Here is a 115,343-nt window from a genome sequence, read left to right as displayed (position 1 = left end):
CAGGCCGATACGCAGATCCGGCGTAGCCAGACGGTAGTCTGTCGCCAGCACGCACTCGCAGCCGCCGCCCAGCGCATAGCCGTTCACCGCTGAAATAGTCGGCACCGGTAAATCTTCCAGACGGTTAAAGACGCTGTTAGCAAAATGGAGCCACTGGCTCAACTGCTCCTGTGGTACCTGGAACAGGGACAGAAATTCGGTAATGTCGGCGCCGACGATGAAGGCTGCTTTTCCGGAGCGCAGCAGCAGCCCCTTAAGATCGTGTTGTTTTTCGAGCACCTCCAGCGCCTCACCGAGGCTGGCTACGGTTGCGGTATCGAGCTTGTTCACCGAGCCGGGAGCATCGAACACCAGTTCGGCAATGCCATCGTCCAGCCAGTCGAGGTACAGGTTGTCGCCTTTGTAGAGCATGTCAGTCTCCTGAATCCAGCAATGTGATCTGGTCGTACCAGATGCAACGGAGTGTGGGATTTATGTTAAAGAATTGCAAACGAGTCTTTAAATAAATGCTGGCCTGATCACACCCGGCGGAAATCACCCTGCCTGGGGCCGATGTGCTAAGATGCGGGGAATCACATCTAATAAAAGCAAAGGATGAAAGATGGAATCACTAGCCGCGCTCTATAAAAATCATATCGTTACCCTACAAGAACGTACCCGTGATGCTTTGGCTCGTTTTAATCTTGATGCGTTGCTGATTCACTCCGGCGAGCTGATCAATGTCTTCCTGGACGACCATCCGTACCCGTTTAAGGTCAATCCGCAATTTAAATCCTGGGTCCCGGTGACGCAGGTGCCCAACTGCTGGCTGCTGGTTGATGGCGTCAACAAACCGAAACTGTGGTTCTATCTGCCGGTCGATTACTGGCATAACGTTGAACCGCTGCCGACCTCGTTCTGGACGGAAGAGGTTGAAGTGATTGCCCTGCCGAAAGCCGACGGCATCGGTAGCCAGCTGCCTGCTGCGCGCGGCAATATCGCCTATATCGGGCCGGTGCCGGAGCGGGCGCTTGGTCTGGAGATTGCTGCCAGTCATATCAACCCGAAAGGGGTGATTGATTTCCTGCACTACTATCGTTCTTTTAAGACCGATTATGAGTTGGCCTGCATGCGCGAAGCGCAGAAGTCGGCGGTTAACGGGCATCGCGCGGCCCATGAGGCATTCCTCTCCGGAATGAGCGAATTCGATATCAACCAGGCGTATCTGACGGCTACCGGTCATCGCGACACCGATGTGCCTTACAGCAATATCGTGGCGCTTAACGAACACGCCTCTGTACTGCATTACACCAAACTGGATCATCGCGCGCCGGCAGAAGCGCGCAGTTTCTTACTGGATGCCGGGGCGGAATACAACGGCTACGCGGCAGACCTGACGCGTACCTGGGCGGCACATGGCGACAATGACTTTGCCCATTTGATTAAAGACGTTAACGATGAGCAGCTGGCTCTGATTAGCACGATGAAGGCGGGTAAAAGCTATGTGGATTACCACATCCAGTTCCACCAACGCATCGCTAAACTGTTGCGTAAGTACCAAATCGTGACCGACATGAGCGAAGAGGCCATGGTTGAAAACGATCTGACCGGGCCGTTTATGCCGCACGGTATCGGTCATCCGCTGGGCCTGCAGGTCCATGATGTGGCCGGTTTCATGCAGGATGATACCGGTACTCATCTGGCAGCGCCGTCGAAGTATCCGTATCTGCGCTGCACGCGTATTTTGCAGCCGCGTATGGTGCTGACCATCGAGCCGGGCATCTACTTTATTGAATCTCTGCTGGCGCCGTGGCGTGAAGGGCCGTTCAGCAAGCACTTCAACTGGCAAAAAATTGAAGCATTGAAGCCGTTTGGCGGCATCCGTATTGAAGATAACGTCGTCATCCACGAAAACAGTGTTGAAAATATGACGCGTGACCTGAAACTGGCGTAATGGAAAGTTGGTTGATACCGGCCGCGCCGGTGACCTTTGTCGAAGAGATTAAAAAAAGTCGTTTTATCACGCGGTTGGCGCATACCGATGGCGTGGTAGCGGCAAAGGCGTTTGTTGAGTCGGTCAGGGCGGAGCACCCTGACGCCCGTCATCATTGTGTGGCGTGGGTGGCCGGGCCACCCAATGACTCTCAACAGCTGGGCTTTTCCGACGATGGCGAACCAGCAGGCACCGCGGGTAAACCTATGCTGGCGCAGCTGATGGGCAGCGGCGTCGGCGAAATAACGGCCGTCGTGGTACGCTACTACGGCGGTATTTTGCTTGGAACCGGCGGTCTGGTTAAAGCGTATGGCGGTGGCGTTCATCAGGCCCTTGCCGGGCTGACAACGCAGCGCAAGACGCCGCTGACCGCATATACTTTGCAGTGTGAATATGGACAGTTAGCTGGCATTGAAACGCTGTTGGCTCAGTTCTCAGGACAAATTGTCGATAGTGACTATCAGGCCTTCGTCAAGCTTCGTGTGGCGCTTCCGCAAGCTGAAGTGGTCTCTTTTTCGACAAAGCTGGCTGATTTTAGTCGTGGTTCGTTGCAATTACTGAAGATTGACGAATAATCCCCACCTGATTTTTTTGCATACCAAAGGAAGCGCCAGAGATGCATTTTCGCGCCATAACCCGAATCGTTGGACTGTTGGTCATTTTGTTTTCGGGGACGATGATCCTTCCGGGATTAGTGGCCCTGTTATACCGCGATGGCGCGGGGCGGGCGTTTACCCAGACCTTTTTTGTCGCGCTGGCGATAGGCTCTCTTTTATGGTGGCCGAACCGTCGTGAGAAGGGCGAACTGAAATCCCGCGAGGGTTTTCTGATTGTCGTACTCTTCTGGACCGTGCTGGGCAGCGTCGGTGCGCTACCGTTTATTTTCGCCGAACAGCCGAATCTGACGATAACGGATGCGTTTTTTGAGTCATTCTCGGGCCTGACCACAACGGGCGCTACCACCCTGGTGGGGCTGGACTCTTTACCTCATGCCATCCTCTTCTATCGACAGATGCTGCAGTGGTTTGGCGGTATGGGGATCATTGTGCTGGCGGTAGCAATACTGCCGATACTGGGCGTCGGCGGGATGCAGTTGTATCGGGCGGAAATGCCGGGGCCACTGAAGGACAATAAGATGCGCCCGCGTATCGCCGAGACGGCCAAAACGCTGTGGCTTATCTACGTATTGTTGACGGTGGCCTGCGCGCTTGCGCTCTGGTTCGCGGGTATGCCGGCATTTGATGCCATCGGTCACAGCTTTTCGACTATCGCGATTGGCGGCTTCTCTACGCATGACGCCAGCGTAGGGTATTTTAACAGTCCAACCATTAATACGATTATTGCGGTTTTCCTGCTGATCTCAGGCTGTAACTATGGCCTCCATTTTTCATTGCTCAGCGGCCGCAGTCTGAAGGTGTACTGGCGCGATCCTGAATTCCGCATGTTTATTGGTGTCCAACTGACGCTGGTGGTGATTTGTACGCTGGTGCTGTGGTTGCATGATGTGTACAGCTCGGCGCTGACGACGCTGAATCAGGCCTTCTTCCAGGTGGTTTCGATGGCGACGACGGCGGGCTTTACCACCGACAGCATCGCGCGCTGGCCGTTATTCCTGCCGGTGCTGCTATTGTGCTCGGCATTTATTGGCGGTTGTGCCGGGTCGACGGGCGGCGGTCTGAAAGTTATCCGCATACTGCTGTTGTTCAAGCAGGGGAACCGCGAACTCAAGCGGCTGGTGCATCCGAATGCGGTATATAGCATTAAGTTAGGTAACCGTGCGCTGCCGGAACGTATTCTGGAGGCGGTATGGGGATTCTTTTCTGCCTATGCGCTGGTGTTCATTATTAGCATGCTGGCTATCATCGCGACCGGAGTGGATGACTTTTCTGCTTTCGCCTCGGTTGTGGCAACGTTAAACAACCTCGGGCCAGGACTTGGCGTAGTGGCGGATAACTTCGCGACAATGAACCCGGTCGCGAAATGGATCTTGATTGCTAATATGCTGTTTGGTCGTCTGGAAGTGTTCACCTTACTGGTGCTCTTTACCCCCACTTTCTGGCGCGAATAACCGGAGTGCTTGTGAAAACGTTGATATTATTCTCCACCCGCGACGGGCAGACGCGTGAAATTGCCTCCTTTCTGGCCTCTGAGCTGAAAGAGCTGGGTATCGATGCGGATACGGTTAATCTCAACCGTACGGAAGAGGTTGAATGGCACCACTACGATCGCGTGGTGATTGGCGCCTCGATTCGTTACGGGCACTTTCATCCGGCGCTGGACAGTTTCGTGAAGAAACATCTGCAGTCGCTGAATGCGCTGCCGGGGGCATTTTTCTCGGTCAACCTCGTTGCGCGTAAGCCAGAGAAGCGCACGCCGCAGACCAATAGCTATACGCGTAAGTTTCTGCTTAATTCGCCATGGCAACCGCAGCGCAGCGCGGTGTTTGCCGGCGCGCTGCGCTACCCGCGCTATCGTTGGTACGATCGCTTCATGATTCGCCTGATAATGAAGATGACCGGCGGTGAAACGGATACCAGTAAAGAAGTCGTCTATACCGACTGGAAGCAGGTTGCCAATTTTGCGCAGGAAGTCGCACAAATGACGAGCAAATAGCACGTAAAATGGGCGTGATGGCGGGATTTTGAGCGGTTGAAAGGTTTTTTTAAAACAGGGCTTGTCAACGTCTCAGAACTCCCTATAATGCGCCTCCACTGACACGGAACAACGGCTTACAGGCCGCCGGGTCAGCAGGGTTTCTGCGGAAATCCTGCCAGAGAAAAGCAAAAATAAATGCTTGACTCTGAATGAGGAAAACGTATTATACGGGACCTCGCGACAGAGCGCTCAGCGTCGTCGCACTGCTCTTTAACAATTTATCAGACAATCTGTGTGGGCACTCAAAGTGACATGGATTCTTAACGTCCTCGGACGAAAAATGAATACCAAGTCTCAGTGAGTGAACATACGTAATTCATTACGAAGTTTAATTCATGAGCATCAAACTTAAATTGAAGAGTTTGATCATGGCTCAGATTGAACGCTGGCGGCAGGCCTAACACATGCAAGTCGAACGGTAGCACAGAGAGCTTGCTCTCGGGTGACGAGTGGCGGACGGGTGAGTAATGTCTGGGAAACTGCCTGATGGAGGGGGATAACTACTGGAAACGGTAGCTAATACCGCATAACGTCGCAAGACCAAAGTGGGGGACCTTCGGGCCTCATGCCATCAGATGTGCCCAGATGGGATTAGCTAGTAGGTGGGGTAACGGCTCACCTAGGCGACGATCCCTAGCTGGTCTGAGAGGATGACCAGCCACACTGGAACTGAGACACGGTCCAGACTCCTACGGGAGGCAGCAGTGGGGAATATTGCACAATGGGCGCAAGCCTGATGCAGCCATGCCGCGTGTATGAAGAAGGCCTTCGGGTTGTAAAGTACTTTCAGCGAGGAGGAAGGCGGTGAGGTTAATAACCTCATCGATTGACGTTACTCGCAGAAGAAGCACCGGCTAACTCCGTGCCAGCAGCCGCGGTAATACGGAGGGTGCAAGCGTTAATCGGAATTACTGGGCGTAAAGCGCACGCAGGCGGTCTGTTAAGTCAGATGTGAAATCCCCGGGCTCAACCTGGGAACTGCATTTGAAACTGGCAGGCTTGAGTCTTGTAGAGGGGGGTAGAATTCCAGGTGTAGCGGTGAAATGCGTAGAGATCTGGAGGAATACCGGTGGCGAAGGCGGCCCCCTGGACAAAGACTGACGCTCAGGTGCGAAAGCGTGGGGAGCAAACAGGATTAGATACCCTGGTAGTCCACGCTGTAAACGATGTCGACTTGGAGGTTGTTCCCTTGAGGAGTGGCTTCCGGAGCTAACGCGTTAAGTCGACCGCCTGGGGAGTACGGCCGCAAGGTTAAAACTCAAATGAATTGACGGGGGCCCGCACAAGCGGTGGAGCATGTGGTTTAATTCGATGCAACGCGAAGAACCTTACCTACTCTTGACATCCAGAGAACTTAGCAGAGATGCTTTGGTGCCTTCGGGAACTCTGAGACAGGTGCTGCATGGCTGTCGTCAGCTCGTGTTGTGAAATGTTGGGTTAAGTCCCGCAACGAGCGCAACCCTTATCCTTTGTTGCCAGCGATTTGGTCGGGAACTCAAAGGAGACTGCCAGTGATAAACTGGAGGAAGGTGGGGATGACGTCAAGTCATCATGGCCCTTACGAGTAGGGCTACACACGTGCTACAATGGCATATACAAAGAGAAGCGACCTCGCGAGAGCAAGCGGACCTCATAAAGTATGTCGTAGTCCGGATTGGAGTCTGCAACTCGACTCCATGAAGTCGGAATCGCTAGTAATCGTAGATCAGAATGCTACGGTGAATACGTTCCCGGGCCTTGTACACACCGCCCGTCACACCATGGGAGTGGGTTGCAAAAGAAGTAGGTAGCTTAACCTTCGGGAGGGCGCTTACCACTTTGTGATTCATGACTGGGGTGAAGTCGTAACAAGGTAACCGTAGGGGAACCTGCGGTTGGATCACCTCCTTACCTGAAAGAACCTGCCTTTGTAGTGCTCACACAGATTGTCTGATGAAAAAGTAGCAGTAAAAATCTCTGCAGGCTTGTAGCTCAGGTGGTTAGAGCGCACCCCTGATAAGGGTGAGGTCGGTGGTTCAAGTCCACTCAGGCCTACCAAATTCGCCTCCGTGCTGTGTTACGGCGATGCTCGCATACTTCAGTATGCTTCGCACCACCGCGCCTTGCCCGGAAACGAATTAGGATAGAGAGATTAGCATTTTACGATGGGGTTATAGCTCAGCTGGGAGAGCGCCTGCCTTGCACGCAGGAGGTCTGCGGTTCGATCCCGCATAGCTCCACCATCCTTTACTGCTGCACAACAAGAAAACTTCAGAGTGTACCTGAAAAGGTATGCTGCGAAGTTTTGCTCTTTAAAAATCTGGATCAAGCTGAAAATTGAAACGACACACTGTTTCCTTTCTCCGTAATAAGAAAGGAAAAGCGGTGTGTCCGAGTCTCTCAAATTTTCGCAACGCGAAGCGTTTTACGAAACAGTTTCGGGTTGTGAGGTTAAGCGACTAAGCGTACACGGTGGATGCCCTGGCAGTCAGAGGCGATGAAGGACGTGCTAATCTGCGATAAGCGTCGGTAAGGTGATATGAACCGTTATAGCCGGCGATTTCCGAATGGGGAAACCCAGTGTGATTCGTCACACTATCGTTAAGTGAATACATAGCTTAACGAAGCGAACCGGGGGAACTGAAACATCTAAGTACCCCGAGGAAAAGAAATCAACCGAGATTCCCCCAGTAGCGGCGAGCGAACGGGGAGCAGCCCAGAACCTGAATCAGTTTGTGTGTTAGTGGAAGCGTCTGGAAAGTCGCAGGGTACAGGGTGATACTCCCGTACACTAAAATGCACAGGCTGTGAGTTCGAAGAGTAGGGCGGGACACGTGGTATCCTGTCTGAATATGGGGGGACCATCCTCCAAGGCTAAATACTCCTGACTGACCGATAGTGAACCAGTACCGTGAGGGAAAGGCGAAAAGAACCCCGGCGAGGGGAGTGAAAAAGAACCTGAAACCGTGTACGTACAAGCAGTGGGAGCCTCTTTATGGGGTGACTGCGTACCTTTTGTATAATGGGTCAGCGACTTATATTCTGTAGCAAGGTTAACCGAATAGGGGAGCCGCAGGGAAACCGAGTCTTAACTGGGCGTTAAGTTGCAGGGTATAGACCCGAAACCCGGTGATCTAGCCATGGGCAGGTTGAAGGTTGGGTAACACTAACTGGAGGACCGAACCGACTAATGTTGAAAAATTAGCGGATGACTTGTGGCTGGGGGTGAAAGGCCAATCAAACCGGGAGATAGCTGGTTCTCCCCGAAAGCTATTTAGGTAGCGCCTCGTGAACTCATCTTCGGGGGTAGAGCACTGTTTCGGCTAGGGGGTCATCCCGACTTACCAACCCGATGCAAACTACGAATACCGAAGAATGTTATCACGGGAGACACACGGCGGGTGCTAACGTCCGTCGTGAAGAGGGAAACAACCCAGACCGCCAGCTAAGGTCCCAAAGTCATGGTTAAGTGGGAAACGATGTGGGAAGGCACAGACAGCCAGGATGTTGGCTTAGAAGCAGCCATCATTTAAAGAAAGCGTAATAGCTCACTGGTCGAGTCGGCCTGCGCGGAAGATGTAACGGGGCTAAACCATGCACCGAAGCTGCGGCAGCGACGCGTATGCGTTGTTGGGTAGGGGAGCGTTCTGTAAGCCGTTGAAGGTGGCCTGTGAGGGTTGCTGGAGGTATCAGAAGTGCGAATGCTGACATAAGTAACGATAAAGCGGGTGAAAAGCCCGCTCGCCGGAAGACCAAGGGTTCCTGTCCAACGTTAATCGGGGCAGGGTGAGTCGACCCCTAAGGCGAGGCCGAAAGGCGTAGTCGATGGGAAACAGGTTAATATTCCTGTACTCGGTGTTACTGCGAAGGGGGGACGGAGAAGGCTATGTTGGCCGGGCGACGGTTGTCCCGGTTTAAGCATGTAGGCGGAACGATTAGGTAAATCCGGTCGTTTATTCAACGCTGAGGTGTGATGACGAGGCACTACGGTGCTGAAGTGACAAATGCCCTGCTTCCAGGAAAAGCCTCTAAGCATCAGGTAACATCAAATCGTACCCCAAACCGACACAGGTGGTCAGGTAGAGAATACCAAGGCGCTTGAGAGAACTCGGGTGAAGGAACTAGGCAAAATGGTGCCGTAACTTCGGGAGAAGGCACGCTGATGGTAAGTGAAGTGACTTGCTCATGGAGCTGAACTCAGTCGAAGATACCAGCTGGCTGCAACTGTTTATTAAAAACACAGCACTGTGCAAACACGAAAGTGGACGTATACGGTGTGACGCCTGCCCGGTGCCGGAAGGTTAATTGATGGGGTTATCCGTAAGGAGAAGCTCTTGATCGAAGCCCCGGTAAACGGCGGCCGTAACTATAACGGTCCTAAGGTAGCGAAATTCCTTGTCGGGTAAGTTCCGACCTGCACGAATGGCGTAATGATGGCCAGGCTGTCTCCACCCGAGACTCAGTGAAATTGAACTCGCTGTGAAGATGCAGTGTACCCGCGGCAAGACGGAAAGACCCCGTGAACCTTTACTATAGCTTGACACTGAACACTGGTCCTTGATGTGTAGGATAGGTGGGAGGCTTTGAAGTGTGGACGCCAGTCTGCATGGAGCCGACCTTGAAATACCACCCTTTAATGGCTGGTGTTCTAACGTAGACCCGTCATCCGGGTTGCGGACAGTGTCTGGTGGGTAGTTTGACTGGGGCGGTCTCCTCCCAAAGAGTAACGGAGGAGCACGAAGGTTAGCTAATCCTGGTCGGACATCAGGAGGTTAGTGCAATGGCATAAGCTAGCTTGACTGCGAGCGTGACGGCGCGAGCAGGTGCGAAAGCAGGTCATAGTGATCCGGTGGTTCTGAATGGAAGGGCCATCGCTCAACGGATAAAAGGTACTCCGGGGATAACAGGCTGATACCGCCCAAGAGTTCATATCGACGGCGGTGTTTGGCACCTCGATGTCGGCTCATCACATCCTGGGGCTGAAGTAGGTCCCAAGGGTATGGCTGTTCGCCATTTAAAGTGGTACGCGAGCTGGGTTTAGAACGTCGTGAGACAGTTCGGTCCCTATCTGCCGTGGGCGCTGGAGAATTGAGGGGGGCTGCTCCTAGTACGAGAGGACCGGAGTGGACGCATCACTGGTGTTCGGGTTGTCATGCCAATGGCATTGCCCGGTAGCTAAATGCGGAAGAGATAAGTGCTGAAAGCATCTAAGCACGAAACTTGCCCCGAGATGAGTTCTCCCTGACTCTTTGAGAGTCCTGAAGGAACGTTGAAGACGACGACGTTGATAGGTCGGGTGTGTAAGCGTAGCGATACGTTGAGCTAACCGATACTAATGAACCGTGAGGCTTAACCTTACAACGCCGAAGCTGTTTTGGCGAAGAGACGAGATTGATTTTCAGCTTAGATTCAGAGTTGAGTACGCAATAATGTGCGCAGCAGCAACACGGCTGATGCGATAAAGGACTGCGTACTGAGCACAAAGAATTTGCCTGGCGACAACAGCGCGGTGGTCCCACCTGACCCCATGCCGAACTCAGAAGTGAAACGCCGTAGCGCCGATGGTAGTGTGGGGTCTCCCCATGTGAGAGTAGGGAACTGCCAGGCATCAAATAAAGCAGAAGGCCCGGTCGAAAGACCGGGCCTTTTGTTTATCTGCGGTTTATGGCGAAAGCAGCCCGTCCTCACGGACGGGCTTTTTGCGTTTTTGTCCATGACTAACTTAAGCATCCTGAATACCCGCCAGGCCGCAATCAAGCAAGCCTTCCCCCAGCAGATACGGTAAACTAGTGCAGATTTTGCATCAGGAAGCCACTATGAATCACTCCCTCAAACCCTGGAATACCTTTGGCATCGACCGTATGGCCAAAGCGATTGTACGTGCTGAAAATGAACAGCAGCTATTGTCCGCATGGCAACAAGCCACTGCAGAAGATCAGCCGGTTTTGATCCTTGGTGAAGGCAGCAACGTACTCTTCCTGAAAGATTACGCCGGTACGGTGATAATCAACCGTATTATGGGAATTGAGGTCACGGAAACGTCTGATGCCTGGCATCTACACGTTGGGGCTGGAGAAAACTGGCATCAACTGGTGCAGTTTACGCTGGATAATGACATGCCGGGTCTGGAAAACCTCGCATTAATTCCTGGTTGTGCAGGCTCTTCCCCTATTCAGAATATCGGCGCATATGGCGTCGAACTACAGCGTGTTTGTCAGTATGTCGATTGTATCGAGCTGGCAACCGGTCATCAGCAGCGTCTTTCAGCGAGTGAGTGCCGCTTTGGTTATCGTGACAGTATTTTCAAACACGAATACCAGGATCGCTTTGCCATTATTGCGGTGGGTCTTCGCCTGACAAAAATCTGGGATCCGGTATTAACCTACGGTGATCTGACTCGCCTTGATCGACAGACTGTCACCCCACGTCAGGTATTCGATGCCGTTTGTCATATGCGAATGACTAAGCTCCCGGATCCTAAAGTGAGTGGTAATGCCGGCAGTTTCTTTAAAAACCCGGTAATTGATGCCGGGAAAGGGCAGGCGCTACTGGCCATGTTCCCGAATGCTCCGCATTACCCGCAGGCAGATGGCCGTATAAAACTGGCCGCAGGCTGGCTAATCGATCAATGCCAGCTGAAAGGGAAAACCATCGGCGGGGCCGCGGTACATCGTCAGCAGGCTTTAGTATTAATCAATAATAATCAGGCAACCAGCGACGATGTGATTAAGCTGGCGCATTATGTCCGTCAGCAGGTAGGTGAGAAGTTCAATGTCTGGCTCCAGCCGGAAGTGCGCTTTATTGGCGCAACTGGTGAAGTGAATGCCGAGGAGGCTATTGCATGAGAGATAATACAATCCCCCTGACATTGATATCCATTTTAGCGGATGGCGAATTTCATTCCGGAGAGCAGCTGGGCGAGCGTCTGGGAATGAGTCGGGCGGCAATTAATAAGCATATTCAGACTCTGCGTGACTGGGGGGTTGATGTGTTCACCGTCCCTGGTAAAGGTTACAGCCTGCCAGAGCCGATTCAGTTATTAGATGAAAAGCGAATCGCTGCACAGATCGAATATGGGCAGGTGACAGTTCTTCCCGTTATTGACTCAACGAACCAGTATTTACTGGATCGTCTTAATGAGCTGCAGTCCGGCGATGCCTGCGTTGCAGAATATCAGCAGGCAGGCCGCGGTCGTCGAGGGCGCAAGTGGTTTTCTCCCTTTGGCGCAAACCTCTATCTCTCGATGTACTGGCGGCTGGAGCAAGGGCCTGCCGCCGCTGTGGGATTGAGTCTGGTCATCGGGATTGTTATTGCCGAAGTGCTCCAGAGTCTGGGGGCTGATAAGGTTCGCGTGAAGTGGCCAAATGATCTCTATCTTCAGGATCGTAAACTGTCAGGTATTTTGGTCGAGCTGACGGGAAAAACCGGCGATGCGGCGCAGATAGTTAGCGGGATGGGGATCAACCTGGCCATGCGTCACGTCGAGTCAGATGTTGTCAACCAGGGATGGATTAGCCTGCAGGAAGCCGGTGTCTCTATCGATCGTAATACGCTGGCGGCGCGCCTGATTAAAGAGCTTCGTGCTGGCCTGCAGCTCTTTGAGCAGGATGGTCTGGCACCTTATCTGACGCGTTGGGAAAAATTAGATAACTTCCTCAACCGTCCGGTGAAGCTTATTATTGGCGATAAAGAAATATTCGGCATTTCTCGCGGCATCGATACTCAGGGCGCGTTATTGCTTGAGCAGGATGGCGTGATAAAACCCTGGGTTGGTGGCGAAATATCGTTGCGTAGCGCAGAATAAGCCGAATAAAAAGGGAGCTGAGGCTCCCTTTTTATCTTCTGTAAAACTTATTTGCGTAACCGAACCTGATCAACGGAGTGATTGGCACTTTTCGTCATGATCAGACTCGCACGCTCTCGGGTTGGTAATATATTTTCTTTTAAATTCAAAAGGTTGATTTCATTCCATAATGAGGTGGCAATGTTCACCGCTTCATCTCGGGAAAGTTTCGCATAATTATGGAAATAAGAATCCGGATCGGTAAAGGCCCCTTCACGGAATTTTAAGAAGCGGTTGATATACCACGTTTTTAGTAATTCTTCTGGCGCATCAACATATATAGAGAAATCAACGAAGTCAGATACAAATACGTGATGCGGATCATGAGGATAATCCATCCCGCTTTGTAAAACATTTAATCCTTCCAGAATCAAAATGTCCGGCTGGGCAACGGTTTTATCTCCATCGGGGATCACATCATAAATAAGATGCGAATAAACCGGAGCGGTAGCGTTAGGTATGCCGGATTTCAGGTCGGAGACGAATTTGACCAGACGATGCATATCATAGGATTGCGGGAAGCCTTTCTTCTTCATCAGCCCGCGTTCTTTCAATACGGCGTTAGGATGCAGGAAGCCATCGGTCGTGATCAATTCAACATGACGATGTTCCGGCCAGCGACTGAGCAGCGCCTGTAATACGCGCGCCGTTGTACTTTTCCCTACCGCAACGCTTCCGGCAATACTGATGATATAGGGAATGCGTTGACCGTTAGTTCCGAGGAATTGCTCCAGTACGGCCTGACGGCGCAAGTTAGAACTGATATAGAAATTAAGCAAACGCGACAGCGGCAAATAGATCTCGGCAACCTCTTCAAGAGAAAGATCTTCGTTGATGCCTTTTAACCGCGTGATTTCTTCCTCTGTCAGCGTCATCGGAACGGAATCACGAAGTGCAGCCCATTGGTTGCGGTTAAATTGTAGATACGGTGTCATTAACGTCTGCTCTTTTTTGCTCATAAGCATGTTCTTAGCATCGCCGAATCACATGCAGCGAGGGATGCTTCACACAAGTTAATCAGGACAATGGGCAGGAGGGTAACACCAGATTGCGAGGAATAATAAGAAAAAAACTCATCGGATAGCGCTTTCTAATGCAGACATCACAAGAGCGGGGTCTGCGGGTAATTATCAATCAGATGAACAGCGCGCTCAGATAACGTAAGCGATAAATGCCGCTGAAGGCGGTTGTCAGTGATGTTGTCAGGTGAAGCTGGAATACCTGTTCTGCCCACTAAAAGATCGATTATCGGGCGCAAAGACGAGCAGGAAACCTTCCAGGAGGTCAAAAATGCCGGTCTTTAACAAAATATCCCGGGTCAGCGTGCGATTTACGCCTGGGTAAATGCCGTTTTTTTGTGCGTCGTTGTTTGAAATTGCACCGGTTTTCCTTGTTTGAGCACAAAATATGAGCAATGGAACATTTTATGCAATTTTTTAGTTGCATGAACTCGCAGGTCTCCCTAAAATGCGCGCTACTTGATGCCGACTTAGCTCAGTAGGTAGAGCAACTGACTTGTAATCAGTAGGTCACCAGTTCGATTCCGGTAGTCGGCACCATCAAGTGCCTGGTGGGGTTCCCGAGCGGCCAAAGGGAGCAGACTGTAAATCTGCCGTCATCGACTTCGAAGGTTCGAATCCTTCCCCCACCACCATCTTTCGGCAACGCTTTGCGAAGCCAGAGTTGCTTGGTTAAACTAATCAACTCAAACAGAAAAAGAGATAAATCTCTTTTTTTTGTTATAGAAAGAACTGGGTAGCCGAGTTTCAGGATGCGGGCATCGTATAATGGCTATTACCTCAGCCTTCCAAGCTGATGATGCGGGTTCGATTCCCGCTGCCCGCTCCAGACGTGCTGATATGGCTCAGTTGGTAGAGCGCACCCTTGGTAAGGGTGAGGTCCCCAGTTCGACTCTGGGTATCAGCACCACTTCTTTATCTCTCCTTCCCTGTTTCTCTCTGTTTATTGCATTCAACAAGTCGGGCATGTTGCCCGGTTGATGTGGTGATATCACCGATTTATCCGTGTCTTAGAGGGACAATCGATGTCTAAAGAAAAGTTTGAACGTACAAAACCGCACGTTAACGTCGGTACTATCGGCCACGTTGACCATGGTAAAACAACGCTGACTGCTGCAATCACTACCGTTCTGGCTAAAACCTACGGTGGTTCTGCTCGCGCATTCGACCAGATCGATAACGCGCCGGAAGAAAAAGCTCGTGGTATCACCATCAACACTTCCCACGTTGAATATGACACCCCGACTCGCCACTACGCACACGTAGACTGCCCGGGCCACGCCGACTATGTTAAAAACATGATCACCGGTGCTGCTCAGATGGATGGCGCGATCCTGGTTGTTGCTGCGACTGACGGCCCGATGCCGCAGACTCGTGAGCACATCCTGCTGGGTCGTCAGGTAGGCGTTCCGTACATCATCGTGTTCCTGAACAAATGCGACATGGTTGATGACGAAGAGCTGCTGGAACTGGTTGAAATGGAAGTTCGTGAGCTGCTGTCTCAGTACGACTTCCCGGGCGACGACACCCCGATCGTTCGCGGTTCCGCGCTGAAAGCGCTGGAAGGCGAAGCAGACTGGGAAGCGAAAATCATCGAACTGGCAGGCTACCTGGATTCTTACATCCCGGAACCAGAGCGTGCGATTGACAAGCCGTTCCTGCTGCCGATCGAAGACGTATTCTCCATCTCCGGTCGTGGTACCGTTGTTACCGGTCGTGTAGAGCGCGGTATCATCAAAGTGGGCGAAGAAGTTGAAATCGTTGGTATCAAAGACACAGCGAAGTCTACCTGTACTGGCGTTGAAATGTTCCGCAAACTGCTGGACGAAGGCCGTGCTGGTGAGAACGTAGGTGTTCTGCTGCGTGGTATCAAACGTGAAGAAATCGAACGTGGTCAGGTACTGGCTAAGCCGGGCTCAATCAAGCCGCACACCAAGTTCGAATCTGAAGTGTACATTCTGTCCAAAGACGAAGGCGGCCGTCATACTCCGTTCTTCAAAGGCTACCGTCCGCAGTTCTACTTCCGTACAACTGACGTGACTGGCACCATCGAACTGCCGGAAGGCGTAGAGATGGTAATGCCGGGCGACAACATCAAAATGGTTGTTACCCTGATTCACCCGATCGCGATGGACGACGGTCTGCGTTTCGCAATCCGTGAAGGCGGCCGTACCGTTGGCGCTGGCGTGGTAGCAAAAGTTCTCAGCTAATCGCTGATAACATTTGACGCAATGCGCAATAAAAGGGCATCATTTGATGCCCTTTTTGCACGCTTTCGAACCAGAACCTGGCTCATCAGTGATTTTTTTTGCCATAATCATTGCTGAGACAGGCTCTGTAGAGGGCGTTAAGTCCGAAACGCAGCAGAGCATTTCGGTTTGGTTGCCTCGCTCTCGCGGGGCAAAATTATTTGTCTGAATTCTTGTGACAGGTTGGTTTATGAGTGCGAATACCGAAGCTCAAGGGAGCGGGCGCGGCCTGGAAGCGATGAAGTGGGTGATCGTTGCTGCGCTGCTGATTGTGGCCATCGTAGGCAACTTCCTTTATCGTGACATTATGCTGGCGGTGCGTGCGCTGGCTGTAGTGATTCTGATCGCTGCTGCCGGTGGCGTCGCGCTGTTAACCACTAAAGGTAAGGCGACCGTTGCCTTCGCCCGTGAAGCGAGAACCGAAGTCCGCAAGGTTATCTGGCCAACTCGCCAGGAAACGCTGCACACCACGCTGATTGTTGCTGCGGTTACTGCGGTAATGTCACTGATCCTGTGGGGACTGGATGGTATTCTGGTTCGCCTGGTATCCTTTATCACTGGCCTGAGGTTCTGAGATGTCTGAAGCTCCTAAAAAACGTTGGTACGTCGTTCAGGCGTTTTCCGGTTTTGAAGGTCGCGTAGCTACCTCGTTGCGTGAACATATCAAATTACACAATATGGAAGAGCTGTTTGGCGAAGTCATGGTGCCGACCGAAGAAGTGGTCGAGATCCGTGGTGGCCAGCGCCGCAAGAGCGAGCGCAAATTCTTCCCGGGTTACGTTCTGGTCCAGATGGTAATGAACGACGCAAGCTGGCACCTGGTGCGCAGCGTACCGCGCGTGATGGGCTTTATTGGCGGTACGTCTGACCGTCCGGCACCGATCAGCGACAAAGAAGTTGATGCGATCATGAACCGCCTGCAGCAGGTTGGCGATAAGCCGCGTCCGAAAACCCTGTTTGAACCGGGTGAAATGGTACGCGTTAGCGATGGTCCGTTCGCTGACTTTAACGGTGTGGTTGAAGAAGTTGACTACGAGAAGTCTCGCCTGAAGGTTTCTGTTTCCATCTTCGGCCGTGCTACTCCGGTTGAACTGGACTTTGCCCAGGTAGAGAAAGCCTAAGCGGCGATCAAAAAAGCAGCGATTTAATCGTTGCATGAGGCGCGAAATTGACATACAATTTCGCGCCTTTTGTTTTTATGGGTCTGATTCCCATAAAGCGATATTTATCACGGGGAGCCTTTTCAGGCGCTACACCCAAACGAGGAAATTTAAATGGCTAAGAAAGTACAAGCCTACGTCAAGCTGCAGGTTGCAGCTGGTATGGCAAACCCGAGTCCGCCGGTTGGTCCAGCACTGGGTCAGCAGGGTGTGAACATCATGGAATTCTGCAAAGCGTTCAACGCCAAAACGGAATCCCTGGAAAAAGGTCTGCCAATCCCGGTTGTTATTACCGTTTACGCTGACCGTTCTTTCACCTTCGTTACCAAAACTCCGCCGGCAGCAGTTCTGCTGAAAAAAGCGGCTGGTATCAAGTCTGGTTCCGGTAAACCGAACAAAGACAAAGTAGGTAAAATTTCCCGCGCTCAGCTGCAGGAAATCGCGCAGACCAAAGCTGCCGACATGACTGGTTCCGACATTGAAGCGATGACTCGCTCCATTGAAGGTACTGCACGTTCCATGGGCCTGGTAGTGGAGGACTAAGAAATGGCTAAACTGACCAAGCGCATGTCCGTGATTCGTGACAAAGTTGATGCGACCAAACAGTACGACATCAACGAAGCCATCTCTCTGCTGAAAGAACTGGCTACTGCTAAGTTCGTTGAAAGCGTTGATGTTGCCGTTAACCTCGGCATCGACGCGCGTAAATCTGACCAGAACGTCCGTGGCGCGACTGTACTGCCGCACGGTACTGGCCGTTCCGTTCGCGTAGCTGTATTTACCCAGGGCCCGAACGCTGAAGCTGCTAAAGCTGCAGGCGCCGAGCTGGTAGGTATGGAAGATCTGGCTGACCAGATCAAAAAAGGCGAAATGAACTTTGACGTTGTTATTGCTTCCCCGGATGCAATGCGCGTTGTTGGCCAGCTGGGCCAGGTTCTGGGTCCGCGCGGCCTGATGCCAAACCCGAAAGTGGGTACCGTTACTCCGAACGTTGCTGAAGCTGTTAAGAACGCTAAAGCAGGCCAGGTTCGTTATCGTAACGACAAAAACGGCATCATCCACACCACCATCGGTAAAGTGGACTTTGACGCTGACAAACTGAAAGAAAACCTGGAAGCTCTGCTGGTTGCGCTGAAAAAAGCAAAACCGACTCAGGCTAAAGGCGTGTACATCAAGAAAGTTAGCATCTCCACCACCATGGGTGCTGGTGTTGCCGTTGATCAGGCTGGTCTGAGCGCTTCTGCGAACTAAGATTAGCTTTACGTGGGCGGTGATTTTGTCTACAATATTACCCCCACGATTCTGCTACGTGCAGAACGCTATCCGAGATAGTCAGGTTGTGGCAAGGCGGCAACTGAGTGAATCTCCGGGAGCATAGGGAACTATGTGACCGGTGTGAACGAAGACAGCCAACGCCGGCACAGCCTGAATAGTGAAGGGTAGGAAGAATTTGTTCGTTGGAGCCTGGCCTATCCAGGCCTCCGTCGAAGACCGCAGGTGTTTCGTCAGAAACTTAATCCCCTGCGTAGACGGTGACAGAACGCTAAGATTATTTTTGGATACTCTGGCTTGTTTCTGCTCACCGTATTAAAGACGCTCTTTCGTTGGAAAGAGTGAAGTGAGTTCCAGAGCATAAGCTCTGGCAAACATCCAGGAGCAAAGCTAATGGCTTTAAATCTTCAAGACAAACAAGCGATTGTTGCTGAAGTCAGCGAAGTAGCCAAAGGTGCGCTGTCTGCAGTAGTTGCGGATTCCCGTGGCGTTACTGTTGATAAAATGACTGAACTGCGTAAAGCAGGTCGTGAAGCTGGCGTTTACATGCGTGTTGTTCGTAACACCCTGCTGCGCCGCGTCGTTGAAGGGACTCAGTTTGAGTGCCTGAAAGACACGTTTGTTGGTCCGACCCTGATTGCATACTCTATGGAACACCCGGGCGCTGCTGCTCGTCTGTTCAAAGAGTTCGCGAAAGCGAATGCAAAATTTGAGGTCAAAGCTGCAGCCTTTGAAGGTGAGCTGATCCCGGCGTCGCAAATCGACCGCCTGGCAACTCTGCCGACCTACGAAGAAGCAATTGCACGCCTGATGGCAACCATGAAAGAAGCTTCGGCTGGCAAACTGGTTCGCACTCTGGCTGCTGTACGCGATGCGAAAGAAGCTGCTTAATCGCAGTTGTCTTTGTAAAGCGCTCGCTTACGTATAAACTTATTCTGATATTCAGGAACAATTTAAATGTCTATCACTAAAGATCAAATCATTGAAGCAGTATCCGCTATGTCCGTAATGGACGTTGTTGAGCTGATCTCTGCAATGGAAGAAAAATTCGGTGTTTCCGCTGCTGCTGCTGTAGCTGTAGCTGCTGGCCCGGCTGAAGCTGCTGAAGAAAAAACTGAATTCGACGTAATTCTGAAAGCTGCAGGCGCTAACAAAGTTGCTGTTATCAAAGCAGTACGTAGCGCAACTGGCCTGGGTCTGAAAGAAGCTAAAGACCTGGTAGAATCTGCACCGGCTGCACTGAAAGAAGGCATCAGCAAAGACGACGCTGAAGCTCTGAAAAAATCTCTGGAAGAAGCTGGCGCTGAAGTTGAAGTCAAATAAGCCAACCCTTCCGGTTGCAGCCTGAGAAATCAGGCTGAGGCTGGTGACTTTTTGGTCACCAGCCTTTTTGCGCTGTAAGGCACCAGTAGCGTTTCACGCTGTTTGACTACTGGGTTGTCCTTTCAATGCTTGTTTCTATAGACGACTTAATATACTGCGACAGGTCGGGTTCCTGAGCTGTGTAAATCGCAACGAAATGGTTTAAGCGTGATAGAAACAGGCATTGCGGAAAGTGTTCCATTTTCCGGTCCACAAAATAGTGTTGCATAAAAAACTGCCTTATTTGGGCAGACGGGTCGACTTGTCAGCGAGCTGAGGAACCCTATGGTTTACTCCTATACCGAGAAAAAACGTATTCGTAAGGATTTTGGTAAACGTCCGCAGGTTCTGGACATACCTTATCTCCTTTCTATCCAGCTTGACTCGTTTCAGAAGTTTATCGAGCAAGATCCTGAAGGGCAGTACGGTCTGGAAGCTGCTTTCCGTTCCGTGTTCCCGATTAAAAGCTACAGCGGTAACTCTGAGCTGCAATACGTCAGCTACCGTCTGGGCGAACCTGTTTTTGATGTTAAAGAATGTCAGATCCGTGGCGTGACCTACTCGGCACCGCTGCGCGTTAAACTGCGTCTGGTGATCTACGAGCGCGAAGCGCCGGAAGGCACTGTTAAAGACATTAAAGAACAAGAAGTCTACATGGGCGAAATTCCGCTCATGACCGACAACGGTACCTTTGTTATCAACGGTACTGAACGTGTTATCGTTTCTCAGCTGCACCGTAGCCCGGGCGTCTTCTTTGACTCTGACAAAGGTAAGACTCACTCTTCCGGTAAGGTCCTGTATAACGCACGTATCATTCCTTACCGCGGTTCCTGGCTGGACTTCGAGTTCGATCCGAAAGACAACCTGTTTGTCCGTATCGACCGTCGTCGTAAGCTGCCGGCCACCATCATCCTGCGCGCGCTGAATTACACCACTGAGCAGATCCTTGACCTGTTCTTCGAGAAAGTGGTCTTTGAAATTCGCGACAACAAGCTGCAGATGGAACTGGTACCGGAGCGTCTGCGCGGTGAAACGGCTTCCTTCGACATCGAAGCGAACGGCAAAATCTACGTCGAGAAAGCCCGTCGCATCACCGCTCGCCATATCCGTCAGCTGGAAAAAGACGATATCAAGCATATCGAAGTTCCGGTTGAATATATTGCGGGTAAAGTGGCGGCCAAAGATTATATCGATGAAGCCACTGGCGAACTGATCTGCCCGGCAAACATGGAGCTGAGCCTGGATCTGCTGGCGAAGCTGAGCCAGTCTGGCCACAAGCGTATCGAGACTCTGTTCACCAACGATCTGGACCACGGTCCGTACATTTCTGAAACTGTACGTGTCGACCCGACTAACGATCGTCTGAGCGCGCTGGTAGAAATCTACCGCATGATGCGCCCGGGTGAGCCGCCGACTCGTGAAGCAGCGGAAAGCCTGTTCGAGAACCTGTTCTTCTCCGAAGACCGCTATGATCTGTCTGCGGTCGGTCGTATGAAGTTCAACCGTTCTCTGCTGCGCGATGAAATCGAAGGTTCCGGTATCCTGAGCAAAGACGACATCATCGAAGTGATGAAGAAGCTCATCGATATCCGTAACGGTAAAGGCGAAGTCGATGATATCGACCACCTCGGTAACCGTCGTATCCGTTCCGTAGGCGAAATGGCGGAAAACCAGTTCCGCGTTGGCCTGGTACGTGTTGAGCGTGCGGTGAAAGAGCGTCTGTCTCTGGGCGATCTGGATACCCTGATGCCTCAGGATATGATCAACGCCAAGCCGATTTCTGCGGCAGTGAAAGAGTTCTTTGGTTCCAGCCAGCTGTCTCAGTTTATGGACCAGAACAACCCGCTGTCCGAGATTACGCACAAACGTCGTATCTCTGCACTCGGCCCAGGCGGTCTGACCCGTGAGCGCGCAGGCTTCGAAGTTCGAGACGTACACCCGACTCACTACGGTCGCGTATGTCCAATCGAAACGCCTGAAGGTCCGAACATCGGTCTGATCAACTCCCTGTCCGTGTACGCACAGACTAACGAATACGGCTTCCTCGAGACTCCGTATCGTAAAGTGACCGACGGTGTTGTGACCGACGAAATTCACTACCTGTCTGCTATCGAAGAAGGCAACTACGTTATCGCTCAGGCGAACTCCAACCTGGACGAAAACGGCCACTTTGTAGAAGACCTGGTTACCTGCCGTAGCAAAGGCGAATCCAGCTTGTTCAGCCGCGATCAGGTTGACTACATGGACGTTTCCACCCAGCAGGTGGTTTCCGTCGGTGCGTCCCTGATCCCGTTCCTGGAACACGATGACGCCAACCGTGCATTGATGGGGGCGAACATGCAACGTCAGGCGGTTCCGACTCTGCGCGCTGATAAGCCGCTGGTTGGTACCGGTATGGAACGTGCTGTAGCCGTCGACTCCGGTGTTACCGCAGTAGCCAAACGTGGCGGCCTGGTTCAGTACGTGGATGCATCCCGTATCGTTATCAAAGTTAACGAAGACGAGATGTACCCGGGCGAAGCAGGTATCGACATCTATAACCTGACCAAGTACACCCGTTCTAACCAGAACACCTGCATCAACCAGATGCCTTGCGTGTCTCTGGGTGAGCCAATTGAGCGCGGCGACGTGCTGGCAGACGGTCCGTCCACCGACCTCGGTGAACTGGCTCTCGGTCAGAATATGCGCGTAGCGTTCATGCCGTGGAATGGTTACAACTTCGAAGACTCCATCCTCGTTTCCGAGCGTGTGGTTCAGGAAGATCGTTTCACCACGATTCATATTCAGGAACTGGCCTGTGTGTCCCGTGACACCAAGCTGGGGCCGGAAGAGATCACCGCTGATATCCCGAACGTGGGTGAAGCTGCGCTCTCTAAACTGGACGAATCCGGTATCGTTTACATCGGTGCAGAAGTGACCGGCGGCGACATTCTGGTTGGTAAGGTGACTCCGAAAGGCGAAACCCAGCTGACGCCAGAAGAGAAACTGCTGCGCGCGATCTTCGGCGAGAAAGCGTCTGACGTTAAAGACTCTTCTCTGCGCGTACCGAACGGTGTTTCCGGTACGGTTATCGACGTTCAGGTCTTCACCCGCGATGGCGTGGAAAAAGACAAACGTGCGCTGGAAATCGAAGAGATGCAGCTGAAGCAGGCTAAAAAAGACCTGTCTGAAGAACTGCAGATCCTCGAAGCCGGCCTGTTTGGCCGTATCTACGCGGTGCTGGTTGCCGGTGGTGTTGAAGCTGAGAAGCTCGACAAGCTGCCGCGCGATCGCTGGCTGGAACTGGGCCTGACCGACGAAGAGAAACAAAATCAGCTGGAACAGCTGGCTGAGCAGTACGACGAACTGAAACACGAGTTCGAGAAAAAACTCGAAGCGAAACGCCGCAAAATCACTCAGGGCGACGATCTGGCACCGGGCGTGCTGAAGATTGTTAAAGTGTATCTGGCCGTTAAACGTCAGATTCAGCCGGGTGACAAAATGGCAGGTCGTCACGGTAACAAGGGTGTTATCTCTAAGATCAACCCGATCGAAGATATGCCTTACGATGAAAACGGCACGCCGGTCGACATCGTACTGAACCCGCTGGGCGTACCGTCTCGTATGAACATCGGTCAGATTCTGGAAACCCACCTGGGTATGGCTGCGAAAGGCATCGGTGAGAAAATCAACGCCATGCTGAAACAGCAGCAGGAAGTCGCCAAACTGCGCGAGTTCATCCAGAAAGCGTATGACCTGGGTACCGATGTTCGTCAGAAGGTCGATCTGAATACCTTCACCGATGATGAAGTTCTGCGTCTTGCTGAAAACCTGAAAAAAGGTATGCCGATCGCAACGCCGGTCTTCGACGGTGCGAAAGAGTCTGAAATCAAGGCACTGTTACAGCTGGGTGGCCTGCCAACTTCCGGTCAGATTACCCTGTTCGACGGTCGTACTGGTGAGCAATTCGAGCGCCAGGTTACCGTTGGCTATATGTACATGCTGAAACTGAACCACCTGGTTGATGACAAAATGCATGCGCGTTCTACCGGTTCTTACAGCCTGGTTACTCAGCAGCCGCTGGGTGGTAAGGCTCAGTTCGGTGGTCAGCGCTTCGGTGAGATGGAAGTGTGGGCGCTGGAAGCTTATGGCGCAGCATACACCCTGCAGGAAATGCTCACCGTTAAGTCTGATGACGTCAACGGTCGTACCAAGATGTATAAAAACATCGTGGACGGCAACCATCAGATGGAACCGGGCATGCCGGAATCCTTCAACGTACTGTTGAAAGAGATTCGCTCGCTGGGCATCAACATCGAACTGGAAGACGAGTAACTCTCGCTCAAACAGGTCACTGGTGCCGGGGTAACCCCCGGCGCCAGATTGTGCTAACTCCGACGGGAGCAAATCCGTGAAAGACTTATTAAAGTTTCTGAAAGCGCAAACTAAAACCGAAGAGTTTGATGCGATCAAAATTGCTCTGGCCTCGCCAGACATGATCCGTTCATGGTCTTTTGGTGAAGTTAAAAAGCCGGAAACCATCAACTACCGTACGTTCAAGCCTGAGCGTGACGGCCTTTTCTGCGCCCGTATCTTTGGGCCGGTAAAAGATTACGAGTGCCTGTGCGGTAAGTACAAGCGCCTGAAACACCGTGGTGTTATCTGTGAGAAGTGCGGCGTTGAAGTGACCCAGACCAAAGTGCGTCGTGAGCGCATGGGCCACATCGAACTGGCCTCTCCGACCGCCCACATTTGGTTCCTGAAATCGCTGCCGTCCCGTATCGGCCTGCTGCTGGATATGCCGCTGCGTGATATCGAACGCGTTCTGTACTTCGAATCCTATGTGGTTATCGAAGGCGGGATGACCAACCTGGAACGTAACCAGATCCTGACTGAAGAGCAGTATCTGGATGCGCTGGAAGAGTTTGGTGACGAATTCGATGCGAAGATGGGTGCGGAAGCTATTCAGGCCCTGCTGAAAAGCATGGATCTGGAGCAAGAGTGCGAGCAGCTGCGTGAAGAGCTGAACGAAACTAACTCCGAAACCAAACGTAAAAAGCTGACCAAGCGTATCAAGCTGCTGGAAGCGTTCGTTCAGTCTGGCAACAAGCCGGAGTGGATGATCCTGACCGTTCTGCCGGTTCTGCCGCCAGATCTGCGCCCGCTGGTACCGCTGGATGGTGGTCGTTTCGCGACTTCTGACCTGAACGATCTGTATCGTCGCGTCATTAACCGTAACAACCGTCTGAAACGTCTGCTGGATCTGGCTGCGCCGGATATCATCGTACGCAACGAAAAACGTATGCTGCAGGAAGCGGTCGACGCCCTGCTGGATAACGGTCGTCGCGGTCGTGCGATCACCGGTTCTAACAAGCGTCCTCTGAAATCTTTGGCCGACATGATCAAAGGTAAGCAGGGTCGTTTCCGTCAGAACCTGCTCGGTAAGCGTGTTGACTACTCCGGTCGTTCTGTTATCACCGTAGGTCCATACCTGCGTCTGCATCAGTGCGGTCTGCCGAAGAAAATGGCGCTGGAGCTGTTCAAACCGTTCATTTACGGCAAGCTGGAACTGCGTGGCCTCGCCACCACCATCAAAGCCGCGAAGAAAATGGTTGAGCGCGAAGAAGCTGTCGTTTGGGATATCCTGGACGAAGTTATCCGCGAACACCCGGTACTGCTGAACCGTGCACCAACCCTGCACCGTCTGGGTATCCAGGCATTTGAGCCGGTACTGATCGAAGGTAAAGCTATCCAGCTGCACCCGCTGGTTTGTGCGGCCTATAACGCCGACTTCGATGGTGACCAGATGGCTGTTCACGTACCGCTGACGCTGGAAGCCCAGCTCGAAGCGCGTGCGCTGATGATGTCTACCAACAACATCCTGTCTCCGGCGAACGGCGAGCCAATCATCGTTCCGTCTCAGGACGTTGTACTGGGTCTGTACTACATGACCCGTGACTGTGTTAACGCCAAAGGCGAAGGCATGGTGCTGACTGGCCCGAAAGAAGCGGAGCGTATTTATCGCGCCGGTCTGGCCTCTCTGCATGCGCGCGTTAAAGTGCGTATCACCGAATATGAAAAAGATGAAAACGGCCAGTTCGTTGCGAAAACCAGCCTGAAAGACACGACCGTTGGCCGTGCGATTCTGTGGATGATCGTGCCGAAAGGTCTGCCGTTCTCTATCGTGAACCAGGCGCTGGGTAAGAAAGCCATCTCTAAGATGCTGAATACCTGCTACCGTATTCTGGGCCTGAAACCGACCGTTATTTTTGCGGACCAGACGATGTACACCGGCTTTGCTTATGCAGCGCGTTCAGGTGCATCCGTGGGTATCGATGACATGGTCATCCCGGAGAAAAAACACGAGATCATCTCTGAGGCGGAAGCCGAAGTTGCTGAGATCCAGGAACAGTTCCAGTCCGGTCTGGTTACCGCGGGCGAACGCTATAACAAAGTTATCGATATCTGGGCTGCGGCGAACGATCGTGTATCCAAAGCGATGATGGATAACCTGCAAACCGAAACCGTGATTAACCGTGACGGCGTCGAAGAGCAGCAGGTTTCCTTCAACAGCATCTACATGATGGCCGACTCCGGTGCGCGTGGTTCTGCGGCACAGATTCGTCAGCTGGCAGGTATGCGTGGTCTGATGGCGAAGCCGGATGGCTCCATCATCGAAACGCCAATCACCGCGAACTTCCGTGAAGGTCTGAACGTACTCCAGTACTTCATCTCTACTCACGGTGCGCGTAAAGGTCTGGCGGATACCGCACTGAAAACAGCGAACTCCGGTTACCTGACCCGTCGTCTGGTTGACGTTGCCCAGGATCTGGTTGTCACTGAAGATGACTGCGGCACCCTGGAAGGCATCACCATGACCCCGGTTATCGAGGGTGGCGATGTTAAAGAGCCGCTGCGCGATCGCGTACTGGGTCGTGTGACCGCTGAAGACGTTCTGAAGCCGGGTACCGCGGACATTCTGGTTCCACGCAACACGCTGCTGCACGAGCACTGGTGTGATCTGCTGGAAGAGAACTCCGTTGACTCCGTCAAAGTGCGTTCCGTTGTATCCTGTGACACCGACTTTGGTGTATGTGCGCACTGCTACGGTCGTGACCTGGCGCGTGGCCACATCATCAACAAAGGTGAAGCCATCGGCGTTATCGCGGCACAGTCCATCGGTGAGCCGGGTACACAGCTGACGATGCGTACGTTCCACATCGGTGGTGCGGCATCTCGTGCGGCTGCTGAATCCAGCATTCAGGTGAAAAACAAGGGTAGCATCAAGCTGTCTAACGCCAAGTCGGTTGTAAACTCCGCTGGCAAGCTGGTTGTGACCTCGCGTAACACCGAGCTGAAGCTGATCGACGAATTCGGTCGTACCAAAGAAAGCTATAAAGTGCCTTACGGTGCGGTTATGGCGAAAGGCGATGGCGAGCAGGTTGCCGGCGGTGAAACCGTGGCAAACTGGGATCCGCATACCATGCCGGTTATCTCTGAAGTCAGTGGTTTCATCCGCTTTACTGACATGATTGACGGCCAGACCATTACTCGTCAGACCGACGAGCTGACCGGTCTGTCTTCGCTGGTGGTTCTGGATTCTGCAGAACGTACCGCGGGTGGTAAAGATCTGCGTCCGGCGCTGAAAATTGTTGATGCACAGGGCAACGATGTTCTGATCCCGGGTACCGATATGCCTGCTCAGTACTTCCTGCCGGGCAAAGCGATTGTCCAGCTGGAAGATGGCGTACAGATCAGTGCGGGTGACGCTCTGGCACGTATTCCGCAGGAATCCAGTGGTACCAAGGACATCACCGGTGGTCTGCCGCGCGTTGCGGATCTGTTCGAAGCACGTCGTCCGAAAGAGCCGGCTATCCTGGCGGAAATCAGCGGTATCATTTCCTTCGGTAAAGAAACCAAAGGCAAACGTCGTCTGGTTATCACTCCGTTAGACGGCAGCGATCCGTACGAAGAGATGATTCCGAAATGGCGTCAGCTGAACGTGTTCGAAGGTGAACGTGTAGAACGTGGTGATGTGGTTTCCGACGGTCCGGAAGCTCCGCACGACATTCTGCGTCTTCGTGGCGTACACGCGGTAACGCGTTATATCACCAACGAAGTGCAGGACGTTTACCGTCTGCAAGGCGTTAAGATTAACGATAAGCACATCGAAGTTATCGTTCGTCAGATGCTGCGTAAAGCGACCATCGAAAGCGCAGGTAGCTCCGACTTCCTGGAAGGCGAACAGGTTGAATACTCCCGCGTCAAGATTGCTAACCGCGATCTGGAAGCGAATGGCAAAGTGGCGGCGACTTACTCCCGCGACCTGCTGGGTATCACCAAAGCGTCTCTGGCAACCGAGTCGTTCATCTCTGCCGCATCGTTCCAGGAGACCACACGTGTCCTGACCGAAGCAGCCGTTGCGGGCAAACGCGACGAACTGCGCGGCCTGAAAGAGAACGTTATCGTCGGTCGTCTGATCCCGGCGGGTACCGGCTATGCGTACCACCAGGATCGTATGCGTCGCCGCGCCGCGGGCGAACAGCCTGCAGCACCTCAGGTGAGCGTGGAAGAAGCTTCTGCTAACCTGGCAGAACTGCTGAACGCAGGTCTGGGCGGTTCCGACAACGATTAATCGTTGACGCTACGCTTAAAAAGCCAGTCAGGTTTCCTGACTGGCTTTTTTATTATCCCGGCGCCGCGCCACGATAATATCCACCTCTGTCTCCTCATAATGAATTACATTCCATTAATATTTCCCCCTCAATTAAGCAGCAAATAATTCATATAAAAACCGGCCGGCTGTTTTTTCTTAATACCCACACTTATTGATGGGTAAAAATTCTACACGTATCAAAAAATCAGCAAATCAAAGGCGACATAGTCAAAAAGTCCAATTAATCATGTGATTACTTTTGCTTTTATCTTCGGTTTCATGAAGCCGGGGAGGGCGGGTTATATCCGAAAAATACGCTGGGGGAGATGGCTAAATAATACGGCAGCGGAAGAGAAGTCTTTTGATTTTCATAGCCAGGGGCTGGGGGAAGCATGGAATTCGCAATACAACTCGTCATTATCTTAATTTGTCTCTTTTATGGTGCCAGAAAAGGCGGTATCGCACTGGGTCTTTTAGGCGGTATCGGGCTGGTTATTTTGGTCTTTGTCTTTCATCTTCAGCCGGGTAAACCGCCGGTTGATGTGATGCTGGTGATCATTGCGGTGGTCGCCGCCTCGGCGACGCTTCAGGCTTCCGGCGGCTTAGATGTGATGCTGCAGATAGCGGAGAAACTTCTGCGGCGCAATCCAAAATATGTCTCCATTGTCGCTCCCTTCGTCACCTGTACGCTGACCATTCTTTGCGGCACTGGCCACGTGGTTTATACGATTCTGCCGATTATTTATGACGTCGCTATCAAGAACAATATTCGCCCCGAGCGCCCGATGGCGGCAAGCTCCATTGGCGCACAGATGGGGATTATCGCCAGCCCGGTGTCTGTGGCGGTGGTGTCATTGGTGGCGATGCTGGGGAATTTTACCTTCAACGGCAAGCACCTCGAATTCCTCGACCTGCTGGCTATTACCATTCCCTCTACGCTGCTGGGGATTCTGGCCATCGGTATTTTTAGCTGGTTCCGCGGTAAAGACTTAGATAAAGACGAAGAGTTTCAGGCTTTCATCTCAACGCCGGAAAACCGTCATTATGTTTATGGCGATACGGCAACGCTGCTGGACCGAAAACTGCCGACCAGTAACTGGGTCGCTATGTGGGTCTTCCTCGCCTCGATTGCCGTAGTGGCCGTTCTGGGGGCGTTTTCGGCGCTGCGTCCTGCTTTCGACGGTAAGCCGCTGTCAATGGTGCTGGTGATTCAGATGTTTATGCTGTTCTCCGGCGCGCTCATTATCATCATTACCAAAACAAACCCGGCGTCGATTTCGAAGAATGAGGTTTTCCGCTCGGGGATGATCGCCATTGTGGCGGTGTACGGTATCGCGTGGATGGCGGAAACGATGTTCGGCGCGCACATGTCGGAGATTAAAGGCGTGCTTGGCGAAATGGTGAAGGAGTACCCGTGGGCCTATGCCATCGTCCTGCTGATTGTGTCCAAATTCGTTAATTCCCAGGCGGCGGCGCTGGCGGCGATTGTCCCGGTGGCGCTGGCGATTGGCGTCGATCCGGCCTACATTGTTGCCTCCGCGCCAGCCTGCTACGGCTATTATATTCTGCCAACCTACCCAAGCGACCTGGCGGCGATTCAGTTCGATCGCTCAGGAACGACGCATATCGGTCGCTTTGTGATTAACCATAGCTTTATTCTGCCGGGGCTCATTGGCGTCAGCGTTTCGTGCGTGTTTGGCTGGGTCTTTGCCGCGCTTTACGGTTTCTTGTAATAAAAAAGCAGGTGCCTGAGGGGCACCTGCTATTCACCGCGTTTATTAACTATGCGGTGCGACGATACAGTTCAATCATATCGGTTGCCAGATCCTGTATCACCATGGCATTCATCAGGTGATCCTGGGAGTGAACGGTAATCAGGTTCACCGGCAGTTTGCCTGAGCCTTCATCGAGGCCGATGAGCTGGGTCTGAATTTTATGCGCGTGCTTCACAAACTCATGTGATTCTGCCATTGCCTGCTCGGAAGCCGCAAAATCACCTTTGCGGGCCAGCTGCAGAGCCGTTAATGCTGAACTGCGGGCTGAACCCGCATTCACCAACAGCTCCATGATGATCGTTTCTAAATCTTCCATGACTTACTCCATCAACTTCAGGGCTTTATCGAGAACAGCATCGCCTTTCATCATGCCGTAATCCATCATATCGATAACGGCGACTTTTTTACCAAACGGGTCGGCCAGCGCCTGTAGCTTAGCTTGCTCGTACTTCACCTGAGGACCGAGCAGGATAATATCGGCAGCCGCAAGATTATCTTTAAACTCGGCAACCGGTACGGCTTTGATGGAGACTTCCACCCCCTTTTGTTGCGCAGCAGCCTGCATACGTTGAACCAGCATGCTGGTGGACATTCCAGCGGCGCAGCATAAAACGATATTCTTCATAGTTGATGGCCCTTATGTTCCCTTGATGCATCATCTTTATCGCGGGCCGACAGACACGACAACCGCTTTGCCGTGATTGTGTGTAAGGCATCACAAAATAATGAAACCGGTTTCGGTTTTAGGGTGGAAAACAGTAACAGCCGGGCTGACGGGCCTGTGCAGCCCGGCGAATTTATGCGCGGGTGATACGGTTTTTGCCCTGCTGCTTGGCTTTATAAAGGGCTTCATCAACGCTCACCACCAGCTGCTCCAGGGGCTCCATATTCCATTCGCCCAGGCCCGCGCTGAAGGTTACCGCCAGTCCCTCTTCGCGCCAGGAACGCTGCGCGACGCGTGCCCGCCAGCTCTCCAGCAGCATCAGAGCGTTATCGCTATGCCCGGCGGCGAATAGCACCGCAAATTCTTCGCCGCCGTAGCGATAAAGTGAAATTTGCAGGGGCTGGAGGATCTGCAGCCCTTCGCGGGCGACATTGCGCAGAACGATATCGCCATTGAGGTGGCCCCAGGTGTCATTTATCGTTTTGAAGTTATCAATATCAACCAGCGCGAGAGAGAAGGGCTGATGATCGTTCATCAGCGCGGCAATATCGCTATCGAAGGCGCGCCGGTTCTTGCAGCCGGTTAGCGCGTCGATGGTCGCCTGGCGAACGTAGGTTAACTCGCGCTGCTTATTGCTCTCAATCGCTTTGCTGAGCATCGCTTCCAGGCGTGGGGCGCGCTGTACATCCCCGGTTTTAATGGCATTAATAATGTTCATCAGCACGGTACGTGACGCATGACGCAGATAGAGTCCGAACAGCACGATGATGATAGCGGCCAGGGCAAAACTCCATGAGACGATATCCGTTTCATGGCGCGTTAAGTTGATGAGCGCCGAGTTATCGACACGATAAATGACAAACCAGTCGGGGTTGGTAAATGAATAGTAATAGTACCAGGCGTCGGTATTGGTATCGTAAAGCTGGCCTTCACCGCTGGTCATTCTGTCCATCAATGCTTCACTGACGTAGGGTTTAAACAATGCGCCAGGGTCGGGATGCAGAACAACTTTACCATCACGTTGCACAACAAAAAATTCCCCCTGTACCGGGGCGACCATCTGCCGTAACGCGTAGCCCATTGAGATCAGATCGAGATGAAAAGCGAGGCTGCCTTTCAGCCGTCCTTCCGCAGAGATGACGGGTTTGTAGAGGGAAATCGTCGGATGATGCGTGAAGTAGTCGATGTACGGGCTGGTATACCGGCTGAAGGTACTGGCTTCCGCTTGCTTAATAAACCACGGTCTTGATTTGGCGTTGAAGGCCTGGCTGTCTTCGGTCTTAAGGACTTCGGGCGCACGCATATAGTGCCCATCGGTATCCGCCAGCGAAATTGACGAAACGGTCTGCATCATATTTTGCAATTGCATTAACAGCATCAAACCTTTTTCCGGATTGACGTTGACCGCATTGTTCAGCTCATCATTACGTGCGAAGAAAGTCGCGGCGCGACTGAGGATGAAGTCATTGCCACGCAGCAGCGTCTCCGTGTAGTTCGTCGCCATGTTATGGGTGAAGTTGCGGTTAATATGATGATAATCTTCAAGAAGATCTTTTCTTTGCGCCATCGTGGCAAACACCGCGATGAGCAAGAAGCTGAATAAAATACCCGTAAACCCGATCACAATCGGCGCGGTGAAAGAGAGCTTTCTGTTATGACGAGCCATGAATCGTAAATCGTTCCAGAAGAGTTAAACCGTGGGTGAAGACGCAGGTTTAGCCAGCATGCCTGCTGAGCGAATCAGTAAAAACTCCGGTAATTATAACGCTGACGTTGTGATATGGGCTGATTTATATTCGATATGAATAAAACGCCCTGCGTAACGAAGAGGATGGAGCAGGGCGAAAGTGAGGAAGAGAGATCATTCGCCCTGGACAGCATCCGCTGCTGACAAGGGCAGAATAGAGAAACGGCGATATGACCACCATCTTCCGTTTCTCTTATTACGAGCGTCCACGAAGAACATTTAAGGAATGACATTCTTCATCATCAAGACTGGGAAGCGCGTCCCAGCCAGCTATCCCAGTCTTTCCATACCGGCTGTAGTCCGCTGGCCACCAGCGCGCTGGCGACCTCTTCCGGGCGACGATCATCGTGAGGCGCGAACTGCTCCAGCTCCGGATGATTATCGGCATACCCGCCGGGCTGGGTTTTCGAAAAGGCGCTGACGTTGTTGATGGCCAGCGGGATAACCCGATCGCGGAACCAGGGGGATTCGCGGGTGGAGAGCGAGAGTTCAACTTCCGGGGCCAGCAGGCGGAAGGCGCAAATGGTCTGCACCAGCTGCCGCTCATCCATTAATGAGGCGGGCTCGATCCCCCCGGCGCAAGGACGTAGTCGTGGAAAGGAGATGGAGTAGCGGCTGCGCCAGTAGCGTTGCTGGAGCCACAGCAGATGTTCCGCCACCATAAAGCAATCCACGCGCCAGCTGTCGGAGAGGCCAATTAATGCGCCAAGGCCAATCTTATCAATCCCCGCCTGTCCAAGCCTGTCCGGCGTATCCAGCCGCCAGAAGAAGTCCTGCTTTTTGCCTTTCAGATGATGTTTCGCATACATGCTTTCATGATAGGTCTCCTGATAGACCATCACGCCGTCCAGTCCGAGCGTTTTCAGCTCGGCATACTCCTCCATCGCCAGCGGCTGGACCTCCATATGCAGCGAGGCGAACTGGCGACGAATGGCGGGCAGATGCTGGCGAAAATAGTCCATGCCAACTTTGCCCTGATGCTCGCCGGTCACCAGCAGCAGATGCTCAAAGCCCATTTCGCGGATCGCCGCGCATTCACGGGCAATTTCCGCCTCATCCAGGGTCTTGCGCTTAATGCGGTTACTCATTGAGAAACCGCAGTAGGTACAATCGTTGGCGCACAGATTAGAGAGATACAGCGGGACATAAAAGCTGACGGTATTACCAAAACGCTGGCGGGTCAGACGCTGGGCACGCTGCGCCAGAGGCTCCAGATAACCTGCGGCGGCAGGAGAGAGCAGGGCCATCATATCGTCACGGCTGAGCTGTTTTGCCGCCAGGGCGCGTTCAACGTCGGCGGGGGTTTTACTGTTGATACGCAGGCGAATGTCGTCCCAGTCCAGCTGCCGCCAGCGGTCAGTGAAGGTATTCATACCAGCGCCTCCAGAAAGCCGGTCAACGGGCTGGTGGCCTGCGCCTGCGCGCTGCGCGCGCCCGGGCCGGCCTGTCGCGCCAGCAATCCGGCATCAATCGCCAGACGGAAAGCCCGGGCCATGGTGACCGGGTCGTCGGCAACGGCGATGGCGGTATTCACCAGTACCGCGTCAGCGCCCATTTCCAGCGCCTGCGCCGCGTGGCTCGGCACGCCAATACCCGCATCAACCACTACAGGCACCGTGGCCTGCTCGATAATAATCTCCAGCATCGCTTTGGTTTCCAGCCCCTGATTGGAACCTATCGGCGCGCCGAGCGGCATCACCGCCGCGCAGCCCGCCTCTTCCAGACGCTTGCACAGCACCGGATCGGCGCCGCAGTAGGGCAACACCACGAAGCCTTCCCGTACCAGAATTTCTGCCGCTTTCAGCGTTTCAATCGGATCGGGGAGCAGCCAGCGCGCATCCGGGTGGATTTCCAGTTTCAGCCAGTGGGTGCCCAGCGCTTCCCGCGCCAGACGGGCGGCAAATATGGCTTCTTCTGCCGTTTTGGCCCCGGAGGTATTAGGCAGCAGGCTCACGCCAGCCGCCAGCAGCGGCGCGAGGATCGCGTCATTATGCTGACGGAGATCGACGCGCTTCATCGCCAGCGTCACCAGTTGACTGCCGGAGGCGCGAATCGCCTCCACCATGACGTCAGGGGCGGCGAATTTACCGGTACCGGTGAAAAGATGTGATTCAAACGTTTTATCCGCAATACGTAACATGTCAGCCTCCGGCGATAACCTGAAAAAGCAGGATTTGGTCGCCTTCCTGCAGAAGATGGTGTTCCCAGCGCTCACGCGGCAGGATGTGTTGATTGAGCGCCAGCGCGACGCCCGGTTGATGCTGTTCCAGTTGAGTGAGCAGGGTGGCGACGGATGTCGCGTCGGCGCACTGCAACGGTTCATCGTTAAACCATACCTGCATGCTGCCCTCCACATACCGGACAGTCCTGAGCCCGCTGTAATGCGAGCGCGCGCCAGCTGCTGGTGCGGGCATCGAACAGGCGCAGAGTATTACGCGGCGTCGCCATGCCGCTGAGCAGTTTGATCGCCTCCAGCGCCTGCAGGGTACCCATCATGCCCACCACCGGGCCGATAATGCCCGCCGTACGGCAGTTGCGTTCGGGCTCGTTAGCATCCGGCCACAGGCAGCGGTAGCAGCCCTGTTCCCACGGCGGCGTCAGTACCATCAGCTGGCCTCCCAGCCCGACGGCGCTGGCGGTGATCAGCGGGGTCTTAAGCGCGACGCAGGCGGCATTGATAGCCTGGCGGGTCACCATGTTATCGGTGCAATCCAGTACCACATCGGCCTGCGTCACTTCATCCAGCAGGGCCTTTCCGCCTAACCGCTGCTTCAGGGCAATCAGTTCAATCTGCGGGTTGAGACGAGCCAGCCTTGCTCTGGCGGCCGTGGTTTTGGGCTGAGCGATATCATCGCTGGTGAACAGAATTTGCCGCTGGAGGTTGCTGACGTGCACGTCGTCGTCATCGGCCAGCACCAGCGTGCCGACACCGGCACCGGCCAGATAAAGCGCGGCAGGCGAGCCCAGCCCGCCAAGACCGACGATCAGTACCCGGCTGGCCAGCAGCTTTTGCTGGCCTTCGATGGCGATATCCTCCAGCAGCAGCTGGCGGCTATAGCGCATGAAATCGCTGTCATTCATCGCCGACTCCCGCGAGAGTCAGCAGCTGCGCGGTGGCCTGCCGCCAGTCAGCCGCCTGAGTAATCGCGCTGACGACCGCAATACTGCCGACGCCGGTTTCCAGTACCGCCGGCGTCCGTGCCAGACTGATGCCGCCGATCGCTACCGTCGGGTAATCCTGCAAACGCTGGATATGGCGGGCAAGCTGTTCCAGTCCCTGAGGGGCGGAAGGCATCTGTTTGGTTTGCGTGGGAAAAACGTGGCCCAGGGCGATGTAGGAGGGGCGTGCGGCCAGCGCGACGTCGATCTCCATATCGTCATGAGTCGAGACCCCAAGACGCAGCCCGGCGTTGCGGATTGCGCTGAGGTCTGTGGTTTCCAGATCCTCCTGGCCTAAATGCACGCCGTAAGCCTGATGTTTTATGGCCAACCGCCAGTAATCATTAATAAACAGTCGGGCGTCGTGTTGGCGTCCCAGGGCAATAGCGGCGATCACATCGTCTTCAACTTCGCTGTCGCGTTTATCCTTGATGCGCAGCTGAATAGTACGCACGCCCGCAGTAAGCAAACGTTCAATCCACTCCACGCTATCGACGACCGGATAGAGTCCTAAGCGGAAGGGGACGGATGGAAAATCGGGTTGGTACATCAGGCTTGCTCCTTACGTAAATAGATCTCACCGCCAAGAGCGCGGAAATCCTGGGATTTGTCGGCCATACCGGCTTCAATATGCTGCCGGGCGGCATAATCGCGGACTTCCTGGGTGATTTTCATTGAACAGAATTTAGGCCCGCACATGGAGCAGAAGTGGGCGACTTTTCCCGACTCCTGCGGCAGCGTTTCATCGTGATAAGCGCGGGCGGTGAACGGGTCGAGCGCGAGGTTAAACTGGTCTTCCCAGCGGAATTCAAACCGCGCTTTGGACATAGCGTTATCGCGGATCTGCGCGCCAGGGTGCCCTTTGGCGAGGTCGGCGGCGTGGGCGGCGATTTTGTAGGTGATCAATCCCTGCTTCACGTCCTCTTTATTGGGCAGGCCGAGATGCTCTTTTGGCGTGACGTAGCAGAGCATGGCGCAGCCGAACCAGCCGATCATCGCCGCACCGATACCGGAGGTGAAGTGGTCATAGCCGGGAGCGATATCGGTGGTTAACGGCCCGAGGGTATAGAACGGCGCTTCGTGACAGTGCTCCAGCTCTTCGGTCATGTTGCGGCGGATCATCTGCATCGGCACGTGACCCGGTCCTTCAATCATCACCTGCACATCATATTCCCAGGCGATTTTGGTGAGTTCGCCCAGGGTATGCAGTTCGGCAAACTGCGCTTCGTCGTTGGCATCCTGAATGGAACCCGGGCGCAGGCCATCGCCTAAGGAGAGCGAGACATCATAGGCGGCGCAGATTTCGCAGATTTCGCGGAAATGCTGGTACAGGAAGTTCTCCTGATGATGGGAAAGGCACCATTTCGCCATGATCGAACCGCCGCGGGAGACAATGCCGGTCAGCCGTCCGGCGGTCATCGGCACATAGCGCAGCAGGACGCCGGCATGGATGGTGAAGTAGTCAACGCCTTGTTCTGCCTGTTCCAGCAGAGTATCGCGGAAGGCTTCCCAGGTGAGGTTTTCGGCGATACCGTTCACCTTCTCCAGCGCCTGGTAAATGGGGACGGTACCGATAGGGACCGGGCTGTTGCGCAGGATCCACTCGCGGGTTTCGTGAATATAGCGCCCGGTGGACAAATCCATCACCGTGTCAGCGCCCCAGCGCGTTGACCACACCAGTTTTTCCACCTCCTCTTCGATGGAGGAGGTCACCGCCGAGTTACCGATGTTGGCGTTGACCTTCACCAGAAAATTACGGCCGATAATCATCGGTTCCGACTCAGGATGGTTGATATTGGCGGGAATAATGGCGCGCCCGGCAGCCACTTCATCGCGGACGAACTCGGCGGAGATATTCTCCGGCAGGCGGGCGCCAAAACCTTCGCCAGGGTGCTGGTGGCGCAACACTTTGCTGCGAATGCGCTCGCGGCCCATATTTTCGCGGATGGCGATGAACGCCATCTCCGGCGTGACGATGCCCTGGCGCGCGTAGTGGAGCTGCGTGACGCATTTACCTGATTTTGCGCGTTTTGGCGTCAGCGAGCCGCTAAAGCGCAGCGCATCGAGCTCCTCATCGGCCAGGCGCGCTTGGGTGTAGAGGGAGCTGCGTTCATGTAACGGCTCGCAATCGTGACGGGCATCAATCCACGGCTGGCGCAGCTTCGCCAGTCCCTGCCGGACGTCGATGGCTATATCAGGATCGCCGTAGGGGCCGGAGGTGTCATACACCGGTATGGCTTCGTTCTCTTCATACTGTGGGTTGCTTTTGTCGCCGCCAGTAAGCGTGGGGCTGAGCTGGATTTCGCGCATCGGCACGCGAATACTATCCTGTGCGCCCTGAACATAGATGCGTCGTGAGCGGGGAAAGGCGGTGCCTTCCAGAGTATCAATAAAGTGTTGTGCGCGTTCGCGCTGCTGTCGGCGGGTCAGTTTTTCTGTAGACATAGCTCATTCCAGATGAAAAGGAGATGGCTTGTCAGACGACGGATGGAGTAACAGATGCGTTTGGTCCCTGAGGGACGGCCGCTCTTTGCAGTTTACTCTTGTTCCCTTCGCAGGTATTAGCCTGATCAGGTTCCGCGGATCCCGAATTAACGGTCTCAGCCTTTTCCAGTGTGGAAAATAGGCACTCCGACAAGATAACACTCCCTCCGTAGAGGGAGAATGTCTGTAAATTACTCGTTAACGGTTCACAACTCAAGCCGTCGGCGCGATATTGTCGCTGACGTTATCTTTCAGGTTGTACGAAATGGCGAGGGCGATCAGCTTATCTTCCAGCGCAAAGCGGGCTTCCAGCGCTTCGCCGATGTCGGACAGCGCCTGCTGGAACTCAAGATAATTATCGTGATCGATGGCGTTTTCGAGGCAGGAGTCGTAGTCATCCATAATTTGCTGGGTATTGGCTTCCAGCTGCGGATAGAGCCTGGTAACCGCCAAAAGTGGCGTATCACCTTCCATTTCGCCAAGAATGCGTTCATAAATACTAAAATGGCCGGAGGAGAGATAATCCACCAGGCTTTGGCAAAAGTTATCCAGCGCCTTTTCGTTAAGCCGCATAAAGGATTCTTTTCCCGGTTTCAGGCCAACCAGCTTGTAGTAAGCGACGAGCAAATGCTTACGTACATGCAGCCAGCGATCGACCAGTTCATTACTGCCTCCAACACGTTCCGTCAGGTTTTCCAGCTGGTTTAACATGGTTGACTCCGCAAGATTAAGAAAATAACGTTGCTCACCAGAATGTAAATATAATGTTAAAATTGCCAGTAAAACGAAGGTAGTGCAATAGATATGGATCGTATTATTGAAAAATTAGATAGCGGCTGGTGGATAGTCAGTCACGAACAGAAATTATGGTTACCCGACGGGGAATTACCACATGGCGAAGCGGTAAATTTCAATCTTGTCGGCCAGCACGCGCTGCATATTGGCGAATGGCAAGGCGACGCGGTGTGGATGGTGTGCCAGGATCGTCGGCATGATATGGGATCGTTGCGGCAGTTATTGGATCAGGAACCGGGGCTGTTTCAGCTGGCGGGGCGCGGGATTCAGCTCGCCGAATTTTACCGCTCGCATAAATTCTGCGGTTACTGCGGGCATCCAATGCATCCGAGCAAAACCGAATGGGCGATGCTCTGCAGCCACTGCCGCGAACGTTATTACCCGCAAATCGCGCCCTGCATGATCGTGGCGATTCGCCGGGACGATTCTATCTTGCTGGCGCAGCATACCCGCCATCGTAATGGCATACATACGGTGCTGGCCGGGTTTGTCGAAGTGGGAGAGACCCTTGAGGAGGCGGTTGCCCGCGAGGTCATGGAAGAGTGCGGTCTGAAGGTGAAAAATCTGCGCTATGTGACCTCCCAGCCGTGGCCGTTCCCGCAGTCGCTGATGACCGCATTTATGGCGGAATATGACAGCGGCGACATTGTTATCGATGAAAAAGAGCTGCTGCAGGCTGGCTGGTATCGCTATGACGATTTACCGCTGCTGCCGCCGCCGGGTACCGTAGCGCGCCGCCTGATAGAAGACACCGTGGCAATGTGTCGGGCTGACGAGGAATGACGTGATACAATAACGGCCTGACGCTTAAGGAACTGCAAAATGACCGAACTGAAGAACGATCGTTATCTGCGTGCGCTGCTGCGCCAACCCGTTGATGTGACCCCGGTGTGGATGATGCGCCAGGCGGGCCGCTATTTACCGGAGTACAAAGCCACTCGCGCCCAGGCCGGCGATTTTATGTCGCTGTGCAAAAACGCCGAGCTGGCCTGCGAAGTCACATTGCAGCCGCTGCGCCGCTATAAACTGGATGCAGCTATCCTCTTCTCGGACATTTTGACCATCCCGGACGCAATGGGGCTGGGGCTCTATTTTGAAACTGGCGAAGGTCCCCGTTTCACCTCGACGATTACCGGTAAGGCCGATGTCGACAAACTGCCGGTGCCCGATCCGGAAGATGAGCTCGGCTACGTGATGAATGCCGTGCGGACGATTCGCCGCGAATTAAAAGGCGAGGTTCCGCTAATTGGCTTCTCCGGCAGCCCGTGGACGCTGGCGACCTATATGGTTGAAGGCGGGAGCAGCAAGGCGTTTACCGTGATCAAGAAAATGATGTATGCCGACCCGCAGGCGCTGCATGCGCTGCTCGAAAAGCTGGCCAAAAGCGTCACCCTGTACCTGAACGCCCAAATCAAAGCGGGCGCCCAGTCGGTGATGATTTTCGATACCTGGGGTGGCGTGCTGACCGGCCGCGATTATCAGCAGTTCTCGCTGTACTACATGCACAAAATCGTTGATGGCCTGCTGCGCGAAAACGAAGGCCGCCGCGTCCCGGTGACGTTATTCACCAAAGGCGGCGGACAGTGGCTGGAAGCGATGGCCGAAACCGGCTGCGATGCGTTGGGTCTCGACTGGACCACCGATATCGCCGACGCGCGTCGTCGGGTCGGTCACAAAGTGGCGCTGCAGGGCAATATGGATCCTTCCATGCTGTATGCGCCTGCTGGCCGTATTGAAGAGGAAGTCGCGACCATACTGGCCGGTTTTGGTCAGGGAGAAGGCCATGTCTTCAACCTCGGTCATGGCATCCATCAGGATGTGAACCCTGAACACGCCGGCGTATTTGTGGAAGCGGTGCACCGGCTGTCGGCACAATACCATCGCTAAGGAGCGAGTATGGATCTGGCGTCGCTACGCCAACGGCAGCAGGAGCTGGCCGCATCGGTGATTCGTGAGGATCGGCTGGATCGCGATCCTCCCCGGCTGATCGGCGGTGCGGACGTTGGCTTCGAGCAAGAAGGAGAAGTGACGCGGGCGGCTATTGTGCTGCTCGCCTGGCCCTCTCTGGAACTGGTTGAATATCAGGTGGCGCGAGTGGCCACCACCATGCCGTATATCCCCGGTTTTCTCTCCTTTCGTGAAACGCCCGCTTTGCTGGCAGCGTGGCAGCAGCTTGCACAAAAACCGGATCTGCTCTTTGTCGATGGCCACGGGATTTCCCATCCCCGGCGTCTGGGCGTCGCCAGCCATTTTGGCCTGCTGGTGGATGTCCCGACCATCGGGGTGGCCAAAAAACGCCTGTGCGGTCAGTTTACGCTGCCCGGCGATGAGCCGGGAGCGCTGGCGCCGCTGATAGATAAAAACGAGCAGCTGGCGTGGGTCTGGCGCAGCAAAGCGCGCTGCAATCCGCTGTTTGTCAGCACCGGCCATCGGGTGGCTCTCGATAGCGCGCTGACATGGGTTCAGCGCTGCATCAAGGGCTACCGCTTGCCGGAGCCTACGCGCTGGGCCGATGCGGTTGCCTCGCGGCGTCCGGCATTTGTGCGTTGGCAAGCAAATCACTGCTGATTCAGGTACACTGCGGCTAATTTCTGACTTCGAGAATTCATCATGTTACAAAACCCGATTCATCTGCGCCTGGAGAAGCTGGAAAGCTGGCAGCACGTCACCTTTATGGCCTGTTTGTGCGAGCGCATGTACCCCAATTACGCGATGTTCTGCCAGCAAACCGAATTTGCCGACGGCCAGCTGTATCGTCGTATCCTCGATCTGATTTGGGAAACCCTGACCGTCAAGGATGCGAAGGTGAATTTCGATAGCCAACTGGAAAAACTGGAAGAGGCAATTCCGGCTGCCGACGACTATGATTTGTACGGCGTGTATCCGGCTATCGACGCCTGCGTTGCTCTGAGTGAACTGATTCATTCGCGTCTGAGCGGAGAAACGCTTGAGCATGCCATTGAGGTGAGCAAGAGCTCGATCACCACCGTCGCGATGCTGGAAATGACCCAGGCGGGTCGCGAAATGACCGACGAAGAGCTCAAAGAGAACCCGGCGGTTGAGCAAGAATGGGATATTCAGTGGGAAATTTTCCGCCTGCTGGCCGACTGTGAAGAACGCGATATCGAACTGATCAAAGGGCTGCGCGCAGACCTTCGTGAAGCCGGCGAGAGCAATATTGGTATAAATTTTCAGCAGTGAGACCAGAAAACGTGATTTACCGCCTGAATTGTAGCGTCTGAAGGCTTCCATTCCGCCCCCCGTCTGGTCTACATTTGGAGGGCGAAAAAAAGTGGCTATCGGTGCGTGTATGCAGGAGAGTGCTTTTCAGGCATTTCCGTCGCACTCGGTGCTTAGCAAGCGATAAACACATTGTAAGGATAACTTATGAACAAGACTCAACTGATTGATGTAATTGCGGACAAAGCTGACCTGTCCAAAGCACAGGCAAAAGCTGCCCTGGAATCTACCCTGGCTGCAATTACTGAGTCTCTGAAAGAAGGTGATGCTGTTCAACTGGTTGGTTTCGGTACCTTCAAAGTGAACCACCGCGCTGAGCGTACTGGCCGCAACCCGCAGACCGGTAACGAAATCAAAATTGCCGCTGCTAACGTGCCGGCATTTGTTTCTGGTAAAGCGCTGAAAGACGCCGTTAAGTAAGACTGCGTGGCAGTGTACAGTTTTAACGAAGGGGCCTTAAAGCCCCTTTTGTCTATCTGGCGTCGCGTATTGATGCTGGCTGGCGTCGTGCTGATCTCTGCCTGTAGCCATGACTCTTCTGTCCCACCTTTTACCGCCAGCGGGTATGCGGACAACCAGGGCGCGATGCGTATCTGGCGTCTGGATTCCAACGGCGAAGTGCATCTGCTTGCCGCCTTCAGCCCGTGGCGTCACGGCAATACTTCAACCAGCGAATACCGCTGGCAGGGTGACCGACTCACGCTTATCGAACTCAATGTCTACGGCAAACCGACGGAACACATTCGCGCCCGTTTTGATGACCAGGGCGAGCTGAGCTTTATGCAGCGCGAAGTGGACGGACAAAAACAACAGCTTTCCAGCGATCAGGTGGCGCTTTACCGCTACCGGGCAACGCAAATTCGCCAGACCAGCGACGCCTTGCGGCAAGGACGCGTTGTTCTGCGTCAGGGACGCTGGCATGCCAACCACACCGTGACGACCTGTGAAGGGCAAACCGTGAAGCCGGATCTGGATGCCCGGGCCTTAGCTCACATTGAACGCCGCCAGAATCACTCTTCCGTTGAGGTGAGCGTGGCGTGGCTGGAAGCCTCAGAGGGCGCTCAGCTTTTGCTGGTGGCCAACGAAGATTTCTGTACCTGGCAGCCGCAGGAAAAAACCTTCTGACGTTCTGTCAAAGAGGCTTTGCGCACCCGGCGCCTGTTCTTCTCCATACGTTAGCTCTGAGGCGCCTGACCGCATGCGCTCCGCAACATGATGGCGGACGATAAAAAAAACGGGCGACTCCAGAATGAAGCCGCCCGTCAATAAGGCCTGTTATGAGGTCACGCTCAAGCGCTAGCGTTGCTCGCGGGCGATTGCGCGCCAGCCAATATCGCTACGGCTGAAGCTACCTTCCCAATGAATACCGGTCAGGAGTTCGTAGGCGCGCTGCTGCGCCTGGGCCACGGTGTCACCCAATGCCGTCACGCACAGTACGCGGCCGCCATTCGTCACCACGCGCTGGTCATCGGTAAGCTTCGTCCCGGCATGGAAGACCTTGCCATCCACAGCTTCTTGCTGCGGCAGGCCGAAGATTTCGTCGCCGGTGGCGTAGTTGCCCGGATAGCCGCCTGCGGCGACCACGATACCCAGCGAGGCGCGATCGTCCCACTCGGAGGTTTTCTCATCCAGTTTTCCGTCGCAGGCGGCGAGGCACAGCTCCACCATGTCGGATTTCATACGCAGCATAATGGGCTGCGTTTCCGGATCGCCGAAACGGCAGTTGAACTCGATAACTTTTGGATTGCCCTGTTTGTCGATCATCAGACCGGCGTACAGGAACCCGGTATAGGTATTGCCTTCCGCCGCCATACCTTTGACCGTTGGCCAAATGATGCGATCCATGGTGCGCTGATGAACCTCATCGGTGACCACCGGGGCGGGTGAATAGGCGCCCATACCACCGGTGTTCGGACCGGTATCGCCATTACCTACGCGTTTGTGGTCCTGGCTGGTGGCCATCGGCAGAACGTGCTCGCCGTCGACCATGACGATAAAGCTGGCTTCTTCGCCGTCGAGGAACTCTTCGATCACGATCCGATGGCCCGCGTCGCCAAAGGCGTTGCCGGCCAGCATATCCTGAACCGCCTCTTCCGCTTCTTGCAGCGTCATCGCGACAATCACGCCTTTACCGGCTGCCAGACCGTCCGCCTTGATAACAATCGGCGCACCTTTTTCGCGCAGATAGGCCAGCGCAGGTTCGACTTCGGTGAAGTTCTGATATTCCGCGGTCGGAATGTTATGCCGCGCGAGGAAATCTTTGGTAAAGGCTTTTGAACCTTCCAGCTGGGCGGCGCCTTCGGTCGGGCCGAAGATTTTCAGGCCCGCGGCGCGGAACGCATCGACAATGCCAATCACCAGCGGCGCTTCCGGACCGACGATGGTCAGATCGATCTTTTCGCGCTGGGCAAAGTCCAGCAGCGCCGGAATATCGGTCACGCCGATATTGACGTTTTGCAGCGCGGGTTCCAGAGCGGTGCCGGCGTTACCCGGCGCCACGTAGACGGTGTCGACCAGCGGAGACTGTGCCGCTTTCCATCCCAGCGCGTGCTCGCGGCCGCCGTTGCCAATCACTAATACTTTCATGTTCTGCTCCGTGAATTAATGGCGGAAGTGGCGCATGTCGGTGAAGATCATCGCAATACCGTGTTCGTCGGCTGCGGCAATCACTTCATCGTCGCGGATAGAACCGCCAGGTTGGATCACGCAGGTTACACCAACCGCCGCAGCCGCATCGATACCGTCACGGAACGGGAAGAAGGCATCGGAGGCCATTGCCGAACCTTTGACTTCCAGACCTTCGTCACCGGCTTTAATCCCGGCGATTTTGGCAGAGTAAACGCGGCTCATCTGACCCGCGCCGATGCCGATAGTCATATTCTCTTTGGCGTAAACAATGGCGTTGGATTTCACGAACTTCGCCACTTTCCAGCAGAACAGCGCATCACGCAGTTCTTGTTCCGTCGGCTGGCGTTTGCTTACTACGCGCAGTTCACCGGCGCTGACCATGCCCAGATCGCGATCCTGAACCAGCAGGCCGCCGTTAACGCGTTTGAAATCGAGGCCTGGAACGCGTGCCGCCCACTCGCCGCAGGTCAGAACGCGGACGTTCTGTTTGGCCGCCGTTATCTTCAGGGCCTCTTCGCTGGCGGATGGCGCAATGATCACTTCAACAAACTGACGGGAAATGATGGCCTGCGCGGTTTCTGCATCCAGCTCGCGGTTGAAGGCGATAATGCCGCCGAATGCGGAGGTCGGGTCGGTTTTGTAGGCACGATCGTAAGCATCCAGAATTGAGGAGCTGACCGCAACGCCGCATGGGTTGGCGTGTTTAACAATCACGCAGGCCGGTTCGCTGAACTCTTTCACACACTCCAGCGCCGCATCGGTATCGGCGATGTTGTTATAAGAAAGGGCTTTGCCCTGAACCTGAGTAGCGGTCGCAACCGACGCTTCTTTAATTTCTTCTTCTATATAGAAGGCAGCCTGCTGATGGCTGTTCTCGCCGTAGCGCATATCCTGCTTCTTAATAAAGTTCAGGTTCAGCGTACGCGGGAAGCGGCCGGAGGCTTCCTGAGTCTCACCGTGATAGGCCGGAACCATGCTGCCGAAGTAGTTGGCAATCATGCTGTCGTAGGCGGCGGTGTGCTCGAAAGCTTTAATGGCGAGATCGAAGCGGGTTTCCAGAGTCAGGGAACCGTCATTCGCATCCATCTCTTTAATAATGGCGTTGTAGTCATGGCTCTTCACGACGATAGCCACGTCTTTATGGTTCTTGGCCGCGGAGCGCACCATTGTCGGGCCGCCGATATCGATGTTTTCCACCGCATCTTCCAGCGAGCAACCTTCGCGGGCGACGGTCTGGGCGAACGGATAAAGGTTAACAACAACCATATCGATAGGAGAGATAGCGTGCTGGGCCATGATCTCGTCATCCTGGCCGCGACGGCCGAGAATGCCGCCGTGTACTTTTGGATGCAGGGTCTTAACGCGTCCATCCATCATTTCCGGGAAACCGGTGTAGTCAGAGACTTCGGTTACCGGCAGGCCTTTCTCAGCCAGCAGGCGTGCGGTACCACCCGTAGACAGTAGCTCAACACCACGAGCGGAAAGAGCCTGCGCGAATTCGACGATACCGGCCTTGTCAGAAACACTGAGCAGAGCGCGGCGGACTGGACGACGTTGTTGCATGGTATTAAATCCCCAGGATTTGAACATTACAGAGAGCGTTAGGTGAATTTTTGTCTAAAAACTCACCTGACGCACCCCACCGGGCATCCTTGTCATAGCGCGGCATTGTAACGAAAACGTTTGCGCAACGCTCGCGAATTTTTATCTTTCTCTTTTTTGCCGCTCTCTTCTTTATATAGAAGGGGCTTTTGCTGGGCTTTATGCGCTAACAAGCGGTACGGTCTGTGGATAATTCTGTGTGTAACAGGGTATAAAGCGGGGTTTTGCTGGGGAATGCAGCAGTCAGTCATTTTTCTGCAATTTTTCTATTGCGGGCGTTCGAGAACTCCCTATAATGCGCCTCCATCGACACGGAACAACGGCAGACAAGCCGCCGGGTTGAAAGAGAAAACTTCTGAAAAATGAGGTTGACTCTGAAAGAGGAAAGCGCGTAATATACGCCACCTCGCGACAGAGCGCTAAGCGCCGTCGCAACTGCTCTTTAACAATTTATCAGACAATCTGTGTGGGCACTCAAAGTGACATGGATTCTTAACGTCCTCGGACGAAAAATGAATACCAAGTCTCAGTGAGTGAACATACGTAATTCATTACGAAGTTTAATTCATGAGCATCAAACTTAAATTGAAGAGTTTGATCATGGCTCAGATTGAACGCTGGCGGCAGGCCTAACACATGCAAGTCGAACGGTAGCACAGAGAGCTTGCTCTCGGGTGACGAGTGGCGGACGGGTGAGTAATGTCTGGGAAACTGCCTGATGGAGGGGGATAACTACTGGAAACGGTAGCTAATACCGCATAACGTCGCAAGACCAAAGTGGGGGACCTTCGGGCCTCATGCCATCAGATGTGCCCAGATGGGATTAGCTAGTAGGTGGGGTAACGGCTCACCTAGGCGACGATCCCTAGCTGGTCTGAGAGGATGACCAGCCACACTGGAACTGAGACACGGTCCAGACTCCTACGGGAGGCAGCAGTGGGGAATATTGCACAATGGGCGCAAGCCTGATGCAGCCATGCCGCGTGTATGAAGAAGGCCTTCGGGTTGTAAAGTACTTTCAGCGAGGAGGAAGGCGGTGAGGTTAATAACCTCATCGATTGACGTTACTCGCAGAAGAAGCACCGGCTAACTCCGTGCCAGCAGCCGCGGTAATACGGAGGGTGCAAGCGTTAATCGGAATTACTGGGCGTAAAGCGCACGCAGGCGGTCTGTTAAGTCAGATGTGAAATCCCCGGGCTCAACCTGGGAACTGCATTTGAAACTGGCAGGCTTGAGTCTTGTAGAGGGGGGTAGAATTCCAGGTGTAGCGGTGAAATGCGTAGAGATCTGGAGGAATACCGGTGGCGAAGGCGGCCCCCTGGACAAAGACTGACGCTCAGGTGCGAAAGCGTGGGGAGCAAACAGGATTAGATACCCTGGTAGTCCACGCTGTAAACGATGTCGACTTGGAGGTTGTTCCCTTGAGGAGTGGCTTCCGGAGCTAACGCGTTAAGTCGACCGCCTGGGGAGTACGGCCGCAAGGTTAAAACTCAAATGAATTGACGGGGGCCCGCACAAGCGGTGGAGCATGTGGTTTAATTCGATGCAACGCGAAGAACCTTACCTACTCTTGACATCCAGAGAACTTAGCAGAGATGCTTTGGTGCCTTCGGGAACTCTGAGACAGGTGCTGCATGGCTGTCGTCAGCTCGTGTTGTGAAATGTTGGGTTAAGTCCCGCAACGAGCGCAACCCTTATCCTTTGTTGCCAGCGATTTGGTCGGGAACTCAAAGGAGACTGCCAGTGATAAACTGGAGGAAGGTGGGGATGACGTCAAGTCATCATGGCCCTTACGAGTAGGGCTACACACGTGCTACAATGGCATATACAAAGAGAAGCGACCTCGCGAGAGCAAGCGGACCTCATAAAGTATGTCGTAGTCCGGATTGGAGTCTGCAACTCGACTCCATGAAGTCGGAATCGCTAGTAATCGTAGATCAGAATGCTACGGTGAATACGTTCCCGGGCCTTGTACACACCGCCCGTCACACCATGGGAGTGGGTTGCAAAAGAAGTAGGTAGCTTAACCTTCGGGAGGGCGCTTACCACTTTGTGATTCATGACTGGGGTGAAGTCGTAACAAGGTAACCGTAGGGGAACCTGCGGTTGGATCACCTCCTTACCTGAAAGAACCTGCCTTTGTAGTGCTCACACAGATTGTCTGATGAAAAGTAAAAAGCAAGGCGTCTTGCGATTGAGACTTCAGTGTCCCCTTCGTCTAGAGGCCCAGGACACCGCCCTTTCACGGCGGTAACAGGGGTTCGAATCCCCTAGGGGACGCCACTTGCTGGTTTGTGTGAGTGAAAGTCGCCGACCTCAGTATCTCAAAACTCATCTTCGGATGACGTTTGAGATATTTGCTCTTTAAAAATCTGGATCAAGCTGAAAATTGAAACGACACACTGTTCCCTTTCTCCGTAATAAGAAAGGAAAAGCGGTGTGTCCGAGTCTCTCAAATTTTCGCAACACGAACCGTTTTACGAAACAGTTTCGGGTTGTGAGGTTAAGCGACTAAGCGTACACGGTGGATGCCCTGGCAGTCAGAGGCGATGAAGGACGTGCTAATCTGCGATAAGCGTCGGTAAGGTGATATGAACCGTTATAGCCGGCGATTTCCGAATGGGGAAACCCAGTGTGATTCGTCACACTATCGTTAAGTGAATACATAGCTTAACGAAGCGAACCGGGGGAACTGAAACATCTAAGTACCCCGAGGAAAAGAAATCAACCGAGATTCCCCCAGTAGCGGCGAGCGAACGGGGAGCAGCCCAGAACCTGAATCAGTTTGTGTGTTAGTGGAAGCGTCTGGAAAGTCGCAGGGTACAGGGTGATACTCCCGTACACTAAAATGCACAGGCTGTGAGTTCGAAGAGTAGGGCGGGACACGTGGTATCCTGTCTGAATATGGGGGGACCATCCTCCAAGGCTAAATACTCCTGACTGACCGATAGTGAACCAGTACCGTGAGGGAAAGGCGAAAAGAACCCCGGCGAGGGGAGTGAAAAAGAACCTGAAACCGTGTACGTACAAGCAGTGGGAGCCTCTTTATGGGGTGACTGCGTACCTTTTGTATAATGGGTCAGCGACTTATATTCTGTAGCAAGGTTAACCGAATAGGGGAGCCGCAGGGAAACCGAGTCTTAACTGGGCGTTAAGTTGCAGGGTATAGACCCGAAACCCGGTGATCTAGCCATGGGCAGGTTGAAGGTTGGGTAACACTAACTGGAGGACCGAACCGACTAATGTTGAAAAATTAGCGGATGACTTGTGGCTGGGGGTGAAAGGCCAATCAAACCGGGAGATAGCTGGTTCTCCCCGAAAGCTATTTAGGTAGCGCCTCGTGAACTCATCTTCGGGGGTAGAGCACTGTTTCGGCTAGGGGGTCATCCCGACTTACCAACCCGATGCAAACTACGAATACCGAAGAATGTTATCACGGGAGACACACGGCGGGTGCTAACGTCCGTCGTGAAGAGGGAAACAACCCAGACCGCCAGCTAAGGTCCCAAAGTCATGGTTAAGTGGGAAACGATGTGGGAAGGCACAGACAGCCAGGATGTTGGCTTAGAAGCAGCCATCATTTAAAGAAAGCGTAATAGCTCACTGGTCGAGTCGGCCTGCGCGGAAGATGTAACGGGGCTAAACCATGCACCGAAGCTGCGGCAGCGACGCGTATGCGTTGTTGGGTAGGGGAGCGTTCTGTAAGCCGTTGAAGGTGGCCTGTGAGGGTTGCTGGAGGTATCAGAAGTGCGAATGCTGACATAAGTAACGATAAAGCGGGTGAAAAGCCCGCTCGCCGGAAGACCAAGGGTTCCTGTCCAACGTTAATCGGGGCAGGGTGAGTCGACCCCTAAGGCGAGGCCGAAAGGCGTAGTCGATGGGAAACAGGTTAATATTCCTGTACTCGGTGTTACTGCGAAGGGGGGACGGAGAAGGCTATGTTGGCCGGGCGACGGTTGTCCCGGTTTAAGCATGTAGGCGGAACGATTAGGTAAATCCGGTCGTTTATTCAACGCTGAGGTGTGATGACGAGGCACTACGGTGCTGAAGTGACAAATGCCCTGCTTCCAGGAAAAGCCTCTAAGCATCAGGTAACATCAAATCGTACCCCAAACCGACACAGGTGGTCAGGTAGAGAATACCAAGGCGCTTGAGAGAACTCGGGTGAAGGAACTAGGCAAAATGGTGCCGTAACTTCGGGAGAAGGCACGCTGATGGTAAGTGAAGTGACTTGCTCATGGAGCTGAACTCAGTCGAAGATACCAGCTGGCTGCAACTGTTTATTAAAAACACAGCACTGTGCAAACACGAAAGTGGACGTATACGGTGTGACGCCTGCCCGGTGCCGGAAGGTTAATTGATGGGGTTATCCGTAAGGAGAAGCTCTTGATCGAAGCCCCGGTAAACGGCGGCCGTAACTATAACGGTCCTAAGGTAGCGAAATTCCTTGTCGGGTAAGTTCCGACCTGCACGAATGGCGTAATGATGGCCAGGCTGTCTCCACCCGAGACTCAGTGAAATTGAACTCGCTGTGAAGATGCAGTGTACCCGCGGCAAGACGGAAAGACCCCGTGAACCTTTACTATAGCTTGACACTGAACACTGGTCCTTGATGTGTAGGATAGGTGGGAGGCTTTGAAGTGTGGACGCCAGTCTGCATGGAGCCGACCTTGAAATACCACCCTTTAATGGCTGGTGTTCTAACGTAGACCCGTCATCCGGGTTGCGGACAGTGTCTGGTGGGTAGTTTGACTGGGGCGGTCTCCTCCCAAAGAGTAACGGAGGAGCACGAAGGTTAGCTAATCCTGGTCGGACATCAGGAGGTTAGTGCAATGGCATAAGCTAGCTTGACTGCGAGCGTGACGGCGCGAGCAGGTGCGAAAGCAGGTCATAGTGATCCGGTGGTTCTGAATGGAAGGGCCATCGCTCAACGGATAAAAGGTACTCCGGGGATAACAGGCTGATACCGCCCAAGAGTTCATATCGACGGCGGTGTTTGGCACCTCGATGTCGGCTCATCACATCCTGGGGCTGAAGTAGGTCCCAAGGGTATGGCTGTTCGCCATTTAAAGTGGTACGCGAGCTGGGTTTAGAACGTCGTGAGACAGTTCGGTCCCTATCTGCCGTGGGCGCTGGAGAATTGAGGGGGGCTGCTCCTAGTACGAGAGGACCGGAGTGGACGCATCACTGGTGTTCGGGTTGTCATGCCAATGGCATTGCCCGGTAGCTAAATGCGGAAGAGATAAGTGCTGAAAGCATCTAAGCACGAAACTTGCCCCGAGATGAGTTCTCCCTGACTCTTTGAGAGTCCTGAAGGAACGTTGAAGACGACGACGTTGATAGGTCGGGTGTGTAAGCGTAGCGATACGTTGAGCTAACCGATACTAATGAACCGTGAGGCTTAACCTTACAACGCCGAAGCTGTTTTGGCGAAGAGACGAGATTGATTTTCAGCTTAGATTACAGATTAGCGAAAACGAAAGATTTTGCGCTGAGGCAAGGCGGCAAGCGAAGTAAAGGAAGGAGCATACAGGAGTATGTGACTGAGTTTACGAGCGAAGGCAACGCAGCATCAGAGTAAAAGATTCGTTTTGAGCACCAAGAATTTGCCTGGCGGCACTAGCGCGGTGGTCCCACCTGACCCCATGCCGAACTCAGAAGTGAAACGCCGTAGCGCCGATGGTAGTGTGGGGTCTCCCCATGTGAGAGTAGGGAACTGCCAGGCATCAAATAAAGCAGAAGGCCCGGTCGAAAGACCGGGCCTTTTGTTTATCTGCGGTTTATGGCGAAAGCAGCCCGTCCTCACGGACGGGCTTTCTGCGTTTTAACGCCCGGCATAACGCAAATGAAGCAGCGGATAGGGCCGCCCATGGTCGTCATGATCGGAGCGTCCGCTCACCACAAACCCCATATTCGCGTAAAACCCTACCGCCTGAGCATTCTGCTCATTCACATCGGTTGTGAGTCCCGGAATCCATTCCAGAGCATACCTGACTAACTGGCGACCCACGCCCATACCGCGAAAGTCAGGATCAACAAAAAGGGCTTCCAGATGCTGTTCGGAAAGCAGCATCAATGCGCAGGGCTTGTCCTCACGGGTGGCCGCAACCCATAGCGGCGCCCGGGGAAAAAACTCACACACCTGGCGCTCAATTTCCTTTCGGTCCTGCTGTGAAAGAAAATGATGCGTCGCATCAACGGAACGACGCCAGATTTCAATCAGTTGTTCGCTCTCATCACTACGCGAACGGCGAATCACTATACTCATGATATATCCTTGCGATTAACCACAGTATTCTATCCTGGAGATGGTTGAAACTTTCTCACCTTCCGCTTGCAGACTCGACATTTTCATTATTCCTGGTTATTGTTAGCTGTCTGGATGTCTAAACGTTTATACGTATGCTATGAGGTAATCAAGTTATGCCGATTCGGGTGCAGGACGAGCTACCAGCCGTCAATTTCTTGCGTGGTGAGAACGTCTTTGTGATGACGACTACGCGTGCAACAACTCAGGAAATTCGTCCGCTGAAGGTGCTTATCCTTAACCTGATGCCGAAAAAAATCGAAACGGAGAATCAGTTCCTGCGCCTGCTGTCGAACTCTCCGCTACAGCTTGATATCCAGCTCCTGCGTATCGATGCGCGTGAATCCCGCAATACGCCAAGTGAACACCTGAATAACTTCTACTGCAACTTCGACGATATTTGCGACCAGAACTTTGACGGTCTGATCGTCACCGGCGCGCCGCTGGGTCTGGTCGAATTTAACGATGTTGCCTACTGGCCGCAGATCAAACAGGTGCTGGAGTGGGCGAAAGATCACGTCACCTCTACGCTTTTTGTTTGTTGGGCGGTACAGGCCGCACTCAATATCCTGTACGGCATTCCTAAGCAGACCCGGGCAGAAAAAATTTCCGGCGTGTATGAGCATCATATTCTGCATCCTCACGCGCTGCTGACCCGTGGTTTTGATGACTCTTTCCTTGCCCCGCACTCTCGCTATGCGGATTTCCCGGCGGCGCTGATTCGCGATTACACCGATTTAGAGATCCTGGCAGAAACGGAAGAGGGTGATGCCTACCTGTTTGCCAGCAAAGATAAGCGTATTGCCTTTGTGACCGGCCACCCGGAATACGACGCCCACACCCTGGCCAGCGAATTTTTCCGCGATGTGGAAGCCGGTCTGAGCCCGGACATTCCGTATAATTATTTTCCGCAAAACGATCCGCAAAACAAACCGCGAGCCACCTGGCGCAGCCATGGCAATCTGCTGTTTGCAAACTGGCTTAACTATTACGTCTACCAGATCACTCCATACGATCTGCGGGATATGAATCCGACTTTGGATTAATCCTCCAGATAACGCGATCCTAAAGCGTTTCAGCATTTTGCCTCTGGCACCTTCGGGTGCCTTTTTTGTTTCCGAAATTCAACTCACTCTGAAAAATAACTTTAATTTCAATTTAATCAGCATGTTGCAATTTAATTAAATTAAAAATGGAAATTGTTTTTGATTTTGTAATTTTATTGAGTAGTCTTAATTGTGTTGAGCGAAAACCAGACAACGATCGTTCACTCGCGCCACCTGGATCAACCAATAGGAGCTACAAAATGACGCAACAGGCGACAATGACTGACGAACTGGCCTTCAGCCGGCCATATGGCGAGCAGGAGAAGCAGATTTTAACGCCTGAGGCGGTGGAGTTTCTGACGGAACTGGTGAGCCGCTTCACGCCTGAGCGCAATAAACTACTGGCGGCACGTATTCAGCAACAGCAGGCGATTGACGCCGGAAGACTGCCTGATTTTATTTCGGAAACTGCTTCCATTAGAAATGGCGACTGGACGATTCGCGGTATTCCCGCCGATTTACAGGATCGTCGGGTGGAAATCACCGGGCCGGTAGAGCGTAAAATGGTGATTAACGCCCTCAATGCCAACGTGAAAGTCTTTATGGCAGATTTTGAAGACTCGCTGGCGCCGGACTGGAACAAAGTTATTGATGGCCAGATTAACCTGCGCGATGCGGTGAATGGCACCATCAGCTACACCAATGAAGCCGGAAAGATTTACCAGCTGAAGCCCGATCCGGCGGTACTGGTATGCCGCGTACGCGGCCTGCATCTGCCAGAAAAACATGTTACGTGGCGCGGCGAATCGATTCCCGGCAGCCTGTTTGATTTCGCGCTCTATTTTTTCCACAACTACCAAAAGCTGCTGGCAAAAGGCAGCGGTCCTTACTTCTACCTGCCGAAAACTCAGGCCTGGCAGGAAGCGGCATGGTGGAGCGATGTCTTCAGCTACACCGAAGACCGCTTTGAACTGCCGCGCGGCACGATCAAGGCCACGCTGTTAATTGAAACACTGCCAGCGGTGTTCCAGATGGATGAAATTCTGCATGCGCTGCGGGACCATATCGTGGGCCTGAACTGCGGGCGCTGGGATTACATTTTCAGCTATATCAAAACGTTAAAAAACCATGGCGACCGCGTCTTACCCGACCGCCAGGTTGTCACCATGGATAAACCGTTCCTCAGCGCCTATTCGCGTCTGTTGATTAAGACCTGCCATAAACGCGGCGCGTTCGCGATGGGGGGGATGGCGGCATTTATCCCCAGCAAAGATGCTGAGCGTAACCGCCAGGTCCTCGCGAAAGTCACCGCCGATAAAGAACTGGAGGCGAAAAACGGCCACGACGGTACCTGGGTCGCGCATCCGGGGCTGGCGGATACCGCCATGGCGGTTTTCAACCAGCTATTGGGCGAACGTCCCAACCAGCTGTACGTCAGCCGGGAAGAAGATGCGCCGATAACCGCCGAACAGCTGCTGGCGCCCTGTGAGGGCGAACGCACAGAAGCAGGGATGCGCGCCAATATTCGCGTCGCGGTGCAGTACATCGAAGCCTGGATCTCCGGCAATGGCTGCGTCCCGATTTACGGTCTGATGGAAGATGCGGCGACCGCCGAAATTTCGCGAACCTCCATCTGGCAATGGATTCACCATCAGAAAACCCTCAGTGACGGCACACCGGTCACCAAGACGCTGTTCCGTCAGTGGCTGGCGGAAGAACTGATGGTGATTCAGGAGGAGCTTGGCGAACACCGCTACAGCAGCGGGCGTTTTGACGATGCCGCGCGCCTGATGGAACAGATCACCACCTCAGAGGAGTTAATCGACTTCCTGACGCTGCCGGGCTACCGCCTGCTGGCGTAATCAGCGGGCAATTTTGTTTGTCTTTTTGGCCGCGGCCAAATTGCTTTCACCGATAACGCCTGGGAAGCCAGGAGCACACAATGGAGCATCTGCACATGAAAACCCGTACCCAACAAATCGAAGAATTAAACAAAGAGTGGACGCAACCGCGTTGGGAAGGCATTACCCGCCCCTATAGCGCAGAGGACGTGGTGAAATTGCGCGGCTCGGTCAATCCGGAATGCACGCTGGCGCAGCTGGGGGCGGCCAAAATGTGGCGACTGCTGCATGGCGACGCGAAAAAAGGCTACATCAACAGCCTCGGCGCATTGACGGGCGGGCAGGCATTGCAGCAGGCGAAGGCCGGGATCGAGGCGATTTATCTCTCCGGCTGGCAGGTGGCGGCGGATGCCAACCTCGCCTCCAGCATGTACCCGGATCAATCGCTGTATCCGGCAAACTCGGTCCCTGCGGTGGTTGATCGGATCAACAACACCTTCCGCCGCGCGGATCAGATCCAGTGGTCGGCGGGGATTGAAGCGGGCGATCCGCGCTATACCGACTATTTCCTGCCGATCGTGGCGGATGCCGAGGCGGGTTTTGGCGGCGTGCTTAACGCGTTCGAGCTGATGAAATCGATGATTGAAGCCGGTGCAGCGGCCGTTCATTTTGAAGATCAGCTGGCATCGGTGAAGAAGTGCGGCCATATGGGCGGCAAAGTGCTGGTGCCGACGCAGGAAGCCATTCAGAAGCTGGTCGCTGCGCGCCTGGCCGCGGATGTGATGGGCGTGCCGACGCTGGTGATTGCGCGAACGGATGCCGATGCGGCCGATCTGATTACCTCCGACTGCGATCCTTACGATCGCGAGTTTGTCACCGGCGAACGTACCAGCGAAGGGTTTTTCCGTACCCATGCCGGTATCGAACAGGCGATCAGTCGCGGTCTGGCCTATGCGCCGTACGCGGATCTGGTGTGGTGTGAAACCTCGAAACCCGATCTGGAGCAGGCACGCCGCTTTGCGGAGTCGATTCACGCGCGTTTCCCGGGCAAACTGCTGGCCTACAACTGTTCGCCGTCGTTCAACTGGAAGAAAAATCTTGATGACAACACCATCGCCCACTTCCAGCAGGCGCTGTCTGATATGGGTTACAAATACCAGTTCATCACGCTGGCGGGGATCCACAGCATGTGGTTCAACATGTTCGACCTGGCCCATGCCTATGCGCAGGGTGAAGGTATGAAGCACTACGTTGAGAAAGTGCAGCAGCCAGAGTTTGCCGCGGCTAAAGATGGCTACACTTTTGTCTCTCATCAGCAGGAAGTGGGCACCGGCTACTTCGATAAGGTGACCACCATTATTCAGGGCGGAACGTCATCGGTCACGGCGTTGACCGGTTCAACGGAAGAAGAGCAGTTCTGATTGCTGCCCGGTGGCGCTGAGCTTACCGGGCCTACGCAAGCGGTAGGCCGGATAAGCGAAGGCGCCATCCGGCATGAGCGGATGCCGGATGGGGAAAAGCGATGACGCGTGGCCTGGAATTATTGATTGCACAAACGATTTTGCAGGGTTTCGACGCGCAGTACGGGCGTTTTCTGGAAGTCACTTCAGGCGCGCAGCAGCGCTTTGAACATGCCGACTGGCATGCGGTTCAGCAGGCCATGAAGCAGCGAATTCACCTTTATGATCATCACGTCGGGCTGGTGGTGGAACAGCTGCGCTGTATTACCGGAGGTAAAAGTACCGACGCGGATTTTTTGCTGCGGGTGAAAGAGCATTACACGCACCTGCTGCCGGATTACCCTCGCTTTGAGATTGCAGAGAGCTTTTTTAATTCTGTCTATTGCCGGTTGTTTGACCACCGCTCGTTAACACCCGAGCGGCTTTTTATTTTCAGTTCTCAGCCGGAGCGCAGCTTCCGTTCACTGCCCCGGCCGCTGGCGAAAAACTTCTTCCCCGATCGCGGCTGGGAGACGCTGTTAAGCAAGGTTCTCTCCGACTTACCCCTGCGTCTGCCGTGGCAAAATAAGGCGCGCGATATCGGCTACATTAGCGCCAGTCTGCAGGAAGCGCTGGGAAGCGAGATGTTGTCCCGCTCCCACCTGCAGATTGCGAACGAACTCTTTTACCGCAATAAAGCCGCCTGGCTGGTGGGTAAGCTGGTGACGCCGGTGGCAACCCTGCCGTTTCTGCTGCCTGTTCATCGCAGCGAGGAGGGCGAGCTGTTTATTGACACCTGTCTGACGACCCACGCCGAAGCGAGCATCGTGTTTGGCTTCGCCCGCTCTTATTTTATGGTCTACGCGCCGCTGCCCGGTGCGCTGGTTGAGTGGCTGCGCGATATTCTGCCGGGTAAAACCACCGCCGAACTGTATATGGCGATTGGCTGCCAGAAGCATGCGAAGACGGAAAGCTATCGCGAATACCTGCAGTATATTGCCCGCAGCGATGAGCAATTTATTGAGGCGCCTGGCATCCGCGGCATGGTGATGCTGGTCTTTACTCTGCCGGGATTTGATCGGGTATTTAAGGTGATCAAAGACCGCTTTGCGCCGCAAAAGGAGATGACTGCGGCCCATGTCCGCGCCTGCTATCAGCTGGTAAAAGAACATGACCGCGTCGGGAGAATGGCCGATACCCAGGAGTTTGAAAACTTCGTGCTGGAAAAACGGCAGATTGCCCCGGCGCTGATGGCGCTACTGCAGACGGAGGCCGGCGCAAAAATTACCGATCTGGGCGATCGCCTTGTCATCAGCCATCTCTATATCGAACGGCGGATGGTGCCGCTGAATCTCTGGCTGGAGCAGGTGAATGGCCAGGCGCTGCGCGATGCGGTGGAGGAGTATGGCAACGCCATCCGCCAGCTTGCCGCCGCCAATATCTTCCCCGGCGATATGCTGTTTAAAAATTTCGGCGTGACCCGCCATGGCCGGGTGGTGTTCTATGATTACGATGAAATTTGCTACATGACCGAAGTGAATTTCCGCGACATTCCGCCGCCGCGCTACCCGGAAGATGAGCTGGCGAGCGAACCGTGGTACAGCGTGTCGCCGGGAGATGTCTTCCCGGAAGAGTTTCGTCACTGGCTGTGCGCCGATCCGCGCATCGGGCCGCTGTTTGAAGAGATGCACGCCGATCTGCTGCGGGCAGACTACTGGCGAGAGCTGCAGACGCGAATCCGCCGCGGGCATGTGGAGGATGTCTATGCCTACCGTCGCCGTCAGCGTTTTTGCGTGCGCTATGGCGCGTTGCAGCAGGCGGGGTAGGCGTACTGTTCAGGCCGCCTCGATCACGGCAAACTCTTCGTACACCAGCTCCATATCCGGCGCCCAGGTGCCCTCTCGTTCAAAGAAGGCCCGATGTGCCGATTGCCAGTAAGCCAGGCTCAAATCGCCTTCGCCTTCCAGCGCGGCGAGCTCCGGGCTCATGTCGTTAAAACGGATGAGCCTGAGCGCCAGGGTGCGTATCACGCATACACCTTTTCCTTTGCCGTCCAGCACAATGTGATATGTCCCTGGCGTCACGGGCGGCTGCTCTTGCTGATAGCTGGCAAGCGAGCCGCAGGTGCCTCGCTTTTTCCCGGCGACGACCAGGGCCGCCAGTTCGTCGGCCAGCTCAGGTGAGTCGCCGAAAGACCAGCAGAAAGCAGAAGGGTATTTATCCTGCCAGTATGATTTCAGATCGCTCATTTAGCGCATTCCGCCGTAGGCCAGGGTCACTTCTTTCGCCGCTTTAATCACCAGCGCCCCCAGTTCGGTGACGCGATCGTCGGTCATCCGGGAAATCGGCCCGGAAATAGAGATGGCGGCAAACGGCTCGCGGTGTTCGTCATAAATACAGGAGGCGACGCAGCGTAAACCGAGGGCATGTTCTTCATCATCAAAAGAATAGCCGCGCTTGCGCGTCTGGGCTAAATCCTCTTTCAGATGGACCGGGGAGACCAGCGTGGCGTGAGTATAAGCATGCAGCCCTTTGCGGTGCAGCAGACCGGTGACCTGCTCTTCGCTGAGCTGCGACAGGAACGCTTTACCCGCGCCGGAAGCGTGCATCGGGAGTTTGCCGCCGATCGGCGCCGACATGCGCATCAGCTGCGTACACTGCACTTGATCAATAATAATCGCCTGGTGATCGCTGTGATCGAGCACCGCCAGATTGACCGTTTCGCCGGAGTCTTCCATCAGCTGGCGCAGGATCGGGTGGACGATCGCCAGCAGATTGCGGCTTTGCAGAAAGCTGCTGCCGACCACAAAAGCATGTGCGCCCACGGACCAGTGGCCGAGTTCACCAACCTGGCGGACAAAGCCCAACTGCTGCATGGTCGTCAGCAGACGATGGGTGGTGGAGTTGGGCAGCCCGGCCTGCTGAGCCAGTTCGGTCAGTGCCACGCTACTGTGCGATTCAGCAATCCATTCAAGCAATTTTAATCCGCGGGTAAGCGACTGAACCTGGCCGCCAGCCTGAGGGGCGGCGGGCGTCGCGGGTTTTCTGCCGCGCTTAGCGGGAACGGGAGTGGCCATCGCTGATTCCTTTTTTCTGTATCGTGGAAATAGTTTTCGTTTTATTCGCCGAATTTGCAATCACTACCGGACTGATCGGATGAGTGAAGCTGAACATGTCTCATATTGCCCGTCGTTCTCTTTTCCGCCTTGGTGCTTTATGCCAGTATGGTCCGTTAAGTTTTTTCGGTCTGGTTGAGCGTTGTCGGGAGCGAGTGTGAGCAGCAAAGTTGAACAACTGCATCAGCAGTTAAAAAAACGTATTTTGGTTCTGGATGGGGGCATGGGCACCATGATCCAGGGCTATCGTCTGAGTGAAGAGGACTTCCGCGGCGCACGCTTTGCCGACTGGCCATGCGATCTGAAGGGCAATAACGATCTGCTGGTGCTCAGTAAGCCGGATGTGATAACCGCTATCCACGACGCCTACTTTGCGGCGGGGGCGGATATCATTGAAACCAACACCTTTAACTCGACGACTATCGCGATGGCGGATTACCAGATGGAATCCCTGTCGGCGGAAATCAACTTTGTCGCCGCAAAGCTGGCGCGCGCCTGCGCCGATGAGTGGACCGCCCGCACGCCGGAAAAACCGCGCTACGTTGCCGGTGTTCTTGGCCCGACCAACCGCACCGCCTCTATTTCCCCGGATGTTAACGACCCGGCCTACCGCAATATTACCTTTGATGGGCTGGTGGAGGCTTACCGCGAGTCGACCAAAGCGCTGGTGGAAGGGGGCGTTGATCTGATTCTGATCGAGACCGTGTTCGATACCCTGAACGCCAAAGCGGCGATCTTCGCCGTGAAAGAGGAGTTTGAGGCGCTGGGCGTTGAACTGCCGATCATGATCTCCGGCACCATCACCGATGCCTCCGGGCGTACGCTCTCCGGGCAAACCACGGAAGCGTTTTATAACTCCCTGCGTCATGCCGATGCGCTCACCTTCGGCCTCAACTGCGCGCTGGGGCCAGATGAGCTGCGCCAGTACGTGCAGGAACTGTCGCGCATTGCCGAATGCTACGTGACTGCGCACCCCAATGCCGGGCTGCCAAACGCCTTTGGCGAATACGATCTCGATGCTGACACCATGGCGGCGCAGATTCGCGAATGGGCGGAGTCCGGCTTCCTGAACGTGGTTGGCGGCTGCTGCGGTACCACGCCGGAACACATTAAAGCGATGAGCGATGCAGTCGCTGGCCTGGCCCCGCGCCAGTTGCCGGAGATCCCGGTCGCCTGTCGCCTTGCTGGCCTGGAGCCGTTGAATATCGGTGACGACAGCCTGTTTGTGAACGTCGGTGAACGCACCAACGTGACCGGCTCAGCGAAATTCAAGCGCCTGATTAAAGAAGAAAAATATAACGAAGCGCTGGACGTCGCCCGTCAGCAGGTGGAAAGCGGCGCGCAGATTATCGATATCAACATGGATGAGGGGATGCTCGACGCCGAAGCGGCGATGGTGCGTTTCCTGAATCTGATTGCCGGCGAGCCTGATATCGCCCGGGTACCGATTATGATCGACTCCTCGAAATGGGACGTCATCGAAAAGGGGCTAAAGTGCATTCAGGGCAAAGGTATCGTCAACTCCATCTCGATGAAAGAGGGCGTAGAGGCCTTCGTTGAGCATGCGAAGAAGGTGCGTCGTTACGGCGCTGCCGTGGTGGTGATGGCCTTTGATGAAGTCGGGCAGGCGGATACCCGCACGCGCAAAATCGAAATTTGCCGCCGGGCGTACAAGATTCTGACCGAAGAGGTGGGTTTCCCGCCGGAAGATATTATTTTTGACCCCAATATCTTCGCCGTCGCTACCGGTATTGAAGAGCACAACAACTATGCGCAGGATTTTATCGGCGCCTGTGAAGATATTAAACGCGAGCTGCCGCATGCGCTGATTTCCGGCGGTGTCTCCAACGTCTCTTTCTCGTTCCGCGGTAATGACCCGGTGCGTGAAGCCATCCACGCGGTGTTCCTCTATTACGCCATCCGCAACGGCATGGATATGGGGATTGTGAACGCCGGTCAGCTGGCGATTTACGACGATCTACCGGTGGAACTGCGCGATGCGGTCGAAGACGTGATCCTCAACCGCCGTGACGACGGTACCGAGCGTCTGCTGGATCTGGCGGAAAAATACCGCGGCAGTAAAACGGACGACTCCGCCAACGCCCAGCAGGCGGAATGGCGTAGCTGGGACGTGAAAAAACGGCTGGAATATTCGCTGGTAAAAGGCATTACCGAGTTTATCGAGCTGGATACCGAAGAGGCGCGCCAGCAGGCCGCGCGTCCGATAGAAGTGATTGAAGGTCCGCTGATGGACGGCATGAACGTGGTCGGCGATCTGTTCGGCGAAGGTAAGATGTTCCTGCCACAGGTGGTGAAGTCGGCCCGCGTGATGAAACAGGCGGTGGCCTATCTGGAGCCGCATATCGAAGCCAGCAAGGAAAAAGGCTCCAGCAACGGCAAGATGGTTATTGCGACCGTGAAAGGCGATGTCCACGACATCGGTAAAAATATCGTTGGCGTGGTGCTGCAGTGCAATAACTACGAAATTATCGATCTTGGCGTGATGGTGCCGGCGGATAAAATCCTCAAAACCGCCCGCGAAGTGAATGCCGACCTGATTGGCCTCTCCGGGCTGATTACCCCGTCGCTGGACGAAATGGTCAACGTAGCGAAAGAGATGGAACGTCAGGGCTTTACGATTCCGCTGCTGATTGGTGGAGCCACGACGTCGAAGGCCCATACGGCGGTCAAAATCGAGCAGAATTATAGCGGTCCGACGGTCTACGTGCAGAACGCCTCGCGTACCGTGGGCGTGGTCTCGGCTCTGCTCTCCGACATCCAGCACGATGAGTTTGTTGCGCGCACGCGTCGCGAGTACGAAACCGTGCGTATCCAGCACGCCCGTAAGAAGCCGCGCACGCCGCCGGTCACATTACAGGCCGCCCGTGAAAACGATCTGGCCTTTGACTGGGCCAGCTATACGCCGCCGGTTGCTCATCGTCTGGGGGTGCAGAGCGTTGAAGCCAGCATCGAAACCCTGCGCAACTATATCGACTGGACGCCCTTCTTCATGACCTGGTCGCTGGCCGGCAAATACCCGCGCATCCTCGAAGACGAGGTGGTGGGCGAAGAAGCGAAGCGCCTGTTCCACGATGCTAATGAGATGCTGGATACGCTCAGCGCTGAGAAGACGCTGAATCCGCGCGGCGTGGTGGGGTTATTCCCGGCCAACCGGGTGGGGGATGATATTGAAATCTATCGCGATGAAACCCGCACCCATGTGCTGACGGTCAGCCACCATCTGCGTCAGCAGACGGAGAAAGTCGGCTTTGCCAACTACTGCCTTGCCGATTTTGTGGCACCGAAGCTCAGCGGCAAAGCGGACTACCTCGGCGCGTTTGCGGTCACCGGCGGGCTGGAAGAGGACGCGCTGGCGGAAGCGTTTGAGGCGCAGCACGATGATTACAACAAGATCATGGTCAAAGCCATCGCCGACCGTCTGGCCGAAGCGTTTGCCGAATACCTGCATGAACGCGTGCGTAAGGTCTACTGGGGCTATGCGGCAAATGAGAACCTCAGCAACGAGGATCTCATCCGCGAAAACTACCAGGGGATTCGTCCGGCGCCGGGCTACCCGGCCTGCCCGGAGCACACGGAAAAAGCGGTGATCTGGGAACTGCTGGATGTCGAGGAGCAAACCGGCATGAAGCTGACCGAGTCATTCGCCATGTGGCCGGGCGCATCGGTTTCCGGCTGGTACTTCAGCCATCCGGACAGCAAGTATTACGCGGTGGCGCAAATTCAGCGCGATCAGGTGGAAGATTATGCCCGGCGTAAAGGGATGACACCTGCGGAAGTGGAACGCTGGCTGGCGCCAAACCTGGGATATGACGCGGACTAGAATGCGACCTGTCACAAATCCGTCATCTTAGTTTACAACTTACAGGGCGCCATCGGGGCGCCCTGTCTCTTTATTGCTGCTAAACCCTTATACTGGGGTATTGATTCAGGACTGTCTGCTCTGACTGAGATTGTCCCGGACTATGTAGCCCGGCTAAGCGCAGCGCCGCCGGGGGAATCCCGGACGGTTTATCCGTCGGGTATAAGGAGAATAAGAATCCGTGTTAACTCTGCTGCATCTGTTGTCTGCTGTTGCCCTGCTGGTCTGGGGGACCCACATCGTTCGTACCGGCGTGATGCGCGTATTTGGCGCGCGCCTGCGTTCCGTCCTGAGTAGTAGCGTTGAGAAAAAACCGCTCGCCTTCTGCGCGGGGATTGGCGTCACGGCTCTGGTTCAGAGCAGTAATGCCACCACCATGCTGGTGACCTCATTTGTCGCTCAGGATCTGGTCGCGCTGACGCCTGCGCTGGTGATTGTGCTGGGGGCCGATGTGGGGACCGCATTGATGGCGAGGGTGCTGACCTTCGATCTGTCATGGCTGTCGCCGCTGCTGATTTTCATCGGCGTGATTTTTTTCCTTGGGCGCAAACAAACGCGCGCCGGCCAGCTCGGACGGGTGGGGATCGGTCTGGGACTGATTCTGTTAGCGCTGGAACTTATCGTGCAGGCGGTTCATCCCATCACCCAGGCAAATGGCGTGCAGGTGATTTTCGCCTCGCTGACCGGCGACATTATGCTGGATGCGCTGATTGGCGCCATGTTCGCCATTATCAGCTACTCCAGCCTGGCGGCCGTGCTGTTAACGGCAACCCTGACCTCAACCGGGGTGATTTCGTTTCCGGTCGCGCTGTGTCTGGTGATTGGCGCCAACCTCGGCTCGGGGATTCTGGCGATGATCAACAACGGCGCCGCCAACGCTTCTGCGCGCCGCGTGGCGCTCGGCAGTCTGTTGTTCAAGCTGGTGGGCAGCCTGATTATTCTGCCGTTTGTCCATGTGCTGGCCGAGGCGATGCACCGTATGCCGCTGCCGGAAGCGGAACTGGTTATCTACTTCCACGTCTTCTACAACCTGATTCGCTGCGTGGCGATGGTGCCGTTTGCCGAGCCCATGGCCAGACTCTGCAAGCGGATGATTCGTGAAGATCCCGAACAGGACCTCCATCTTAAACCAAAACATCTCGATACCACGGCGCTGGATACGCCGGCGCTGGCGTTGGCGAATGCCGCGCGCGAAACGTTGCGTATTGGCGACGCGATGGAGCAGATGCTCGGGGGGTTGCACAGGGTGATGCACGGCGAGCCGCGGGAGGAGAAGGAGCTGCGCAGGTTGGCTGACGATATCAACGTGCTCTACACGGCGATCAAGCTCTATCTGGCCCGCATGCCGAAAGACGAGCTGGCCGAAGAGGAGTCCCGCCGCTGGGCGGAGATCATCGAAATGGCGCTCAATCTGGAGCAGGCTTCCGATATCGTCGAAAGAATGGGCAGCGAAATCGCTGATAAATCGCTGGCGGCGCGCCGCGCCTTTTCGGAGGAAGGGCTGAAGGAGCTGGACGGGCTGTACGAGCAGCTGCTGAGCAACCTGCAGTTAGCGATGTCGGTCTTTTTCTCCAGCGATGTCCCAAGCGCGCGACGCCTGCGCCGCAACAAGCATCGTTTCCGTATTCTGAACCGTCGCTACTCGCACGCGCACGTCGACCGTCTGCACCAGCAGAACGTGCAGAGTATCGAAACCAGTTCGCTACATCTGGGGTTACTGGGGGATATGAAACGCCTGAACTCATTGTTCTGCTCGGTGGCATACAGCGTGATGGAGCAGCCGGATGAGGACGATGAGCGCGATGATTATTAAGCGCTTGTTGCCTGCCCCCCGGCTCGCGCTGCGCTTAGCCGGGCTACCGCTGTGCTTCACCGGGCGACGGTCCATCGTCGTCTGCGGACGGGTAGCCCGGACAGGTGCGTAGCACCGCCTCCGGGAAAAGTGTGGTCGGGGTTCAGAAACGGTGGCCTGCCCCCGGCTCGCGCTACGCTTAGCCGGGCTACCGCTACGCTTCACCGGGCTACCGTTGTGCTTCAACGGGCTTTTAGCCAGGTGATAGCGTCGCAAGCGATCCTACCACCGGTTGCCCACAGGCTCGCTGATATGGCTCACGATGTGGCAAGGCCGCGGGCGACACCGGGCCTCTTAGCCGCAGTGACGAGTAAGAAGAGGGGAACGGTTAAGGGGAGGCAAGAGTATGCAACCGGAGTCAAAAACTGCAGGAAGAGCGCCCTCCCTGGCGCCCAGACTTACCCTGCTCGCGCAAATGCCGCCGCCTCGTTGACCAGATCGGCATCCGGACGTACGCCGGTATAAAGTACGAATTGTTCCACCGCCTGTAGCGCAATCACCTCCGCGCCGCTGATAATTTGCTTATCCAGCGCCTGCGCCAGACGAATCAGCGGGGTTTCCGGCGGCAGGGCCACCACGTCAAACACCACCTGAGCCTGCTCAACCATCGGCTGACTGAACGCCAGGGTATCGCTTTGCGTACCGCCGGCCATGCCGAGCGGCGTGACGTTAACCAGAATATCGGCCTGGATTCCTTCAGGGTGCGGCTGCCACTGAAAACCGTACTGTTTCGCCAGCGCCAGGCCGCTATCACGATTGCGGGCGGCGATCACCACCTCGCGAAAGCCAGCGTCGCGAAAGGCGGCGATAACCGCTTTACCCATGCCGCCGCTGCCCTGAATCATCACGCTGGCATGAGTATCCAGCAGGCGGCGGTCTATCAGGCTCTTCACCGCAATATAGTCAGTATTGAGCCCGGTCAGCCTGCCGTGGTCGTTAACGATGGTATTGACCGAATCAATCACCCTGGCTGAAGGATCGATGGCGTCAAGGAAAGGCATACAGCTCTCTTTAAACGGCATCGAGACTGCGCAACCGCGAATGCCCAGCGCCCGTACCCCTCCTACCGCCGCGGCGATATCCTGCGTGGTAAAGGCTTTATAGATAAAATTTAGCCCCAGCTTCTCATACAGATAGTTGTGAAAACGGGTGCCGAAGTTGCCTGGGCGACCGGCCAGCGACATGCAGAGCTGTGTTTCGCGATTAATCATGAGTTATGTCCTGTGCGTGGGTCAGCAGATACTGTTCCGCTTCAGCGGACCAGATCCCATGATGACGGGCCATAATTGCCGCCAGCTCAGGGTCGGCAATGGCGCCAAGAGGGGTCAAGGGCAGCGATTTTTCGGTATACACCAGCTTTTTACCGCCGCCGACGGCCGGCAAATCGAGGGTGGTTTCGCCCGCCGCATTCAGCCCGAGAATATGAGTCACCACTTTCGCCGCCTGGACTTTTTTCTCCTGCATCAGCGCGACGGCGGCCCGCATATCGTCAGTATTACCGCCGGAAGTCCCGACGTAATGTGTAAAGGCATAATGCACATCGTAAAAGTTTATCGGCGCGCTGAACTGCTTATCCTGCGGACCGGCAAAGAAGTTCAGACAGCCGTCCGCGGCCAGCAGCGAAGACGCCATGGTAATCAGCTGCTCATTCGGCACGAAGACAAAAATATCATCAAAGCCGTGACCGCCGGTCAGCGCCATCAGCGTTTCGCGTCCGGCATCGTGGCCGTCGAGGTAATGGATCAGTGTTTGCGGCTCTGACGGATAGTGCTGGCGGGCGTAGCTCAGCTTCGGCTTATTGGTGTCGGTCACGACCAGCAGAGAAGGGTTCACCGGCCCATGCAGCGCATAGTCGATAGCCAGCAGCCCCATCGGCCCGGTACCGCCGAGGATCAGCGTGCGGCCCTGAGGCCGGATGCCCATCACATGGTTATAGCTCCCTTCCTGCAGATGATAGTTGGCGTTGAATGCGCCAATCACGCAGGAGAGCGGTTCGACCAGCGAGCCTTCAAACCAGCTATCGCCCTCCCAGGTGAGCAGACAATCTTGCGTCATGACCTCATCCGGGATCACCACGTGAGTCGCTTCGCCACCGATCCACGGGAAGGAGTAGCCGGGGCAATCGGGGCGATCCGGCAGCTGCAGGTTGGCCTGAATCACGTAGCGCTGACCGGCCTGGAATTTATGCTGCCACTTTTTGCCGACCGCGAGGATTTCGCCGCAGAATTCATGGCCGATGATGATCGGGTTCATCGCCACGTCGTCCGGCACTTTTTTATGGTTTTCCCCCTGGTTGGCCTCTTTCCAGGAAGAGAGGCACAGACTGTCGGTGACCACGCGGGCGAGGATCTCGTCATCCTGCATTTCCGGCAGTGCGAAGGTTTCCAGACGCAGGTCGCGTTTACCGTAAAGGCGTAGGGCCGTTGTTTTCATGTTTACCACCTCATCCCCTTTGACTGCGGGGTTAGCTTATTGAAGTGACCCCGGCGCGGCCGGGGCCGAATAATCAGGACAAGAAGCCCAGCGCGTTACCGATAATCCCCAGCCCGAACAGGGCAAAGATCAGCCATACCGGGTTAACTTTTTTATTGAGCAGGCGCACCATCAGCAGCGTCAGGCCCAGCGCCAGCAGGCCGGGACAAAGCTGGTCGAGGATGTTTTGTACGGTCATGGTGACGGTGGCACCATCGGCGCCCGGCGTTTGCGACACCACCAACGGCACGTGGATAGTGGTCCATTTGGTGACCAGCACGCCCATCACGAACAGCCCCAAAATGGAGGCCCCTTCGGTCAGTTTTTGCAGCAGGTTGCCGCCCATATCGCTGACGATATTGACCCCCTTACGGAAGCCGAGCTGCAGGCCGTACCATTTCATTGCCAGACGTACTGCATTGAAAATAAAGAAAAAGAGAAGTGGCCCAAGAACGTTCCCCGACAGCGCCAGCGACGCGCCGAGCGCCGCGGTAATCGGGCGTAAGGTGCCCCAGACCAGCGGATCGCCGACCCCGGCCAGCGGCCCCATCAGGCCAACTTTGATGCCGTTGATCGCCCCATCGTCGATGGCCGCGCCGTTGGCGCGCGCTTCTTCCATCGCCGCGGTGACGCCCAGCACCGGGCCGCAGACGGCGGGAGTGGTGTTGAAGAACACCAGATGGCGTTTTAGCGCCGCCACCTGATCCTCTTTTAGCGGATAGAGACGCTTGATCGCCGGGATCATGTCGTAGCAAAAGCCGAGACCATGAATACGTTCGAAGTTGAAGGAGGCCTGCTGCAGGTTGGAGCGCAGAAAGATGTTAACCAGGTCGCCTTGGGTGAGTTTTTTCGGTTCCATAACGGGCTCCATCAGTCGTCAAGTTGGTCAAGGGCGGTGGAGGAGGCGGTAGCCTGCCGGGGCTCGGCCTTGCGCCATTGCGGGTTCAGCTGGATATAAATCAGCGCGATAATGACCCCCACGCCGCCGAAGGCCAGCAGGCTGAAATCGAGATAGCCTCCCGCCAGAAAACCGAGGAAAAAGAACGGCATCAGGTATTTGACGCCCATCATGCGCAGCACCATGGCGTAGCCCACCACCACAATAAAACCGCCGGCGATTTGCAGGCCGCGGGTGACAAATTCCGGGATGGCGCTCAGCATGCTGCTGACCATGTCGGCGCTGACAAACAGCGAGACCACCAGAGCCGGAATCGCGACGCGGAGCGCCTGTACGCCCAGCGCCGAGATATGCAGTATGTCGATAGTGCGAAAACGCGCCTCTTCTGCCGCCTTGTCCGCTGCGTGTTGAAACACCACCGTGATGGTGCGGGCGAAAACGGTGAGTACCTGGCCTGCCGCGGCCACCGGTAGCGCGATGGCGATCCCGGTGGCGATGCTTTGATGGCCGACGATAACCAGAATCGCGGAGATGATGCTGGCCAGCGCCGAATCCGGCGATTGCGCGGCGCCGACGTTCATCCAGCCGAGCGCGATCAGCTCCAGCGTGCCGCCGAGCATAATCCCGGTTTTTAAATCACCGAGAATTAAGCCGATGACCGTGCAGGCAATTAACGGGCGGTGCGTCTGAAATTCATCCAATACGCTGCCCATCCCGGCAATACAGGAAAAAAGAAATATGGCGATTATTTGTAGGGTACTGATTTCCATAATATGTCACCTTGAGGGTATGCAAATCCCTGCCTGTTACGGCATTAACACGGTCTTACTCTGACGGTCATGGCATGGGTTTTATATTTTTAAACTTGTCACCAGGTATTGTGCTAAGTCTATCTCCAGGGTGTACCACTCAGAATAACGATGTGCAAAATACAGGCGCTGTTTTATTCTGTAAAAGAGTGCTGGTTTATTTTGTCGAGAATATTGATGGATGGATCTGACGCCACCACGCGTAAATCCAGGTTAACGCCCAGTTTATCCAGTTCACGAAACGCATGAATATCTTCATCGTCTAAAGATACCGCCTTGGTTAATTGTTTTTTACCCGGTCGCCAGGCCATGCCACCAATATTTAAAGTGGCAATATTGACCCCTTGCCTGACCATCGTTAAAACATCCTGGGGATTGGTAAATAAATAAAACACGGTCTCGTTCTGGTATTGCGGATTGTGATAAACGGCGACCGCTTTTTCGAGGTTAACAACATTGACCTTCATGCCCGGAGGCGCGGCCTGGCGGAGTAAAGTCCGCCGCACCTCGTCGTTATAAGCGTCATCGTTGCAGATAATAATGCGCTGAGCGTTGGCGACTTTTGACCATACGGTAGTCACCTGGCCATGGATCAGGCGGTCATCAATACGGGCAAGCGTAATATTCATCAAAAATCCTCCTCAATGGTTTCCGGCTGTCGCCAGACCACGCAGCACTGGCTGGCGATGGTCATCAGATGGGCGCACAGGGCGTCTGCGGTCAGGGTTTGCTGGTTATCCACCAGTTCCAGCGCCAGCGGTAAAGAGAGGCCGCTGATGACCCGCAGTCGCGGGTTTTTCATCGCCAGCCCGGCAGCGGCATTCCACGGGCTGCCGCACTGTAAATCGACGGCGATCAGCCACTCGCTATCATTGTGAGTGCTTACTAACTCATTCAGTCTGGTGGCGATGTCGCTGGCGTTTTCGCCGGGCATAAACGCCACCGCGCTGGCCGTGACGTCGCCATAGACCATCCGCACCGAATCCAGCATGGCGCAGGCCAATTGACCGTGGGCGCAGAAAATCACATTCACCATATCGACTCCTTATCCGCGGGTTTTACCGCCGGCGATGTTAGTGGTTACTCCGGTTATGTAGTTTGCCCGCTCTGACAGCAGATAGCAGACATAGTCGGCCACTTCGCTCAGACGACCGGAGCGACCAATCGGAATCGCATTTTTGCTATAGCCCGCGCGCAGTTGCTCGACGGTGATGTTGCGCGTCCAGGCCAGTGCTTCTTCGTATTCTGGCGTGCGCAACCCGGTTTTTTCGAGGATGCCTGGCGCTACGCCCACGACGCGGATACCGTGTTTCCCCAGCTCTTTGGACCATGAACGCGTGAAGCTATTCAGCGCGGCCTTGGTTGCGGCATAGCAACTCTGACCTTCAGAGCCTTCCAGTCCGCTTTCCGACGAGACGTTAACAATGACCCCTGCGCGCTGTTTCACCATCTGCCGGGCCACCGCCTGCGACATCAAAAAGACCCCTTTTTGGTTGATGTTCACCATCTTTTCAAAAGCGGCTTCATTGAGTTCGTAGCGTCCTGCCGGGGCTTTCTCATCGACGAGGAGACGCGGGAAATTCACTCCGGCATTATTTACCAGACCATCGATACGACCGTATTGTTGAATAATTTGCTCGACAGTGTGATTCACCTCGCTGGCGCTGGAAATATCCGTTGGCCAGAATCTGTAATGGTCAGTCTGGTGATGCTTATCGCCGCCGTGAATATCGGTCATGTGGACATTGGCGCCGAGACTTAATAATTCATCAACAATGGCCAGGCCAATTCCCGAAGCGCCGCCGGTAACAATAATGATTTTATCTTGCAGATTTAGCCATGTTTGCATAATCGTCATCTCATTTTCAGGTAAAGGGATCCCACGCAGAGCAAACTGCGTCAAAGGGGGAACGTCTTTTATTTCAGTAACAGCTCTGCGGTTTCTCGATTTGTCACCAGGCAGTTAATATAACCGCCGCGCAATGCGCCGATAATACCGCTATATTTTTCTTCACCGATGGCGATACCTACGGAATAACGCACCTGTTTTAATCGGGCAATATCGATGGAGAGTGTCTTTTCATTCATATTGGTTTCAACGGCGATACCGTTGATATCATAAAAGCGTGAACAAATATCGCCGGCGACGTGCCGCGCGTTGAGATCATCGCTCTCTTCGCTACCATAAAACGCATGCCAGTTGGCGCCATCGCGAATCGCCGGGGAACCGATGCCCACCAGCGCCACATCGAGATTCTCCCAGTAGGATGAAATCGTTTTAAAATGCCGGGACTGCATAATACCGTTGCGAATCAAGGTGTTTTCCAGCAGCGCCGGGAAGTCAGCAAGATGCGATTCGGCTTTCAGCCGCGCAGCGGCGCCGTAGGTCAGCGTGTTCACATGATACCGGCTCTCCAGCTTGCCCGAGGGGCCGCCGATAATCGGTACGCAAATCACCTGCCGCGACTGGCTGGCCTGCGGGAGCGTTTCGACCAGCGCACGGACCGCCCGTCCCCAGGAAAAGCCGATAATATCGCCAGGCTCAAGCAGGCGGTCGATCAACTGAGCGCCATGCTGTCCGATAGTGCTCAACTGCTCCTCTTCCTGCGATGATTCGCAGGAAGCCACCACCGCCTCTTTGAGACCGAATTTTTCTTTCAGCTGCTGTTCCAGCCACAGATTTTCGTTGTAGTCGTAGTTGATGGCGATGGTGACGATACCCTGCTCGCGACCGCGTTTCAGCAGGCGGCTGATGGTGGTGCGGTAAATACCCAGCTCGCGGGCAATCTGCGCCTGGGTCATGTCCTGCTCATAGTAGAGCTGGGCAACTTTGACTATTAAGCGGATATCATCGCTATTTTCGATCGCCATCGTGGAACTCCTGCACATTTGTGCAAACGACATTCTTGCTCACTTGATCTGATATAACCCCAACCATCGCCGGCGACAAAGCAATTTTCCGCTATTTCATCACTATAAGGTGGCGGTTTGTTTTGCACATTTGATTGCTGACCTGCCTGGAGATGGCACGTTTGTGCAGGTTGAGCTAATGGTTTGATTCTGCTTATTTTCGCCGGACAGAATTGCACGGGACAGGGGGGAACACTTTTGTGGAGAAAGGTGTGACGGATCACATTTAGCGGCTAACCGGAGCAACGCGATTATTTTTGATTGTCCGCGGCCTGAGGTATATTTCGCTTTTACAGGAGAATTTATGCTGCCAGACTCATCAACCCGACTCAATAAATACATCAGTGAAAGCGGAATTTGCTCGCGTCGCGAAGCCGATCGCTACATTGAACAAGGCAATGTTTTTATCAATGGCAAGCGCGCGGCCATTGGCGATCAGGTCAATCCTGGCGATGTCGTGAAGGTCAACGGTCAATTGATCGAACCGCGCGAGGCCGAAGATCTGGTGTTCATCGCCTTGAATAAACCGGTCGGTATTGTCAGCACAACGGAAGACAGCGAGCGCGATAACATTGTGGATTTCGTTAACCACAGCAAGCGCGTCTTCCCGATTGGTCGACTGGACAAAGACTCTCAGGGGCTGATCTTTCTGACCAACCACGGCGATCTGGTGAATAAGATCCTGCGTGCCGGCAACGATCACGAAAAAGAGTATCTGGTGACGGTGGACAAGCCGGTGACCGACGAGTTTATCCGCGGCATGGGAGCCGGGGTACCGATTCTCGGTACGGTAACGAAGAAGTGCAAAGTCAGGAAGGAAGCGCCGTTGGTGTTCCGCATTACCCTGATTCAGGGCCTGAACCGGCAGATTCGCCGGATGTGCGAGCACTTTGGCTATGAAGTCACGAAGCTTGAACGGACGCGCATCATGAACGTCGGGCTGTCGGGATTGCCGCTCGGTGAGTGGCGCGACCTGACGGATGATGAGCTGGTGGCGCTGTTTAAGCTGATTGAGAATTCGTCCTCTGAGGCTAAACCGAAGGCGAAAGCCAAACCGAAAACCGCCGGGATCAAACGTCCGGTGGTGAAGGTTGAAAAGAGCAATGAGAAAAACGAGAAAGGACGCCCGGCGTCTAACGGAAAACGTTTTACTCAGCCGGGGCGGAAAAAGAAAGGGCGTTAACGCCTGCCGCGCGTTGGCGTGCTCGCTGACCACGAAAATGAGGCTTCGCTATCGGGTTTGTAGGCCTGCTTTTTCTTTAGCTGGCGGGCCTTTTTCGCGTCGGCTTCACGCAGCGCCATCAGCTTGTCGATGTACTCTTTCTTGACGGCGTTGGTCTCGGCGTTGGTCAGCGCTCGACCGTGCGCAATCCGGGTCCGGTCAAGCAGCGTTTTGAGTTCGCGTTGCTCGCGCTCTGTCATCTCTTTTTGCGTAATGCGGGGAAGTGCCATAGTGGTGCCCTCAGTCTGCCGGATAACCCAGTGTACGGTAATCGCGGGCTGACGGACAGCGCGTTAGCCTCGTAGAAGAGGGCGCAGACGGGGAAAATACCCGGGCCGTTGGCCCGGGCGACGGAATATCAGCGTGTGTTCTCGTTTTTGGCGGTAGGTTTTCCCGACCAGTAGCCCGCCAGCAGCGAACCGGACAGGTTGTGCCAGACTGAAAACAGCGCGCCGGGCAACGCAGCGAGCGGGCCGAAGTAGATTTTCCCCAGCGCAGCGGCAAGACCGGAGTTTTGCATCCCCACTTCAATCGCCAGCGTCCGACAGGTTGACTCGTCAAAGCCAAACAGCCGCCCGCCCCAGTAGCCGCCGAGCAGACCGATGGCGTTATGCAGGATCACCGCGACAATGACCACCAGGCCCACCGAGGCGATATGCGAGGCGGAACCGGCGACGACGGCGCTGATGATCGCCAGGATGCAGATCATCGAGAAGGCAGGCAGAAAAGGCTCAACCGCTTTCACCACTTTGGGCAGCGTATGGTGAATCACCAGCCCCAGCGCAATCGGGATCACCACGATCTGCAGGATGCTGAGCAGCATCCCCATGACATCGACCTGAATGTGCGCATCCACATACAGTCGCGTCAGCAGCGGCGTCGCCACCACACCGACCAGCGTAGAAACCGATGAGATGGTGACAGACAGCGCCACATCGCCTTTTGCGAGATAGATCATCACGTTCGATGCGGTCCCGCTGGCGACGCTCCCGACCAGCACCATACCGGCGGAAAGCTCGGGCGGCATATGGAACAGCAGCGCCAGCGCCCAGGCGGCGAGGGGCATCACCAGATAGTGAAGAAAAATACCTGCGGCCACCGGCGCCGGGCGCGACAGCACGCGCTTAAAGTCGTCCAGTTTCAGATGCACCCCCATTCCGAACATGATGAGCATCAGCAGCGTGGTCACCCATGGCCCGACGGGGGTAAAGGTCGACGGGGTGTAATAAGCCAGAACAGAGAGCAGCAGCGCCCATAACGGGAACAGCCTCGTCAGAATAGCGAGCATGTTGTTTTCCTTGCGATTAACGCCTCATCTTTCGGACTATGCCAGCGCAGGCGGTGCCTGTTTTCCCGGACACGTTGTCTGCCGTGCATCAAGGAGCGTTCACCGGCCAGCCGTCCGAACGATGGAGGGGGGTTGTGTTGATATAGTTATAAAAAAGCCGGGTTCGAGCCCGGCTATAGGTAATATTTATCGCGTGAAGAAATATTATTCAAATAAATTATGATGCAATTTCTGCACGACTTTCTCGGCATCCGCGCCGGGTACCAGGAAGCAGAGGTTGTGGCTGGAGGCGCCGTAGCAAATCATACGAATATTGAACGGCTCCAGGACGCCGAAAACTTCTTTGCCCACGCCACAGGCGCGCGACAATTCGTTACCGATTAACGCCACCAGCGCCAGATCCTGCTCCACTTCTACGCGGCACAGGGAAGAGAGCTCGGTCAACAGCGCCTGGGTCAGCAGTGTATCGGTGGCGGAGGTCGAACCGGTGGTATCCATGGTCAACGCAACGCTGACTTCGGATGTGGTTATCAGATCCACGGAGATATTGTGCCGCGCGAGGATGCCGAACACTTCCGCCAGGAAGCCGCGCGAGTGCAGCATATTCAGGCTATGCAGCGTCAGCAGCGTCTGGCGACGGCGCAGGGCCAGCGCGCGGAACAGCGGCGGATTTTCGGTTTTATTGCACACCAGCGTTCCGCCGGCGGTGGGTTCTTTGCTGGAGCCGACGAAGACCGGGATATCGCTACGTACGGCGGGCAGCAGGGTGGCCGGATGAAGCACTTTGGCGCCAAAGGTGGCCATTTCGGCCGCCTCGGCAAAGGCGATGACATCGATACGTTTTGCCGCCGGCGCGACGCGCGGGTCGGTGGTGTAGATCCCCGGGACATCGGTCCAGATGTCGACACGGCTGGCGTTCAAGGCTTCGCCCAGCAGAGCGGCGGTATAGTCGCTGCCGCCGCGGCCCAGCGTAGTGGTACGACCTTTGGCTTCGCTGCCGATAAAGCCCTGAGTGACCACCAGACCTTCAGCCAGGCGCGGAGTCAGCTGCAGCTGCGTCAGCTCGGCGAGTGCGGCAATGTCCGGCTCGGCGCGGCCGAAGCGATCGCTGGTGCGCATAATTTTACGCACATCGAACCACTGTGACGCGATACCGCGCTCGCGGAGAATTTCGACAAACAGCAGGGTGGACATCAGTTCGCCATGGCTGACCAGTTCGTCGGTCAGCGCCGCGGAACTTGCCAGCGCAGCGGCTTCCGCCAGGGTGGTGATATTTTCCAGCAGGCGCTCGATCTCTTCGCGAATCACGTTGGGATAGCGCAGGCGCTCCAGGATATTGAATTGAATCTGGCGCAGGGATTCGAGCTTTTCAAAACGCTCAGCGGGTTCCAGCCCTTCAGCCAAAGCAACCAGAAGATTGGTCACACCCGCAGAGGCCGATAACACCACGACGCGCGTGTTCTCATCAAGTCGCGCAACATCAACGCTGCGATTCATGGCATCGAAATCGGCAACGCTGGTGCCGCCGAATTTGGCTACAACTAAATCTGTCATAACAACCTCGTGTCAGGGGGGCCTGACTTATTAAAACGATTCCTGAGTGGGGCTGGACACCAGCTTACAGTAATAAAATGTCTTAATAAGCCAGGCCAAATTATTCAGCCATGGCACAAGGGAAGAGCGAAAAACAGGGTGGGCGCAGAGCAATAAACAGCTACGATGTCACCCAGAAGTGCTCCACCTTGTAGACCCGCTCCCCGACGCCTTGCGTCAGTTCCTGGGTATGAAACGCCCGACTGCGAACGTTTCTGGTGACAACCCAGGGGATTCAGCCCCTGTGGCCGGTGATGTGCGTACCAGACGCTTTATCACCTCGGCGTTGCTCCCCCTCACGTATTTTCGCCGGACTGGTTCCTCCAATACGGTTACCTGGGCAACGCACCTCTTCTGGCAATTACCGACGTCTTTCACTTTGCCTGAGGCGCTGGTGATTATCCCAGCAATACCCTTTCGCTGTAGCGTGAAATGCGCGAGCAATACAAGTGCAGTTATATAAAGGCTTCGGAGCGGGTATGTCAACGCTGCGGTTATGCGGATTTTTCATGCTCGGGGGATTAACAGAAAAAAGCCTTATGATGACTATACTCGTAGAGGCTTTTTGCTCCGATCTGACCCTGTTCCTGACGCGTGTCATAGGCATGACATAAAAATCATCACAATTTTTTGCCGCCGGCGCTACAATCGACCGCAGTCACAATTCTCAAATCAGAAGAGTATTGCTAATGAAAAACATCAACCCAACGCAGACCTCTGCCTGGCAGGCATTACAGAAACACTTTGATGAAATGAAAGATGTCACTATCAGCGAGCTTTTTGCGCAAGACAGCGACCGTTTTTCTAAGTTTTCCGCAACGTTCGACGATCTGATGCTGGTGGATTTTTCAAAAAACCGCATTACCGAAGAGACGCTGGCTAAACTGCAGGCTCTGGCGAAAGAGACCGATCTGGCAGCGGCTATCAAGTCCATGTTCTCCGGTGAGAAGATCAACCGCACTGAAGATCGCGCGGTTCTGCATGTTGCTCTGCGCAACCGTAGCAATACCCCGATTATTGTTGATGGCAAAGATGTGATGCCGGAAGTGAATGCTGTTCTCGAAAAGATGAAGCATTTCTCTGAAGCGATCATCTCAGGCAGCTGGAAAGGCTATACCGGTAAAGCGATTACCGACGTCGTGAATATCGGTATCGGCGGCTCTGACCTCGGCCCGTTCATGGTGACCGAAGCGCTGCGTCCGTATAAAAACCACCTTAATATGCACTTTGTCTCTAACGTCGACGGCACCCACATCGCCGAAGTGCTGAAGGGCGTAAACCCGGAAACCACGCTGTTCCTGGTCGCCTCTAAAACCTTTACCACCCAGGAAACCATGACCAACGCCCACAGCGCGCGCGACTGGTTCCTGAGCACCGCCGGTGACGAAAAACACGTGGCGAAGCACTTCGCGGCGCTCTCCACCAACGGCAAAGCGGTGGGTGAGTTCGGCATCGATACCGCTAACATGTTCGAGTTCTGGGACTGGGTTGGCGGTCGCTACTCGCTGTGGTCAGCGATTGGTCTGTCGATCATCCTGTCCGTGGGCTTCGACAACTTTGTTGAGCTGCTCTCCGGCGCGCATGCGATGGACAAACACTTCTCCACCACTGCGGCAGAGAAAAACCTGCCGGTGCTGCTGGCGCTGATCGGTATCTGGTACAACAACTTCTTCGGCGCGGAAACCGAAGCCATTCTGCCGTATGACCAGTACATGCACCGCTTTGCGGCCTACTTCCAGCAGGGCAACATGGAATCTAACGGCAAATACGTTGACCGTAACGGCAACGCCGTGGATTACCAGACCGGCCCGATCATCTGGGGTGAACCGGGTACCAACGGTCAGCACGCGTTCTACCAGCTGATCCACCAGGGCACTAAGATGGTACCGTGCGATTTTATCGCCCCGGCTATTACTCATAACCCGCTCTCCGATCACCATCCGAAGCTGCTGTCTAACTTCTTTGCACAGACCGAGGCGCTGGCGTTCGGTAAATCCCGCGAAGTGGTTGAGCAGGAATATCGTGACCAGGGTAAAGATCCGGCAACCCTGGATCACGTGGTGCCGTTCAAAGTGTTCGAAGGCAACCGCCCAACCAACTCCATCCTGCTGCGCGAAATCACCCCGTTCAGCCTGGGCGCGCTGATTGCTCTGTATGAGCATAAGATCTTCACTCAGGGCGCGATCCTCAACATCTTCACCTTCGACCAGTGGGGCGTTGAGTTAGGCAAACAGCTGGCAAACCGCATTCTGCCAGAGCTGAAAGATGGTGCAGAAATCAGCAGCCACGACAGCTCGACCAACGGCCTGATCAACCGTTACAAAGCCTGGCGCGCATAAGTCGCGGGTGCCTGAATACCGGTCAGGGCGATCGGTATTCAGGCTATGTGCTTTTGTGCACTCGCCCGGCGGCGCGTTGCTTGCGCGGGCCTACGGAGTGTGTGTTGCTGGCCGGGTAAGGCGCTATCGGGCTATGTGCTTTTGTGCCTTCGCCCGGCGGCGCGTCGCTTGCGCGGGCCTACGGACTGTGTTTTGTAGGCCGTGCAAGGCGTCAGCCGCCGCCCGGCAGATATCCGGGCATAACCGCGAACCGATCTCAATGCCGACCTTCCGGGTCGGCATTTTTGCTTATAGCCGCCGCAGCAGTTTCGCCGGGTTTCCTGCCCACACGCCTTTTTCTGTTATCGATTTCGTGACCACGCTCCCTGCGCCAATCACCGCGCCATCGCAGATGCTGACCGCCAGAATGGCCGCGCCGCTGCCGATAGAGACATCGTTCCCGATGGTAATTCGCCCCCAGTTTTCCCGGTTGGCATCGGGACGCCCCTCGCGAAACATATCGTTGGCAAACATCACGCCGTGGCCGATAAAGCAACGCTCGCCGATCGTGACATACTCGCAGATAAAGGTATGGGACTGGATTTTACTGTCGGCGCCGATGCGCGTATTACCCTGAATTTCGACGAATGGCCCGACGAAAACGTTATCGCCAAGCGTGCAGTCATAGAGATTGGCAGGCTGATAAATCACCACGTTCTCGCCGCTGGCGACGTTACGGATGCCGGTTTCACGAAGAGTGTGCATAGCGTCCCTCAGATAGGTTTGGCCAGAATATGTAGTGTGCTCATCTGGGTCGCGGAGCGGAACAGGCTGTCTTTCACATATTGCATACCTGAGCGCTCATAAAAACGCCTGGCGCCAGGATTGCTGGCGAGGACTTCTAGCCACAGCCAGTCGTCGCCCGCCGCCTTTGCCCGCGCCGCAACGGCGCTAAAAATCTGCTCACCGTAGCCATGCCCTGTTTCAGCAGGCAGTAAATAGAGCTTATGCAGCAACGTGCCGTGCGGGCCATCGGCCGCCATCGGCTGGTGGCAGCTGTATTTCGCGAAGCCGACAGGATGCTGGTCTTCGGCAATCAGCCAGCAGCTGCGCTCATCGGCGAGACTGCGTTGAAGCGAGGGCAGGGAGTACTCCTGCTGGAGAAAGAGCGCCAGCTCACTGGCGCTATGCCAGAGATGGGTAAAGTGGTGACGATAGCTGGCGTTCCCCATTTTACTCAGCAGGGGAGCGTCTTCCCGGTGCGCCGTACGTATTGTCAGCATTGCTGTTTCCTTTTTAACCCGTCAGTCTGGCAAGTGATTGTTACATTTGACGCAACAGACGCAAAAAGTTAACGAAAAATATCGATCTGGATCACATTTTTGCGTTATACAGATCGGCAGGAATAATGAAGATAAGAGGTGTACCTATGCCGCCGGTCTATCGTCCGTTGGTCAATTTTGTGGCGACCGCCATGCAGGCGGTTTTGAATCTGGCGCTGTTGTGCCTCGGGATAATCCTGGTGGTTTTCCTGGGGAAAGAGACATTCCATCTGGCGCATGTCCTGTTTACTCCGGAACCGGTCAGTAAGTACAAGCTGGTCGAAGGGCTGGTGGTCTATTTTCTCTATTTCGAATTTATCGCGCTGATTGTGAAGTACTTTGAGTCGGGCTTTCACTTCCCGCTGCGCTATTTCGTCTATATCGGCATTACGGCGATTGTGCGCCTGATTATTGTCGATCACGAATCGCCCATGGCGGTACTTATCTATTCGGCAGCGATCCTGATTCTGGTGATTACGCTGTGGCTGTGTAACTCCAACCGGCTGAAACGCGAATAAAAAAAGCGGCCTCAAGAGGCCGCTGACCAACAGTCACAAAACTTAATTTATGTAGGGTCCAGTTGAGGATAGCAGTGGCATTTGCCTTACTTTTTCAACTGAGGGCGGTAGTTGCCGTACCCGGTTGGGGTTCGTGTACAGCACCTAAAGCACCGTCCCTGCGCTGAAATTTGGGGCGGGTATAACGATGAAACTTAACCTTTCACCCCGCCCGCCGTCAGGCCGTTAACCAGCCAGCGCTGGGCCAGCAGGAAGACAACCGTAATCGGAATGGCGGAGAGCACCGCCGCAGCGGCAAAGTCGCCCCACAGGTAGTTCTGCGGGTTGAGATACTGTTGCATACCGACGGCCAGGGTATAGCTGTTCACATCGCGCAGCAGCAGCGAGGCCACCGGCACTTCGGTAATTGCGGCAATGAACGACAGAATAAACACCACCGCCAGAATCGGTACCGACAGCGGCAGCAGGACCAGACGGAAGGCCTGCCACGGCGTCGCGCCATCCAGCGCCGCCGCTTCTTCCAGCGAGCCGTCGATGGTTTCGAAGTAGCCCTTAATCGTCCAGACGTGCAGCGCAATCCCGCCCATATAGGCGAAGATAACGCCGCCGTGAGTATTCAGGCCGACAAACGGCAAATACTGGCCGAGGCGGTCAAACAAGGCGTATAACGCCACCAGCGACAGCACCGCCGGGAACATCTGGAAAATCAGCATCCCCTTCAGCAGGGTCGCTTTGCCCGGGAAGCGCATACGGGCGAAGGCGTAGGCGCAGGTCGTGGAGAGCGCCACGATACCGATGGCGGTGATCCCGGCCACTTTCACCGAGTTCCACAGCCACAGCAGCACCGGGAAAGGTGGCGGGGTGACGCGGCCATCCGCATGCTCGACGCTGAAGCCCAGCGCCAGCCGCCAGTGCTCCCAGGAGATCTGGTCCGGGATCAGGCTACCGGTGGCGAAGTTACCCTCGCGCAGCGAGATAGCAATCACCATCAGCAGCGGGAACATGATCGCCGCGATGAAAACCAGCAGCAGGAGGTGCGTGGTGAATAAACGCAGCTTCTGAGATTTGGGTTGTACCATAGCCATGTTCAGAGCCCTCCTTAATCGAATTTCATTCGTGTGGCTTTCAGGTTAACAATCGCCAGTACGCCTACCAGCAGGAAGATCAGGGTGGCTATCGCCGCTGCCAGACCAAAGTCCTGACCGCCGCCGCCTTCGAAGGCGATACGGTAGGTGTAGCTGACCAGCAGGTCGGTATAGCCGGCCGGCGTGGTCGTGCCGAGACGGTCCGGGCCACCGTTGGTCAACAGCTGAATCAGCACGAAGTTGTTAAAATTAAAGGCGAAGCTGGCGATCATCAGCGGCGTCAGCGGCTTAATCAGCAGCGGCAGCGTAATCTTAAAGAAGTTCTGGAATGGACCGGCGCCGTCCATTGCCGAAGCTTCGTACAGATCGTCAGGGATCGCTTTCAGCAGGCCCATGCACAGAATCATCATGTACGGGTAGCCCAGCCAGGTGTTGACGATAACGATCATCGAACGCGCGGTGGTCGGATCGCTGAACCAGGCTGGCTTGATGCCGAACAGCGCGCTGAGCATCATGTTGATTTCACCAAAGCTCTGGTTGAACAGCCCTTTGAAAATCAGAATCGAGATAAACGACGGCACGGCGTAAGGCAGAATCAGCAGAACGCGGTAAATCGCTTTACCTTTCAAGGATTCCCACTGCACGAGGCAGGCGAGGACCATGCCCACGGCCACGGTCAGAATCACGGTCAGGACTGAGAAGACCACCGTCCAGACGAAGATAGCGAAGAACGGTTTCTGAATCCCTTCATCGGTAAAGACGCGGGTGAAATTATCCCAGCCGATCCCGACGGTGTAGCCCGGACTCAGCTTCTCAGCGCCCCAGCTACCGTCGGCATTGATGGACTGGTAGAAACCGACGTCATTGTTCGGCCGATATTTTACGCCGCTCTGGTTGTTGGCCAGCGTGCCATCGTTTGCCAGCGTATACAGCGATTGGGTGCCGGAGAACTGGCGCAGTGAACTCATGACAACTTTGCTGTCGTCAGGCAGGATGGCGGTCAGCTGGTTCAGCGCCGTGCGGTTTTGCGTGATGATACGCAGGTTCGCGCGTTCGCCTTCCGGCAGCGCTTCACCTTCTTTTAAAGCCAGTTTCTGCTCGCCGCCCAGCCTGAAGGCGTCGGAGACATAATTTTTGCCGCTGTCGCCATCGGTCAGCGCCAGTTTCCACTCATCTCCCGCCGGAAACAGCGAGAAGTTGTAGGATTTACCGGCCTGGAATGAGCGGTCCATCAGCACTGCCTGAGCGCGCTCAAAGGTCAGCTGGTTGGTGCTGCTGTAGTTGGTGAAGGCGATGGCGATGGTGCAGACCAGCGGGAACAGGACGAACAGCCCCATCCCGGCGAGACCCGGGTAGACATAGCGCCAGGCATAGGCCTTGCGGTTGGTGAAGATATACAGACCCGCTGAGCTTAAAATCAGCGTCAGGATGGCAAACAGGTACTCCCCCTGGGCGTACATCAAAACAACAAGGTAACCCACCAGCAGGCACAGCAAGCCAATCACAGACCATGTCAGCTGCGGGCTTTGCCACCAGTGTTTCTTTTTAACGACATCCATGGGGTTCTTCCTCTACAACGATGGAGACTTATCGTCAGGTGGCGCTGCGCTGACCTGACCTACGGATCGTGCCGTAGTCGTAGGGCGGGTAAGCGCACGCGCTACCCGCCGTTTTTCTGCTTACTTAGTGATACGAGACTGGGCGTCTTTCAGAGCGGCATCGACGGTCTGACGACCGCTAGCTGCGTTGATAACCGCGGTGCGTACGGCATACCAGAAGGCGGACATCTGTGGGATGTTCGGCATGATTTCGCCTTTCTGGGCGTTCGCCATGGTGGCGGCGATACGCGGGTCTTTCTCCAGTTTTTCCTGGAAAGATTTCAGCGCAACAGCGCCCAGCGGTTTGTCCTTGTTCACTTCGTCCAGGCCCTGGTCGGTCAGCAGGTAGTTTTCGAGGAACTCTTTCGCCAGCTCTTTGTTCGGGCTGGCGGCGTTGATACCGGCGCTCAGTACGCCAACGAACGGTTTAGACGGTTTGCCTTTGAATGTGGGCAGCAGGGTGACGCCGTAGTTGATCTTGCTCTTATCGATGTTCGACCACGCCCACGGACCGTTGATGGTCATCGCGGTTTCGCCTTTGTTGAAGGCTGCTTCAGCGATGGAGTAATCGGTATCGGCGTTCATGTGTTTATTCTTGATGAGGTCAACCAGGAAGGTCAGACCGGCTTTCGCGCCAGCGTTGTCGACGCCCACGTTTTTGACGTCATACTTGCCGTTTTCAAATTTGAACGCATACCCGCCGTCAGCGGCGATCAGCGGCCAGGTGAAGTACGGTTCCTGCAGGTTGAACATCAGCGCGCTTTTACCTTTCGCTTTCAGTTCTTTATCCAGCGCCGGGATCTCTTCCCAGGTTTTCGGCGGATTCGGGACCAGGTCTTTGTTGTAAATCAGCGACAGCGCTTCAACCGCGATAGGGTAGGCGATCAGTTTGCCGTTATAGCGTACGGCATCCCAGGTAAACGGATAGAGTTTGTCCTGGAACGCTTTGTCCGGGGAGATTTCAGCCAGCAGGCCAGATTGTGCATAGCCACCGAAACGGTCATGAGCCCAGAAGATGATGTCCGGGCCGTCGCCAGTCGCCGCGACCTGCGGGAATTTCTCTTCCAGCTTATCCGGATGTTCGATGGAAACTTTAATGCCGGTGTCTTTTTCAAACTTCTTACCCACTTCGGCGAGACCGTTATAGCCTTTGTCGCCGTTAATCCAGATAACCAGCTTACCTTCTTCAATTTTGGCGAGGGCAGAGGCGGAAAACATCATCGTCGTCAATGCAGACAACGCGAGGATGCGAGCGCCGGTTTTGATTTTCATATACCAGTCCTTTTTGGTGATGTGCTCGTGGATACACTTAGGTGGCTTAACGGTGATGAGTTTCCTTTTTTAACAACCCCTTTCCATCCTCCCCGTGTCTACGCCCCACCCGCGGTTTGTGTGATCTGCATTGCAGAAATGCGCGTATTGGGGTCTGGAGCACATAAAAGCGAGGCCATTTTTGCTACCTGCATCACGAAAATGGCTTGGCCTCGCCATCCCCCGCTACGAGGGGCAATCTCTCATCCTCCCGTCTCCTCCCCCATAAAAAAGGCGGGGGTGGAGGATTCAACAGGTAAATGAATGCCGCATAGTCAGCCCATCTTGAATGTGTCTGTTAGTGACAGGTTGTAACGAAGGGAGATGGGGATGGCGAGCGTACAGCTGCGAAATATAACGAAAGCCTGGGGTGACGTGGTGGTATCGAAAGATATCAATCTCGACATTCAGGAAGGGGAGTTCGTGGTGTTTGTCGGGCCATCGGGCTGCGGCAAATCGACCCTGCTGCGTATGATCGCCGGGCTGGAAACCATAACCAGCGGTGATTTATTTATTGGCGATGCGCGAATGAACGACATCCCCCCGGCCGAACGCGGCATCGGGATGGTGTTCCAGTCTTATGCGCTTTACCCTCATCTTTCCGTTGCGGAAAACATGTCTTTCGGCCTCAAGCTGGCCGGCGCTAAAAAAGATTTAATTAACCAGCGCGTCACTCAGGTGGCGGAAGTCCTGCAGCTGGCGCATCTGCTGGAGCGTAAACCGAAGGCATTATCCGGTGGACAGCGTCAGCGTGTGGCGATTGGCCGTACCCTGGTGGCCGAACCCCGCGTGTTCCTGCTCGATGAACCGCTGTCTAACCTCGACGCCGCGCTGCGTGTGCAGATGCGTATCGAAATCTCCCGCCTGCATAAGCGCCTTGGGCGCACGATGATCTACGTGACCCACGATCAGGTCGAAGCGATGACGCTGGCCGACAAAATTGTGGTGCTGGACGCTGGCCGCGTGGCGCAGGTCGGGAAACCGCTGGAACTGTATCACTACCCGGCCGATCGCTTTGTCGCCGGCTTTATTGGCTCGCCAAAGATGAACTTCCTGCCGGTAAAAGTGACCGCAACCGCCATTGAGCAAGTTCAGGTTGAGTTGCCGAACCATCAGCATGTCTGGCTGCCGGTAGACAGCGCCCGCGTTCAGGTTGGCGCCAATATGTCCTTAGGTATCCGCCCGGAACATCTGCTGCCCAGCGATATCGCCGACGTCACCCTCGAAGGGGTCGTTCAGGTGGTTGAGCAGCTTGGTCACGAAACACAAATTCATATCCAGATCCCCGCCATCCGTCAAAACCTGGTTTACCGCCAGAACGACGTGGTGTTGGTAGAAGAGGGAGCCACATTCGCTATCGGTTTGCCGCCAGAGCGCTGCCATTTATTCCGTGAGGATGGTACGGCGTGTCGTCGGTTGCATAAAGAGCCGGGCGTATAAGGCTTCCCATTAAAAAAAACACGAACCCCTTAGCGCGCTGCAGGCAGGCATAACGACGGGCGAAGTGTTCAAAGAAAAGCAATGATCTCAGGAGATAGAATGATGATTACTCTGCGCAAACTTCCACTGGCGGTAGCCGTCGCGGCAGGCGTTATGTCTGCTCAGGCGCTGGCCGTCGATTTCCACGGTTATGCCCGTTCCGGTATCGGCTGGACCGGCAGCGGCGGTGAACAACAGTGCTTCCAGGCAACCGGTGCTCAAAGTAAATACCGTCTTGGTAACGAATGTGAAACCTATGCGGAATTAAAACTGGGTCAGGAAGTCTGGAAAGAAGGTGATAAGAGCTTCTACTTCGATACTAACGTTGCCTACTCCGTATCGCAGCGAAATGACTGGGAATCCACCAGCCCGGCATTCCGTGAAGCCAACGTGCAGGGTAAAAACCTGATCGACTGGCTGCCAGGCTCCACCATCTGGGCCGGTAAGCGTTTCTACCAGCGTCATGACGTGCACATGATCGACTTCTACTACTGGGATATCTCCGGTCCTGGTGCGGGTCTTGAAAACGTCGATCTGGGCTTCGGTAAACTCTCTCTGGCGGCGACCCGTTCTTCTGAATCCGGCGGTTCGGCAACTTTCGCCGATCGTGATGCGCTGGGTAACCGCGTCTATGACAACATCGTGCCGAACGACGTCTTCGACGTGCGTTTAGCGCAGATGGAAATCAACCCGGGCGGCACGCTGGAACTGGGTGTTGACTACGGTCATACCAACGTTCCGGATAAATACTACCTGCAGCCAGATGCGTCTAAAGATGGCTGGATGTTCACCGCTGAACACACCCAGAGCATCCTGAAAGGTTACAACAAGTTTGTGCTGCAGTACGCCACCGACGCGATGACCTCTAACGGTAAAGGCGTTCCGCAGGGCGGCAGCATCAACAACGACGGTTCCATGTGGCGCGTGCTTGACCACGGCGCAGTCTCTCTGGCTGACGATTGGGACATGATGTACGTGGCGATGTACCAGGATGTCAACCTGGACAACAACAACGGCACCAAATGGTGGACCGTCGGCGTGCGTCCTATGTACAAATGGACGCCGATCATGAGCACCCTGCTGGAAGTGGGCTACGACAACGTGAAGTCGCAGAAAACCGGCGACAGCAACAACCAGTACAAAATTACCCTGGCGCAACAGTGGCAGGCGGGCGACAGCATCTGGTCCCGTCCGGCGATTCGTCTGTTCGCCACCTACGCCAAGTGGGATGATAAATGGGGCTACGCGAACGGTGATTCCGGCGCGGGCTACACCTCCGGCGTGGCGTACAACGACACTTCTGCGAAGACCTTCAGCCGTGGCGACAGCGACGAGTGGACCTTCGGTGCCCAGATGGAAATCTGGTGGTAATCCAACCTGACGTGTGATGACCAAAAGAGGGGCGCAAGCCCCTCTGTCTTCGGCTCAGCGGGCTATTGCCTGGCTACCGCTTGGCCATCGGAATTGAGGTGATAACAATGAAAATGAAGAAAAGTCTCGTTGCCCTCTGCCTGTCCGCCGGCCTGCTGGCCAGCGTACCCGCAGTCAGTTTTGCTGATGTGAATTTCGTGCCGCAGAATACCTCTGCCGCACCGACCATTCCTGCTTCCGCGTTGCAACAGCTAACCTGGACGCCGGTCGACCAATCGAAAACGCAAACCACGACGTTAGCGACGGCAGGGCAGTCGCTGAATATCCCCGGCATCGTCGGCCCTGTGGCGGCCTACAGCGTCCCGGCGAATATCGGTGAGTTGACCCTGACCCTGACCAGTGAAGTGAATAAGCAAACCAGCGTTTATGCGCCAAACGTGCTGATTCTTGACCAGAATATGACGCCATCGGCGTTCTTCCCGAGCAGTTATTTCACCTATCTGGAGCCGGGCGTGATGAGCTCGGATCGCCTGGAAGGGGTGATGCGCCTGACTCCGGCTTTAGGTCAGCAAAAAATCTATGTGCTGGTCTTTACTACCCCGCAGGATTTGCAGCAGACCACTAAATTAATCGATCCGGCGAAGGCCTACGCCAAAGGGACCGGTAATGCGGTGCCGGATATTCCGGATCCGATCGCCAGACATACCACTGAAGGCTCGTTGGGCCTGAAAGTGAAAACCTCATCAGGTTCCAGCGTGCTGGTGGGGCCGCTGTTCGGCTCCTCCGGTCCGGGGCCGGTGACCGTCGGCAATACGGCGGCGCCGGTCTATAGCGCGCCAGCCGCCGCGCCGGTTGTTGCTCCTGTTGCGGCGCCAGCGCCGGCGGCGAAGAGCGAACCGATGCTGGATGATACCGAAACTTACTTTAACAACGGCATCAAGCAGGCTGTTGCGAAAGGTGATATCGATAAAGCCCTCAAACTGATGAACGAAGCTGAGCGCCTTGGCTCGAAATCTGCTCGTTCCACCTTTATCAGCAGTGTAAAAGGCAAGGGGTGATCGTCTCCCCACAATGCTGATGTTTAGGCACAGCCTTTAGGTGCGTCCGTCTGGACGCGCCTTTTTTTATCGTGCGGCGGCGGCTGTTACATGGCTGTTACGTCGATGATCGTATCTTGACGCTTTGCCCGCCCTGATGACCTTATTCTGCGATACAATAGCTGCTACGTTATGTAACGGAGAATCAGGCATGTCACATCCTGCGCTTACGCAACTGCGTGCGCTGCGCTATTTTGCCGCTATGCCCCCGCTGGAACCCTCGCTGCGCGACTGGCTGTTGCTGGAAGACTCAATGACCAAACGCTTTGAGCAACAAGGGAAAAAGGTTAGCGTTATGCTGGTCAACGAAGATTTTGTCGGACGCGAAGCGCTGGTCGGTGAAGAAGCGTTGCTGCCAGATGAAGCGCGCTACTGGCTGCGGGAAATCATTCTCTGCGCCGATGATGAACCCTGGCTGGCCGGGCGAACTATCGTGCCGGAATCGACGCTGAGCGGTCCCGAACTGGCGCTGCAGCAGCTTGGGCAGACGCCGCTGGGCCGTTATTTGTTCACCTCGTCGACGTTAACCCGTGACTTTATTGAAATTGGGCGTTATGCAGAGCTTTGGGGGCGTCGTTCCCGCCTGCGGCTGAGCGGTAAACCGCTGCTGCTGACAGAACTGTTTCTGCCTGCATCGCCGCTGTATTAAGAGGAAGAGAAAATGGAGTGGAGTCTGACGCAGAATAAGCTGTTGGCGTTTCATCGCCTGATGCGTACTGACAAACCGATCGGCGCGCTGCTGCTGCTGTGGCCGACGCTGTGGGCGCTATGGGTGGCGACGCCGGGTGTTCCGCCGCTGTGGATTCTGGCCGTTTTTGTCGCCGGAGTGTGGCTGATGCGCGCCGCCGGCTGCGTGGTCAACGATTATGCCGACCGCAAATTTGACGGCCACGTCAAGCGCACCGCGCGTCGTCCGCTGCCGAGCGGGGAGGTGACGGAGAAAGAGGCCCGGGTGCTGTTTGTCGTGCTGGTGCTGCTCTCGTTCCTGCTGGTGCTGACCCTCAACACCATGACCATTCTGCTGTCGGTGGCCGCGCTGGCGCTGGCGTGGGTCTATCCATTCATGAAGCGCTACACCCATCTGCCGCAGGTGGTGCTGGGGGCGGCGTTTGGCTGGTCTATTCCGATGGCCTTCTCCGCGGTGAGTGAAGCGTTGCCGTTAAGCTGCTGGCTGATGTTTCTCGCCAATATTTTGTGGGCGGTGGCTTACGATACCCAGTACGCGATGGTCGACAGGGACGATGACGTTAAAATCGGGATTAAATCAACGGCGATCCTGTTCGGCGAACATGACCGTACCATTATCGGTATGTTGCAGATTGGGGTGCTGATACTATTGGCCGCCATCGGCTGGCTGAACGGGCTGCACTGGGAATATTACTGGTCGCTGTTTATCGCCGCAGGACTGTTTTTCTGGCAGCAGAAGCTGATTTTCCGTCGCGAACGTGACGACTGCTTTAAAGCGTTTTTAAATAATAACTACGTCGGACTGGTGGTGTTTCTCGGTCTGGCGATGAGCTATCTGCAGTAGTTCCTTCCTTTCCCCCGGCTCGCGGCGCAAATGCCGGGCCGGGGGAGAGGTAAGTCCGTCTCAGCCGTTACGCTTCATCCTGCGTGACGCTTTCAATCGTCAAGCGCACATCCGACGTAATCAGATCGGCCAGCATCTGATAGACCTTCAGCGTCTCTGCCGGCTCAGCATCGCCGGTGTCGCTGATATAACCCTCATCGCGCAGCGTCAGCACTAAGGTACTGAATACCGCTTTATCGAAGAATTCCGGCGCGTTGATACCGTGCAGCACCGACAGGCGCTGCGCCACCGTGCGGCTCTCTTTCTCCAGCGAACTGCGGTTGATAGACGGGTTCGCGCTCAGCAGCCAGAAGGTAATGGCATAGCGCTGGAGCGTTTCACGCGCGCCTGCGGCCAGCAGTTGCAGGGAACGGGAGTGGGACGGATTGATGCTGATGGCATCATCGTTCAGGACAATCAGTCCCTGGCGCTGCATTTCCGCCACCAGGGCATCGAGGACGCCAGCCAGCTCGGCTTTTTCCCAGCGCAGGAACAGCTCGGCCTTCAGCAGCGGATAGAACATCTCAACGTGACGCAGCACTTCCGCGCGGGAGATACGACGATGCTGGGTAATAATCGCCGCCAGCAGCGACGGCAGCATCAGCATATGGGCGATATTGTTGCGGTAGTAGGTCATCAGGACCGCCTGCTCGCGCGGCAGAATGATGATATCGCCGATAGTGTCTTTCTCGACCTCGAACTTATTCATCTTCAGCGCGTGGTCAATCAGCTCGCTGGCGGAAGCCGCCGGCGTGGTCGCATCCGGAGAGTACGGCACGTTGCGCAGCAGATCGAGGTAGCACTCCAGCTGTTGCGTCAGCTGTTCGCGGGTCAACGAGCGCTGACGGGAGGCCAGCAGCGCGGTGCAGCACAGGTTCATGGCGTTGGCCGCGCCGGCGTTGTTGATGCGCACCATCAGATCGGAAGCAATGTTGTTGACCGTCGGCGTCAGCCAGGACGGGCGAACGGCTTCGATCGGATCGATAGACTCGCGCCACTCCGGAACATGCTGGTTCAGGTAAGTCATCAGCGGCAGCGGTTCGCCAAAGTTAACATAGCCCTGACCGAGGTTACGCAGCTTGCTCAGGCCGCGCAGCATCTGCGGCAGACTCTCTTTTTCTTTCGTCGCGCCGCGCAGCTCTTTGGCATAGGTGCCCACTTCCATCACGTGCTCGTAACCGATGTAGATAGGCACCAGCGTAATCGGACGGGTCCCGCCGCGCAGCATGGCCTGGATGGTCATCGACAGCGTGCCGGTCTTCGGATCCAGCAGACGGCCGGTACGGGAACGGCCCCCTTCAACGAAGTACTCCACGGAGTAGCCCCGGCTGAACAATTCGCCGAGATATTCGCGGAACACCGTTGAGTAGAGCTTATTGCCCTTAAAGGTACGGCGAATAAAGAATGCGCCGCCGCGGCGGAAAATGGGACCTGCTGGCCAGAAGTTGAGGTTAATACCGGCGGCAATATGCGGCGGCACCAGCCCCTGGTGATACAGCACGTAGGAGAGCAGCAGGTAGTCCATATGGCTACGATGGCACGGTACGTAGACAATCTCGTGCCCTTCATGGGCCAACTGACGTACGCGCTCGGCGTTGTGGACGTTGATCCCCTGATACAGACGGTTCCAGGTAAAACCGAGAACGCGGTCGGTCAGGCGAATCATCTCATAAGAGAAGTTGGCGGCGATCTCTTCCATCAGCGCGATGGCGTTTTGCTGCGCCTTCTCATGGGAGATTTTCTTACTGCGCGCTTCATCTTCCACCGCGCGGGCGATAGCTTTCGACGCCAGCAGCTTATTGAACAGATCCTGACGCGCCGGCAGGCGCGGGCCGACGGCGGCCAGACGCTGGCGGGCGAAGTGCATACGTGCGACGCGGGCCAGCTTCTGGGCGATAATTTTGTCGGTGCCGTGTTCGGTGGCCATTCGGCGCAGAGAAACCGGCGGCGAGAAACGGACAAAGCTGTCACGTCCCAGCCACAGCACAGCGAAGAACTTCTGGATGCCATTCAGCATGCGCAGCGGCGGGTTAACTTCGCCTTTTTCACGCCCCGGCGCACGACCAAACATCACCGACACCGGCACCATTTGCACATCCAGGTCGGGGTGGTTGCGGTGCAGATCCAGGTAGTCGTGGAACAGCTTTATCGACTCTTCTTTCGGCGCGTAGTAGGTAAAGACGCGCGGACCGCCGTGGATAAATACGTAGCGCGGCAGCAGCGCGCCGTCGATTTCCAGCGGTTCAAGCGGATCGGGTAAATCGTGCTCCAGGCACTGGGCGCGCAGGGTCAGCAGGTCCGCCTTTGAATTATAAGGCAGGACGTACATGATAGGACGCGAGGTATCCAGCCCTAATTCCTGAGCAGGTTCTGCGGGAATAGACTTGCTTTTTACCAGCACCCGTAATGGTAAATTCAGTAATTTATAGTAAATTCGTTGCCAGCCGGACATAAACGATGTGAAGCCTCTGGTTAATCATGCAAATGCGCGGCAAGAATAACAGAAAGTGCGCAAAATTTCCGTTGCCACGCGGCAAACGCGTACACTCATTGACGTCATTTACATAAAAGGTTCTTTTAATGGCCAATAATACCACTGGGTTAACCCGAATCATTAAAGCGGCAGGTTATTCCTGGAAAGGGTTCCGTGCGGCATGGATAAATGAGGCCGCATTTCGGCAAGAAGGCGTCGCCGCCATTGTTGCCGTGGCGATCGCCTTCTGGCTGGACGTGGACGCCGTCACGCGTGTGCTGCTGATAGGCTCGGTCCTGATAGTGATGATAGTCGAAATTCTTAATAGCGCGATTGAGGCGGTGGTGGACCGTATTGGCCCGGAACATCATGAGCTGTCCGGTCGGGCGAAAGATATGGGCTCCGCGGCGGTGCTGCTGGCCATCGTGATCGCGCTTACCACCTGGTGCCTCTTACTATGGGCCCGCTACCACTAAGCGGCCATTTTGCGAGATGTCCCGCTTCGCTATGTCTTCCCGGCGAGCGGGCGACCCCGATAGGCTTTTGCCCGGACGGCGGCAAGCCCCCGTGGCGCAGTGAGCTATCGGGGACACAAAATGGAAAGAATCTCCTGATTTTTGTGTGAAATTTGATTCCAAAATCACCGTTAGCTGTATATACTCACAGCATAACTGTATATACACCCAGGGGGCGGGATGAAAGCGTTAACGACCAGGCAGCAAGAGGTGTTTGATCTCATTCGGGATCACATCAGCCAGACGGGCATGCCGCCGACGCGTGCGGAAATTGCTCAGCGCTTGGGGTTCCGTTCTCCAAACGCGGCGGAAGAACACCTGAAAGCGCTGGCGCGTAAGGGCGCGATCGAGATTATCTCCGGCGCCTCCCGGGGGATTCGCCTGCTGACGGAAGAAGAACCTGGCCTGCCGTTGATTGGCCGCGTGGCGGCCGGTGAGCCGCTGCTGGCCCAGCAGCATATCGAAGGCCACTTCCAGGTCGATCCGGCGATGTTCAAACCGAACGCTGACTTTTTGCTGCGGGTTAGCGGCATGTCAATGAAAGATATCGGGATTCTCGATGGCGATCTGCTGGCGGTCCATAAAACTCAGGATGTACGCAACGGTCAGGTTGTTGTGGCGCGCATTGACGAAGAGGTGACCGTTAAGCGTCTTAAAAAACAGGGTAACATCGTCGAACTCCTGCCAGAAAACAGCGAATTTTCCCCTATCGTGGTGAATCTACGCGAGCAAAACTTCACTATCGAAGGGCTGGCCGTTGGCGTGATTCGCAACGGTGAGTGGCTGTAACGCTTTCCCCACGCAGCATCGTCTGATGCATGATGCTGCGCAGTCTCCTTCCGCTCAGGCGCTTTCTCATGTTCTTTAACGCCGCTGATAAGGCCCTGTGGCGCCTGGCGCTACCCATGATTTTCTCCAATATCACCGTTCCGCTGCTGGGACTGGTGGATACTGCCGTGATTGGCCATCTCGACAGCCCGGTTTACCTCGGCGGTGTCGCGGTCGGCGCGACGGCCACCAGCTTTCTCTTCATGCTGCTGCTTTTCCTGCGGATGAGCACCACCGGGCTGACGGCGCAGGCCTTTGGCGCAAAAGATCCTCTGCGCCTGGCGCGGGCGCTGGTGCAGCCGCTGGGGCTGGCAACAGGCGCCGGCCTGCTGATTGTACTTTTCCGTACCCCGCTTATCGATCTGGCGTTGCATATTGTTGGCGGCAATGACGCGGTGCTGGAGCAGGCGCGGCGCTTTCTCGACATCCGCTGGCTGAGCGCGCCGGCATCGCTGGCAAACCTGGTGCTGCTCGGTTGGCTGTTGGGCGTGCAGTATGCCCGGGCGCCGGTGATTTTGCTGATCGTCGGCAATCTGCTGAATATCGTACTCGACCTGTGGCTGGTGATGGGCCTGCAGATGAACGTGCAGGGCGCTGCGCTGGCGACGGTGAGCGCCGAATATGTCACCTTGATCATCGGGCTGCTGATGGCAAGGCGCGTGCTGGCGCTGCGCGGCGTGTCATTTGCCCTGCTCCGGCACGCGTGGCGCGGCGACCTGCGCCGCTTGCTGGCGCTCAATCGCGACATCATGCTGCGCTCTCTGCTGCTCCAGCTCTGCTTTGGCGCGGTGACCGTCTTCGGCGCCCGCCTTGGCGGTGAGGTAGTCGCCGTCAACGCGCTCCTGATGACTATGCTGACCTTCACCGCCTATGCCCTGGATGGTTTCGCTTATGCCGTGGAAGCGCACTCCGGACAGGCGTACGGCGCGCGTGACGGTAGCCAGTTGCTTGATGTCTGGCGGGCGGCCTGCCGTCAGTCGGGAATGGTGGCGCTGGCTTTTGCGGCGACCTATGCCGTGGCGGGACAGCAGATTATCGCCCTGTTGACCTCGCTGCCCTCGCTTCAACTGCTTGCCGATCGCTACCTGATCTGGCAGATCGTGCTGCCGGTGATTGGCGTGTGGTGTTATTTGCTGGATGGCATGTTCATCGGTGCGACGCGCGGGGCTGAGATGCGCAACAGCATGGCGGTGGCGGCGGCGGGGTTCGCCCTGACGCTGTTGACGCTGCCGGTCCTCGGCAACCATGCGCTATGGCTGGCACTGGCGGTGTTTCTCGCGTTGCGCGGTCTGTCGCTGGCGGTCATCTGGCGGCGACACTGGCAGCGCGGCACCTGGTTTTCGTAGCGATTTTTGATGTGTAATTGGTTAAAGATTCCGAATAATAAATTCAACTCAGAATTCTTATCTATAGTTAATACTATGTCCGGCACACAGCGGGCTGTTAACTCACCGAACGATGAGGATTGAATTATGAACAAAGACGAAATCGGCGGTAACTGGAAACAGTTGAAAGGTAAAGCAAAAGAAAAATGGGGCAAGCTGACTGATGACGATATGACCGTCATTGAGGGCAAGCGTGACCAGCTGGTCGGTAAAATCCAGGAACGCTATGGGTACGCCAAAGAGCAGGCGGAGAAAGAAGTGGCTGACTGGGAGCGAAAAAACGATCGCCGCGGGTAGCGGCGAGTGTTAACGATTAACCCTTGGTTATTGCCTGCCCGATGGTACATGGAGGTACCGGCAACCCGGATTTCCGCTGCGGCAATAGCCTCAGCGGGCTTTCTTTTTAATCTGAATCGTATGGTCGTGATGGCAGTGTCCCGGAGTGCTACAGGCTTCGACCTCGACACAATCCGCACACAGGCCGTGCGCCTCAATCACATTATGGCGTAGCGCAAAACCCATTCTCGCCGCCAGCGTATGCATAATGTCTTCAACGCCTTCGGCACACTCTTCTTTGACCACGCCGCAGCGATCGCAGATAAACATGGCTGAGCTATGGGTCGGCTGATCGAAAAGATGGCACAGCACGTAGCTGTTGGTCGATTCCACCTTGTGCACGAACCCCTGTTCCAGCAAAAACTCCAGCGCCCGGTAGACCGTCGGCGGTTTCGCCTGCGGCTCTTTCTCACGCAGCAGGTCGAGCAGGTCATAGGCGCTAATCGCCCCTTGCTGAAGGCTCATCAAACGCAACACTTCCAGGCGCTGCGGAGTCAGGCGCACGCCGCGCTGTGCGCAGAGCTTTTCAGCGTGCGCTAACATTTCTTGCGAAGTGGTCTTATTCATGAGCATCCTCTGGTTGTGTGAGTCTTAAGTTGTTACTTTATCACGATCCAGGCAAAACGCCGAGAACCGGCAGCTTGTGCTATACCTGATGCATCTCATTTTCGGGAGAAAACGATGAAACGACCTGATTGCATTCGACATTGGCGCGAACTGGAAGGTCCAGATGATGCCACTTATCCCAATAACCCGGAGCGTTTTTCCATCGGCGCGCCGCTGGCGCGGGGGTTAAGGCTCAACCGGCTGGGTATTCATCACGAACGTTTGCCCCCGGGCCGTCGAACCTCTTATCCCCATGCTGAGAGTGATGAAGAAGAGTTTATCTATGTGCTGGATGGCTACCCTGAAGTCTGGATTAACGGCTACCTGTGGAAGCTTGAGCCGGGCGACAGCGTCGGTTTTCCGGCCGGAACCGGGGTATGTCATACCTTTTTGAATAATACCGACCAGGAAGTTCGCTTGTTAGTGGTGGGGGAGTCAAACAAAAAATTTAACCGCATCTACTATCCGCTGAACCCGGAATATGCCGCCGTGCGTCAGGATCGCTGGGTCGATCATCCGCCGCAATTTTTCGGCCCGCACGACGGCAAACCGCGCCGACGCTAGCTCGTCAAGCAGAGGCAGCGCAGCCGTCGTGGTGCGCTGCCTCTGTGATTTATCTTTGTGCTATAGTAGCGCCCCTTTTTATCCGGATGCCTGTTTATTCGCCATGATGCCAGAACCAACATCTCACGCTTTTGCCGCCCATCGTTTTTCCATCGCGCCGATGCTCGACTGGACAGACCGGCACTGTCGCTATTTCCTGCGCCTGCTGTCGCGCCATACGCTGCTGTATACCGAAATGGTGACGACCGGGGCGATTATTCATGGCAAAGGCGATTATCTGGCCTATAGCGAAGAAGAGCATCCGCTGGCCCTGCAGCTGGGGGGCAGCGATCCGGCGGCGCTCGCGCAGTGCGCGAAACTGGCGGAGGTGCGCGGCTACGATGAGATCAACCTCAACGTCGGCTGTCCGTCCGACCGGGTGCAAAACGGGATGTTCGGCGCCTGCCTGATGGGCAATGCGCAGCTGGTCGCGGACTGCATCAAAGCGATGCGCGACGTGGTCTCTATCCCGGTCACGGTAAAAACCCGTATCGGCATCGATGATCAGGACAGCTATGAATTCCTGTGTGATTTCATCAATACCGTCTCCGGAAACGGAGAGTGCGAGATGTTTATCATCCACGCCCGTAAAGCCTGGCTCTCCGGCTTGAGCCCAAAAGAAAACCGTGAAATTCCACCGCTGGATTATCCGCGCGTTTATCAGCTGAAACGCGACTTCCCGAACCTGACGATGGCGCTCAACGGCGGAATTAAGTCACTGGAAGAGGCGAAGTTGCATCTTGAGCATATGGATGGCGTGATGGTGGGGCGCGAGGCCTATCAGAACCCGGGGATCCTGACGTCGGTCGACCGGGAGATCTTTGCGATGGATAGTGCCGACAGCGACCCGATCGCCGTGGTGCGGGCGATGTATCCGTATATCGAGCGTGAGCTGAGCAACGGCACCTATCTGGGCCATATCACGCGCCATATGCTGGGCCTGTTCCAGGGCATCCCGGGCGCGCGGCAGTGGCGCCGCTACCTGAGTGAAAATGCGCACAAGGCCGGGGCGGATATCAACGTGCTGGAACATGCGCTGCAGCTGGTTGCCGATAAGCGTTAATCTTGCGCTAAAATTTAGTCAAATACGCCACGCCCTGATCTCATCGTCAGGGCGTTTTTGTTTAAATTCAATATATTAAGTTTGGCACGTTTCTTGTAATACCCGGAGAGTCATTCGGTTATTTCTTTGGGGAGAAGACGATGCTGGAACTCTTATTTGTCATTGGATTTTTTGTCATGTTGCTGGTCACCGGCGTGTCGATTCTGGGGATTCTTGCCGCGATTGTCGTGGCGACGGTGCTGATGTTCGTTGGCGGGCTGTTTGCGATGATGATTAAACTGCTGCCGTGGCTGCTATTAGCCATTGCGGTCGTGTGGGTGATTCGGTCGATAAATACGCCAAAAGCGACAGACTACCGCAGCAACAACCGCTGGCGTTATTAAGGGAGTGAGCGGTCGGTCACAACCTGAAGAATTTTGCATAGAACAGCGTAGGTTTTGCTTATTAAATCTGTCACTATTAGCGCGTTAACCAATTCATCGCGCTGTACCCTACATACAGCCGAACTAAAAAAAGTCAGGGCTTCCGTATGGAAGCCCTAAACTTTTCTCCCCCTCCCGTCATACTTCAGACTACAGGTGCGTTGGCTGTGTTAACTCACCCCGGTCACTTACTGGAGTAAGCTCCCGGGGATTCGTTATCTTGCCGCCTTCCTGTAGCCCGAATTATTTAGGGAGGGCTTCTCGTCATACTTCAGACTACAGGGGCGCTGGCCAGGTTAACCTTGCCTTGATTCACCCGTTACGGCAGCAGCAGGCTTGAGCCTTCAGTGGCGCGGCTTTCCAGCACTTCATGTGCGCGTCGGGCATCGGTGAGGGCATATTTCTGGCTGTCCGCCACGTCAACGTTAATCGCGCCGCTGGCAATCAACGAAAACAGTTCGCTGCTGGCTTCCGCCAGCTCTTGACGGTTGGTGATATAGCCTTGCAGCGAAGGGCGGGTGACATACAGCGACCCTTTCTGATTGAGGATCCCCAGATTGACGCCGGTTACCGGGCCGGAAGAGTTACCGAAGCTGACCATCAGCCCCCGGCGCTGCAGGCAATCGAGCGACGCTTCCCAGGTGTCTTTGCCCACGGAATCGTAGACCACGTGGACTTTTTTCCCTTCGGTTATCTCTTTTAAGCGTTCAACGATATTTTCTTCGCGATAGTTGATCACCTGCCAGGCGCCGGCCTGCTTTGCCCGCTGCGCTTTTTGCGCGCTGCCGACGGTACCAATCAGTTTAGCGCCCAGCGCCTTCGCCCACTGGCAGGCGATCAGCCCGACGCCGCCGGCCGCCGCATGAAACAGAAACGCTTCGCCGGGCTTGATTTCGTAGGTTTTTCGCAGCAGGTAATAGACCGTCAGCCCTTTCAGGAACGATGCGGCCGCCTGTTCAAAGGAGATAGCGTCCGGCAAAAGAGCGGCCTTATCGGCAACCACATTATGTACCGAGCTGTAGGCGCCCAGCGCTGACTGGGCGTAGACGACGCGGTCGCCTGCTTTAATGTGCTGCACGCTGCGCCCGACTTTCGTCACCACGCCGGCGGCTTCGGTACCCAGGCCGCTTGGCAGAGACGGCGGCGGGTAGAGGCCGCTGCGGATGTAGGTATCGATATAGTTAATACCGATGGCCTTATTTTCTACCTGGATCTCGTTTTCTTGCGGATCCGCAGGGGTAAATTCTACGGCTTTGAGCACATCCGGCCCACCGTGTTGTTCAAATTCTATTCGTATTGCCATAGCTCTCTCCAGTTTCATTTGGGTGGGTCAAAACAGAGACCTGTGCTAATATTTCGACCCCATCTCTATCCCGGTATCTGTATTCAATATGGCAGGAAATAAACCCTTCAACAAACCGCAGACTGAACCCCGTGAGCGCGATCCGCAGGTCGCCGGGTTAAAAGTCCCGCCGCACTCGATTGAAGCGGAACAGTCGGTGTTGGGCGGTTTAATGCTGGACAACGAACGCTGGGACGACGTCGCCGAGCGCGTTGTGGCGGAAGATTTTTATACCCGCCCACACCGCCATATCTTTGTTGAAATGGCGCGTCTGCAGGAGACCGGTAGCCCGATCGACCTGATCACGCTGGCGGAATCGCTGGAGCGTCAGGGACAGCTGGACAGCGTTGGCGGATTCGCGTATCTGGCGGAACTGTCAAAAAATACGCCAAGTGCGGCGAACATCAGCGCCTATGCGGATATCGTCCGTGAACGTGCCGTTGTTCGTGAGATGATCTCGGTGGCCAATGAAATCGCCGAGGCGGGTTTCGACCCCCAGGGCCGTACCAGCGAAGACCTGCTCGACCTGGCCGAATCCCGGGTGTTCAAGATTGCCGAAAGCCGCGCCAACAAAGATGAAGGCCCGAAGAATATCGCCGACGTCCTCGATGCGACCGTTGCGCGTATCGAGCAACTGTTCCAGCAGCCGCATGACGGAGTCACCGGGGTCAATACCGGCTATGACGATCTGAACAAAAAGACCGCCGGCCTGCAGCCGTCGGATCTGATTATTGTTGCCGCGCGTCCATCGATGGGTAAGACAACATTTGCGATGAACCTCGTTGAAAATGCGGCGATGTTACAAGACAAGCCGGTACTTATCTTCAGTCTTGAGATGCCATCAGAACAGATTATGATGCGTTCCCTGGCATCGCTGTCACGGGTCGATCAGACCCGTATTCGTACCGGCCAGCTGGACGATGAAGACTGGGCGCGTATCTCCGGTACCATGGGGATCCTGCTGGAAAAACGCAATATCTACATCGATGACTCCTCCGGCCTGACGCCGACGGAAGTTCGCTCCCGCGCGCGGCGTATCGCCCGTGAACACGGCGGCATCGGCCTGATTATGATCGACTACCTGCAGCTGATGCGCGTACCGTCGCTTTCCGATAATCGTACGTTGGAAATTGCGGAAATTTCCCGTTCGTTAAAAGCGTTGGCGAAAGAGCTACAGGTACCGGTGGTGGCGCTGTCGCAGCTTAACCGCTCGCTGGAACAACGTGCCGATAAACGCCCGGTGAACTCCGACTTGCGTGAATCTGGCTCCATTGAACAGGATGCCGACTTAATCATGTTTATCTATCGTGATGAGGTCTATCACGAGAACAGCGATTTAAAAGGCATCGCGGAAATTATTATTGGTAAACAGCGTAACGGGCCTATCGGGACGGTACGTCTGACCTTTAACGGGCAGTGGTCGCGCTTTGATAATTATGCGGGACCACAGTACGACGACGAATAAATCGCCGTCATTCTTCGCGCCGCAGGGATGTTGACTACGCCTGCTCGCTCCGGTCGCTTAGGGGACTAAGTTCGCGGGACTCTCAGGTTTGTCGCGTGACCCGGACTGCGTCCTCGCCCTTCGGGGCCAGCGCAGGCGCTGTTCAAAAACGCCAGCGCGTTTTTGTCCTGCAACACGAATGATTTAAGCGATCTTTTTATCAAGGAATTTAAATGCAAGCGGCAACTGTTGTGATTAACCGCCGCGCTCTGCGACACAACCTGCAACGTCTGCGTGAACTGGCGCCTGCCAGTAAACTGGTTGCAGTGGTGAAAGCGAACGCTTACGGACACGGTCTTCTTGAGACCGCGCGAACGCTCCCTGATGCCGATGCCTTTGGCGTCGCCCGTCTCGAAGAAGCCTTGCGCCTGCGCGCTGGCGGTATCACGAAACCGGTCCTGCTACTGGAAGGTTTCTTTGATGCGGCCGATCTGCCGGTGATTTCCGCGCAGCAACTGCACACGGCGGTACACAGCCCGGAGCAACTGGAGGCGCTGGAGCAGGCTGAGTTGCCTGAGCCCGTCACCGTCTGGATGAAACTGGACACCGGGATGCATCGCCTGGGCGTCCTGCCGGAACAGGCGGACGCCTTCTGGCAGCGTCTGAGTCAGTGCAAAAATGTGCGCCAGCCGGTCAATATCGTCAGCCACTTTGCGCGGGCGGATGAGCCAGCATGCGGCGCCACCGAACGCCAGCTGGATATTTTCACCACCTTCAGTGAAGACAAGCCCGGCCTGCGTTCCATCGCGGCATCGGGCGGAATTTTGCTGTGGCCGCAGTCGCATTTTGACTGGGTCCGCCCGGGCATCATCCTGTACGGCGTCTCGCCGCTGGATAGCCCCTCCACCGGCGCAGATTTCGGTTGTCAGCCGGTAATGTCGCTGACGTCGAGTCTGATTGCCGTACGCGAACATAAAGCGGGTGAGCCGGTAGGTTATGGCGGGACCTGGGTGAGTGAACGTGATACCCGGTTAGGCGTGGTGGCGATGGGTTACGGCGACGGCTACCCGCGCGCGGCGCCCAGCGGTACGCCGGTGCTGGTTAACGGCCGGGAAGTGCCGATTGTGGGTCGTGTGGCGATGGATATGATTTGCGTCGATCTGGGGCCTGAGGCGCAGGATAAGTCCGGCGACCCGGTGGTGCTGTGGGGAGACGGTCTGCCCGTCGAACGTATTGCCGCACTGACGAATGTGAGTGCTTACGAACTTATTACCCGCCTGACCTCCAGGGTATCGATGAAGTACGTGGATTAAGCGTACGTCGGGTCGATACATTGCGGTTGTGACATCTCCGGCAGCGCTGCGCTGACCGGGGCTGTTGCCTGGAACCGGCGCCGGACCGGCAAGGCGTTTACGCCGCGAGCCGGGAGATTCCCCCCTGAGGGCGAGCGAGGGACATGCGATCCTCGCCGACTTTCCACCAACTATCCACCAACTATCCGTCAACATCCTCTCGATCTTCTTCTGCTTCCGGTTTATTGTGTTATGACCTGCCTCTCGTAAACCCGGAGAAACATCACGTGTTTCAAAAAGTTGACGCCTACGCTGGCGATCCTATTCTCTCCTTGATGGAGCGTTTTAAAGAAGATCCGCGTAGTGACAAAGTAAACCTTAGTATCGGCCTCTATTACAACGAAGACGGGATTATCCCGCAGCTACAGGCGGTTGCTGAAGCGGAAGCGCGTCTTAACGCTCAGCCGCACGGCGCCTCGTTGTATCTACCGATGGAAGGGCTGAACGCTTATCGCAACGCGATTGCCCCGCTGTTGTTCGGTGCAGAACACCCGGTGCTGGTGCAAAACCGCGTCGCTTCTATTCAGACGCTGGGCGGTTCCGGTGCCTTGAAAGTGGGCGCCGATTTTCTAAAACGCTACTTCCCGGGGTCTCGCGTTTGGGTCAGCGACCCGACCTGGGAAAACCATATCGCCATATTCGAAGGGGCTGGCTTCGAAGTAAGCACTTACCCTTGGTTTGATAACGAGACCAACGGCGTGCGTTTTGATGCGCTGCTGGCGAAACTGCAGACCCTGCCTGAGCGCGACATCGTGCTGCTGCATCCGTGCTGCCATAACCCGACGGGCGCCGATCTGAATCATGCCCAGTGGGATCTCATTGCCGAGGTGCTGAAGGCGCGCAACCTGATTCCGTTCCTCGATATCGCCTATCAGGGCTTTGGGGCGGGAATGGATGATGATGCTTACGCGATTCGCGCAATCGCCCGCGCTGGCATACCGATGCTGGTCAGCAACTCCTTCTCGAAAATTTTCTCGCTGTACGGCGAGCGCGTGGGCGGCCTGTCGATCGTTTGCGAAGACACCGAAACCGCAAACCGCGTGCTGGGGCAGCTGAAGGCGACCGTCCGACGCAATTACTCCAGCCCGCCGAACTTTGGTGCTCAGGTTGTCGCGACCGTATTGAATGATACGGAGCTGAAAGCCTGCTGGCTGGCGGAAGTCGAAGAGATGCGTACGCGCATTCTGGCGATGCGTCAGGCGCTGGTGAACGTGCTGAAAGAAGCGGTTCCGGGCGTCAATTTTGACTACCTGCTCAAACAACGTGGGATGTTCAGCTACACCGGCCTGAGCGCGGCGCAGGTTGATCGTCTGCGTGAAGAGTTTGGCGTGTATCTGATTTCCAGCGGCCGGATGTGCGTGGCGGGTCTCAATTCACGTAATGTCCAGCGCGTGGCCCAGGCGTTTTCTGCCGTTATCTAATTCCCTGCGAATATATGTCCTTTCCCGTTGGCGGGAAAGGACTACTCCCTTGCGAAGTGTGATCATTCTCTTTTTCTATGACATCTGAGCAGAAAATTCTTTGCATCGGCGAGGACCGGGGTTAAGGTCATGGTCCAGTAATAAGCAGCCACATTATTAAAAATAATAACGATTCGACGACTTATACGCACCGTCATCCGCACCCGCGCGGTATCGCCGCGGTTGATCCGCCAGCAGGGCGGCAGTTTTCAGGATGACGTTTAAAAGGGATAACTATGCGCAAGATAACTTTGGCCTTTAGCGCCTTCTGCTTACTTTTCACGTTAAATCACGCCGCAATCGCCCTGGCATCTTCACCGTCACAGCTCAATCCAGGCACCAACGTCGCCAGGCTGGCCGAACAGGCGCCGGTTCACTGGGTTTCCGTCGCTCAGATTGAAAACAGCCTGTTGGGGCGTCAGCCGTTTGCCGTCGGTTTTGATATCGACGACACCGTTCTGTTCTCCAGCCCCGGCTTCTGGCGCGGGCAAAAAACCTTCTCTCCCGGCAGCGATGCGTACCTGAAAAAAGCGGAGTTCTGGGAAAAAATGAATAACGGCTGGGACGATTTCAGTATGCCAAAAGAGGTGGCGCGCCAGCTGATTGCGATGCATGTGAAACGCGGCGATAGCATTTACTTCGTCACCGGGCGCAGTCAGACCAAAACGGAAACGGTCTCGAAAACGCTGCAGGATGATTTCCTGATCCCGGCGGCAAATATGAATCCGGTTATTTTTGCCGGCGACCAGCCGGGGCAGAATACAAAAGTCCAATGGCTGAAGGAGAAGAATATTAAGGTCTTCTACGGTGATTCCGATAACGACATCTCTGCCGCGCATGATGCCGGGGCTCGCGGCATTCGCGTACTGCGCGCGTCAAATTCGTCATATAAACCGTTGCCGATGGCCGGAGCGCTGGGTGAAGAAGTGATCGTCAATTCCGAATACTAATTTCACCTGCTGCTGAAATCTGTCACAAACGAAAGCGGTAGCCTGCGGGTTGCCGCTTTTTTGTACGAAAAAGCGCGTGACAAGGTTTTACCTTTTCGCTTATTGCTGCACACTTAGAAAGATTCATTCGCAACAGGAGTCGTTTATGTGGCATCAACAAACTTTGACGTTAGGCGCAAAATCCCGCGGCTTTCATCTGGTGACCGATGAGATCCTCGGCCAGCTCCACGCGCTGTCGCGCGTCAAAGTCGGTATGTTGCATCTGCTGCTCCAGCACACTTCCGCTTCCCTGACGCTTAACGAAAACTGCGATCCGACCGTCCGCTACGACATGCAGCAGTATTTTCTTAACGCGGTGCCGGACAATGCGCCGTACGAACATGATTATGAAGGTCCTGATGATATGCCGTCGCATATCAAGTCGTCGATGCTTGGCGTCTCCCTGCTGCTGCCGGTGCAGGACGGGCGCGTCAGGCTGGGGACCTGGCAAGGAATCTGGTTAGGGGAACATCGTATTCACGGCGGTTCGCGGCATATCGTTGCGACGCTCACGGGGGAATAACAGATGACCATTTCGGAGTTATTGCTGTACTGCATGGCAAAACCGGGCGCAGAGCAAAGTGTGCACAGCGACTGGAAAGCCACGCAGATTAAAGTGTCGGATGTGCTCTTTGCATTAGTGAAAGAAGTGGAAGACAAGCGGCCAGCGGTGTCGCTGAAAGCCAGCCCGGAGCTTGCCGAACTGCTACGGGAACAGCATGTGGATATCCGACCCAGCAGACATCTGAATAAAGCCCACTGGAGTACGGTCTTTCTGGATGGCTCCTTGCCGGATTCGCAGATTTACTATCTGGTGGACGCCTCTTACCAGCAGGCGGTGCGGCTGCTGTCGGAACCGACCCGACAGCAGCTTGTACGGTGATTAGCTCAGCAAGGGTTTGAGGAAGCGCGCGGTGTGCGAGGCTTCGCACTCTGCAACGGTCTCTGGCGTACCGGAGACGAGGATTTCACCGCCGCCGCTGCCGCCTTCCGGCCCAAGGTCAACGATCCAGTCCGCCGTTTTGATGACATCCAGGTTGTGCTCAATGACCACGATGGTGTTGCCCTGATCGCGCAGCTGGTGCAGCACCTCCAGCAACTGCTGGATATCGGCGAAGTGCAGCCCCGTCGTCGGCTCATCGAGAATATACAGCGTCTGGCCGGTACCGCGTTTTGACAGCTCGCGCGCCAGCTTCACGCGCTGGGCCTCACCGCCGGACAGCGTGGTGGCGGACTGGCCGAGGCGAATATAGGTCAGACCGACATCCATCAGCGTTTGCAGCTTACGCGCCAGCGCCGGAACGGCATCAAAGAACTCGCGCGCTTCTTCAATGGTCATATCCAGCACTTCATGAATGGTCTTGCCTTTGTACTTAATCTCCAGCGTTTCGCGGTTATAACGCTTGCCTTTGCACTGGTCGCACGGCACATAAATATCCGGCAAGAAGTGCATTTCGACTTTAATCACGCCATCGCCCTGACAGGCTTCGCAGCGCCCGCCGCGGACGTTAAAGCTGAAGCGTCCTGGGGTATAGCCGCGTGAGCGCGATTCCGGCACGCCGGCAAACAGTTCGCGTACCGGAGTAAAGACGCCGGTGTAGGTCGCCGGGTTTGAACGCGGCGTACGGCCAATCGGGCTCTGGTCGATATCGATAACCTTATCGAAGTGTTCCAGGCCCTGCACATCGCGGTATGGGGCGGGCTCCACAATGGTCGCGCCGTTGAGCTGACGCTGGGCAATCGGGAACAGCGTATCGTTAATCAGCGTCGATTTACCGGAACCAGATACACCGGTGATGCAGGTAAACAGGCCGACCGGCAGCGTCAGCGTCACATCCTTCAGGTTGTTGCCGCGCGCGCCGGTAAGCTTCAGGACTTTTCCCGGATCGGCAGGCACGCGCTGCTTCGGCACTTCGATCTTGCGTTTGCCGCTCATGTACTGCCCGGTCAGGGATTCCGGCACCGCCATGATCGCGTCCAGCGTCCCTTCAGCCACCACCTGGCCGCCGTGTACCCCGGCGCCTGGGCCGATGTCGATCACGTGGTCGGCGGCGCGGATAGCGTCTTCATCATGCTCGACGACAATCACCGTATTGCCCAGATTACGCAGATGAACCAGCGTGCCGAGCAGGCGTTCGTTATCGCGCTGATGCAGGCCGATGGACGGCTCATCCAGCACGTACATCACGCCGACCAGTCCGGCGCCAATCTGGCTCGCCAGGCGAATACGCTGGGCCTCACCGCCGGAGAGCGTTTCCGCCGAACGGGAGAGCGTCAGATAGTTCAGGCCGACGTTGACGAGGAATTTCAGGCGATCGCCAATCTCTTTCAGCACTTTTTCGGCAATTTGCGCCCGCTGGCCGGAGAGCTTCAGGTTGTTGAAGAAATCCATCGCGTGGCCAATGCTCATGTCGGAGATGGTGGGCAGCGGCGTATTTTCGACAAATACGTGGCGGGCTTCGCGGCGCAGACGGGTACCGTCACAGCTGGCGCACGGGCGGTTGCTTATAAACTTCGCCAGCTCCTCGCGCACCGCGCTGGATTCCGTCTCTTTGTAGCGGCGTTCCATATTGTGCAGCACGCCTTCGAACGGGTGACGGCGTACTGACGTATCGCCACGGTCGTTCATGTATTTGAATTCAATATTCTCTTTACCTGAGCCGTACAAAATGACCTTCTGCACGTCGGCGGTCAGGGTGCCCCACGGCGCCTCGATATCGAACTGATAATGCTCCGCCAGCGACTTCAGCATCTGGAAGTAGTAGAAATTACGCCGATCCCAGCCGCGAATGGCGCCGCCCGCCAGCGACAGCTCGGCATTCTGGATAACCCTGTCGGGATCGAAGTACTGCTGAACGCCCAGACCGTCACAGGTCGGGCAGGCGCCTGCCGGGTTGTTGAACGAAAACAGGCGAGGTTCCAGCTCACGCATGCTGTAGCCGCAAATCGGGCAGGCGAAATTGGCGGAGAACAGCAGCTCTTCCGCTTTTTCATCGTCCATATTGGCGACAACGGCGGTACCGCCGGAAAGATCCAGCGCGGTTTCAAAGGATTCGGCCAGACGTTGGGACAGATCGTCACGCACCTTGAAGCGATCGATCACCACTTCAATGGTGTGTTTCTTTTGCAGTTCCAGCTTCGGCGGATCGGAAAGATCGCAGACCTCGCCGTCGATCCTCGCGCGGATATAGCCCTGGCTGGCGAGGTTCTCCAGCGTTTTGGTGTGCTCGCCTTTACGTTCTTTAATGATCGGCGCCAGCAGCATCAGGCGCTGACCTTCCGGTTGTGAGAGCACATTGTCGACCATCTGGCTGACGGTCTGAGCAGCCAGAGGAACATCATGGTCCGGGCAGCGCGGCTCGCCTACGCGCGCGTACAGCAGGCGCAGATAGTCGTGAATTTCGGTAATGGTCCCAACCGTAGAACGCGGGTTATGCGACGTTGATTTCTGTTCAATGGAAATCGCCGGCGACAGCCCTTCGATATGATCGACGTCCGGCTTCTCCATTAGCGACAGAAACTGACGCGCATAGGCGGAGAGCGATTCAACGTAGCGACGTTGTCCTTCGGCATACAGTGTGTCGAAAGCCAATGAGGATTTGCCTGACCCTGACAGCCCGGTGACGACAATCAGTTTGTCGCGTGGGATGACGAGGTTGATGTTTTTGAGATTATGGGTGCGGGCGCCCCGAACTTCGATCTTATCCATTCACCTTTCCCGGTAGATACGCGGATAGCCTGGTTTGTTAGAAGGACAAACGGCAGAAACGGCTAATTATGACACAATTTAACCTGTTTGAATATACAGTATTGGAATGCATTTTCCTGCGGGGTATGCAAAAATGTCGTGCCGCGAGAGTTATCTGGAACATACTTCCCAGCTATCAACATAGCGCCTGGAAATGGTACACTCGCGCGTTTACACTATTAAGAAATGCATTCAGGAGACACAAACATGGCCAGCAGAGGCGTAAACAAGGTGATTCTCGTCGGTAATCTGGGCCAGGACCCGGAAGTACGCTACATGCCGAGTGGTGGCGCAGTTGCCAACATTACGCTGGCTACTTCCGAATCCTGGCGTGATAAAGCGACCGGTGAGATGAAAGAGCAGACCGAATGGCACCGCGTTGTGCTGTTCGGTAAACTGGCGGAAGTGGCCGGCGAGTATCTGCGTAAAGGTTCTCAGGTCTATATTGAAGGCCAGCTGCGCACCCGTAAATGGACTGACCAATCCGGTCAGGAAAAATACACCACCGAGATCGTGGTTAACGTTGGCGGCACGATGCAAATGCTCGGCGGTCGTCAGCAGGGCGCGGGCGCTCCGGCAGGCGGCGGTCAGGCGCAGGGCGGTTGGGGTCAGCCTCAGCAGCCGCAGGGCGGCAACCAGTTTAGCGGCGGCGCGCAGTCTCGTCCGCAGCAGCAGGCACCGGCAGCCCCTTCTAACGAACCACCGATGGATTTCGATGACGATATCCCGTTCTAAGGTTATCCTTAGACGCTGCGGTTAAAGCATAAGAAAAGCCCCGTTTTGGACTGACCCCATGAAGTTGGACAGTTTACATTAAGAAGCGGCTTTCAGGGCCTGGGTTCGGTATTTTACCGGACTCAGGCTTTTTTATGTCTGCGCGCTCCGCGTATCCTGTAATGTGATAGCGCCTCACGGCGTGGCGGGAGCGGTCCGTTCCCCGACAGCCGCATAAGCGGAACCGGCAAATAGCAGGGCGGTAAGCCAGGCAAAGCTGGCGCTAGCGGGTTATTGAAATGAGAGGCTATTCATGGGGAGATGCTCCGCAGATGCATCCTTTTATTTTAGCCAATTCCGGAGGGTTAGCCTGTTCATTTCCCCGGCCGCGCGGGAGCGGAGCCATTTCAGTTTACTATCCGGGCAACCGGGTAAATATGCGCAAATAACGTCATGGGGTGAGGGTGAGTCGTCGTATGCCGTTTATTATGGCCGCTATTTCAATTATCCGCTTTTTAAAATTCATTATATGGTGTGAGGCTGATATTCTGTTACTTCCCGGGGAATCTATGAGGCTGTTTTCCTCGAAAGTATTCGTTAATGATAAATATCATCATATTAAGGTTTATAATATTTCAACCTACAGCCATACACAGTGGGAAGCCCTGAGGGAAAGGCCATCCTGTCCCTATAATTTCGGGGCCACCACGATCGAGGGTTGCTGTTATCAGCTGCATTGTGCGATTAAGCATTGTCCTGGTAGTTTCACGCACCACGCGTTCTGCTAGCGCGGCTTGCGCTACCCATTATTATTTTCGCAAATAAAATAGGGGGTATTTGTTGACATAAATACCCATGAGCCCTGTTTTATCTTTAAGATTTTGATAATGAATCGATCTTCTTTACTGATCTCCGTAAAGAACGGCGGCATAATCTCATCGAACCTCTCAGGTAGTGCTGTAGCACTCGAGCGAACATTAGTACTGCTACTTCTGAAAATATAAATATTATTTTTGTTTTTTACATAGGTTATATATTTTCTGATGCTGATATTATCTTTTGAATTTCCTGAGTTACCATTGAATGTCATTAACCCATCACCATCACTGGCAAAGAAAGTGACAGAGAAAGAAAATTCCTCATCACCGTTGACGATTGAAAAAGCGGACGTACAGCTAATGCTTTCACCGTCATCAGATGAACTTATGTAATAAACTGTCAGGCTTATCGTAATAATAATTAAAGCATATGCAATAGCTTTGTTTATCTTTCGTGTTTTCATATTGAGTTATTTTAAGTAATAAGATGAAGTACAGAATGATTTTTTATTAGATGTTATTGGGTATCGACAGGAGATCAGTGAAGTCCTGCTCGATGGGTAATGATTCGTTATATAAATAGTCTGTCCATTTGAGCAGGTGATGTTATGCTCTTTAAGGAAGTTAATATAGTATTCATCAAACCTTAGATCATCGTTTCTAAATATCTTGCAACTGTTGATCGTCGTGAGCAGCGTATATGACGAGAAAGGTGAATCGGTTGTGGCTGACTGATTAATGTAGAGATGCAGCAGAATAATCAACAGACTTGCAATACCAGCAACAATCCATCCTGTCTTTCGGCTTCTCACTGCGCCGATGATTCCCGTTGACAGGACATCGTCTTTGTCTTGTGTCGTCGGCGGGTCGGCGTGAAGTTGCTGGTTCCCTTCATGATGAGTGTCGTCTACTTCCGTCACAACCCCGTTCATCTGATTTATTTCGGGAACCACGCTATCCCTCTGTGGAGGACTCCCGGGACTGTCAATCAGGATATTCGCTTCATCAGCAATCATGAAACCCCGTTTAGGGATTGTTTGAATCAGTGTTCCATTCACATTGAAGTGATTTAAAGACTTGCGCAACAAAGAGATGTTTTGATGTAGAGTATTCGGCGTAACACTCATTCCTCTTTCTCCCCACGCATTTTGCAGCAGCTCTGCCTGGGTGACAATTCTGCCCTGATTTTTTATTAACAAATCAAAGCAAAGGCTTGCTGGTATTGCCAGAGTCATGCGTTCATTACTTTTTATGGAATGGAGAGTATGCGCTTCTGAGTTAAATCGCAGCGTGTTCTCGATAACGTAAATAGTAGCCATATATGATTTCTTATTGTGAGAATAGTTACCACTGTGCCATTTATCTGGGATTTGGTGAGGCGATACTAGCACCAAAGAGTAAACCTGACATTCACTCATAACTAAGAATAATCTCAATCCCTGAATGAGGTTTTTCTAAATTGATTTTTATTTGTTAAATTTACTATCTATTCTCATGATTATCAATGGCTTGAGTTTTAACAAATGTTCAACAAATGTGATTTTTTTGTCCTTCATAACTTTATGAGTAATAAATTCTGCTTATTAAGCTTACTATTTGTGTATGAAACGTGGCAGCGTTACCGTAACAAAAATAATAGTGATGTTTTGTCACTGCTCATAAAAGAAAAGTAAAAAAGCAGGGGCCAACGTCATTATTGATGTTGCGTCTGTCAACGGATGAGTTCAAGCAGGCTCAATGGAATGGAGGTTCTGTTATCATGGCTGTCTTAATCGTAACAGATAATTATTTCTATATGCAGGGTCTGGCCTGTGTGGCTGATGATGATTGCAACATCGCCTGGGTCGATAACATTGACAATGAGTATGCGCACCAGCAGTGTCAGGCGTTGAGCGCTGAAGATTACGTCATTATTCATTTTGCACAGATAGATAAAATGCTTTGTTCGTATCAATATTATTTGTCGAACAGCCCGGCGAAAGTGATTGTGGCACCCGATGCCAAATTTGTCAGTGATGTTTCTGATATTAATAATATCTGCTTTCTGTCTTCTGATGCGAGTGTTAAAACGGTTGCAAGCATCCTTAAATTAAAAAAGTTTAAAGCCAGGAAAAGAAAACTCACGGTGCGTGAAGAGAAGATAATGTCATTAATGATTATTGGTAACTTACTTAATGATATTTCTGAAATTCTTGGTCTGAGTATCAAGACAGTGAGCTTACATAAAAGCAATACCAGCAATAAAGTCGGGTTGCTAAATAACAACAACATAACCATGTTTGCTTTAATGCGTTTTATCTTGCCGGCATCAGGTGCCGACATGATTCTTATTTAATAGTGTATCACTGGCAGTGCGGTTGCGTTTTATTCTTGCGGGAATTTAGTGAGTTTTATCGGTTTTATTCAACTTTTGCATTTAAGAACATCCCGTTCTTAAGGGTAATGGCTCCATAAAAAACTATGGAACAGCACGGGCGATAACAAGCCTATTATTTTTATCAGGTGATGAAATATGAAATTGAAAATGTTAGCAGCAGCTCTTGTGACGACTTTCTGTGTGGGTGCTGTTCAGGCCGCAGACGTTACGGCTCAGGCCGTCGCAACCTGGTCGGCAACGGCAAAAAAAGACACCACCAGCAAACTGGTTGTGACCCCTCTGGGTAGCCTGGCTTTCCAGTATGCGGAAGGGATTAAAGGTTTTAACTCCCAGAAAGGTCTGTTTGATGTTGCGATTGAAGGAGATGCGACTGCGACAGCATTTAAACTGACCTCCCGTCTGATTACCAATACCCTGACCCAGCTGGACACTTCCGGTTCGACGCTGAATGTCGGCGTGGATTATAACGGCGTTGCCGTCGAAAAATCGGCTAATACCGTGATGATCGACACGGAGAACGGCATTCTGGGCGGCAACCTTAGCGCGCTGTCTAATGGCTACAACCAGACTGGCCGCGCTACCGCCCAGGATGGTTTTAACTTCTCTATCATCAGCGGCACCACCAATGGTACGACCGCAGTGACCGATTACAGCACGCTGCCGGAAGGGATCTGGAGCGGTGACGTCAGCGTCCAGTTCGACGCGACCTGGACCAGCTGATTTCTCTGTCGCACGAGCAGGGGATTCCCCCTGCTTTCTCCCACGGACCGAATCCATATGAAAAACCGCATCCTGGCTATCAGCCTGTATTTTTGCGCCATCATGCCGGCCCTGGCACTGGATGTTGGCGATATTTCTTCATTTATGAACAGCGACGCCAGCGTGCTCAGTAAAGAGATTAAAAACACCACCGATAGCGGACGTTTAATCAATATCCATGTTGAACGCCTCTCCTCACCGCTTGAAGGCGGCAGCGTGATTCCGATGGACCGTCAGGACGAAGTGCTGCTGACGCCAGCCAGCCTGCTACTGCCCGCGAAGAGTAGCGATGTCATCCGCTTTTTCTATAAGGGGCCGGCGGATAATAAAGAACGCTACTACCGCATTGTCTGGTTCGATCAGGCATTGAGCGATGCGCAGCGCGATAGCGCCAGGCGCAGTGCGGTTGCTACCGCATCGGCCCGTATCGGCACCATCCTGGTCGTTGCCCCGCGTAAGGCTAATTACCGCTATCAGTATGCCAACGGAACGCTGGTGAATACCGGCAACGCCACGCTGCGCATCCTGGCGTACGGCCCCTGCCTGAAGCCTTCAGATGGCAAAGAATGCAAAGAGAATTATTACCTCATGCCCGGCAAAGAGCGCCGTTTCACCCGCGTGAATGCTGCCGATAAAAAGGGGCGGGTTGCACTCTGGCAGGGCGAGCAGTTTGTTCCCGTAAAATAACAATTGTGCTGATGGAATCAGGGTATGCCTTTACGACGGATTTCACCTGAGCTGAAAACGCTCCTTGCCTGCGGTATGGCCATTTTGACTCTTCCACTTAGTGTGAATGCCGCGCCTCAGCAGGTGCAGCAAATTGGCGGCGTGGTGATTCCTCAGGCATTCAGCCAGGCGCTACAGGATGGAATGAGTATCCCGCTGTTTCTTCACCTGGAAGGCAGTGCGGGTACCGGGGACGACCAGCGTCTTGGCAGTGCGTTTATCTGGCTGGATGCCGGTACGCTGCGCATCCGTCATATTCAACTGGAAGAACGCGGCGACAACGCCAGCGTCAGTGAACAAACCCGAAAAACGCTGACTGAACTGGCGAATACGCCCTTCAACAGCGATTTACACATCACGCTCACCCGCGATGCGCAGCTGCAGCTCAGTCTGCGGCAGCTGCTGCTGCAACTGGTGGTGAAACGAGAAGCGCTGGGAACCGTCCTGCGCTCACGCAGTGAAGATATCGGGCAGTCCAGCGTTAACAGCCTCAGCAGCAGTCTGAACTATAACCTCGGCGTGTATAACAACCAGATGCGTAACGGTGGCAACAGTACCTCCAGCTATCTGTCGTTGAACAGCGTCAGCTCGCTGCGCGAGCACCATATTGTGTTGGACGGTTCGCTCTACGGTACCGGAACCAGCAATCAGGATAGCGAAATTTATAAGGCCATGTATGAGCGTGATTTCGCCGGGCATCGCTTTGCCGGCGGGATGCTGGATACGTGGAATTTACAGTCGCTTGGGCCGATGACCGCCATTTCCGCGGGCAAAATCTACGGCGCATCCTGGGGAAACCAG

The 115,343-nt window shown here is 54.8% G+C and carries 94 protein-coding genes, 7 tRNA genes, 6 rRNA genes and 2 riboswitches (2 of these 109 running past the window's edge); of the genes, 68 read left to right on the top strand and 39 right to left on the bottom strand.

What is annotated here, in order from left to right; translation table 11 throughout:
- Positions 1 to 411: the 5' portion of a fatty acid oxidation complex subunit alpha FadB gene (gene fadB, locus Electrica_RS24105; RefSeq protein WP_141965658.1), read on the bottom strand. The gene continues 1,779 nt to the left of window position 1, outside the view; 411 of the gene's 2,190 nt are visible here — the first part of the coding sequence; its start codon is at positions 409 to 411; the stop codon falls past the left edge of the window.
- A 190-nt stretch (positions 412 to 601) separates the two neighbouring features.
- Here fadB and pepQ point away from each other — a divergent pair, with 190 nt between their 5' ends.
- The 11 genes from pepQ to birA all read left to right on the top strand — a co-directional run bounded on the left by pepQ (position 602) and on the right by birA (position 12,410).
- The gene (gene pepQ, locus Electrica_RS24100; protein WP_131050052.1) at positions 602 to 1,933 is read left to right on the top strand and encodes a Xaa-Pro dipeptidase; all 1,332 of its coding nucleotides are present in this window, start codon (positions 602 to 604) and stop codon (positions 1,931 to 1,933) included.
- A complete protein-coding gene (locus Electrica_RS24095; RefSeq protein WP_100685987.1) occupies positions 1,933 to 2,547 on the top strand; it encodes an IMPACT family protein in 615 nt (204 codons plus the stop codon). The genes pepQ and Electrica_RS24095 overlap by 1 nt, the downstream gene beginning before the upstream one ends.
- Before the next feature lie 41 nt (positions 2,548 to 2,588).
- A complete protein-coding gene (gene trkH / locus Electrica_RS24090; RefSeq protein WP_141965656.1) occupies positions 2,589 to 4,040 on the top strand; it encodes a Trk system potassium transporter TrkH in 1,452 nt (483 codons plus the stop codon).
- A gap of 11 nt (positions 4,041 to 4,051) precedes the next feature.
- Positions 4,052 to 4,585 carry a menaquinone-dependent protoporphyrinogen IX dehydrogenase gene (gene hemG / locus Electrica_RS24085; protein WP_141965654.1) on the top strand — a complete coding sequence of 178 codons (534 nt, stop codon included), beginning with the start codon at positions 4,052 to 4,054 and terminating at the stop codon, positions 4,583 to 4,585.
- A 392-nt stretch (positions 4,586 to 4,977) separates the two neighbouring features.
- A 16S ribosomal RNA gene (locus Electrica_RS24080) occupies positions 4,978 to 6,517 on the top strand.
- A 70-nt stretch (positions 6,518 to 6,587) separates the two neighbouring features.
- A tRNA-Ile gene (locus Electrica_RS24075) sits at positions 6,588 to 6,664 on the top strand.
- A 109-nt stretch (positions 6,665 to 6,773) separates the two neighbouring features.
- Positions 6,774 to 6,849, top strand: a tRNA-Ala gene (locus Electrica_RS24070).
- Between the two features lie 206 nt (positions 6,850 to 7,055).
- Positions 7,056 to 9,963: ribosomal RNA gene (locus Electrica_RS24065) — 23S ribosomal RNA — on the top strand.
- A 134-nt stretch (positions 9,964 to 10,097) separates the two neighbouring features.
- Positions 10,098 to 10,213, top strand: a 5S ribosomal RNA gene (gene rrf, locus Electrica_RS24060).
- Together the 16S, 23S and 5S rRNA genes with 2 tRNA genes alongside form the textbook arrangement of a ribosomal RNA operon.
- A 209-nt stretch (positions 10,214 to 10,422) precedes the next feature.
- Positions 10,423 to 11,451 carry a UDP-N-acetylmuramate dehydrogenase gene (gene murB / locus Electrica_RS24055; protein WP_141965652.1) on the top strand — a complete coding sequence of 343 codons (1,029 nt, stop codon included), beginning with the start codon at positions 10,423 to 10,425 and terminating at the stop codon, positions 11,449 to 11,451.
- Positions 11,448 to 12,410: a bifunctional biotin--[acetyl-CoA-carboxylase] ligase/biotin operon repressor BirA gene (gene birA / locus Electrica_RS24050; protein ID WP_131050825.1), complete on the top strand. Its 963-nt coding sequence runs from the start codon at positions 11,448 to 11,450 to the stop codon at positions 12,408 to 12,410. The genes murB and birA overlap by 4 nt, the downstream gene beginning before the upstream one ends.
- A gap of 47 nt (positions 12,411 to 12,457) precedes the next feature.
- On the opposite strand, the gene coaA is transcribed toward birA, so the two are convergent.
- Complete coding sequence (gene coaA / locus Electrica_RS24045) at positions 12,458 to 13,408, bottom strand: type I pantothenate kinase (protein WP_094898638.1); 951 nt, start codon at positions 13,406 to 13,408, stop codon at positions 12,458 to 12,460.
- Positions 13,409 to 13,932: 524 nt separating this feature from the next.
- On the opposite strand from coaA, the gene Electrica_RS24040 reads away from it, so the two are divergent.
- From Electrica_RS24040 to Electrica_RS23975, 14 genes are all read left to right on the top strand, one after another.
- A tRNA-Thr gene (locus tag Electrica_RS24040) sits at positions 13,933 to 14,008 on the top strand.
- 10 nt (positions 14,009 to 14,018) lie between these two features.
- Positions 14,019 to 14,103 (top strand) — tRNA-Tyr (locus tag Electrica_RS24035).
- 119 nt (positions 14,104 to 14,222) lie between these two features.
- Positions 14,223 to 14,297 (top strand) — tRNA-Gly (locus tag Electrica_RS24030).
- 5 nt (positions 14,298 to 14,302) lie between these two features.
- Positions 14,303 to 14,378 (top strand) — tRNA-Thr (locus tag Electrica_RS24025).
- A gap of 115 nt (positions 14,379 to 14,493) precedes the next feature.
- Positions 14,494 to 15,678 carry an elongation factor Tu gene (gene tuf, locus Electrica_RS24020; protein WP_047663733.1) on the top strand — a complete coding sequence of 395 codons (1,185 nt, stop codon included), beginning with the start codon at positions 14,494 to 14,496 and terminating at the stop codon, positions 15,676 to 15,678.
- 229 nt (positions 15,679 to 15,907) lie between these two features.
- A complete protein-coding gene (gene secE, locus Electrica_RS24015; protein WP_004118411.1) occupies positions 15,908 to 16,291 on the top strand; it encodes a preprotein translocase subunit SecE in 384 nt (127 codons plus the stop codon).
- A 1-nt stretch (position 16,292) separates the two neighbouring features.
- The gene (nusG, locus tag Electrica_RS24010) at positions 16,293 to 16,838 is read left to right on the top strand and encodes a transcription termination/antitermination protein NusG (RefSeq protein ID WP_002438628.1); all 546 of its coding nucleotides are present in this window, start codon (positions 16,293 to 16,295) and stop codon (positions 16,836 to 16,838) included.
- Positions 16,839 to 16,991: 153 nt separating this feature from the next.
- Positions 16,992 to 17,420, top strand: a complete 429-nt coding sequence (gene rplK / locus Electrica_RS24005; RefSeq protein ID WP_004097640.1) for a 50S ribosomal protein L11 — start codon at positions 16,992 to 16,994, stop codon at positions 17,418 to 17,420.
- Between the two features lie 3 nt (positions 17,421 to 17,423).
- Positions 17,424 to 18,128, top strand: a complete 705-nt coding sequence (gene rplA, locus Electrica_RS24000) for a 50S ribosomal protein L1 (protein WP_100686243.1) — start codon at positions 17,424 to 17,426, stop codon at positions 18,126 to 18,128.
- A 414-nt stretch (positions 18,129 to 18,542) separates the two neighbouring features.
- On the top strand, positions 18,543 to 19,040 hold the full coding sequence (gene rplJ / locus Electrica_RS23995; protein WP_001207203.1) for a 50S ribosomal protein L10: 498 nt from the start codon (positions 18,543 to 18,545) through the stop codon (positions 19,038 to 19,040).
- 66 nt (positions 19,041 to 19,106) lie between these two features.
- Positions 19,107 to 19,472 (top strand): 50S ribosomal protein L7/L12, encoded by a 366-nt coding sequence (gene rplL, locus Electrica_RS23990; RefSeq protein ID WP_004118416.1) that lies wholly within the window; start codon positions 19,107 to 19,109, stop codon positions 19,470 to 19,472.
- 324 nt (positions 19,473 to 19,796) lie between these two features.
- The gene (rpoB, locus tag Electrica_RS23985; protein ID WP_100686242.1) at positions 19,797 to 23,825 is read left to right on the top strand and encodes a DNA-directed RNA polymerase subunit beta; all 4,029 of its coding nucleotides are present in this window, start codon (positions 19,797 to 19,799) and stop codon (positions 23,823 to 23,825) included.
- 76 nt (positions 23,826 to 23,901) lie between these two features.
- Positions 23,902 to 28,125 carry a DNA-directed RNA polymerase subunit beta' gene (rpoC, locus tag Electrica_RS23980; RefSeq protein WP_015585387.1) on the top strand — a complete coding sequence of 1,408 codons (4,224 nt, stop codon included), beginning with the start codon at positions 23,902 to 23,904 and terminating at the stop codon, positions 28,123 to 28,125.
- Positions 28,126 to 28,538: 413 nt separating this feature from the next.
- Positions 28,539 to 29,879, top strand: coding sequence for an anaerobic C4-dicarboxylate transporter (locus Electrica_RS23975; RefSeq protein ID WP_141965650.1), 1,341 nt, complete (start codon positions 28,539 to 28,541; stop codon positions 29,877 to 29,879).
- A gap of 49 nt (positions 29,880 to 29,928) precedes the next feature.
- Here the strand turns inward: Electrica_RS23975 and Electrica_RS23970 are convergent, their stop codons facing one another.
- From Electrica_RS23970 to rsd, 10 genes are all read right to left on the bottom strand, one after another.
- Complete coding sequence (locus tag Electrica_RS23970) at positions 29,929 to 30,237, bottom strand: PTS lactose/cellobiose transporter subunit IIA (RefSeq protein ID WP_100686239.1); 309 nt, start codon at positions 30,235 to 30,237, stop codon at positions 29,929 to 29,931.
- Positions 30,238 to 30,240: 3 nt separating this feature from the next.
- Complete coding sequence (locus Electrica_RS23965; protein WP_235891583.1) at positions 30,241 to 30,501, bottom strand: PTS sugar transporter subunit IIB; 261 nt, start codon at positions 30,499 to 30,501, stop codon at positions 30,241 to 30,243.
- 217 nt (positions 30,502 to 30,718) lie between these two features.
- The gene (locus Electrica_RS23960) at positions 30,719 to 32,251 is read right to left on the bottom strand and encodes a sensor domain-containing diguanylate cyclase (protein ID WP_141965648.1); all 1,533 of its coding nucleotides are present in this window, start codon (positions 32,249 to 32,251) and stop codon (positions 30,719 to 30,721) included.
- 323 nt (positions 32,252 to 32,574) lie between these two features.
- Entirely contained in the window at positions 32,575 to 33,705 is a 1,131-nt protein-coding gene (gene thiH / locus Electrica_RS23955; protein ID WP_100686237.1) for a 2-iminoacetate synthase ThiH, read from the bottom strand.
- The gene (gene thiG, locus Electrica_RS23950; protein ID WP_100686236.1) at positions 33,702 to 34,472 is read right to left on the bottom strand and encodes a thiazole synthase; all 771 of its coding nucleotides are present in this window, start codon (positions 34,470 to 34,472) and stop codon (positions 33,702 to 33,704) included. Before thiG ends, thiH begins: the two co-directional genes overlap by 4 nt.
- Before the next feature lies 1 nt (position 34,473).
- A complete protein-coding gene (thiS, locus tag Electrica_RS23945) occupies positions 34,474 to 34,674 on the bottom strand; it encodes a sulfur carrier protein ThiS (RefSeq protein WP_100686235.1) in 201 nt (66 codons plus the stop codon).
- The gene (locus Electrica_RS23940; RefSeq protein WP_131050657.1) at positions 34,658 to 35,413 is read right to left on the bottom strand and encodes a HesA/MoeB/ThiF family protein; all 756 of its coding nucleotides are present in this window, start codon (positions 35,411 to 35,413) and stop codon (positions 34,658 to 34,660) included. The genes thiS and Electrica_RS23940 overlap by 17 nt, the downstream gene beginning before the upstream one ends.
- Positions 35,406 to 36,041 (bottom strand): thiamine phosphate synthase, encoded by a 636-nt coding sequence (thiE, locus tag Electrica_RS23935; protein ID WP_141965646.1) that lies wholly within the window; start codon positions 36,039 to 36,041, stop codon positions 35,406 to 35,408. The genes Electrica_RS23940 and thiE overlap by 8 nt, the downstream gene beginning before the upstream one ends.
- A complete protein-coding gene (gene thiC / locus Electrica_RS23930; protein WP_141965644.1) occupies positions 36,041 to 37,936 on the bottom strand; it encodes a phosphomethylpyrimidine synthase ThiC in 1,896 nt (631 codons plus the stop codon). The genes thiE and thiC overlap by 1 nt, the downstream gene beginning before the upstream one ends.
- A gap of 85 nt (positions 37,937 to 38,021) precedes the next feature.
- A riboswitch (TPP riboswitch) is annotated at positions 38,022 to 38,135 on the bottom strand.
- Positions 38,136 to 38,188: 53 nt separating this feature from the next.
- Positions 38,189 to 38,686 carry a sigma D regulator gene (rsd, locus tag Electrica_RS23925; RefSeq protein WP_131050654.1) on the bottom strand — a complete coding sequence of 166 codons (498 nt, stop codon included), beginning with the start codon at positions 38,684 to 38,686 and terminating at the stop codon, positions 38,189 to 38,191.
- Between the two features lie 93 nt (positions 38,687 to 38,779).
- On the opposite strand from rsd, the gene nudC reads away from it, so the two are divergent.
- From nudC to Electrica_RS23895, 6 genes are all read left to right on the top strand, one after another.
- Positions 38,780 to 39,553 carry an NAD(+) diphosphatase gene (nudC, locus tag Electrica_RS23920; protein ID WP_100686230.1) on the top strand — a complete coding sequence of 258 codons (774 nt, stop codon included), beginning with the start codon at positions 38,780 to 38,782 and terminating at the stop codon, positions 39,551 to 39,553.
- Positions 39,554 to 39,592: 39 nt separating this feature from the next.
- Positions 39,593 to 40,657 (top strand): uroporphyrinogen decarboxylase, encoded by a 1,065-nt coding sequence (gene hemE / locus Electrica_RS23915; RefSeq protein WP_131050652.1) that lies wholly within the window; start codon positions 39,593 to 39,595, stop codon positions 40,655 to 40,657.
- A 9-nt stretch (positions 40,658 to 40,666) separates the two neighbouring features.
- Complete coding sequence (nfi, locus tag Electrica_RS23910) at positions 40,667 to 41,338, top strand: deoxyribonuclease V (protein WP_141965642.1); 672 nt, start codon at positions 40,667 to 40,669, stop codon at positions 41,336 to 41,338.
- A gap of 42 nt (positions 41,339 to 41,380) precedes the next feature.
- Entirely contained in the window at positions 41,381 to 41,971 is a 591-nt protein-coding gene (locus tag Electrica_RS23905) for a YjaG family protein (protein ID WP_004097673.1), read from the top strand.
- 186 nt (positions 41,972 to 42,157) lie between these two features.
- On the top strand, positions 42,158 to 42,430 hold the full coding sequence (gene hupA, locus Electrica_RS23900; protein ID WP_004097675.1) for a nucleoid-associated protein HU-alpha: 273 nt from the start codon (positions 42,158 to 42,160) through the stop codon (positions 42,428 to 42,430).
- Between the two features lie 12 nt (positions 42,431 to 42,442).
- Complete coding sequence (locus tag Electrica_RS23895) at positions 42,443 to 43,135, top strand: DUF1481 domain-containing protein (protein WP_142255939.1); 693 nt, start codon at positions 42,443 to 42,445, stop codon at positions 43,133 to 43,135.
- A 171-nt stretch (positions 43,136 to 43,306) separates the two neighbouring features.
- Here the strand turns inward: Electrica_RS23895 and purD are convergent, their stop codons facing one another.
- Together purD and purH are read right to left on the bottom strand one after the other, a co-directional pair.
- Positions 43,307 to 44,596, bottom strand: coding sequence for a phosphoribosylamine--glycine ligase (purD, locus tag Electrica_RS23890; protein ID WP_100686226.1), 1,290 nt, complete (start codon positions 44,594 to 44,596; stop codon positions 43,307 to 43,309).
- Between the two features lie 15 nt (positions 44,597 to 44,611).
- Entirely contained in the window at positions 44,612 to 46,201 is a 1,590-nt protein-coding gene (gene purH / locus Electrica_RS23885) for a bifunctional phosphoribosylaminoimidazolecarboxamide formyltransferase/IMP cyclohydrolase (protein WP_131050650.1), read from the bottom strand.
- 621 nt (positions 46,202 to 46,822) lie between these two features.
- On the opposite strand from purH, the gene Electrica_RS23875 reads away from it, so the two are divergent.
- The 4 genes from Electrica_RS23875 to rrf (Electrica_RS23860) all read left to right on the top strand — a co-directional run bounded on the left by Electrica_RS23875 (position 46,823) and on the right by rrf (Electrica_RS23860) (position 51,965).
- Positions 46,823 to 48,362 (top strand): 16S ribosomal RNA (locus Electrica_RS23875).
- Between the two features lie 85 nt (positions 48,363 to 48,447).
- A tRNA-Glu gene (locus tag Electrica_RS23870) sits at positions 48,448 to 48,523 on the top strand.
- A gap of 218 nt (positions 48,524 to 48,741) precedes the next feature.
- A 23S ribosomal RNA gene (locus Electrica_RS23865) occupies positions 48,742 to 51,649 on the top strand.
- Positions 51,650 to 51,849: 200 nt separating this feature from the next.
- Positions 51,850 to 51,965: ribosomal RNA gene (rrf, locus tag Electrica_RS23860) — 5S ribosomal RNA — on the top strand.
- A gap of 99 nt (positions 51,966 to 52,064) precedes the next feature.
- On the opposite strand, the gene Electrica_RS23855 is transcribed toward rrf (Electrica_RS23860), so the two are convergent.
- Positions 52,065 to 52,508 carry an acetyltransferase gene (locus tag Electrica_RS23855; RefSeq protein ID WP_131050769.1) on the bottom strand — a complete coding sequence of 148 codons (444 nt, stop codon included), beginning with the start codon at positions 52,506 to 52,508 and terminating at the stop codon, positions 52,065 to 52,067.
- 155 nt (positions 52,509 to 52,663) lie between these two features.
- On the opposite strand from Electrica_RS23855, the gene metA reads away from it, so the two are divergent.
- From metA to aceK, 4 genes are all read left to right on the top strand, one after another.
- Positions 52,664 to 53,593, top strand: a complete 930-nt coding sequence (gene metA, locus Electrica_RS23850) for a homoserine O-acetyltransferase MetA (RefSeq protein ID WP_141965640.1) — start codon at positions 52,664 to 52,666, stop codon at positions 53,591 to 53,593.
- A gap of 260 nt (positions 53,594 to 53,853) precedes the next feature.
- Positions 53,854 to 55,455 (top strand): malate synthase A, encoded by a 1,602-nt coding sequence (gene aceB, locus Electrica_RS23845; RefSeq protein ID WP_131050770.1) that lies wholly within the window; start codon positions 53,854 to 53,856, stop codon positions 55,453 to 55,455.
- Between the two features lie 95 nt (positions 55,456 to 55,550).
- Entirely contained in the window at positions 55,551 to 56,855 is a 1,305-nt protein-coding gene (aceA, locus tag Electrica_RS23840) for an isocitrate lyase (protein WP_142255938.1), read from the top strand.
- A 101-nt stretch (positions 56,856 to 56,956) separates the two neighbouring features.
- Positions 56,957 to 58,699 carry a bifunctional isocitrate dehydrogenase kinase/phosphatase gene (aceK, locus tag Electrica_RS23835; RefSeq protein WP_141965638.1) on the top strand — a complete coding sequence of 581 codons (1,743 nt, stop codon included), beginning with the start codon at positions 56,957 to 56,959 and terminating at the stop codon, positions 58,697 to 58,699.
- A 9-nt stretch (positions 58,700 to 58,708) separates the two neighbouring features.
- Here aceK and Electrica_RS23830 read toward each other — a convergent pair whose 3' ends face one another.
- Entirely contained in the window at positions 58,709 to 59,113 is a 405-nt protein-coding gene (locus tag Electrica_RS23830; protein ID WP_131050778.1) for an ASCH domain-containing protein, read from the bottom strand.
- A gap of 9 nt (positions 59,114 to 59,122) precedes the next feature.
- Positions 59,123 to 59,950: a glyoxylate bypass operon transcriptional repressor IclR gene (gene iclR, locus Electrica_RS23825; protein ID WP_100686584.1), complete on the bottom strand. Its 828-nt coding sequence runs from the start codon at positions 59,948 to 59,950 to the stop codon at positions 59,123 to 59,125.
- Positions 59,951 to 60,146: 196 nt separating this feature from the next.
- On the opposite strand from iclR, the gene metH reads away from it, so the two are divergent.
- Together metH and Electrica_RS23815 are read left to right on the top strand one after the other, a co-directional pair.
- On the top strand, positions 60,147 to 63,830 hold the full coding sequence (metH, locus tag Electrica_RS23820; RefSeq protein ID WP_141965636.1) for a methionine synthase: 3,684 nt from the start codon (positions 60,147 to 60,149) through the stop codon (positions 63,828 to 63,830).
- A 220-nt stretch (positions 63,831 to 64,050) separates the two neighbouring features.
- Positions 64,051 to 65,682, top strand: coding sequence for a Na/Pi cotransporter family protein (locus tag Electrica_RS23815; protein WP_131050773.1), 1,632 nt, complete (start codon positions 64,051 to 64,053; stop codon positions 65,680 to 65,682).
- Positions 65,683 to 66,119: 437 nt separating this feature from the next.
- On the opposite strand, the gene Electrica_RS23810 is transcribed toward Electrica_RS23815, so the two are convergent.
- The 8 genes from Electrica_RS23810 to Electrica_RS23775 all read right to left on the bottom strand — a co-directional run bounded on the left by Electrica_RS23810 (position 66,120) and on the right by Electrica_RS23775 (position 72,771).
- Positions 66,120 to 66,932, bottom strand: a complete 813-nt coding sequence (locus Electrica_RS23810) for a shikimate 5-dehydrogenase (protein ID WP_131050774.1) — start codon at positions 66,930 to 66,932, stop codon at positions 66,120 to 66,122.
- Positions 66,925 to 68,154: an L-sorbose 1-phosphate reductase gene (gene sorE / locus Electrica_RS23805; protein ID WP_141965634.1), complete on the bottom strand. Its 1,230-nt coding sequence runs from the start codon at positions 68,152 to 68,154 to the stop codon at positions 66,925 to 66,927. The genes Electrica_RS23810 and sorE overlap by 8 nt, the downstream gene beginning before the upstream one ends.
- 73 nt (positions 68,155 to 68,227) lie before the next feature.
- Positions 68,228 to 69,052: a PTS system mannose/fructose/sorbose family transporter subunit IID gene (locus Electrica_RS23800; protein WP_131050776.1), complete on the bottom strand. Its 825-nt coding sequence runs from the start codon at positions 69,050 to 69,052 to the stop codon at positions 68,228 to 68,230.
- Between the two features lie 11 nt (positions 69,053 to 69,063).
- Positions 69,064 to 69,861 (bottom strand): PTS mannose/fructose/sorbose transporter subunit IIC, encoded by a 798-nt coding sequence (locus tag Electrica_RS23795; RefSeq protein WP_141965632.1) that lies wholly within the window; start codon positions 69,859 to 69,861, stop codon positions 69,064 to 69,066.
- 173 nt (positions 69,862 to 70,034) lie between these two features.
- Entirely contained in the window at positions 70,035 to 70,529 is a 495-nt protein-coding gene (locus Electrica_RS23790) for a mannose/fructose/sorbose PTS transporter subunit IIB (protein WP_131049843.1), read from the bottom strand.
- Positions 70,529 to 70,936: a mannose/fructose/sorbose PTS transporter subunit IIA gene (locus Electrica_RS23785; protein WP_141965631.1), complete on the bottom strand. Its 408-nt coding sequence runs from the start codon at positions 70,934 to 70,936 to the stop codon at positions 70,529 to 70,531. The genes Electrica_RS23790 and Electrica_RS23785 overlap by 1 nt, the downstream gene beginning before the upstream one ends.
- A 9-nt stretch (positions 70,937 to 70,945) precedes the next feature.
- Entirely contained in the window at positions 70,946 to 71,749 is an 804-nt protein-coding gene (locus tag Electrica_RS23780; protein ID WP_141965629.1) for an SDR family oxidoreductase, read from the bottom strand.
- A 68-nt stretch (positions 71,750 to 71,817) separates the two neighbouring features.
- Positions 71,818 to 72,771, bottom strand: a complete 954-nt coding sequence (locus Electrica_RS23775) for a sugar-binding transcriptional regulator (protein WP_131049846.1) — start codon at positions 72,769 to 72,771, stop codon at positions 71,818 to 71,820.
- 343 nt (positions 72,772 to 73,114) lie between these two features.
- On the opposite strand from Electrica_RS23775, the gene rluF reads away from it, so the two are divergent.
- Positions 73,115 to 73,993, top strand: coding sequence for a 23S rRNA pseudouridine(2604) synthase RluF (gene rluF, locus Electrica_RS23770; RefSeq protein WP_131049847.1), 879 nt, complete (start codon positions 73,115 to 73,117; stop codon positions 73,991 to 73,993).
- Here rluF and Electrica_RS23765 read toward each other — a convergent pair.
- The 3 genes from Electrica_RS23765 to lysC form a co-directional block, all read right to left on the bottom strand.
- On the bottom strand, positions 73,990 to 74,262 hold the full coding sequence (locus tag Electrica_RS23765; RefSeq protein WP_141965627.1) for a DUF3811 domain-containing protein: 273 nt from the start codon (positions 74,260 to 74,262) through the stop codon (positions 73,990 to 73,992). The genes rluF and Electrica_RS23765 overlap by 4 nt on opposite strands.
- Positions 74,263 to 74,390: 128 nt before the next feature.
- Positions 74,391 to 75,320, bottom strand: coding sequence for a ketopantoate/pantoate/pantothenate transporter PanS (panS, locus tag Electrica_RS23760; RefSeq protein WP_100685286.1), 930 nt, complete (start codon positions 75,318 to 75,320; stop codon positions 74,391 to 74,393).
- Between the two features lie 204 nt (positions 75,321 to 75,524).
- Positions 75,525 to 76,874 carry a lysine-sensitive aspartokinase 3 gene (lysC, locus tag Electrica_RS23755; RefSeq protein WP_100685287.1) on the bottom strand — a complete coding sequence of 450 codons (1,350 nt, stop codon included), beginning with the start codon at positions 76,872 to 76,874 and terminating at the stop codon, positions 75,525 to 75,527.
- A gap of 168 nt (positions 76,875 to 77,042) precedes the next feature.
- Positions 77,043 to 77,275: riboswitch (Lysine riboswitch) on the bottom strand.
- A gap of 327 nt (positions 77,276 to 77,602) precedes the next feature.
- Between lysC and pgi the strand changes: the two genes are divergently transcribed.
- Positions 77,603 to 79,252 carry a glucose-6-phosphate isomerase gene (gene pgi, locus Electrica_RS23750; RefSeq protein ID WP_100685288.1) on the top strand — a complete coding sequence of 550 codons (1,650 nt, stop codon included), beginning with the start codon at positions 77,603 to 77,605 and terminating at the stop codon, positions 79,250 to 79,252.
- A gap of 288 nt (positions 79,253 to 79,540) precedes the next feature.
- On the opposite strand, the gene Electrica_RS23745 is transcribed toward pgi, so the two are convergent.
- Complete coding sequence (locus tag Electrica_RS23745; protein WP_131049848.1) at positions 79,541 to 79,996, bottom strand: acyltransferase; 456 nt, start codon at positions 79,994 to 79,996, stop codon at positions 79,541 to 79,543.
- 8 nt (positions 79,997 to 80,004) lie between these two features.
- Positions 80,005 to 80,514 carry a GNAT family N-acetyltransferase gene (locus Electrica_RS23740; RefSeq protein ID WP_141965625.1) on the bottom strand — a complete coding sequence of 170 codons (510 nt, stop codon included), beginning with the start codon at positions 80,512 to 80,514 and terminating at the stop codon, positions 80,005 to 80,007.
- A gap of 146 nt (positions 80,515 to 80,660) precedes the next feature.
- Between Electrica_RS23740 and psiE the strand changes: the two genes are divergently transcribed.
- Entirely contained in the window at positions 80,661 to 81,071 is a 411-nt protein-coding gene (psiE, locus tag Electrica_RS23735; protein ID WP_100685291.1) for a phosphate-starvation-inducible protein PsiE, read from the top strand.
- Positions 81,072 to 81,265: 194 nt separating this feature from the next.
- Here the strand turns inward: psiE and malG are convergent, their stop codons facing one another.
- From malG to malE, 3 genes are all read right to left on the bottom strand, one after another.
- Entirely contained in the window at positions 81,266 to 82,156 is an 891-nt protein-coding gene (malG, locus tag Electrica_RS23730) for a maltose ABC transporter permease MalG (protein WP_131049850.1), read from the bottom strand.
- A 14-nt stretch (positions 82,157 to 82,170) separates the two neighbouring features.
- The gene (gene malF / locus Electrica_RS23725) at positions 82,171 to 83,715 is read right to left on the bottom strand and encodes a maltose ABC transporter permease MalF (protein WP_141965623.1); all 1,545 of its coding nucleotides are present in this window, start codon (positions 83,713 to 83,715) and stop codon (positions 82,171 to 82,173) included.
- A 120-nt stretch (positions 83,716 to 83,835) separates the two neighbouring features.
- Positions 83,836 to 85,026 carry a maltose/maltodextrin ABC transporter substrate-binding protein MalE gene (malE, locus tag Electrica_RS23720; protein ID WP_100685294.1) on the bottom strand — a complete coding sequence of 397 codons (1,191 nt, stop codon included), beginning with the start codon at positions 85,024 to 85,026 and terminating at the stop codon, positions 83,836 to 83,838.
- 369 nt (positions 85,027 to 85,395) lie between these two features.
- On the opposite strand from malE, the gene malK reads away from it, so the two are divergent.
- The 5 genes from malK to ubiA all read left to right on the top strand — a co-directional run bounded on the left by malK (position 85,396) and on the right by ubiA (position 90,543).
- Entirely contained in the window at positions 85,396 to 86,505 is a 1,110-nt protein-coding gene (gene malK / locus Electrica_RS23715) for a maltose/maltodextrin ABC transporter ATP-binding protein MalK (protein WP_131049851.1), read from the top strand.
- A gap of 99 nt (positions 86,506 to 86,604) precedes the next feature.
- Positions 86,605 to 87,915 (top strand): maltoporin, encoded by a 1,311-nt coding sequence (locus Electrica_RS23710; protein WP_141965621.1) that lies wholly within the window; start codon positions 86,605 to 86,607, stop codon positions 87,913 to 87,915.
- A 107-nt stretch (positions 87,916 to 88,022) separates the two neighbouring features.
- The gene (gene malM, locus Electrica_RS23705; protein WP_131049853.1) at positions 88,023 to 88,973 is read left to right on the top strand and encodes a maltose operon protein MalM; all 951 of its coding nucleotides are present in this window, start codon (positions 88,023 to 88,025) and stop codon (positions 88,971 to 88,973) included.
- 190 nt (positions 88,974 to 89,163) lie between these two features.
- Positions 89,164 to 89,661 carry a chorismate lyase gene (gene ubiC, locus Electrica_RS23700; protein ID WP_100685298.1) on the top strand — a complete coding sequence of 166 codons (498 nt, stop codon included), beginning with the start codon at positions 89,164 to 89,166 and terminating at the stop codon, positions 89,659 to 89,661.
- Positions 89,662 to 89,673: 12 nt separating this feature from the next.
- Positions 89,674 to 90,543: a 4-hydroxybenzoate octaprenyltransferase gene (gene ubiA, locus Electrica_RS23695; protein WP_131049854.1), complete on the top strand. Its 870-nt coding sequence runs from the start codon at positions 89,674 to 89,676 to the stop codon at positions 90,541 to 90,543.
- A 67-nt stretch (positions 90,544 to 90,610) separates the two neighbouring features.
- Here ubiA and plsB read toward each other — a convergent pair whose 3' ends face one another.
- Entirely contained in the window at positions 90,611 to 93,034 is a 2,424-nt protein-coding gene (plsB, locus tag Electrica_RS23690) for a glycerol-3-phosphate 1-O-acyltransferase PlsB (RefSeq protein ID WP_100685300.1), read from the bottom strand.
- Positions 93,035 to 93,162: 128 nt separating this feature from the next.
- Here plsB and Electrica_RS23685 point away from each other — a divergent pair, with 128 nt between their 5' ends.
- The 4 genes from Electrica_RS23685 (at position 93,163) to Electrica_RS23670 (ending at position 96,080) form a co-directional block, all read left to right on the top strand.
- Positions 93,163 to 93,531 carry a diacylglycerol kinase gene (locus Electrica_RS23685; RefSeq protein WP_141965619.1) on the top strand — a complete coding sequence of 123 codons (369 nt, stop codon included), beginning with the start codon at positions 93,163 to 93,165 and terminating at the stop codon, positions 93,529 to 93,531.
- Between the two features lie 219 nt (positions 93,532 to 93,750).
- Positions 93,751 to 94,359, top strand: a complete 609-nt coding sequence (lexA, locus tag Electrica_RS23680) for a transcriptional repressor LexA (protein ID WP_004856448.1) — start codon at positions 93,751 to 93,753, stop codon at positions 94,357 to 94,359.
- A gap of 68 nt (positions 94,360 to 94,427) precedes the next feature.
- On the top strand, positions 94,428 to 95,744 hold the full coding sequence (dinF, locus tag Electrica_RS23675; RefSeq protein WP_141965618.1) for an MATE family efflux transporter DinF: 1,317 nt from the start codon (positions 94,428 to 94,430) through the stop codon (positions 95,742 to 95,744).
- A gap of 126 nt (positions 95,745 to 95,870) precedes the next feature.
- Positions 95,871 to 96,080: a CsbD family protein gene (locus tag Electrica_RS23670; RefSeq protein ID WP_100685303.1), complete on the top strand. Its 210-nt coding sequence runs from the start codon at positions 95,871 to 95,873 to the stop codon at positions 96,078 to 96,080.
- A gap of 90 nt (positions 96,081 to 96,170) precedes the next feature.
- Here the strand turns inward: Electrica_RS23670 and zur are convergent, their stop codons facing one another.
- Positions 96,171 to 96,686 (bottom strand): zinc uptake transcriptional repressor Zur, encoded by a 516-nt coding sequence (gene zur / locus Electrica_RS23665; protein ID WP_100685304.1) that lies wholly within the window; start codon positions 96,684 to 96,686, stop codon positions 96,171 to 96,173.
- Positions 96,687 to 96,800: 114 nt separating this feature from the next.
- On the opposite strand from zur, the gene Electrica_RS23660 reads away from it, so the two are divergent.
- From Electrica_RS23660 to pspG, 3 genes are all read left to right on the top strand, one after another.
- Positions 96,801 to 97,289, top strand: a complete 489-nt coding sequence (locus tag Electrica_RS23660; RefSeq protein ID WP_100685305.1) for a cupin domain-containing protein — start codon at positions 96,801 to 96,803, stop codon at positions 97,287 to 97,289.
- A gap of 103 nt (positions 97,290 to 97,392) precedes the next feature.
- Positions 97,393 to 98,391 carry a tRNA dihydrouridine(20/20a) synthase DusA gene (gene dusA, locus Electrica_RS23655; protein ID WP_141965616.1) on the top strand — a complete coding sequence of 333 codons (999 nt, stop codon included), beginning with the start codon at positions 97,393 to 97,395 and terminating at the stop codon, positions 98,389 to 98,391.
- Positions 98,392 to 98,531: 140 nt separating this feature from the next.
- A complete protein-coding gene (gene pspG, locus Electrica_RS23650) occupies positions 98,532 to 98,774 on the top strand; it encodes an envelope stress response protein PspG (RefSeq protein ID WP_100685307.1) in 243 nt (80 codons plus the stop codon).
- Between the two features lie 358 nt (positions 98,775 to 99,132).
- On the opposite strand, the gene Electrica_RS23645 is transcribed toward pspG, so the two are convergent.
- A complete protein-coding gene (locus Electrica_RS23645) occupies positions 99,133 to 100,116 on the bottom strand; it encodes a quinone oxidoreductase (RefSeq protein WP_141965614.1) in 984 nt (327 codons plus the stop codon).
- Positions 100,117 to 100,204: 88 nt separating this feature from the next.
- On the opposite strand from Electrica_RS23645, the gene dnaB reads away from it, so the two are divergent.
- The 6 genes from dnaB (at position 100,205) to Electrica_RS23615 (ending at position 106,283) form a co-directional block, all read left to right on the top strand.
- Positions 100,205 to 101,620 carry a replicative DNA helicase gene (gene dnaB, locus Electrica_RS23640; protein ID WP_004856470.1) on the top strand — a complete coding sequence of 472 codons (1,416 nt, stop codon included), beginning with the start codon at positions 100,205 to 100,207 and terminating at the stop codon, positions 101,618 to 101,620.
- Between the two features lie 212 nt (positions 101,621 to 101,832).
- Positions 101,833 to 102,912 (top strand): alanine racemase, encoded by a 1,080-nt coding sequence (gene alr, locus Electrica_RS23635; protein WP_131049860.1) that lies wholly within the window; start codon positions 101,833 to 101,835, stop codon positions 102,910 to 102,912.
- A gap of 266 nt (positions 102,913 to 103,178) precedes the next feature.
- Entirely contained in the window at positions 103,179 to 104,372 is a 1,194-nt protein-coding gene (gene tyrB, locus Electrica_RS23630) for an aromatic amino acid transaminase (RefSeq protein WP_141965612.1), read from the top strand.
- Positions 104,373 to 104,647: 275 nt separating this feature from the next.
- Positions 104,648 to 105,361, top strand: a complete 714-nt coding sequence (aphA, locus tag Electrica_RS23625) for an acid phosphatase AphA (RefSeq protein ID WP_131049862.1) — start codon at positions 104,648 to 104,650, stop codon at positions 105,359 to 105,361.
- Positions 105,362 to 105,506: 145 nt separating this feature from the next.
- The gene (locus tag Electrica_RS23620; protein WP_141965610.1) at positions 105,507 to 105,923 is read left to right on the top strand and encodes a secondary thiamine-phosphate synthase enzyme YjbQ; all 417 of its coding nucleotides are present in this window, start codon (positions 105,507 to 105,509) and stop codon (positions 105,921 to 105,923) included.
- 3 nt (positions 105,924 to 105,926) lie between these two features.
- Positions 105,927 to 106,283, top strand: coding sequence for an MmcQ/YjbR family DNA-binding protein (locus Electrica_RS23615; RefSeq protein WP_141965608.1), 357 nt, complete (start codon positions 105,927 to 105,929; stop codon positions 106,281 to 106,283).
- On the opposite strand, the gene uvrA is transcribed toward Electrica_RS23615, so the two are convergent.
- On the bottom strand, positions 106,284 to 109,109 hold the full coding sequence (uvrA, locus tag Electrica_RS23610; protein WP_141965606.1) for an excinuclease ABC subunit UvrA: 2,826 nt from the start codon (positions 109,107 to 109,109) through the stop codon (positions 106,284 to 106,286).
- Positions 109,110 to 109,355: 246 nt separating this feature from the next.
- Here uvrA and ssb1 point away from each other — a divergent pair, with 246 nt between their 5' ends.
- Complete coding sequence (gene ssb1, locus Electrica_RS23605; RefSeq protein WP_100685316.1) at positions 109,356 to 109,883, top strand: single-stranded DNA-binding protein SSB1; 528 nt, start codon at positions 109,356 to 109,358, stop codon at positions 109,881 to 109,883.
- A 455-nt stretch (positions 109,884 to 110,338) separates the two neighbouring features.
- Complete coding sequence (locus Electrica_RS29025) at positions 110,339 to 110,650, top strand: anti-adapter protein iraM (RefSeq protein WP_142255937.1); 312 nt, start codon at positions 110,339 to 110,341, stop codon at positions 110,648 to 110,650.
- Positions 110,651 to 110,661: 11 nt separating this feature from the next.
- Here Electrica_RS29025 and Electrica_RS29020 read toward each other — a convergent pair whose 3' ends face one another.
- Together Electrica_RS29020 and Electrica_RS23590 are read right to left on the bottom strand one after the other, a co-directional pair.
- Positions 110,662 to 111,144, bottom strand: a complete 483-nt coding sequence (locus Electrica_RS29020; protein WP_224742510.1) for a hypothetical protein — start codon at positions 111,142 to 111,144, stop codon at positions 110,662 to 110,664.
- Between the two features lie 6 nt (positions 111,145 to 111,150).
- Positions 111,151 to 111,999, bottom strand: a complete 849-nt coding sequence (locus Electrica_RS23590; protein ID WP_141965604.1) for a winged helix-turn-helix domain-containing protein — start codon at positions 111,997 to 111,999, stop codon at positions 111,151 to 111,153.
- Between the two features lie 440 nt (positions 112,000 to 112,439).
- Between Electrica_RS23590 and Electrica_RS23585 the strand changes: the two genes are divergently transcribed.
- From Electrica_RS23585 to Electrica_RS23570, 4 genes are all read left to right on the top strand, one after another.
- Complete coding sequence (locus Electrica_RS23585) at positions 112,440 to 113,015, top strand: LuxR C-terminal-related transcriptional regulator (protein ID WP_131049867.1); 576 nt, start codon at positions 112,440 to 112,442, stop codon at positions 113,013 to 113,015.
- Positions 113,016 to 113,192: 177 nt separating this feature from the next.
- Positions 113,193 to 113,777, top strand: a complete 585-nt coding sequence (gene ecpA, locus Electrica_RS23580; RefSeq protein ID WP_100685319.1) for a common pilus major fimbrillin subunit EcpA — start codon at positions 113,193 to 113,195, stop codon at positions 113,775 to 113,777.
- Positions 113,778 to 113,834: 57 nt separating this feature from the next.
- Positions 113,835 to 114,503: an EcpB family pilus assembly chaperone gene (locus Electrica_RS23575; RefSeq protein ID WP_141965602.1), complete on the top strand. Its 669-nt coding sequence runs from the start codon at positions 113,835 to 113,837 to the stop codon at positions 114,501 to 114,503.
- Positions 114,504 to 114,527: 24 nt separating this feature from the next.
- Positions 114,528 to 115,343, top strand: partial view of a fimbrial biogenesis outer membrane usher protein gene (locus Electrica_RS23570; RefSeq protein ID WP_141965600.1) — the beginning only. 1,716 nt of this gene lie beyond the right edge of the window; the window shows 816 of its 2,532 coding nt (coding positions 1-816); it begins with the start codon at positions 114,528 to 114,530; the stop codon falls past the right edge of the window.

It is taken from the genome of Klebsiella electrica, from assembly GCF_006711645.1.
Classification (GTDB): Bacteria; Pseudomonadota; Gammaproteobacteria; order Enterobacterales; family Enterobacteriaceae; genus Klebsiella; species Klebsiella electrica.
The sequence above is the reverse complement of the archived record's forward strand: the minus strand, read 5'-3'. Positions and strand labels throughout refer to the sequence as shown.

Excerpts from the sequence above, each read along its gene's own strand:
- pepQ (WP_131050052.1), top strand. The coding sequence starts at position 602 with ATGGAATCACTAGCCGCGCTCTATAAAAATCATATCGTTACCCTACAA.
- Electrica_RS24095 (WP_100685987.1), top strand. The coding sequence starts at position 1,933 with ATGGAAAGTTGGTTGATACCGGCCGCGCCGGTGACCTTTGTCGAAGAG.
- trkH (WP_141965656.1), top strand. The coding sequence starts at position 2,589 with ATGCATTTTCGCGCCATAACCCGAATCGTTGGACTGTTGGTCATTTTG.
- murB (WP_141965652.1), top strand. The coding sequence starts at position 10,423 with ATGAATCACTCCCTCAAACCCTGGAATACCTTTGGCATCGACCGTATG.
- birA (WP_131050825.1), top strand. The coding sequence starts at position 11,448 with ATGAGAGATAATACAATCCCCCTGACATTGATATCCATTTTAGCGGAT.
- coaA (WP_094898638.1), bottom strand. The coding sequence starts at position 13,408 with ATGAGCAAAAAAGAGCAGACGTTAATGACACCGTATCTACAATTTAAC.
- tuf (WP_047663733.1), top strand. The coding sequence starts at position 14,494 with ATGTCTAAAGAAAAGTTTGAACGTACAAAACCGCACGTTAACGTCGGT.
- secE (WP_004118411.1), top strand. The coding sequence starts at position 15,908 with ATGAGTGCGAATACCGAAGCTCAAGGGAGCGGGCGCGGCCTGGAAGCG.
- nusG (WP_002438628.1), top strand. The coding sequence starts at position 16,293 with ATGTCTGAAGCTCCTAAAAAACGTTGGTACGTCGTTCAGGCGTTTTCC.
- rplK (WP_004097640.1), top strand. The coding sequence starts at position 16,992 with ATGGCTAAGAAAGTACAAGCCTACGTCAAGCTGCAGGTTGCAGCTGGT.
- rplA (WP_100686243.1), top strand. The coding sequence starts at position 17,424 with ATGGCTAAACTGACCAAGCGCATGTCCGTGATTCGTGACAAAGTTGAT.
- rplJ (WP_001207203.1), top strand. The coding sequence starts at position 18,543 with ATGGCTTTAAATCTTCAAGACAAACAAGCGATTGTTGCTGAAGTCAGC.
- rplL (WP_004118416.1), top strand. The coding sequence starts at position 19,107 with ATGTCTATCACTAAAGATCAAATCATTGAAGCAGTATCCGCTATGTCC.
- rpoB (WP_100686242.1), top strand. The coding sequence starts at position 19,797 with ATGGTTTACTCCTATACCGAGAAAAAACGTATTCGTAAGGATTTTGGT.
- Electrica_RS23975 (WP_141965650.1), top strand. The coding sequence starts at position 28,539 with ATGGAATTCGCAATACAACTCGTCATTATCTTAATTTGTCTCTTTTAT.
- Electrica_RS23970 (WP_100686239.1), bottom strand. The coding sequence starts at position 30,237 with ATGGAAGATTTAGAAACGATCATCATGGAGCTGTTGGTGAATGCGGGT.
- Electrica_RS23965 (WP_235891583.1), bottom strand. The coding sequence starts at position 30,501 with ATGCTGGTTCAACGTATGCAGGCTGCTGCGCAACAAAAGGGGGTGGAA.
- Electrica_RS23960 (WP_141965648.1), bottom strand. The coding sequence starts at position 32,251 with ATGGCTCGTCATAACAGAAAGCTCTCTTTCACCGCGCCGATTGTGATC.
- thiH (WP_100686237.1), bottom strand. The coding sequence starts at position 33,705 with ATGAATACCTTCACTGACCGCTGGCGGCAGCTGGACTGGGACGACATT.
- thiG (WP_100686236.1), bottom strand. The coding sequence starts at position 34,472 with ATGTTACGTATTGCGGATAAAACGTTTGAATCACATCTTTTCACCGGT.
- thiS (WP_100686235.1), bottom strand. The coding sequence starts at position 34,674 with ATGCAGGTATGGTTTAACGATGAACCGTTGCAGTGCGCCGACGCGACA.
- Electrica_RS23940 (WP_131050657.1), bottom strand. The coding sequence starts at position 35,413 with ATGAATGACAGCGATTTCATGCGCTATAGCCGCCAGCTGCTGCTGGAG.
- thiE (WP_141965646.1), bottom strand. The coding sequence starts at position 36,041 with ATGTACCAACCCGATTTTCCATCCGTCCCCTTCCGCTTAGGACTCTAT.
- thiC (WP_141965644.1), bottom strand. The coding sequence starts at position 37,936 with ATGTCTACAGAAAAACTGACCCGCCGACAGCAGCGCGAACGCGCACAA.
- rsd (WP_131050654.1), bottom strand. The coding sequence starts at position 38,686 with ATGTTAAACCAGCTGGAAAACCTGACGGAACGTGTTGGAGGCAGTAAT.
- nudC (WP_100686230.1), top strand. The coding sequence starts at position 38,780 with ATGGATCGTATTATTGAAAAATTAGATAGCGGCTGGTGGATAGTCAGT.
- hemE (WP_131050652.1), top strand. The coding sequence starts at position 39,593 with ATGACCGAACTGAAGAACGATCGTTATCTGCGTGCGCTGCTGCGCCAA.
- nfi (WP_141965642.1), top strand. The coding sequence starts at position 40,667 with ATGGATCTGGCGTCGCTACGCCAACGGCAGCAGGAGCTGGCCGCATCG.
- Electrica_RS23905 (WP_004097673.1), top strand. The coding sequence starts at position 41,381 with ATGTTACAAAACCCGATTCATCTGCGCCTGGAGAAGCTGGAAAGCTGG.
- hupA (WP_004097675.1), top strand. The coding sequence starts at position 42,158 with ATGAACAAGACTCAACTGATTGATGTAATTGCGGACAAAGCTGACCTG.
- purD (WP_100686226.1), bottom strand. The coding sequence starts at position 44,596 with ATGAAAGTATTAGTGATTGGCAACGGCGGCCGCGAGCACGCGCTGGGA.
- purH (WP_131050650.1), bottom strand. The coding sequence starts at position 46,201 with ATGCAACAACGTCGTCCAGTCCGCCGCGCTCTGCTCAGTGTTTCTGAC.
- Electrica_RS23855 (WP_131050769.1), bottom strand. The coding sequence starts at position 52,508 with ATGAGTATAGTGATTCGCCGTTCGCGTAGTGATGAGAGCGAACAACTG.
- metA (WP_141965640.1), top strand. The coding sequence starts at position 52,664 with ATGCCGATTCGGGTGCAGGACGAGCTACCAGCCGTCAATTTCTTGCGT.
- aceB (WP_131050770.1), top strand. The coding sequence starts at position 53,854 with ATGACGCAACAGGCGACAATGACTGACGAACTGGCCTTCAGCCGGCCA.
- aceA (WP_142255938.1), top strand. The coding sequence starts at position 55,551 with ATGAAAACCCGTACCCAACAAATCGAAGAATTAAACAAAGAGTGGACG.
- aceK (WP_141965638.1), top strand. The coding sequence starts at position 56,957 with ATGACGCGTGGCCTGGAATTATTGATTGCACAAACGATTTTGCAGGGT.
- iclR (WP_100686584.1), bottom strand. The coding sequence starts at position 59,950 with ATGGCCACTCCCGTTCCCGCTAAGCGCGGCAGAAAACCCGCGACGCCC.
- Electrica_RS23810 (WP_131050774.1), bottom strand. The coding sequence starts at position 66,932 with ATGATTAATCGCGAAACACAGCTCTGCATGTCGCTGGCCGGTCGCCCA.
- sorE (WP_141965634.1), bottom strand. The coding sequence starts at position 68,154 with ATGAAAACAACGGCCCTACGCCTTTACGGTAAACGCGACCTGCGTCTG.
- Electrica_RS23800 (WP_131050776.1), bottom strand. The coding sequence starts at position 69,052 with ATGGAACCGAAAAAACTCACCCAAGGCGACCTGGTTAACATCTTTCTG.
- Electrica_RS23795 (WP_141965632.1), bottom strand. The coding sequence starts at position 69,861 with ATGGAAATCAGTACCCTACAAATAATCGCCATATTTCTTTTTTCCTGT.
- Electrica_RS23790 (WP_131049843.1), bottom strand. The coding sequence starts at position 70,529 with ATGAATATTACGCTTGCCCGTATTGATGACCGCCTGATCCATGGCCAG.
- Electrica_RS23785 (WP_141965631.1), bottom strand. The coding sequence starts at position 70,936 with ATGGTGAATGTGATTTTCTGCGCCCACGGTCAATTGGCCTGCGCCATG.
- Electrica_RS23780 (WP_141965629.1), bottom strand. The coding sequence starts at position 71,749 with ATGCAAACATGGCTAAATCTGCAAGATAAAATCATTATTGTTACCGGC.
- Electrica_RS23775 (WP_131049846.1), bottom strand. The coding sequence starts at position 72,771 with ATGGCGATCGAAAATAGCGATGATATCCGCTTAATAGTCAAAGTTGCC.
- rluF (WP_131049847.1), top strand. The coding sequence starts at position 73,115 with ATGCTGCCAGACTCATCAACCCGACTCAATAAATACATCAGTGAAAGC.
- Electrica_RS23765 (WP_141965627.1), bottom strand. The coding sequence starts at position 74,262 with ATGGCACTTCCCCGCATTACGCAAAAAGAGATGACAGAGCGCGAGCAA.
- panS (WP_100685286.1), bottom strand. The coding sequence starts at position 75,320 with ATGCTCGCTATTCTGACGAGGCTGTTCCCGTTATGGGCGCTGCTGCTC.
- lysC (WP_100685287.1), bottom strand. The coding sequence starts at position 76,874 with ATGACAGATTTAGTTGTAGCCAAATTCGGCGGCACCAGCGTTGCCGAT.
- pgi (WP_100685288.1), top strand. The coding sequence starts at position 77,603 with ATGAAAAACATCAACCCAACGCAGACCTCTGCCTGGCAGGCATTACAG.
- Electrica_RS23745 (WP_131049848.1), bottom strand. The coding sequence starts at position 79,996 with ATGCACACTCTTCGTGAAACCGGCATCCGTAACGTCGCCAGCGGCGAG.
- Electrica_RS23740 (WP_141965625.1), bottom strand. The coding sequence starts at position 80,514 with ATGCTGACAATACGTACGGCGCACCGGGAAGACGCTCCCCTGCTGAGT.
- psiE (WP_100685291.1), top strand. The coding sequence starts at position 80,661 with ATGCCGCCGGTCTATCGTCCGTTGGTCAATTTTGTGGCGACCGCCATG.
- malG (WP_131049850.1), bottom strand. The coding sequence starts at position 82,156 with ATGGCTATGGTACAACCCAAATCTCAGAAGCTGCGTTTATTCACCACG.
- malF (WP_141965623.1), bottom strand. The coding sequence starts at position 83,715 with ATGGATGTCGTTAAAAAGAAACACTGGTGGCAAAGCCCGCAGCTGACA.
- malE (WP_100685294.1), bottom strand. The coding sequence starts at position 85,026 with ATGAAAATCAAAACCGGCGCTCGCATCCTCGCGTTGTCTGCATTGACG.
- malK (WP_131049851.1), top strand. The coding sequence starts at position 85,396 with ATGGCGAGCGTACAGCTGCGAAATATAACGAAAGCCTGGGGTGACGTG.
- Electrica_RS23710 (WP_141965621.1), top strand. The coding sequence starts at position 86,605 with ATGATGATTACTCTGCGCAAACTTCCACTGGCGGTAGCCGTCGCGGCA.
- malM (WP_131049853.1), top strand. The coding sequence starts at position 88,023 with ATGAAAATGAAGAAAAGTCTCGTTGCCCTCTGCCTGTCCGCCGGCCTG.
- ubiC (WP_100685298.1), top strand. The coding sequence starts at position 89,164 with ATGTCACATCCTGCGCTTACGCAACTGCGTGCGCTGCGCTATTTTGCC.
- ubiA (WP_131049854.1), top strand. The coding sequence starts at position 89,674 with ATGGAGTGGAGTCTGACGCAGAATAAGCTGTTGGCGTTTCATCGCCTG.
- plsB (WP_100685300.1), bottom strand. The coding sequence starts at position 93,034 with ATGTCCGGCTGGCAACGAATTTACTATAAATTACTGAATTTACCATTA.
- Electrica_RS23685 (WP_141965619.1), top strand. The coding sequence starts at position 93,163 with ATGGCCAATAATACCACTGGGTTAACCCGAATCATTAAAGCGGCAGGT.
- lexA (WP_004856448.1), top strand. The coding sequence starts at position 93,751 with ATGAAAGCGTTAACGACCAGGCAGCAAGAGGTGTTTGATCTCATTCGG.
- dinF (WP_141965618.1), top strand. The coding sequence starts at position 94,428 with ATGTTCTTTAACGCCGCTGATAAGGCCCTGTGGCGCCTGGCGCTACCC.
- Electrica_RS23670 (WP_100685303.1), top strand. The coding sequence starts at position 95,871 with ATGAACAAAGACGAAATCGGCGGTAACTGGAAACAGTTGAAAGGTAAA.
- zur (WP_100685304.1), bottom strand. The coding sequence starts at position 96,686 with ATGAATAAGACCACTTCGCAAGAAATGTTAGCGCACGCTGAAAAGCTC.
- Electrica_RS23660 (WP_100685305.1), top strand. The coding sequence starts at position 96,801 with ATGAAACGACCTGATTGCATTCGACATTGGCGCGAACTGGAAGGTCCA.
- dusA (WP_141965616.1), top strand. The coding sequence starts at position 97,393 with ATGATGCCAGAACCAACATCTCACGCTTTTGCCGCCCATCGTTTTTCC.
- pspG (WP_100685307.1), top strand. The coding sequence starts at position 98,532 with ATGCTGGAACTCTTATTTGTCATTGGATTTTTTGTCATGTTGCTGGTC.
- Electrica_RS23645 (WP_141965614.1), bottom strand. The coding sequence starts at position 100,116 with ATGGCAATACGAATAGAATTTGAACAACACGGTGGGCCGGATGTGCTC.
- dnaB (WP_004856470.1), top strand. The coding sequence starts at position 100,205 with ATGGCAGGAAATAAACCCTTCAACAAACCGCAGACTGAACCCCGTGAG.
- alr (WP_131049860.1), top strand. The coding sequence starts at position 101,833 with ATGCAAGCGGCAACTGTTGTGATTAACCGCCGCGCTCTGCGACACAAC.
- aphA (WP_131049862.1), top strand. The coding sequence starts at position 104,648 with ATGCGCAAGATAACTTTGGCCTTTAGCGCCTTCTGCTTACTTTTCACG.
- Electrica_RS23620 (WP_141965610.1), top strand. The coding sequence starts at position 105,507 with ATGTGGCATCAACAAACTTTGACGTTAGGCGCAAAATCCCGCGGCTTT.
- Electrica_RS23615 (WP_141965608.1), top strand. The coding sequence starts at position 105,927 with ATGACCATTTCGGAGTTATTGCTGTACTGCATGGCAAAACCGGGCGCA.
- uvrA (WP_141965606.1), bottom strand. The coding sequence starts at position 109,109 with ATGGATAAGATCGAAGTTCGGGGCGCCCGCACCCATAATCTCAAAAAC.
- ssb1 (WP_100685316.1), top strand. The coding sequence starts at position 109,356 with ATGGCCAGCAGAGGCGTAAACAAGGTGATTCTCGTCGGTAATCTGGGC.
- Electrica_RS29025 (WP_142255937.1), top strand. The coding sequence starts at position 110,339 with ATGCCGTTTATTATGGCCGCTATTTCAATTATCCGCTTTTTAAAATTC.
- Electrica_RS29020 (WP_224742510.1), bottom strand. The coding sequence starts at position 111,144 with ATGAAAACACGAAAGATAAACAAAGCTATTGCATATGCTTTAATTATT.
- Electrica_RS23590 (WP_141965604.1), bottom strand. The coding sequence starts at position 111,999 with ATGGCTACTATTTACGTTATCGAGAACACGCTGCGATTTAACTCAGAA.
- Electrica_RS23585 (WP_131049867.1), top strand. The coding sequence starts at position 112,440 with ATGGCTGTCTTAATCGTAACAGATAATTATTTCTATATGCAGGGTCTG.
- ecpA (WP_100685319.1), top strand. The coding sequence starts at position 113,193 with ATGAAATTGAAAATGTTAGCAGCAGCTCTTGTGACGACTTTCTGTGTG.
- Electrica_RS23575 (WP_141965602.1), top strand. The coding sequence starts at position 113,835 with ATGAAAAACCGCATCCTGGCTATCAGCCTGTATTTTTGCGCCATCATG.